At 34.5% G+C, this 115343-nt stretch carries 88 protein-coding genes (2 of these 88 cut by a window edge); 48 read left to right on the plus strand and 40 right to left on the minus strand.

From position 1 onward, the window contains the following. Nucleotides 1-1412 carry the 3' portion of an FdhF/YdeP family oxidoreductase gene (locus tag MY04_RS10515; RefSeq protein WP_066209452.1) on the plus strand. The gene continues 874 nt to the left of window position 1, outside the view, so the window shows 1412 of its 2286 coding nt (coding positions 875-2286); its start codon lies beyond the left edge, outside the window; it ends in the stop codon at nt 1410-1412. A 385-nt stretch (nt 1413-1797) separates the two neighbouring features. On the opposite strand, the gene MY04_RS10520 is transcribed toward MY04_RS10515, so the two are convergent. Continuing rightward, nucleotides 1798-2025, minus strand: a complete 228-nt coding sequence (locus MY04_RS10520) for a hypothetical protein (protein ID WP_066209454.1) — start codon at nt 2023-2025, stop codon at nt 1798-1800. Between the two features lie 4 nt (nt 2026-2029). Further along, nucleotides 2030-3664 (minus strand): ABC-F family ATP-binding cassette domain-containing protein, encoded by a 1635-nt coding sequence (locus MY04_RS10525; protein ID WP_066209456.1) that lies wholly within the window; start codon nt 3662-3664, stop codon nt 2030-2032. Between the two features lie 495 nt (nt 3665-4159). On the opposite strand from MY04_RS10525, the gene MY04_RS10530 reads away from it, so the two are divergent. From MY04_RS10530 to MY04_RS10565, 8 genes are all read left to right on the plus strand, one after another. Further along, a complete protein-coding gene (locus MY04_RS10530) occupies nt 4160-5368 on the plus strand; it encodes a CobW family GTP-binding protein (RefSeq protein ID WP_066209458.1) in 1209 nt (402 codons plus the stop codon). A gap of 403 nt (nt 5369-5771) precedes the next feature. Next, nucleotides 5772-6722 (plus strand): hypothetical protein, encoded by a 951-nt coding sequence (locus MY04_RS10535; protein ID WP_066209460.1) that lies wholly within the window; start codon nt 5772-5774, stop codon nt 6720-6722. Next, a complete protein-coding gene (locus MY04_RS10540; RefSeq protein ID WP_066209462.1) occupies nt 6722-7174 on the plus strand; it encodes a DUF1905 domain-containing protein in 453 nt (150 codons plus the stop codon). The genes MY04_RS10535 and MY04_RS10540 overlap by 1 nt, the downstream gene beginning before the upstream one ends. 38 nt (nt 7175-7212) lie before the next feature. Beyond that, nucleotides 7213-7353, plus strand: coding sequence for a tyrosine-type recombinase/integrase (locus tag MY04_RS10545; RefSeq protein ID WP_084006010.1), 141 nt, complete (start codon nt 7213-7215; stop codon nt 7351-7353). 189 nt (nt 7354-7542) lie between these two features. Next, a complete protein-coding gene (locus MY04_RS10550) occupies nt 7543-9054 on the plus strand; it encodes a ComEC/Rec2 family competence protein (protein WP_066209464.1) in 1512 nt (503 codons plus the stop codon). A gap of 157 nt (nt 9055-9211) precedes the next feature. Then, nucleotides 9212-9664, plus strand: coding sequence for a hypothetical protein (locus MY04_RS10555; protein ID WP_066209466.1), 453 nt, complete (start codon nt 9212-9214; stop codon nt 9662-9664). A 13-nt stretch (nt 9665-9677) separates the two neighbouring features. Continuing rightward, on the plus strand, nt 9678-9998 hold the full coding sequence (locus tag MY04_RS10560; protein WP_066209468.1) for a hypothetical protein: 321 nt from the start codon (nt 9678-9680) through the stop codon (nt 9996-9998). A 241-nt stretch (nt 9999-10239) separates the two neighbouring features. After that, nucleotides 10240-12309, plus strand: a complete 2070-nt coding sequence (locus tag MY04_RS10565; RefSeq protein ID WP_066209470.1) for a glycoside hydrolase — start codon at nt 10240-10242, stop codon at nt 12307-12309. 226 nt (nt 12310-12535) lie between these two features. Here MY04_RS10565 and MY04_RS10570 read toward each other — a convergent pair whose 3' ends face one another. Next, nucleotides 12536-13276 carry a hypothetical protein gene (locus tag MY04_RS10570; RefSeq protein WP_066209472.1) on the minus strand — a complete coding sequence of 247 codons (741 nt, stop codon included), beginning with the start codon at nt 13274-13276 and terminating at the stop codon, nt 12536-12538. Nucleotides 13277-13437: 161 nt separating this feature from the next. On the opposite strand from MY04_RS10570, the gene MY04_RS10575 reads away from it, so the two are divergent. Beyond that, nucleotides 13438-13959: a DinB family protein gene (locus MY04_RS10575; RefSeq protein ID WP_066209474.1), complete on the plus strand. Its 522-nt coding sequence runs from the start codon at nt 13438-13440 to the stop codon at nt 13957-13959. Between the two features lie 7 nt (nt 13960-13966). Here the strand turns inward: MY04_RS10575 and MY04_RS10580 are convergent, their stop codons facing one another. Together MY04_RS10580 and MY04_RS10585 are read right to left on the minus strand one after the other, a co-directional pair. Beyond that, a complete protein-coding gene (locus MY04_RS10580; RefSeq protein WP_084005836.1) occupies nt 13967-14380 on the minus strand; it encodes a response regulator in 414 nt (137 codons plus the stop codon). Next, entirely contained in the window at nt 14377-15525 is a 1149-nt protein-coding gene (locus tag MY04_RS10585; RefSeq protein WP_066209478.1) for a sensor histidine kinase, read from the minus strand. The genes MY04_RS10580 and MY04_RS10585 overlap by 4 nt, the downstream gene beginning before the upstream one ends. A 290-nt stretch (nt 15526-15815) precedes the next feature. Here MY04_RS10585 and MY04_RS10590 point away from each other — a divergent pair, with 290 nt between their 5' ends. The 8 genes from MY04_RS10590 (at nt 15816) to MY04_RS10625 (ending at nt 24807) form a co-directional block, all read left to right on the plus strand. After that, nucleotides 15816-16778: a hypothetical protein gene (locus MY04_RS10590; RefSeq protein ID WP_066209480.1), complete on the plus strand. Its 963-nt coding sequence runs from the start codon at nt 15816-15818 to the stop codon at nt 16776-16778. 194 nt (nt 16779-16972) lie between these two features. Next, the gene (locus MY04_RS10595) at nt 16973-19765 is read left to right on the plus strand and encodes a DUF7619 domain-containing protein (protein WP_066209482.1); all 2793 of its coding nucleotides are present in this window, start codon (nt 16973-16975) and stop codon (nt 19763-19765) included. Between the two features lie 84 nt (nt 19766-19849). Next, nucleotides 19850-21460, plus strand: coding sequence for an amidohydrolase (locus MY04_RS10600; RefSeq protein ID WP_066209484.1), 1611 nt, complete (start codon nt 19850-19852; stop codon nt 21458-21460). 155 nt (nt 21461-21615) lie between these two features. Next, complete coding sequence (locus tag MY04_RS10605; protein ID WP_158297651.1) at nt 21616-22170, plus strand: hypothetical protein; 555 nt, start codon at nt 21616-21618, stop codon at nt 22168-22170. Nucleotides 22171-22258: 88 nt separating this feature from the next. Further along, nucleotides 22259-23101: a 1,4-dihydroxy-2-naphthoyl-CoA synthase gene (locus MY04_RS10610; protein ID WP_066209488.1), complete on the plus strand. Its 843-nt coding sequence runs from the start codon at nt 22259-22261 to the stop codon at nt 23099-23101. Nucleotides 23102-23189: 88 nt separating this feature from the next. Continuing rightward, the gene (locus MY04_RS10615; protein WP_066209490.1) at nt 23190-23948 is read left to right on the plus strand and encodes a hypothetical protein; all 759 of its coding nucleotides are present in this window, start codon (nt 23190-23192) and stop codon (nt 23946-23948) included. A 163-nt stretch (nt 23949-24111) separates the two neighbouring features. Beyond that, nucleotides 24112-24303: a hypothetical protein gene (locus MY04_RS10620; protein ID WP_066209492.1), complete on the plus strand. Its 192-nt coding sequence runs from the start codon at nt 24112-24114 to the stop codon at nt 24301-24303. Nucleotides 24304-24351: 48 nt separating this feature from the next. Continuing rightward, a complete protein-coding gene (locus MY04_RS10625; RefSeq protein ID WP_066209494.1) occupies nt 24352-24807 on the plus strand; it encodes a hypothetical protein in 456 nt (151 codons plus the stop codon). Nucleotides 24808-24869: 62 nt separating this feature from the next. Here the strand turns inward: MY04_RS10625 and hemA are convergent, their stop codons facing one another. Together hemA and MY04_RS10635 are read right to left on the minus strand one after the other, a co-directional pair. Beyond that, nucleotides 24870-26129: a glutamyl-tRNA reductase gene (gene hemA / locus MY04_RS10630; RefSeq protein ID WP_066209496.1), complete on the minus strand. Its 1260-nt coding sequence runs from the start codon at nt 26127-26129 to the stop codon at nt 24870-24872. Between the two features lie 71 nt (nt 26130-26200). Beyond that, a complete protein-coding gene (locus MY04_RS10635; RefSeq protein ID WP_066209498.1) occupies nt 26201-27352 on the minus strand; it encodes a DUF3179 domain-containing (seleno)protein in 1152 nt (383 codons plus the stop codon). Nucleotides 27353-27599: 247 nt separating this feature from the next. On the opposite strand from MY04_RS10635, the gene MY04_RS10640 reads away from it, so the two are divergent. Continuing rightward, nucleotides 27600-28529 (plus strand): hypothetical protein, encoded by a 930-nt coding sequence (locus MY04_RS10640; RefSeq protein ID WP_066209500.1) that lies wholly within the window; start codon nt 27600-27602, stop codon nt 28527-28529. A gap of 73 nt (nt 28530-28602) precedes the next feature. Here the strand turns inward: MY04_RS10640 and MY04_RS10645 are convergent, their stop codons facing one another. Beyond that, nucleotides 28603-29919 carry a M28 family metallopeptidase gene (locus tag MY04_RS10645; protein ID WP_066209502.1) on the minus strand — a complete coding sequence of 439 codons (1317 nt, stop codon included), beginning with the start codon at nt 29917-29919 and terminating at the stop codon, nt 28603-28605. A 189-nt stretch (nt 29920-30108) separates the two neighbouring features. Here MY04_RS10645 and MY04_RS10650 point away from each other — a divergent pair, with 189 nt between their 5' ends. Further along, nucleotides 30109-30594 carry a tetratricopeptide repeat protein gene (locus tag MY04_RS10650; protein ID WP_066209504.1) on the plus strand — a complete coding sequence of 162 codons (486 nt, stop codon included), beginning with the start codon at nt 30109-30111 and terminating at the stop codon, nt 30592-30594. Here MY04_RS10650 and MY04_RS10655 read toward each other — a convergent pair. From MY04_RS10655 to MY04_RS10665, 3 genes are all read right to left on the minus strand, one after another. Continuing rightward, nucleotides 30591-30815, minus strand: a complete 225-nt coding sequence (locus tag MY04_RS10655; protein WP_158297652.1) for a hypothetical protein — start codon at nt 30813-30815, stop codon at nt 30591-30593. The genes MY04_RS10650 and MY04_RS10655 overlap by 4 nt on opposite strands. Before the next feature lie 151 nt (nt 30816-30966). Then, nucleotides 30967-31275, minus strand: coding sequence for an RNA-binding S4 domain-containing protein (locus tag MY04_RS10660; protein WP_066209509.1), 309 nt, complete (start codon nt 31273-31275; stop codon nt 30967-30969). Between the two features lie 7 nt (nt 31276-31282). Beyond that, nucleotides 31283-32854: a toxin-antitoxin system YwqK family antitoxin gene (locus tag MY04_RS10665; RefSeq protein WP_066209511.1), complete on the minus strand. Its 1572-nt coding sequence runs from the start codon at nt 32852-32854 to the stop codon at nt 31283-31285. A 158-nt stretch (nt 32855-33012) separates the two neighbouring features. Here MY04_RS10665 and MY04_RS10670 point away from each other — a divergent pair, with 158 nt between their 5' ends. Then, nucleotides 33013-34110 carry an AMP-binding protein gene (locus MY04_RS10670; protein ID WP_066209513.1) on the plus strand — a complete coding sequence of 366 codons (1098 nt, stop codon included), beginning with the start codon at nt 33013-33015 and terminating at the stop codon, nt 34108-34110. Here MY04_RS10670 and MY04_RS10675 read toward each other — a convergent pair. After that, on the minus strand, nt 34094-37039 hold the full coding sequence (locus MY04_RS10675) for a ligand-binding sensor domain-containing protein (RefSeq protein ID WP_066209515.1): 2946 nt from the start codon (nt 37037-37039) through the stop codon (nt 34094-34096). The two genes, MY04_RS10670 and MY04_RS10675, sit on opposite strands and share 17 nt — an antisense overlap. A gap of 90 nt (nt 37040-37129) precedes the next feature. Next, complete coding sequence (locus MY04_RS10680) at nt 37130-39550, minus strand: ATP-binding protein (RefSeq protein ID WP_066209517.1); 2421 nt, start codon at nt 39548-39550, stop codon at nt 37130-37132. Nucleotides 39551-40003: 453 nt separating this feature from the next. Between MY04_RS10680 and MY04_RS10685 the strand changes: the two genes are divergently transcribed. Both MY04_RS10685 and MY04_RS10690 read left to right on the plus strand, forming a co-directional pair. Next, the gene (locus MY04_RS10685) at nt 40004-42001 is read left to right on the plus strand and encodes an alpha-amylase family glycosyl hydrolase (RefSeq protein ID WP_066209519.1); all 1998 of its coding nucleotides are present in this window, start codon (nt 40004-40006) and stop codon (nt 41999-42001) included. A 222-nt stretch (nt 42002-42223) separates the two neighbouring features. Continuing rightward, nucleotides 42224-42802: a hypothetical protein gene (locus MY04_RS10690; RefSeq protein WP_158297653.1), complete on the plus strand. Its 579-nt coding sequence runs from the start codon at nt 42224-42226 to the stop codon at nt 42800-42802. Here the strand turns inward: MY04_RS10690 and MY04_RS10695 are convergent. Both MY04_RS10695 and MY04_RS10700 read right to left on the minus strand, forming a co-directional pair. Further along, nucleotides 42799-43911: a DegT/DnrJ/EryC1/StrS family aminotransferase gene (locus tag MY04_RS10695; RefSeq protein ID WP_066209523.1), complete on the minus strand. Its 1113-nt coding sequence runs from the start codon at nt 43909-43911 to the stop codon at nt 42799-42801. The two genes, MY04_RS10690 and MY04_RS10695, sit on opposite strands and share 4 nt — an antisense overlap. Nucleotides 43912-43940: 29 nt before the next feature. Beyond that, a complete protein-coding gene (locus MY04_RS10700; protein ID WP_066209525.1) occupies nt 43941-44327 on the minus strand; it encodes an arsenate reductase family protein in 387 nt (128 codons plus the stop codon). A 210-nt stretch (nt 44328-44537) separates the two neighbouring features. On the opposite strand from MY04_RS10700, the gene MY04_RS10705 reads away from it, so the two are divergent. From MY04_RS10705 to MY04_RS10715, 3 genes are all read left to right on the plus strand, one after another. Next, complete coding sequence (locus tag MY04_RS10705; RefSeq protein ID WP_066209527.1) at nt 44538-45437, plus strand: LysR substrate-binding domain-containing protein; 900 nt, start codon at nt 44538-44540, stop codon at nt 45435-45437. A gap of 74 nt (nt 45438-45511) precedes the next feature. Then, nucleotides 45512-46465, plus strand: coding sequence for a YeiH family protein (locus tag MY04_RS10710; RefSeq protein ID WP_066209530.1), 954 nt, complete (start codon nt 45512-45514; stop codon nt 46463-46465). A 139-nt stretch (nt 46466-46604) separates the two neighbouring features. Further along, entirely contained in the window at nt 46605-48299 is a 1695-nt protein-coding gene (locus tag MY04_RS10715) for a hypothetical protein (protein ID WP_066209532.1), read from the plus strand. 1 nt (nt 48300) lies between these two features. Here the strand turns inward: MY04_RS10715 and MY04_RS10720 are convergent, their stop codons facing one another. The 3 genes from MY04_RS10720 to htpG all read right to left on the minus strand — a co-directional run bounded on the left by MY04_RS10720 (nt 48301) and on the right by htpG (nt 51444). Further along, nucleotides 48301-48717 (minus strand): secondary thiamine-phosphate synthase enzyme YjbQ, encoded by a 417-nt coding sequence (locus tag MY04_RS10720; protein ID WP_066209534.1) that lies wholly within the window; start codon nt 48715-48717, stop codon nt 48301-48303. Nucleotides 48718-48825: 108 nt separating this feature from the next. Then, nucleotides 48826-49311 (minus strand): TlpA family protein disulfide reductase, encoded by a 486-nt coding sequence (locus MY04_RS10725; protein WP_158297654.1) that lies wholly within the window; start codon nt 49309-49311, stop codon nt 48826-48828. A 258-nt stretch (nt 49312-49569) separates the two neighbouring features. Further along, a complete protein-coding gene (gene htpG, locus MY04_RS10730; RefSeq protein WP_066209538.1) occupies nt 49570-51444 on the minus strand; it encodes a molecular chaperone HtpG in 1875 nt (624 codons plus the stop codon). 830 nt (nt 51445-52274) lie between these two features. Between htpG and MY04_RS10735 the strand changes: the two genes are divergently transcribed. Further along, entirely contained in the window at nt 52275-53462 is a 1188-nt protein-coding gene (locus tag MY04_RS10735; RefSeq protein ID WP_066209540.1) for a DEAD/DEAH box helicase, read from the plus strand. Here MY04_RS10735 and MY04_RS10740 read toward each other — a convergent pair. Together MY04_RS10740 and MY04_RS10745 are read right to left on the minus strand one after the other, a co-directional pair. After that, nucleotides 53442-55283 (minus strand): ATP-binding protein, encoded by a 1842-nt coding sequence (locus MY04_RS10740; RefSeq protein WP_066209542.1) that lies wholly within the window; start codon nt 55281-55283, stop codon nt 53442-53444. The two genes, MY04_RS10735 and MY04_RS10740, sit on opposite strands and share 21 nt — an antisense overlap. A 33-nt stretch (nt 55284-55316) precedes the next feature. Beyond that, entirely contained in the window at nt 55317-55928 is a 612-nt protein-coding gene (locus tag MY04_RS10745; protein WP_066209544.1) for a response regulator, read from the minus strand. 518 nt (nt 55929-56446) lie between these two features. Here MY04_RS10745 and MY04_RS10750 point away from each other — a divergent pair. Together MY04_RS10750 and MY04_RS10755 are read left to right on the plus strand one after the other, a co-directional pair. Further along, nucleotides 56447-56989 carry a YciI family protein gene (locus tag MY04_RS10750; RefSeq protein WP_236941067.1) on the plus strand — a complete coding sequence of 181 codons (543 nt, stop codon included), beginning with the start codon at nt 56447-56449 and terminating at the stop codon, nt 56987-56989. Beyond that, on the plus strand, nt 56976-57452 hold the full coding sequence (locus MY04_RS10755) for a GNAT family N-acetyltransferase (protein ID WP_158297655.1): 477 nt from the start codon (nt 56976-56978) through the stop codon (nt 57450-57452). Before MY04_RS10750 ends, MY04_RS10755 begins: the two co-directional genes overlap by 14 nt. A gap of 106 nt (nt 57453-57558) precedes the next feature. Here MY04_RS10755 and MY04_RS10760 read toward each other — a convergent pair whose 3' ends face one another. Next, entirely contained in the window at nt 57559-58746 is a 1188-nt protein-coding gene (locus MY04_RS10760) for a phosphoglycerate kinase (protein ID WP_066209548.1), read from the minus strand. A 581-nt stretch (nt 58747-59327) separates the two neighbouring features. On the opposite strand from MY04_RS10760, the gene MY04_RS10765 reads away from it, so the two are divergent. The 5 genes from MY04_RS10765 (at nt 59328) to MY04_RS10785 (ending at nt 64727) form a co-directional block, all read left to right on the plus strand. Next, entirely contained in the window at nt 59328-60242 is a 915-nt protein-coding gene (locus MY04_RS10765) for an oxidoreductase (protein WP_066209550.1), read from the plus strand. A gap of 3 nt (nt 60243-60245) precedes the next feature. Further along, on the plus strand, nt 60246-61307 hold the full coding sequence (locus tag MY04_RS10770) for an MBL fold metallo-hydrolase (RefSeq protein ID WP_066209552.1): 1062 nt from the start codon (nt 60246-60248) through the stop codon (nt 61305-61307). 93 nt (nt 61308-61400) lie between these two features. After that, nucleotides 61401-61802 (plus strand): DoxX family protein, encoded by a 402-nt coding sequence (locus MY04_RS10775; protein ID WP_066209555.1) that lies wholly within the window; start codon nt 61401-61403, stop codon nt 61800-61802. Between the two features lie 173 nt (nt 61803-61975). Then, nucleotides 61976-63544 carry an arylsulfatase gene (locus tag MY04_RS10780; protein ID WP_066209557.1) on the plus strand — a complete coding sequence of 523 codons (1569 nt, stop codon included), beginning with the start codon at nt 61976-61978 and terminating at the stop codon, nt 63542-63544. Between the two features lie 202 nt (nt 63545-63746). Then, entirely contained in the window at nt 63747-64727 is a 981-nt protein-coding gene (locus MY04_RS10785) for a helix-turn-helix domain-containing protein (RefSeq protein WP_084005838.1), read from the plus strand. A gap of 338 nt (nt 64728-65065) precedes the next feature. On the opposite strand, the gene MY04_RS10790 is transcribed toward MY04_RS10785, so the two are convergent. The 4 genes from MY04_RS10790 to MY04_RS10805 all read right to left on the minus strand — a co-directional run bounded on the left by MY04_RS10790 (nt 65066) and on the right by MY04_RS10805 (nt 71075). Continuing rightward, the gene (locus tag MY04_RS10790) at nt 65066-66556 is read right to left on the minus strand and encodes an arylsulfatase (protein ID WP_066209561.1); all 1491 of its coding nucleotides are present in this window, start codon (nt 66554-66556) and stop codon (nt 65066-65068) included. A gap of 17 nt (nt 66557-66573) precedes the next feature. After that, nucleotides 66574-67719, minus strand: a complete 1146-nt coding sequence (locus MY04_RS10795) for a glycoside hydrolase family 43 protein (protein ID WP_066209563.1) — start codon at nt 67717-67719, stop codon at nt 66574-66576. Nucleotides 67720-68072: 353 nt separating this feature from the next. Beyond that, nucleotides 68073-69509 carry a sulfatase gene (locus MY04_RS10800; RefSeq protein WP_101958143.1) on the minus strand — a complete coding sequence of 479 codons (1437 nt, stop codon included), beginning with the start codon at nt 69507-69509 and terminating at the stop codon, nt 68073-68075. A gap of 6 nt (nt 69510-69515) precedes the next feature. Then, nucleotides 69516-71075: a sulfatase-like hydrolase/transferase gene (locus MY04_RS10805; RefSeq protein ID WP_158297656.1), complete on the minus strand. Its 1560-nt coding sequence runs from the start codon at nt 71073-71075 to the stop codon at nt 69516-69518. Between the two features lie 511 nt (nt 71076-71586). On the opposite strand from MY04_RS10805, the gene MY04_RS10810 reads away from it, so the two are divergent. Next, nucleotides 71587-72711 (plus strand): linear amide C-N hydrolase, encoded by a 1125-nt coding sequence (locus tag MY04_RS10810; protein ID WP_066209567.1) that lies wholly within the window; start codon nt 71587-71589, stop codon nt 72709-72711. A gap of 175 nt (nt 72712-72886) precedes the next feature. Here the strand turns inward: MY04_RS10810 and MY04_RS10815 are convergent, their stop codons facing one another. Further along, nucleotides 72887-73915, minus strand: coding sequence for an FAD:protein FMN transferase (locus MY04_RS10815; RefSeq protein WP_066209569.1), 1029 nt, complete (start codon nt 73913-73915; stop codon nt 72887-72889). A 176-nt stretch (nt 73916-74091) separates the two neighbouring features. On the opposite strand from MY04_RS10815, the gene MY04_RS10820 reads away from it, so the two are divergent. Beyond that, the gene (locus tag MY04_RS10820) at nt 74092-78105 is read left to right on the plus strand and encodes an AAA domain-containing protein (RefSeq protein ID WP_066209570.1); all 4014 of its coding nucleotides are present in this window, start codon (nt 74092-74094) and stop codon (nt 78103-78105) included. 90 nt (nt 78106-78195) lie between these two features. Beyond that, nucleotides 78196-78480 (plus strand): hypothetical protein, encoded by a 285-nt coding sequence (locus MY04_RS10825; protein WP_066209571.1) that lies wholly within the window; start codon nt 78196-78198, stop codon nt 78478-78480. Between the two features lie 157 nt (nt 78481-78637). Here the strand turns inward: MY04_RS10825 and MY04_RS10830 are convergent, their stop codons facing one another. Continuing rightward, on the minus strand, nt 78638-78967 hold the full coding sequence (locus MY04_RS10830) for a thioredoxin family protein (RefSeq protein WP_066209573.1): 330 nt from the start codon (nt 78965-78967) through the stop codon (nt 78638-78640). 576 nt (nt 78968-79543) lie between these two features. Between MY04_RS10830 and MY04_RS10835 the strand changes: the two genes are divergently transcribed. Next, on the plus strand, nt 79544-81022 hold the full coding sequence (locus MY04_RS10835; protein WP_066209577.1) for a Do family serine endopeptidase: 1479 nt from the start codon (nt 79544-79546) through the stop codon (nt 81020-81022). 653 nt (nt 81023-81675) lie between these two features. Here MY04_RS10835 and MY04_RS10840 read toward each other — a convergent pair. The 4 genes from MY04_RS10840 to MY04_RS10855 form a co-directional block, all read right to left on the minus strand. Beyond that, a complete protein-coding gene (locus MY04_RS10840) occupies nt 81676-83076 on the minus strand; it encodes an MFS transporter (RefSeq protein ID WP_066209578.1) in 1401 nt (466 codons plus the stop codon). A 215-nt stretch (nt 83077-83291) separates the two neighbouring features. Beyond that, nucleotides 83292-83966: a helix-turn-helix domain-containing protein gene (locus MY04_RS10845; protein ID WP_066209581.1), complete on the minus strand. Its 675-nt coding sequence runs from the start codon at nt 83964-83966 to the stop codon at nt 83292-83294. Nucleotides 83967-84103: 137 nt separating this feature from the next. Further along, nucleotides 84104-84814, minus strand: coding sequence for a Crp/Fnr family transcriptional regulator (locus tag MY04_RS10850; protein ID WP_066209583.1), 711 nt, complete (start codon nt 84812-84814; stop codon nt 84104-84106). A gap of 173 nt (nt 84815-84987) precedes the next feature. Further along, nucleotides 84988-92502, minus strand: coding sequence for a S8 family serine peptidase (locus MY04_RS10855; RefSeq protein WP_158297657.1), 7515 nt, complete (start codon nt 92500-92502; stop codon nt 84988-84990). Nucleotides 92503-93157: 655 nt separating this feature from the next. On the opposite strand from MY04_RS10855, the gene MY04_RS10860 reads away from it, so the two are divergent. The 6 genes from MY04_RS10860 (at nt 93158) to MY04_RS10885 (ending at nt 98788) form a co-directional block, all read left to right on the plus strand. Further along, a complete protein-coding gene (locus MY04_RS10860; protein ID WP_084005839.1) occupies nt 93158-94297 on the plus strand; it encodes an ATP-binding protein in 1140 nt (379 codons plus the stop codon). After that, nucleotides 94275-94652, plus strand: a complete 378-nt coding sequence (locus MY04_RS10865; protein WP_066209590.1) for a response regulator — start codon at nt 94275-94277, stop codon at nt 94650-94652. Before MY04_RS10860 ends, MY04_RS10865 begins: the two co-directional genes overlap by 23 nt. Continuing rightward, a complete protein-coding gene (locus tag MY04_RS10870; protein WP_066209592.1) occupies nt 94630-95784 on the plus strand; it encodes a sensor histidine kinase in 1155 nt (384 codons plus the stop codon). The genes MY04_RS10865 and MY04_RS10870 overlap by 23 nt, the downstream gene beginning before the upstream one ends. A 153-nt stretch (nt 95785-95937) precedes the next feature. Continuing rightward, nucleotides 95938-97050, plus strand: coding sequence for an ATP-binding protein (locus tag MY04_RS10875; protein WP_066209594.1), 1113 nt, complete (start codon nt 95938-95940; stop codon nt 97048-97050). 54 nt (nt 97051-97104) lie between these two features. Beyond that, a complete protein-coding gene (locus tag MY04_RS10880) occupies nt 97105-97962 on the plus strand; it encodes a helix-turn-helix domain-containing protein (RefSeq protein ID WP_066209596.1) in 858 nt (285 codons plus the stop codon). Nucleotides 97963-98071: 109 nt separating this feature from the next. Next, a complete protein-coding gene (locus tag MY04_RS10885; protein WP_066209598.1) occupies nt 98072-98788 on the plus strand; it encodes a pirin family protein in 717 nt (238 codons plus the stop codon). Nucleotides 98789-98878: 90 nt separating this feature from the next. On the opposite strand, the gene MY04_RS10890 is transcribed toward MY04_RS10885, so the two are convergent. The 4 genes from MY04_RS10890 to MY04_RS10905 form a co-directional block, all read right to left on the minus strand. After that, nucleotides 98879-99670 (minus strand): DUF4249 family protein, encoded by a 792-nt coding sequence (locus MY04_RS10890; protein WP_066209600.1) that lies wholly within the window; start codon nt 99668-99670, stop codon nt 98879-98881. Nucleotide 99671: 1 nt separating this feature from the next. Further along, the gene (locus tag MY04_RS10895) at nt 99672-102362 is read right to left on the minus strand and encodes a TonB-dependent receptor (protein ID WP_066209602.1); all 2691 of its coding nucleotides are present in this window, start codon (nt 102360-102362) and stop codon (nt 99672-99674) included. Nucleotides 102363-102454: 92 nt separating this feature from the next. Continuing rightward, nucleotides 102455-102883, minus strand: coding sequence for a hypothetical protein (locus MY04_RS10900; RefSeq protein WP_158297658.1), 429 nt, complete (start codon nt 102881-102883; stop codon nt 102455-102457). Between the two features lie 144 nt (nt 102884-103027). Then, the gene (locus MY04_RS10905) at nt 103028-104029 is read right to left on the minus strand and encodes a DNA cytosine methyltransferase (protein ID WP_066209606.1); all 1002 of its coding nucleotides are present in this window, start codon (nt 104027-104029) and stop codon (nt 103028-103030) included. A gap of 512 nt (nt 104030-104541) precedes the next feature. On the opposite strand from MY04_RS10905, the gene MY04_RS10910 reads away from it, so the two are divergent. The 3 genes from MY04_RS10910 (at nt 104542) to MY04_RS10920 (ending at nt 107500) form a co-directional block, all read left to right on the plus strand. Continuing rightward, nucleotides 104542-105462 carry a zinc-dependent peptidase gene (locus MY04_RS10910; protein WP_066209608.1) on the plus strand — a complete coding sequence of 307 codons (921 nt, stop codon included), beginning with the start codon at nt 104542-104544 and terminating at the stop codon, nt 105460-105462. Nucleotides 105463-105483: 21 nt separating this feature from the next. Beyond that, a complete protein-coding gene (locus MY04_RS10915; RefSeq protein ID WP_066209610.1) occupies nt 105484-105876 on the plus strand; it encodes a nucleoside 2-deoxyribosyltransferase in 393 nt (130 codons plus the stop codon). A gap of 238 nt (nt 105877-106114) precedes the next feature. After that, complete coding sequence (locus MY04_RS10920) at nt 106115-107500, plus strand: hypothetical protein (RefSeq protein ID WP_066209612.1); 1386 nt, start codon at nt 106115-106117, stop codon at nt 107498-107500. Nucleotides 107501-107828: 328 nt separating this feature from the next. On the opposite strand, the gene MY04_RS10925 is transcribed toward MY04_RS10920, so the two are convergent. The 4 genes from MY04_RS10925 to MY04_RS10940 form a co-directional block, all read right to left on the minus strand. Continuing rightward, entirely contained in the window at nt 107829-110408 is a 2580-nt protein-coding gene (locus MY04_RS10925; protein WP_066209614.1) for a glycoside hydrolase family 3 C-terminal domain-containing protein, read from the minus strand. 457 nt (nt 110409-110865) lie between these two features. Continuing rightward, complete coding sequence (locus MY04_RS10930; protein ID WP_066209616.1) at nt 110866-111864, minus strand: DUF3137 domain-containing protein; 999 nt, start codon at nt 111862-111864, stop codon at nt 110866-110868. A gap of 101 nt (nt 111865-111965) precedes the next feature. After that, nucleotides 111966-112454, minus strand: coding sequence for a LemA family protein (locus MY04_RS10935; RefSeq protein WP_236941068.1), 489 nt, complete (start codon nt 112452-112454; stop codon nt 111966-111968). A gap of 269 nt (nt 112455-112723) precedes the next feature. After that, nucleotides 112724-113425 (minus strand): hypothetical protein, encoded by a 702-nt coding sequence (locus tag MY04_RS10940; protein ID WP_066209619.1) that lies wholly within the window; start codon nt 113423-113425, stop codon nt 112724-112726. A gap of 202 nt (nt 113426-113627) precedes the next feature. Between MY04_RS10940 and MY04_RS10945 the strand changes: the two genes are divergently transcribed. Next, nucleotides 113628-114485 (plus strand): hypothetical protein, encoded by an 858-nt coding sequence (locus MY04_RS10945; RefSeq protein WP_158297659.1) that lies wholly within the window; start codon nt 113628-113630, stop codon nt 114483-114485. 101 nt (nt 114486-114586) lie between these two features. On the opposite strand, the gene MY04_RS10950 is transcribed toward MY04_RS10945, so the two are convergent. Beyond that, nucleotides 114587-115343, minus strand: partial view of a Cof-type HAD-IIB family hydrolase gene (locus MY04_RS10950; RefSeq protein ID WP_066209624.1) — the 3' portion only. The gene runs 77 nt beyond the window's last position; 757 of the gene's 834 nt are visible here — the last part of the coding sequence; its start codon lies off the right edge, out of view — the gene reads right to left on this strand; its stop codon occupies nt 114587-114589.

Genomic DNA, 115343 nt, shown 5'->3' on the forward strand with positions numbered 1-115343 from the left:
ATTATTTACAAGTACGCATTAATCAGGATGTGCCTTTATTAAAATTGATTATCAAAAAGCTGGCTAAGATTGAGGAAGCTAAAGGAGGTGTTTTTGATCATGATTTCATAAATACACACACTTCGGGGTATGACGATTTCATCAAAGACATTCATCAATATAAAGAAGAAGAATTATTGGCAATGACAGGCATCGACGAACATCAAATTGATGAAGTCGTGCAATTATTAGCCGAGAAAAAGAGAATAATTATCTGTTGGGCGATGGGTCTCACTCAACATAAAAACGGGGTGGATAACATCAGAGAATGTGTCAACTTACTGTTATTAAAAGGAAGTATTGGTATTAAAGGCGGCGGTACTTGTCCGGTGAGAGGACACAGTAATGTACAAGGTGATCGAACGGTGGGCATAACGCATCATGTATCGAAAAGATTGAATGATGGTTTCAAGAAAGCCTTCAATTTTGACCCACCCACTAAAGAAGGATTGGATGTAGTAAAATGCATCAAAGCGATGTACGAGGGGGATGCAAAAGTTTTCATTGCCTTGGGGGGAAACTTCTTATCGGCAGCATCAGATACCAATTATACCGCACAAGCCTTGATGAACTGTAACCTCACCGTTTCCATCAGCACAAAACTAAATAGAACGCATCTCATCCCAGGGAAAACATCACTTATACTGCCGACTTTAGGAAGGTCTGAAGCAGATAAAAACAGATTTGTGACAGTAGAGAACAGTATGGGTAGAGTGCATCAATCCCAAGGTAGACTTCAACCAAGTTCCAATAATTTGATGAGCGAACCAGAAATTGTTGCCAACATCGGCAAAGCCTATTTCGGAGAGGACCATCATATTCCTTGGCAACAGTTGGGAGAAGATTACGACCTTACAAGACAAAAAATATCGGAGGTGTTTACAGGCTTCGATAACTACACCGAAAGAGCAAAAAAAGCAGGTTTCGACCTCCCCAACCACGCCCGTAAAGGCGACTTCTCAAAACTACCAGGAGGCACAGCTAAATTCTCCATCAATGCCCTGCCATCTCATGACCTCAAAGAGGACGAATACCTTCTAATGACAATCCGTTCTCATGATCAATACAACACCACAATCTATGGCCTAGACGACCGCTACCGCGGCATCTACAACGAAAGAAGAATCGTGATGATGAATTACGAAGAGGCCATCGAAAAAGGTTTCAAAACCTACGATGTAGTCAACCTCATCAGTAACTACAACGGAGTCGAACGCAAAGCCGAAAACTTCATGATTATCCCTTACGACATCCCAAGGGGCAACCTAGCCGCCTATTTCCCAGAGGCCAATGTGCTTATTCCAAACGATCAATATGCGGATGTGAGCTTTACGCCGATAAGTAAATCAGTGAAAGTTGAAGTTAGGAGGTAGAAGTTAGGAATTAGGAGTTGGCTGAATTGACGCTCGTTTTTAACTAAGGAACTAAGGAACTAAGGAACTAAGGAACTAAGGAACTAAGGAACTAAAATATTTTGAACATTACATTTTTGCAAATGTTTGGACTTGTAAATCAGGGGAACATTTGAACTAATTTTACGTGTAAACGAGATCGGGAGATCTCTAACGTTTGGGGGTTCAGATGTCGCTATCGCTTAACATCTGCACGAGTTCTAGGGACAAATAATATTATCCTTCGAACCTTAGATTTATGCCATGAGGAGCGTAAATTCCGCAACTCCTACCTCCTAGTTCCTCACTCCTAATTTTTAAGTTCTTTCCGAGACCTTAGTTCCTTAGTTTCTTACTTCCTTAGTTCCTAATATTCCGCTTCAATCTTATCAATCACCTCATCAATCTCCTCAAACGCCACCTTATGTTTGCCGGCCAGAAGATCGACGATATGATATGCGGTATCGTCTACAGATTTGAGGATGCCGTGGATGCATCTTCCTTCTTTAGTGACCACATCGATTTCTCTTCCAATCATTAGGCTTGCCTTTTCTTTGATTGCTTTACCGTAGTAGCGTTTGTTGGTTTTTCTCATGAGATTATAAGTTGATATCTGCTAGTTTTTCAATTCTGTTTCTTTTTAAGTATTCGTCGATGGTTTCGAAGTGTTCGATGACGCGTTGGTCTTTGAACTCGAATACTTTTTCTGATAGGCCCTGCAAGAAATCTCTATCGTGAGAGACTAGGATAAGGGTGCCATCGTATGATTTTAATGCCTCTTTCAAGACATCTTTTGATTTTAAGTCCAAGTGGTTGGTTGGCTCATCGAGAATCAGAAGGTTGACAGGTTCTAGAAGTAATTTGACCATGGCCAAACGTGTTTTCTCACCACCTGATAATACACTGACTTTTTTATCCACATCGTCGCCTCCAAACATAAACTGACCAAGAATATTGTTGATGTGCTTTCTGATATCGCCTTTGGCTACTTCGTCGATGGTTTGGAAAATGGTTAATTTTGGATCCATCAATGAGGCTTGGTTCTGTGCGAAATACCCCACTTTAATATTATGTCCTAATTCACTTTCTCCTCCATCCACATCAATTTCTTTGAGGATGGATTTCAACATCGTCGATTTACCTTCTCCGTTTCGGCCGACAAAAGATACCTTCTCCCCTCTTCTGATTGACATGTTCGCATCTTTGAACACGACATGATCACCATAAGATTTGGATACGTCGGTAACCGTTACTGCAATTTCTCCAGAACGTGGTGATGGAGGGAATTTTAGTTTTAATGCAGATGTATCTACTTCATCAATTTCTATCGGCACCAACTTCTCCAACATTCGCTCTCTTGAGGATACTTGGTTGGTTTTTGAATACGTCCCTTTAAATCGTTCGATGAATTGTTTGGTATCGGCAATCAGCTTTTGCTGCTCTTGGTACGCTTTTAATTGATGTGCTCTTCGGTCCTCTCTCAACTCAAGGTATTGGGTATAATTCGCCTTGTAATCGTAGATTCGACCCATGGTCACCTCGATGGTTCTGTTCGTGATGTTATCAATAAATGCTCTATCGTGGGAGATCACCATCACAGCTTGTGCCTTATTGACCAAGAAATCCTCTAACCAAATCACCGACTCGATATCGATGTGGTTGGTAGGCTCATCCAATAAAATCAAGTCAGGCTTCTGAAGAAGAATTTTAGCCAACTCGATACGCATACGCCATCCGCCAGAAAACTCTGAAGTCTGACGGTGCATGTCCTCTTGCTTAAAACCAAGTCCTTTTAAAGCTTTCTCCACCTCTTTATCATAATTCACATCCTCCAAAGCATAGAACTTCTCACCCAAGTCCGTTACCTTCTCGATGATGTCCATATATTCCTGACTTTCATAATCAGTACGTGTCTCCAACTCTTTGTTTAGAAACTCCATCTTTTCCTTCATCTCGAAAACATGTTGGAACGCTTTCGAAGCCTCTTCGAAGACCGTACAATTATCCTCCGTTAGCAAATGCTGAGGAAGGTAGGCAATAACGGTATCCTTTGGAGCACTCACCTGCCCTTTTGTTGCTTTCTCTACCCCTGCCACAATTTTCATCATGGTCGATTTTCCTGCTCCATTCTTACCCATCAACGCAATTTTATCGTTGGGATTGATCACAAAAGAAACATCACTAAAAAGTGTTGCCCCGTTAAATTCTACTGCTAAATTGTCTACTGAAATCATTGAAATATATGTTTGGTGCAAAGGTAAACTTTTTGGGGCATAATTGTGCTTTTGGGGAATGAATTAATGACCTTTTGATTCTGAATTTAAATATGGGTTTAAATGAAAAGTTAAAAATGAAAAATGAAAAACGTGAAATATTAGGTGGTTCGTGGGGGGAATTTATGGGGTATGTTGGTGAGTATGTGTATAAAATCTAGTGCGGGTTTCCTAACTCGTGCTCGCGTAATGAGGAGCGTAAATTCAGCAACTCCTAATTCCTAACTCCTAATTAAAAACCGAGGTCAGGAGACCTCTAACGTTTATCAGTCACCAATGACGCTTCGCTTAACATTGGCGCCAGTGGTCTATGTACACTCAGCACCTATTAGTTATTACTTATTCCCTATTACTTATTTAATGCAATTTTGTCGCAACAATACCTAACATAACTTGTAACAACTTTACTATTAATTTATCTTTCGAAAATTATAAATTAAATCGCCAGAAATATAAATGAGTCAGTCGAATAGAATTCCCGTTGTGATCTTGAATGGATTTCTTGGGTCAGGAAAAACCACTTTATTTAGAAATTTATTGAACCAATCTACTAAATATGAGATTCCTGTTAGTGCAATCGTGAATGATATGTCTGAACTTGATGTGGATGGTGAATTATTGGGTACAACTGAAGCGGTAGAAGATGATACAAGTATATTAGAATCTATCCATAACTGCTTAATAAGTAGTGAAAAAGGGATTGAGAAAATGGAGCAGGCAATTAAAAAATTGTTGGCACATCAAGACCCTAAGTTGATTATTATTGAAACATCTGGAAGTAGCCACCCGATGCCTTTGATTGAATATTTTAAGAATCAGTCGGCGTTGAAGCTTGTCGGTGTTTTTGCTCTTGTAGATAGCTTGATGCTTGGTCAAGATTTCAATTATGGGGAACATTTGGTTCCTAGGTTCCAACATAACTTGAGTACGGGGAAGAGAGATACAGTTAATCTTTTAGTGGAACAAATTCTGTTTTGTAATCACTTATTTCTTACTAAAAGTGATAGAATTGCAAAAGATAAAATCGAGGTAATTTCTTCTCATGTCAAAAGTATCAACCCATTTGCCTATACTCACTCTTTGTATTATGGACAATTAGATATTCATGCTATCCTAGAACTTGATGAATACGATTACTCCAAAGTCGCTTCTTTAACCAAAGAACTACAACCTGCACTCGCAGCCGAGCAAAAGGAAGATCGTCCTTACAATATGGCGACAAGGGTAATAAAAGATGTTCGACCATTCCATCCTCAACGCCTTTGGAAGGTGTGTCATGAATACCTAGATCAAAGAATCTATAGAAGTAAAGGCTTTTTCTGGTTAGCAAGCCGCAATAAGCTTTCATTAGTATGGAATCAAGCCGCAGGCGGAATCAGCTTAGAAATTATCGGTTCTTGGAGATCTGGCATCTTAGAAGATGAAGATAATGGCCTTGTGGAAGAAGAAATCACATTCCTAAAAGAAATGGTGGCTAAAGATCCCGGTCGTTTCGGTGATAGACAATGCGACTTAACTGTCATCGGCGATGCCTCACAAGTCGACCGATTTACGGATGCTTTAAAGTCATGTTTTCTCACAGAAGAGGAAATTGAGCTTTATCAAAATGGATTTGAGTTTGAGGATCCTTGGCCTAAGAACATACTTCGTGTGAAAGGAGAGTGAAATGAAAAGCCTAGGGGCTTTTCAAGTGAAGAGTGAAGTGAAATTAAAAATGAAAAACGTGAAATGTTAGGTGGTTCGTGGGAGGAATATATGGGGTATGCTAGGGAGTATGTACATAACACCTAGCGCGGGTTTCCTAACCCGTGCCCGCGTTATGAGGAGCGTAAATTCAGCAACTCCTAGTTCCTAATTCCTACCTCCTAATTAAAAACCGAGGTCAGGAGACCTCTAACGTTTATCAGTCACCAATGACGCTTCTCTTAACATTGGCGCCAGAAAGACGAGCGTAAATTCAGCACCTACTACCTACTACTTGCTACCTGCTACCTAACATTTGCTACCTAAAAATTTTAGTTCTATATTGAACAAGTATTAAACTAACTATACTCGATTTAAGTAAACCATGAAAACCAACTTCCTCTTTCTTTTCTTTTTCATCACTTTGTTTACCCAGGCTTCTGATGAAGATTTATTAAAAAAAGTCCGTCAGCATTATTATGATATTCAGGGTAAGGCGAAATACTTGAAGGAATTTAAGGCGGATCAGTATACCTCTTATTATAAGGATGATGGGAAGGTGGTGAAGATTGTATATCAAAAAAATCAATTAAAGGAGGAGTACTTTTATTATCCTGTGGAATCGTTTCCATGTTTTGTCTATGTAGTTGATCAAATGAAGGAAAATCGATTCTATTTTGAGAATGGAAAAGATACACATTTGGATGAAAATGTATTAAAGACATCTCATCTATTGTTTCGTTGGGTGGATGATCAAAAAGTTGATAGATCGTTGGATGAAACCTATTTGGAAAAAGGGTGGAATTATTCAATGAAAGGTGCAAATCTCTATTTAAATGCCAATAATACCCTTTCACTTAGTGATGACGAACTTGCTAAAATCACCTCCTATTTCAAAGATCTTGATGATACCCATTTCTCTGAACTCACCACAGAAGATGAAGAAGAACTTCCAGAGGAAAACGAAGGAGATCATGTAGGTGGGGAAACTTTTAAGACTTTTGTCAATGAAGAAGAACATCTCAAAAAAGAAGAATTTATAAGTTGGGTAGATTGTGCTGGGGGATTTGGAACAACTCATAATACTTACTTCAAAAAAGAAAAATATATAGGTACTCAATCTAGATATGCCAAATTCGATTATCTCTTTGGGGTGTCCAAAGATAAAGATCCAAGAAGCATGGATACGTTTTTAAATAATGTGATTACATACAATTACCCTATTAATGATCAGAAAATGCTTTGTATAAAAATCATATCCCTCAGAAATCAGAAGGATGAGTTTTATGAGTTTGAACCTATATTAAGTTTTTCTGATATTCAAAAGATGCAATAATGACCTATTCAACTGAACAAATCATTTCACAACTCGACAAAAGAAAAGGGGGCTACTTTTACCTAAAATTGGATGCTGATATCATCAACCAGTTTGAACAGAAAAAGAAGACGCATTTGTTCTGTACTTTAGATAATAATCTCACTTTCCGCTGTGGTCTAAATCACTTAGGCGATGGTCACTTTTATATCATTTTATCAAAAAAGAATCTAGAACTTATTCATAAAAAATTAGGAGATACTGTTCTTTTGCATATCAAAGAATATCCCGATCCTTTAGGTGTTGATGTAAATGAAGTACTTGAAATCCTCTTAGAACAGGATGAAGTTATCAAACAAAAATTCAATCAACTTACTTTAGTGAAAAGGAGAAGTATTATTTATCAAATCAATCGAATTAAGAATATTGATAAGCAGATTGAAAGGTGTAGTCGGTTGATTTTGTCTTCTTGAAAGAGTACTCAAGGGTTTAATTTGAAAGATCTCGATTCATATTACTTTTAGAAAGTGGAGTAGATTTAAGATATGTACAATTATTATTAGGACATACCTCCTCACAAATCACTCAGATTTATACTCATTTGATTACCAAAATAGTAAGCAATATTAAAAGTCCATTAGATAATTTGTAATATAAATTAGAATAATGAATTTAAATATTTGTTAGTTTACAATTATTTAGTAAATTAATTGAAGAATTCTTTATTGATGGTTATCCACCATATAGTGTATAACCATGAAATTTAAGGGATAAACGCCATTACGTTTATCTAATATTACTAATCATAAATTAATGTATTACATCTAAATAACTAACTAAAATGAGTTTTACATATAAATATGCAGCTTATCCTTCAGCAAAAGTATATGATAAGGATGGAAATCAAATTCAACATTTGTTATGGGGTGATTGGGTTAGAATTGATGGCGAAATTAAAAATAATATGTATCCTGTCCATACTAGAGGAATTAGTGGATTCATGTTTAAAGATGATTTACAAGAAGAAAAACTACTTGATATAATTTTTGTTGATGTAGGTCAAGGTGATGGATGCTTAGTAGTTACTCCTAATGACGAAAAAATTATTATAGATGCCGGAGTCTCTGATAATATGTATAGATATTTAAAATGGAGATTCAATTTCTTAGGAGGCCCAAGAAAATTAGATATGGCTATAATTACACATCCTGACAAAGATCACTATAATGGCTATAAACCAATATTTAATGATGAAAATGTCAAGTTCAATAAGATTTATCATAATGGTATAATGGAGCATAGTTCTTCAAAACCATTTGGTAAAGAAAAGAAAATTAACAACTTAAAATATATCACAGAGCTCATTGAAAATAGAATAGACTTAGAAAATTTTTTGTCTACTCCTTCTAACTATGGTAGAAAATTATATGCTAACTTGTTAAAAGATGGTCTTAAAACCTTAGATAGAACAAAAAATAATATTAAGATGCTTTATAGTGATGGTGAAGTCGATAATCCTACTTTTTTATCTGGTTTTGATGACTCAAAAGAATTTAGTATTCAAATACTTAGTCCTATTATCGATAGGGATGAGGAAAATAAAAAAATGTTGAGATGGTTTAGAACTAAACCTGTTGGAGGATCTTATGATAAGGGTAAAACAAAAAATGGTCACTCTATAGTTTTAAAACTAGTTTATAAAAATGTTTCCATTTTACTAGGTGGAGACCTGAATTCTTCATCTGAAGCTCGCCTTCTTTCAAAATATACAGGTATTAAATGGCCTCCTATTGACTGTAATGAAGAAAAAACAATGATACAATCAGCGAGAATAGTTTTTGAATCCGATATTTCTAAATGTTGCCATCATGGAAGTGCTGATTTCACAGATACTTTTTTACAAGCAGTCAATTCAGCAGCGACTGTTATTTCTAGCGGTGACGAAGAATCTCATGCCCATCCTAGATCTGATACATTAGGTGCTATTGGACTTCATGGACGAGGTTGGAGACCTTTAATCCTAAGTACCGAATTGGCACGTTCAACTAGGGAGGATGAAGGGGATAAAAATATTAAAATCGGAAAAATTCTTTCTCAGATTGAATTAGAACAAGACAATGTAAAAAAAGAAAAATTAATAAATGAAAGAAATAAATTAATAGAGGAATTAACCAAAAGAAATGTTACTGTTTATGGAGCAATTACTCTGAGAACTGATGGTAATAAAGTCATCATGGCATACAAACTTGAAAAAAGTAGAACCAATAAGTCTAGAGGAAAAAAGACATTATCAAAATGGGATATTTATAAAATGGAGAGAGTAGCTAATGGGCCTATTAATTATGTGAAATAAATAAAACAGATAACAACAACTATAATTCATTGGTAGTAATGAACTTTAAATTTAAAAAGAGTTATTATGGTGGATGATATGGCGCGATTGAAAATCAAAGTCTAAATTTTAAACTAAACACAAATATCAAACACCCCCTCCTAATTGAGTAAAAACCATGAACAAAACCACAAAACAACTACTCGTAATATTAACAACAATCCTCACCCTGTCAAGCTGTAATGATTGTATAAACGATGATTGCCCTGCTAATGCAAGATTTCTATTTGAAGTACAAGATACTGAAGGCAACCCTTTTTTTGAAGAAACAGAATATGATCAACCTTTTGAATCAGATGAAATTCAAATTATTGGTTTCAATAATAAAGGAGACGAACAAGAATTTGAATTAAGACAAGATGGATTAACTCTACGATTTAATTTATCGACCTCTTTTAACCGCTATTTAATAAACTATAAGTCAGCAAAAGATGATACTCTAAACTTCAATACTGAAGTATATAACGATGATTGTTGTTCAAATATCCCAGCTAAATATCATGTAGGGGTGAATTCAAATGGTAGCTTAGTGTCAAGCTTGCTTGATTCAACATTTATTTTCATCAAGTAATCAGTAGCCTCCCATGGAATCAAGAGACCTTTTTAACACCTCAAAAAGATTACTTTATAAAGTCGATTGGGAAAATGAATACTTCCATATTGGACAGCCGCCTACAATAAATATGAAGTCTTTTTTGAAGACTATTTCAAACTACTTTGAATCAAAGAAGATTCACCTCATTTTAGATAGACAAAATTCAAGATCGATTCCGATTATTGATCTTGAACAGTGTTTGACAAGTTTGGATTTTAATTACTTGTTATGGGAAGAAAATTTTAGTTTTGTAATTGAGTATAATTCAATTGGCGTTTTTAGGAAGGGGCGAGTTAAAAACGAAGAATAATATTCATCTAAGCAAGAAGCAAACTAAATCCATCACATCACTCAACGTCTAAAATTTGTCTCTATCCCTCTCTATTCATCAGAAAAGGCGAAAAAAGGATTCATAACAATATTTTTAATATTTAAAACAACATCGATTTCCTCCCCTCCATCTAATTTTACTAGAGTTAAATAATTCCAGCACGGTCATGATTAAAAAAGAAAATAAGCTCTTTTATCATCGCCTATATTGAACTCTTATTATGATGAAAAGAAATGAAACTTTCATGCGTTCAATGATGGTCCTACTACTCACATTAGGTTCATTTTTAACGCAAGCACTTCCTCTTGATGATGCTAAACAAACGGTTATCGAAAACAAGCAAATTAAAGTCACTGTAAATAACAAAACAGGTTCCTTTACTGTATTAGAAAAAGAATCCAATCACCTTTGGAAGGACGATCCTTGGATACAAACTGCGGGTCTTCTTACCATAAAAAATAAAGGGAAAATTGAAAATCTGAATATTTCATCAAGTAAAAAGATCGAAGTTAAAAAAGAGGGAAATAATAAGGTTGCCATCTCTTTTAATAACCCTTCTTTTGATGACGGTAAAGTAGCCGAAGGAATCATCATTCAAACAGAACTAAGATTAGCGGATACTGATGCTTCATTAGAAGTAGAAGTCGTATCCATTGAAAAAGGAGAGCACAACATTACCGAACTAAGATATCCTGCTAGAGCATTCAGCTTAGAAACTGATGTTGACAAAGGTGCTGCAGTCATCCCTCAGAAACAAGGAGTCATTTGTCCGTCTTACATTTCTCCAATGAACGGCGGTTCTTTTTGTATGTGGGACGATGCTACTTATTATAAAAAGACAAGCGGAAAGCTACCATTGTTTAATAATGGAATTGGTCTAACCATGCCTTGGTGGGGAACACACACAGAAAAAACAGCTGTAATAGGTATTGTAGATGTATCGGCAAGACCAGATATGTTCTTTAACATCAATAACAACGGACAATATTTATTTAACAGCAAAGGGGTAATGTCTCCTTATAAAAGAATTGCTTTCTTGGATCCAGTTTGGAAAGTCAACAGAGAAAATGAGCGTAAATTAATTCGTTACGAATTTATCCCTAAAGGGACTCATGTGGATATGGCAAAGGCCTACAGAAAGCAAGCGATCAAAGACGGTTACTTTGTTTCTTTAAAAGAGAAAGCGGAAAGAGATCCTAACGTAAATAAACTACAAGGTGCTATCTATATGGGGGTTTATGGCGGTTACCCTCATTATGTAGAAATGCCGGGAATGGCTTTTACATTTAAAGAATTACAAGATATTATTTTGACTACTCACGATGAATTAGGAGTGGATAATGCTTTCTTCCATGCTTGGGGCGTCTTCTCTAATTTTGTTCCTAATTGTTGGCCTATCAACGAGAATTTAGGAGGAGTAAAAGAGCTGAAAAAAGCAGTAGATCTTACCAAGAAATATGGGTATTTGTATTCTTCTTACCATGCCTATTCTGCCACTTTAGAAAACGATCCTGAGTTTAATACCGATTTATTCGCAAGAGATAATGAAGGAAAATTAAAGAACACAGGTAGCCGTTGGGCCAACATCGATCAGAACAAACAATTGGGATTGGCAAGAAAAAGTTTACACAAGGAGATTGCCGCTTTAGGCTTAGAAGCAGACATTACCGACATCTCTTTTGCCACTTTCCCAGACGAAGACAACACAGGTTTATTCAACCTAGCAAAATACATCGATTCTCTGAACTTGGTTAACGGTACAGAACACGGACAACAACAGTTTATTCCTTTCTTCGATATGTTCGAAGGGTTAACGTACCTGCCTAATCCTAATCTAGTTCAATTCTCTCATAGAGCACCATTATTTAACTTAGTATATCACGATGCTATCGCCATTTTTGGTAAGATTCAAGATCCTGATAACCAAATTTCAATCAATGGCGATTTCAGAGTAAAATCTTTAAGAAACATCCTTTTCGGAATGGGTACAACTATTTTCTTCTCTCCTTATGAGTTTGAAGGGATGAAAGAAATGATCCAAATCGCGAATCAAGTGGTAAGTCCTGTAAACAGAGAAACATTCTTTGCAGAGTTAACCAATCACGAATATTTAAGTGATGATTTCAAAGTGCAACGTTCTCAATTCTCATCAGGAACTGAAGTGATTGTGAATATGGGGCCAGTAAAACAAACCACAAAATCAGGTGATGTAATCCCTGCCTATGGATATAAAGTAACTTTCAGTGATGGTAAAGTTTCGGAAGGAAGCTTTAAACTCACTTTCAATTAGTTTTTGATGCATTTCGATAGATAAACGCTTTTAGTTAACTGACATAATTAGTAGTCGACGATTCATTTTGTTGGCTACTTTTTTCACTTAAAATTAAACCAGTGCAATTGAAGCTAATAAAATAAGCCATTAAACTTAGGATAGTTCAATGGCTAAAATTACAAATTTCTTATTTATACTAAGTACATAATAATTTTGGTATCTAAAGAGAAATAAAAGTTCAACTTTATATTTTCTTTAATTTCACTGCTTCCTCCACCAAAATATCATACACATAACCCGAACCAAAATTCTTATTCAGGATCACATTTCCTTTAATTGTGACTACCTCTCCTACTTCGAAAGTATCATCGGTTGTTAAGGTAATATCGTACTCTCCATTGCCGATAGTTCCATCTTGAAGGTGTACAAAGTTGGTGTTCATAATCCCGTTGTTTACTTTAACCACCTCTCCTTTAATAATCACTTCTTTATTTTCGAAGTGCTTAGGGTTTTCAAAAAGTTCTGCTATTTGGATACCGTTAGCTGCCTTTTCAATTTTACCTACTGTTGGTTTTCCTTGAGGGGCTTGTTTTTTAGCCACTCCACCCATATTGTTAAGATCTTCATGAATCCCTTCGGCAAAAATGACACTCTCAAACGTCTTGTTTAATGTTTTACTTCTAAAGTTTTGCATTTCCATACCACCTTTGTAATAGTAAGTAGCTCCAATTTCAACTGGTCTACCTGGAACGGCCATCCAGTATTCTTTATTATTTTCAGTTACTTTGATGTAAACATACCCGCCAGATTCTATCTTTTCATTCACCACAATTTGATGCATATCTTTTCCTAAAATTGCATCGTTAGTTGAAGATTTAGCTTTACTAGAAGTCGCGTTTGCTTTATTGTTTGAATTGGTATTCACAGAAGAATCACAATTTGATAATAAGCACAATGCTAAGATAAAACCGATTATATTTTTCATGTATTCTTGATTTATATTGTGTAGTAAAAGTAATAAAATCAATTAGAGAATGATAAGGGTTTTATTTTTTTATGAATTATACTTCACAAGAAGTAGTGAAGATTTTTAGGATAGATTAATTTTTATAAATTACCTCTTCAATTATTTAACTTCGAATTGCTATGAGTAAATCTGATACTAAACAAAACCCCGAATTTCTAGACTATGTATATCAGCTTAATGAAGGAAACAGCCTTGAAGAAGCCCTTCGTTTAAGTTTGGAAGAAATTGATAAAATTGATGTGGATCAATTAAAGAGAATAGGATTAAAAACCTATGAAAAAGACAAATGGACGCTTCATCAAATTATTCAGCATTTGATTGATTGGGAAAGAATATGGGGCTTCCGAGCGATTATTTTTGCTCGATCAGAAGGCAGCACTCCAGAGGCACACGATCAGGAAATCATGGCGAGGAATTCTAATGCAAATGAAATTCCACTAGAAGTTTTAATAGAAGAACTTCGTATTGTCCGTGAATCAAGTATTCTTTTATTTAAGAGTTTTAATGAAGATATTTTAAAAACCAATTGTAAGTTTTTCGAATACGAAATGCCTTTATTTTCTATAGGATTAACCATAGCAGCCCATCAGATACATCATTTAAATGTGATCCGAGAAAGATATCTCCCTTTATATAAATAAATGCTTGTTAGGTAAACGAATAACCAAAATAATTAGAAAAGAGGTTTTTGATTTTTTCAGGATCAATTACCTTATTTTCTAAACCAGCAACACAATCATATTTCTCGACCTTCATCAAATCTGATGGGTTATTGGAAGTAGTAATGACAATAATTTTGGTTTTATCAAACTTCTTATCAAAACCATTGGCCACATACTTATCTAGAAAATCCCATCCATTTACTTTAGGCATATTTATATCCAAGAGAATTAAATCAGGGACTTTAATCTCTTCAGATGGTTGAGATAAATACGTTAATGCTTTTTCAGCATCATCGTACACCAAGTGATCTTTAATGATGTTCAACCTTTTTATAATGGTTTGATTATAAAAGTTTGTTGCATCATCATCATCAATACTCATAATACAATCCAGCATCATTTTAATTCATTACTTATGGTAAAACAAAATTTGGTCCCATGGGGCGAATTATTTTCTACCCAAATCTGACCTTCGTGTAATTCGGTTACTTTTTTACAGATAGATAAACCAATTCCGGCACCTTCAAACTCTTCTTTTTTATGAAGTCTTTGAAAAACATGAAATACACGGTCAAAATATTCCTCATCTATACCAATACCATTATCATTCACCTCAAAGTACCATTGATTGCCTTTCTGCTCACATCTGATTTCGATGTTTACATCCACATCTTGTCTTCGGTATTTAATGGCATTACTTATTAGATTTTGAAATAAGGTACGTATTTGTGTTTCGTAAACATTAATTGTTGGAAGTTCATCAACTTTTACCTGAGCATTAATTTTCATTATTGCTCCTGCTAAATCATCTAACACATTATTGACGATAGATTGTATATTGGTTTCTTTTACTTCCAATTTTTCTCCAATAATGTTATAATCCAACATCCCTTTTAAGAGAACTTGCATCCTTTCTGTTGCAGAGTTAATATAGTCTATAAACTTGAGAGAATTTTCCATCTCTTCCTTGTTATGAAGTTCCTCCTTCAGTAACATAGAAAAACTCTGAATGGTATTCAGTGGCTCTTTAAGATCATGAGAAGTGATGTAACCCAATTGCTCTAAATCGTAGTTTTTCTGGGCAATCTTTTCCATGGATTCCTCCAATTTCTTAGCATACATTCTACTTTCGGTAATATCATGAACACTACCGATAATCATTTTGCAATTATCGTTCTGATCAAAGACAGGTGCAATCCTTACCTCTCCTATTTTAAGACCTGTTGGGTAAGGAGTAATTTCTTCCCAACTCACCGTCGATTTAGTTTTTATAGCTGTCTCATAGTGTCCTAAAACGATAGATAAAGAGGGTTCTGGAATTACATTTTTTACATTTTGACCAATTACTTGCTCTCTTTTTAGACCTGTGGCATTTAAAAAAGTTTTGTTGACAGAGCTAAAAACAAAGTCTTGATTTTCAATAACATTTAAGGCAAAAATAACATCACCAACAGTGTCGTAAATCAGGGAAAGGATTTGATCTTTTTCCTCAATAATTTGATCAAAAGATTCCTCTTTGATGTTAATTGAATTGTTTAAAGGCATACAGAAATAGTTAATTTACGCTTTCGAATATTTATAAAAGAAAGCGTTTGATGTTTAAGATATTTACTAGCGGTAGATATAAGTAGCTGGTTTACATTTCATATCATTCTATTAATGTAATAAATAAAACCTCAATTTGAAACATATAAACACCTCATGTAAGTAATCTAATATTAATTCATCAGAATATGATTTTATATATTTCTTCTTATGTTTTTAAACCAACTGTTTGATATAAGTGACTATGATAGAAGAATCTACTTGTTGCTTTTTAATAAAATCTTCCGATCATGTTCAGGTCTCTATTTTTAGTCCTCATTTTCTTTTCTTTTTGGGGTAATACAGCAATTCAAAACAATAGTTACATCGAATATCATCAAAGAATCGATTTGGCTGAAAATTTAATTAGTACAGAACGATTCGATGAGTCACTACAAGTTTACATCAAATTATTTGATGATTATAAATTTGTATTTCTTCGAGATTATAAAGTGGCTTCTCAGGTGGCACTTAAGTGTAACAAAAAGGAACTTGCTTTTGTTTTCATAAAAAATGGAATATCAAATGGTTGGAGTAAAAAAAGTCTAAAAAAGAATATCTATTTAAAGGTGCTACAATCTGATGATCGTTGGACAGAATTAATGAAAGAATACGAAACATTAAGAAGTAGTTATTCCAATAAATTGAATCTAGCGATGAGAGAAGAAGTACATCAAATGTTTAAAAATGACCAAAAGAAGGCATTTGGAGCATTTATTAAGTGGGGTGATAAAGCACAAAAGAAATATATCAACAATAAGTTTGTGCCACACAGTGAGGCACAAATGGAGGTACTTGGAGAAATGATGGAGAAAGAAGGCTATCCTGGTGAAAAACTGATTGGAAACAATTATTGGATGTCCACAATTGTAAGTCACCATAACTCTATGTCGAAAGAGTATAACCAAAAAGACACCTTATTTAAGTCATTAAAACCACAACTTTTACAAGCATTGGATAGAGGAGAAATCTCTCCTTATGAAATCGCACTTATGGAAGATTGGTACCTTACTGTTACTTCTAGTGGAAGTGCCATTGGTTATGGTTTTCTAAACTCCCCGAAAAAATCGACACTCGATCAGACCAATAAACTGCGTCAAACATTAGGTCTAAGAAGTGTTGAGTTAAGAAACAAATTAGTAGATATTGAAGAAAAAACAGGGATGAATTTTTATTTACCGGATTGGGTAAATGGTAAAATCAGCATCAAATAGTCTGCTAGCATAACAATATACAAAACCTTTCAATTACTTATTCGTTTACGATTATTAAGTATAACTTCATATGTATTCTTCCATCAAATTAGAAGTCATTTATGGCTTTGTTTTTGACTGAACATACGACAATATTACTTTCATTGATTTAATTTTTTATTGCTACTTACAATTATTTTTTTTCAACTACTATTATGAAAATTTCTCTTTTGCTATTATGGTTAGTACTGCTAACCCCTCTTGTCTATGCACAAGATGTAAACATTCCAGACGAAAAATTCTTACATGAATTAATTAAAAAAGGGTATGATACGAACAACGACAGTATCATTCAGGTATCAGAAGCAGAGGCTGTCACCAAGTTAAATCTATATCAGAAGGATATTTATGATTTTACGGGTCTGCAAAGTTTTATCAATCTAAAATGGCTAGACATCTCTCACAACTTACATTTAAATGTAAAAGGTGTGGCAATGGATTTTACCATGATGCCTAATTTAGTCTATCTAGATGCATCTGTAAATAACTTTAGTGATGTGAATGTAACAAATCTCGAGCATCTCGATACTTTAGATATTGAGCAATTGAATTTGGGGACATTCGATTTCACTGGTTTGGAAAAACTGAAGTTTTTGAATATCACATTCAATAAGTTCGAGACGATTGATTTAACGATGTTTACTGAGCTGCTCCACTTGGATATGGCTTACAATGACTTGGATACCGTTGATGCTTCACCTTGCGTAAATCTGAGAAGGCTAAACATTGGATCAAACGGTTTAAAAAGTCTTGACATTACGGGTCTGACGAAGCTTGAAGAGCTTTATTTAAGTAAAGCCGACATCTCAGAATTGGACCTTTCCACTCAGGAAAGTCTGAAGCGTTTAACGTTTTCATACACCAATTTACCAAGTCATTATACCTTTGCTACATTGCCTAGTTTAGAGGAGCTTTACTTTTCTCATAATACTATTCAAAGTATAGATGTCAATCACTTACCCAAGCTCAAAACATTAAGTTGTAGCTATAATGAAATTAAAAGTCTCGACCTAACAGGAATGAAAAGCTTGGAGAGAGTCGATTGCCATTTTAACGAAATGGACACTCTAATTCTAACAGGCTGCGATAGTCTCACTCGTTTACGTGCATGGGAAAACAACTATACAGGAATTGATCTTTCAGATCAAAAACAGATGTTCGCTTTGTATTTAAGTGATAACGATTTTACAGCATTGGACCTTTCGAGCATGGATAGTTTATACTATTTCGATGCCCACGGGAACCAATTAACTGAGGTCGATTTTTCTCACAATAAAAACTTAGAAACCATTCGTCTTCAAGAAAATGATTTGACAAGTATTGATGTATCGTTTTTACATCAGTTACACGATTTTAATGTACAGAACAACCCTAATCTGAATTGTTTATCAAGGCTTCCTAATTCGATTAGAGATTTAAATTATAGAAATACTGGAGTGCAGTGTATCTCTAATATACCAACAACTATGGTAGACTATTTAAACGCATTGGGTCCTAATTTCTTCTTTACTTTAGACGAGTATCAAGTTTGTCTTCCAGATAATAATCCAAACGATTGTCCGACTTTCCCAACAGTATATGGCAACGTTTTTTACGATTATGATAAAGATGGAGTGAAGGATGATGACGAGAACAATTTCGAAGGTTTAGAAATTACTTTTAATCCAGGCGAACAAGTCTTTACCACTGATGAAAATGGCTATTATTATGCGATTTTAAGCGACACAGGATCATTTACGGCAACAGTAAGTACACCCGAACATTTTGATGCTGTACCCCAAACTTTCGAAGTAGCTACCTCAGATTATTCGGATAAAATTGTTCAAGACATCCCTCTTCAATCCAACAAAGAGGTGAATGATTTATATGTAAGAATCCCTTATTTCACCCGTGCTCGACCTGGCTTTTATATGCGTTATGTTGTCGAAGTGCTCAACCACGGTACAGAACAAGTAGAAAATGTGGAAGTCACTTTAACTATCCCTGCCTTTGAGTTGGCCGATTCCCTATCAGATTTTTCTGCAAACGAAGAAACAATTACCTACACGATAGATAAGATGAATGTAGGCGAATTGCATAAAATTGATCTTTGGGGAAGAACATCATTAGATGCTTTCGGAGAGGAAGTAGAGATGATTGCTGAAGTGGAAATTGATGGAATTGAAGATGATAATGCAGAGAACAATACTGAATCTGTTGAATTTATTGTCACAGGATCCTACGACCCTAACGACAAACAAGCTAGAGACAGTATCACCACAGAAGAAGTAGAAGCCGGTATTCCACTCGACTATTTGATCAGGTTCCAAAATACGGGAACAGATACCGCATTTAATGTGTATATTCTCGATACTTTATCAGATAATCTGGACTTAGAAACGTTTGAAGTGCTAAGTGTCTCTCACGATTTTGAAGCCGTATGGTACGACTCTAATGTAGTGGTCTTCACTTTCGAAAACATCCTTCTCCCAGATAGTATTGTCGATGAACCGAATAGTCACGGTTACATCAACTATCAAGTATCACCAAAAACAACATTAGTGGAAGGCGATAGTATTCAGAATACAGCTTACATCTATTTTGATTTCAATAAACCAATTGTGACCAATACAGTAACTACGTTGGTGTATAATCCTCCACCTCTTGAAGAAGAGGATGAGGAAGAAGGTGAAGAAGAGGATGATGATGAAATTATTAGTTCGTCTGTAGAAGAAATAGATCAAGGAATTGTCTTTTACCCTAACCCTATTAAAGGAAGCAAGATGGTTTATTTTAAATCAGAGCAACTTGTAACCTTGGAAATCTCAAATTCTTCCGGCAAGCTGATGCTCCGAAAAGAAAAGGTATCGAAGAGTTTCTCTGTGAAGGAATTACCTTCTGGCATTTATTTCTTGAGGTATACTTCAGGAGATGGAAATTGGGGTGTAAGGAAATTGATTATAGAGTAAAAAGATAAAAATTTAATTAGGGGATTTCACAATGAAATCCCCTTTCATTATTGAATACAAAATCTAAAAAAGAGAACTTCGATAATGAAAAATATAATTACTTTATCAATCGTAATATTTTGGTCGATTACCTCATTCGCACAAGATATTTATATCAACGGAAAAATTTTCACTTCAGATAAGAATTATCTATGGGCTACAGCGATGGTCATTAACAATGATAAAATTGAGTATGTCGGAAATGACCATAAAGCTTTAGAATGGAAATCTGAGGAGGCTAAAGTGATCGATCTTAAAGGAAAATTATTACTTCCTGGATTGTACGATTCTCATATGCACCCCACTATTGCAGGCCCAAACATGACGTTTGTATTAGACTTGTTTGGTGTGGAAGATAAATCGGAAGCTGAAAGAAAAATCAAAGAGTTTGCAGATCAACAACCCAAAGATGCTTGGGTATTAGCTAACGGGTATAAAATCAAACATTTTGATAAATCGACAGCTCAAGATTTAGACGAACTTGTGGGTGGAAGACCTGCTATTATCTGTGAGGAGTCACAACACACAGGTTGGTATTCAACAAAAGCTATGTCACATTTTGGAGTAGATAAAAACTCTCCTGATCCTGACGGTGGTTCTTATGATCGTTTTGAAGATGGAACTCCAAGTGGACACTTTAGAGAAAAGGCACATATCGCTGCTGGTTTTCTAGCTACTCCAGAACTCCTGACTGAAGATCAACAAGAAATTGCCATGAAAGCTATTTTGGATAGATGTAATAGTGTTGGATTTATTGGTATTGAAGATGCTGCTGCTCTTTCTGCTAAGGGAGCGGATAATGTATATAAAAGGTTATATCAAAAAGGAGAACTAACTGTAAGAATGGAATACAACAGAGTACATTTATCTCCTATTGATGATGAAACTAATAATAAAAGCCTAGATGAGCGATTCTATGAAGGAAACGAAATGTTAACTTCTAAAACGGTAAAATTCGCTATTGATGGTATTCCAACGGATAAAGCATTCCTTTTTGAGCCTTATGAAAATGCTGATTGTGAGCATTCACATACGTGTATTGGAGTAGCCAACTATTCTAAAGAAAGGCTGTTAGCTAATTTCAAATATCTTATTGATAATGGCAATAGAATCTATGTACACGCTGAGGGAGATGCTGGTATTTCAAGAGTCATTGATTGTTTAGAAGAAATAAATAAAGAAAAGTCGATTAAAAAAGGTAGACACGTTATCACTCATGTTGATTTAATTAAGAAAGAGGATGTTGATAGATGTGCAAAGTTAGGAATTGTGCTTCAGGTACAACCTCAATGGCAACCTTTGGATGAGTTTGCAAAAAGCTATATCAAACCCGCTTTAGGTGAAGAAAGATTTAATGAAATTTACCGATACGATAGACTGTATCAAAGAGATGACATTATGGTAGGCGTGGGTGCTGATTACCCAACTGGACCTGTATTCTCACCTTGGGAAATGATGCAAAACATTGTAACTAGTAAGAATGTAGGAGAAGATATGCAACCGAGAGGTTACACTTCTTCAGTTGAAAAAGCAGTGTTGCTTTTTACTATAAATAATGCTTATGTGATGTTCAGAGAGGACATAAGCGGTAGTTTAGAAGCTGGAAAAAAGCTGATTTCATCATCGTCGATCAAGATATCTTTAGCATTGATGTAAATGACATCCATAAAACGAAAGTATTAAAAACTGTATTGAATGGAAATACTGTATATGAATCAAAATAAGGAAAAGCATTGAGTCAAAAGAATACCCATTGGAAAACGATGGGTATTTTTTTATCTTCAGGCATCAAGAATTATCATTTTCCACTAATGAAAACCTACTCCTTCTTTCTTTTCTACTTTCTAACAATATCACTATTTGCTCAAGATATTGATACAGAATACAGCTATGAACATCAAAAAATAACTATCAAAAATAGTTTACCTAAAGGTGGGTTAAAATACACAGATCAATATGGGTCGAAATATACTTATGTGGTCTTTTATTCTGAGGTGATCAACACCTCTGATTCTACTCTACATCTTTCTCTAAAATTTCCATCAGATGTATATCCCCTACCTGAAGATCAGGAGGTGAATTTTTCTTTTTACCTTCCATCAGAAAGTATGACAGAAGAGAAGAAAACACAATTTATGTATGGTTTAGATGTGGAAAATTATTTGATAAACAACTTAGGTAAATCAACTAAAATGAATAAAGAGATTCAGCCTAATTCAAGTAGTTACATTTATGTTTTAGTAATATCGAATAAAGGGGTGAATGGAACAGTGAGAGGTGGATTGGTTTTAAAAGGAGAAGCGTTGTACTATCAACTGAATGGATTGGAAATTAAGATGGGGCAACTTCAAAAATTAAACAACTAAACATTTCCTCTTAAATATTAAAAAACCTATTCGAAGTTTAGTCTATAGTCATTACATTTGTACGAATCGAACACAAACTAATTTTGTAATGGCAAATCTAGAGTGGAAAACAATTAAGGAATATGAGGAAATCACCTTCAAGAGTTTGGATGGTGTAGCGAGAATCGCAATTAACAGGCCTGAATGCAGAAATGCATTTACACCTAAAACCGTTGATGAAATATGGGAAGCTTTAATTATTTGCCATGAAAGTCAAGAAATTGGTGTGGTATTGATTACTGGTGAGGGTCCTTCTCCAAAAGATGGTGGTTGGGCATTCTGTTCTGGTGGCGATCAACGTGTGAGATCAAATACAGGTTATAAAGGATCGAATGGCGTGAATAGATTCAATATCTTGGATGTTCAACGTCAGATTCGTTTTATGAATAAAGTGGTGATTGCTGTCGTTCCAGGTTGGTGCGTTGGTGGAGGCCATAGTTTACACGTAGTATGTGATATGACTTTAGCGAGTAAAGAACATGCAAAGTTCAAACAAACAGATGCCGATGTTGCAAGTTTCGATGGTGGATTTGGTTCTGCTTACTTAGCACGTCAGGTAGGTCAAAAAAGAGCAAGAGAAATCTTCTTCTTAGGTGCTGAATATTCTGCACAAGAGGCTTACGAAATGGGCATGGTAAACAAAGTAGTTCCTCACGAAGAGTTGGAGCAAGTGGCATTCGATTGGGCACAAGAAATTATGACTAAGTCGCCAACAGCTATCAAAATGTTGAAGTTTGGCTTTAACTTAATCGACGATGGATTGGTAGGTCAGCAAGTATATGCGGGTGAAGCGACTCGTTTAGCCTATGGTACTGATGAGGCGATTGAAGGTAGAGATGCTTTCCTTCAGAAGAGAAAACGAGACTTCTCGAAGTTCCCGAAATTCCCTTGATAAAATTATCTAATAATTATATGAATAAGAATTTGTCATCGTTACTTAAATGGATGACAAATTCTTTTTTTTATTTTAAACTAAAACAATGAAATACTTCAAACTACTCCTTCTAACGATTTTCTTCTTTTCATGCGATTCTGGAACTTCAGAACAACAATCAAAAAATGAAAACCAAGAAGCAGAAACGATTTATTATAAAGACGAAATCATTGACGGTCCGGCGAATATCAGAGATAAAAAAAATGGTATTGTTGAATTGAGCCTTAATGATGGTGTTGCAGTTGATCTTGGTTTAATGAAAGACAATTGGTATGAAATCGGAATATGGATCGATAATAAAGGATACCAAGGCTTTATTCCTGCCAATGAAAAGATATACTCAAAAGGAAAATGGATTGGTACGACAAAGAGTAAAATCGAACCAATGTTTGCCGATGAAGAAAGCTTTTATTATGCAGGGTATACTTTTAAAGACAATATTAAAAAAGAGAGTCTTTTGGAAAATCAAGTATTTACTTTAATTGCACAAAATCACACTAAAACAGAATTTCTTCCCAAATTGAAAAAATTAGGTTTTGAAGAAATAGATGTCTTCAATCATGATGATTTTGTGTTTTATGGTGTATATGAAGATTTTGTAGTAGACCCGTCTCCTTTAGATAGACTATCTATCATCTTTAAAAACAACAAATTTATCGGTATCAAAAGCAGCCGTGATTTTAACTTTAGAGAAGGACATTTTTTCAAGTTAGAAAGAGGTTTTACCCTAAATTTAATTCCAGATTACGAAAATGGTGCTGAATTAAAAGATAAAATTAACGCTGTTTTAGGGCAGATTGATTAATTTTTCTGGTAGGGACGTTGCAGTGCAACGTCCGTACTAGGGCTATGCAAAACCTTTTCATATATCGTTAATTATCATTGTATTACCAAATAAATTAACTAACTTAAAGTCCTAGATACCGAGAAGTATTTATTCTCTCAATTATAAAGCAAAACTAAGTATCATGAACAAACTATTTTTTATCCTTCTATCTATTTTTTCAATAAATGCTTTTGGGCAAAAAGATCTTACTAAAACAGCTACACATATTGAAAAAGAAGGCAAATTATTATATCGTTCAGAGATGGCCTCGTGGCATGGAACTGATTTGTTTTTAGGCCAACATCAAAACAAACTTCGAAAGAAAGCACAATAAAAAGTCGATATTAATACAACAAAAACATTTTTTTAAACTATTAAAACCATGAAAAAGCAACTTATTCTATTCGGTTTATTACTATTTTCCATTTGTTCATTTGGTCAAGATATTATTGAACTAAAAGAAAAATCTGACTACAAAAAAGCAGAACCAATGGTAATAAAGATCTGTTCATTTCTATTTAATAATCCTGTCACTCATGAAAAAGAAACTAGACAAGCGGGTGCAAGCTATATAGTACAATGGATGTCTGGAACTCCAGACTATACCTTTACAGTTACTCAAGAAGGAATGCAATTAATTGGTTCAAAGCAAGAATATATGGCTTTATATATGGCAGCACAAACCATGGTAGTTTTGGAGAATAAAGATAAAAAATTGACTCCTGAACAAATTGAAAAAGGTGGAATAGATTTATTAATCAATTACTGTTCTAACCCTGCTAATAATATTAAGCTGAGTAAAAGCATGAAAAAATATAAAAAGAAAAATGGGGTTTAACCTACCTTCTACCTCATAAATAAAAAGGACGTTGCAGTGCAACGTCCTTACAAATACAGTTCTTATCTTTTCTCCAAATCTATATCAAATAGATCCGTAATGATCTTGCCCATCTTTTGCCCTTCTTTTTTATTGGCCGATGCAGTGGCCTTTAGTTGAAGTACTGGGACTTTCATAATTTTATTCAGTAAGTTTTTCGTAATCTTATCCACTTGTTTCTTCTCTTTAGAAGAAAGCTGACTATCGTATTTCTGAACTTCTTTATCTCTAATTTCTTCTAAGGTATTCTTTAATCCTTTGATGATAGGCGAGAATTCCATCTCTTGAGTTCTTTTATTGAACTCTGATAAAGAGGCTTCTATAATGGCTTCTACATGAGGGATCGCTTTGATACGCTTTTCTAAAGCTTTATCAGCACGAGCGTTGATATCGTCTACGGTGTACACAATAACGCCTGGAATCTCTTCTACATTTTCAGCTACAGAACGAGGAACTGATAAATCCATGAAGCATTTAAATGCTAGGATATCTAAAGAGGAAATGTTTTCCTTATTGAAGTAGTCAGCAATTGGAAGAGAAGAGATAATAACATCTGCTTCTTTTGCTGCTTTCCAAAGTTCTTCAAAAGGTCTTGTTTTATAACCAGTTTCTGATGCCAATTCTTCTGCCACACTAAACGTACGGTTCATGATTGTTACATCAGAAATTGAAGTGTTCTGAAGGTTTCTTACAGCATCCGTACCAATCTCTCCTAAACCTACAACTAGAATTTTTGGATCGTTGATGTCAGAAGTAAGCTCATCTAACATTTCAACCGCTGCATAAGATACAGAAGCGGCACCGTCTCTAAATTCTGTTTCGATTTGCACACGTTTGTTGGCATTAAAAATAGTATGCATCAAACGGTGAAGGTAAGGACCAGCCATTTCGTGATCGGCCGTCCATTGATAGGCTCTTTTAACCTGACTTGAGATTTGAATATCACCTACTACTTGCGATTCCAAGCCCATTGCTACGCGGAACAAGTGGTTTTGGACATCTTTAGGATCACATACCGATTCAAAATATTGATTTGCTTCAGTATCCTCAATCTCTTTTACCTTACAGATATTATTTATTAAGCTTACGGATATATCTTCATCGGCAATGTAATATGCCTCTGTTCTGTTACACGTAGAGACAAACAACAACTCATTTAGACGTTCATCGTTCTGATACGTCTTTAGAAGCTGTTCGCAATCGTCTTGTGATAACGATAATTTCCCTCTCACTTCGAGAGGTGTATTTTTATAAGATAATCGTATTGCCTTGAAATCTTTCATACCTGTTTAATAAGGGTCTGGGTACAAAAATACTACTTATGTAGCGTAAAATATAGGTTTATTTAAATTGATTACCAATTAATACTGTAAATCAAACTATTAGAGTAAAACTCTAACTCTGGAAAAGCAAAACTTTGAGAAGTGGAAATAGGTGTTAATTTTCCTCCTTTAAAATGCCCTTTGATACACTCTCCCATCATATTCCATTCTGATTGAGATTGTTCGTCAATATAATAACCGTTTTTATAAGAGAAAGTTAACCAAACACCATCGTATAATGCGGAATAAGCTACTGCAGATCCGATTACTTTCGATTGTTTGATTTCTCTTTCTTCCAGCATCGATTTACTTCCGTCTATGTAGAAAATCGTTACGTACATATCTTTAGGTGTATCGTTAATTACTTTTTTCTTTCTTACCTCTTCTAATGGATAAATCATTCGATCGCCACGAAGGTATAACGTCACAATGCGTTCCATTGGCATCAAACGTTCGTTAGGCATGTGATTTAGATAAAGTGGCTTTTCTGTCAGCACATTATCGTATTTATAATAAGGGTTGATACCGTAAGGTAAAAGTTCATCTTTTTCATCAAAACGTAAAACCAGACCGTATTTACAATTTTCGTAGAACTGATTTAAGGTCATTCGAATACAACCTCTTTCTACCAATTGTTGGTTTCTTAGTTCGCCGGTTTCACATTTACCTGTATATTGTTGCCACCAAGATTCAGATTGTTCATCATACAAGATGATATTACTCATTCGGATCATTCCTGAAGGAGCAAAAACCAACTCCCTTTGAAAACCATTTTTCTCAAATCTTCTTTCGTAGACTTTAACGGCATCGGTTAATGGACAATAAGTGATTGCTATTGGCATGCCTCCGATTCTATCGTTAATTACTTGATGAAACATCAAGAATTCCATCGGATAGGCTTTATGTTCTCTACCTTGAGAAACTACCACAACATTTTCGTCGCCTTTGTAGTTTTCTTTGGCTCTTTCCTCGTTATAAAACTTTGGTCGGTTAATGGCTTTAAAAGCATCTCTTGGAGTTAATGCTTGATATTGCCAAAGATTAAAATTGGTTTTATTTAGATCAGTGGTCCACTCATTTTTCACACCCACCCTATTCACTTGTGCCGTTAGACCAAGAGAAACACACATCAAAAGAAAAACGAGACGTACCGTTCTCATACCTAAAAATTCCAATTTGTTCATTAATTTAATTTATCTACCAATTTCGTTGAAAATTAGCAGAATACAAAAGTAATAAATGATGTTACAACCTTCATTTATTTTAAGTCATATTAATGGTAAAAAATCCTTGTGATGTAAGATAAAAATGAACTACTCTAATATTCTGTTGTACATAACCAACATATCTCTTCATTTTGTGGTTAATCTTCTTTAGAAAAATCTTAATCATCTATTTTCATCATACTTATAAACTAAAATTTTTTATACAATGCTAAAACAATTTTTTATCACTTCCCTACTTTTAATCACTTCATTCAATCTTCTTGCTTCTGGAACTGAAAATGCTCCAAACGAAGAATCTCCATACAATTTAATGGGAGAACATGACGGCAAAGGAATGTCTGTTGTTTGGGCAGTAAATGAATGGCCTGCTGGTTTAGAAAAAATGGTCATTAAAAAGAAAAGTACTTCTACCGGAAATGAATGGACAACTCTAACTAAAACACCTTTATCGCCAGGTGTTAAAGCCGACAAAGCTTTAGACAATGTTACAGACAATGCTGAGTTTTTAGCAGAAATGAAGCAATATCAAAAAGAAGAATTTGAAAAGAATGCTAAAGGACTAGCTTCATTATCTAACGAAAAATTGATGAAAGCTGTTGCTGATAATCCCAAAGTGATTTTTTGGGTAAACATGAACATTTTAGCTGAATATAAATTTGCTTTGATGGCAGGTTTTGGATTCAAAGAAATCAATCCTAAAAAAGAAGTAGTTACTTACGGATTATTCCCTGTAATAAATGGGAAAGAGGCTACTACTCCTGTATTAACCAAAGAATTTGATTTAAATGCAAAAACTAAGAATGATCCTGTAATTGCTTCTAAAAAAGCTGAAAAAGGTATGAACGATAAAGGTATCAAGATTGATGTTACATATGAAGCTTCATCTTTACCTGAACATTATGGACTTTATAGTGTATATCGTACAGAATCAGGTACAAAAGAAAAAGTAAAAGCAAGTAGAAACTTAAAAGCCATCGATACAAAGTTGGCTGAAGGTGAAAAAAACATCACTTTAGATTTCCAAGATAAAGAGATTGACAATACTAAAAAGTATACATACGAAATTGTAATTACCTCTTTATTTGGTATAAATGCTAAACCTATCACTGTAGAATATACACCTGCTGCACAATAGTAGTTGTGAATCACAAAAAAAAGTCCTAGTTGAAAATGTAATCAACTAGGACTTTTTTTGTGATAAAAGATTTTTATTTAATTGGTCTCGGAGTGAATCTTCCTCTTACCAAAGGTTCAATTCCAACAGCCATTCCTTTAATCACATCTACGATATTTTGATAATTCAATGTCTCTGCCTCATCATTTACTGTATGATAATAAGAGTCAAAATCAATATCAGTTGATGATATCGTATGAGCAATTACCCCTCTTTTTACAAAAGAAGCATTGTCAGATCTAAAATATAGATCCATATCCTCATAAGGATCAGCGAAGATTTTAAAGTTGATTCTATCTTTTAATACGGTTTGTGCCAATTGCTTACCCAATGTACTTTGATCATACCCCGTCATATATGCTTTTCTTTTACCATTAACTGACGGTTTGCCAATCATTTCGAAGTTAATCATGGCCTTAATATTTTTCAGTTCTTCATCTGACATTTGGCTAGCCATATACTCCGAACCTACCAAACCCATTTCTTCAGCTGTAAAGGTCACAAACAAAATCGATCTAGGGTATTTCATTCTTCTTTTAGCAAAATACTCTGCCAATTGTAATACAGCACTAACACCAGATGCATTATCATCTGCTCCATTGGCAATAGAATCGTTTTGAATAGGTTCTAAAATACCAATATGATCATGGTGTGCACCAATCATAATTGTTTCTTTAGCTCTTGGGCCACTTCCCTCTAATCGGGCCATCACATTTCTCATGACGATATTGTGGACCTTTTGCTGGAAAGTAAAACTTAGCTTCTTAAACTTTTCTCTAGAAGCAGGAATATCTTCTACCCAAACAATCTTTCGAGCACCATCAATTTCTTCCAAGTACTCTTTGTTAGACAGTTTGATTTTTAACTTTTTCATGGCAATTAGATTCATATCGCCTTGCACCCAAACAAAAGTAGGTTGATTCGATTTCATCAACTCCTTTCTTTTATCATTAAAATTTTCAGATTCCTTTAACGTCACTACCGAAAATTCTTTTTTCTTCTTTGATGCCCATTCCTCCACATCAGTATCAATAAAGAATTGATTACTCTTTACTGCTTCTTTATTGATAAGTAATGATTCAGAAATACCTTCTACAGCAAACTTTTTGATATTCTGAAAATAGGTACCGTCCTCACCTGCAGGAACAAGTCCAAGTTTTTCAAACTCATTTTTGATGTATTCTGTGGTTAATCGTTCTCCCTCAGATCCAGCTAATCGGCCTCTTAATTGATTACTGGCTAAAGTATCTACAATTTCTTGGGTTCTAGCGACTGAAATTTGCGCCTTTACATCATTTTGAAGGCTGAATATCAATGCAAAAAGAAGGATAAATGTTTGTACTATTCTCATGAACTATGAAGATATGTTAAGTTTTTCCCTAATGAATTTAATCGTTAGAAACTTTTTAAACTACATAATGTATTAATGATGTGTGACACGTTTCATTAATCATTGAGGTTGTGATGTATAAGTTTATTGCCTTATAACATACAATTTCAACATAAAAGTAAAGTAATTTACTTTAAAAAACATACCACTATGAAAGAATATACAACTGAGGTAGATGTTTTATTTACACAATTAAAAGAAGCTACTGACAAAAATATAATAACTGATCTTGAAAATTCAATTTTACAGATTTGGCAAAGATCGGATGATCCGTTTATGACAGATGTTTTTAGTTTAGGTACGGAACAAATAGCTAAAGAACGTTTCAACGATGCTATTGCTACGTTTTCTCATGCATTAATTTTCAATAAAGATCATTCTGAAGTATATAACAAAAGGGCCATTTGTTATTATATGAGAGGAGAATACAAAAAAGCGATGGATGATTTAAAAAAGGTACTAGAATTAGAACCTCGTCATTTTGCTGCACACTCAGGTTTGTGTACTATATATAGAGAATTAAAATTAGAAAAATTATCGTTGAAGCATATCGAGAAATTACTTAAAATTGTCCCGAATAAGGAAGGTTTAAGTTTACAGGCCAAAAGTATACGTCGCAATCTTAGAAAGAATTAAACCAATAATTGTTGGTCTTTCTTACTTGGATCGGGTGCCCCCGGTGGTAAAATAAAAATACCTGGCGGAAGATCTAAATCCGGATCATTAGGAGAAACAGGCCATCCACCATTATTATCGTTATCATCGTCGTCGTTATTTAGTGCAGAATCGTCTATATCATCTCTTTGAAAAAAGGTTTGATAAAATGACCAAACGGCTATACCGATAGCGAGATACATGAGTAACAATATAATGTGGAGATTTTCCATAAAGTAACAGAATGTTAGATATATATAAGGGTTAATGAAGTACCTACAATTTATAAATAAATGTAAATAAAAAAAAGAGATAGGATGTTAATTCTATCTCTTTTTTTGATCATTCTATAAATTACTTTCTCAAGTAAAATCTTTTTTCGTCGATATACTCTTTCAGCTTACCTAATTCTTCTTTAGATGTGATTTCTTGAATATTATCAGCCACCAAAGAAGCTCCTACTCTCTTCTCTATAAGGTTCAATACTTTGTATTTCCTCCATATAGGATCCTTTTTCACCTCTACAACGTCACCTACCGCAATTTTCTGAGACGGCTTTGGAACGTTGCCATTCAATAATACTTCTTCTTTTTTACAAGCATCTGTAGCTACTGTGCGGGTTTTAAACACCCTAACACACCAAAGGTATTTATCTACTCTCATATATTATTTAGTTCGGATACTTCACTTCTAAAAGAGTCCCTTTATTATAGATCTCTTCCTTTTCTAATATTCCGTTTTCATCAAAATATTTCCAAGTATCCAATTTTTTATCTTTGTATTGTTTTCCAATTTCACGAATCTGACCGTTTCTGTAGAATTTCTTCACTTCTCCATAAATATACCCTTTATCATATGGAACTTCCATTAAAACAGTACGGCCATCATCATAATATTCTAAATGAATGCCCACTAAACGACCTTTACGGTAACGTTCTTTGGTCATTAAAACACCCTCTTTATTATAGATTAGGCTTTCACCTTCCTCAAAACCTCCAGTAAACGACTTCATAGTTTTTAACTTGCCATTAGCATAATATGTTTTCCAAGGGCCATTTTTCAACTTTTTAATCATCTTGCCTTCCTCTTTTACTTTGCCATTTTCAAAGTATTCTTTCACTGTATTCTCTGTAGCATTTTTAGCAAATACTTCTTCGACCTTTAACGTTTCCCCATCGGTATAATATTGCTTCTGAACTCCCTTTTTAATCCCTTTTTGATAATTAAAGACTTGTTTTAAAGCGCCATCATCATAAAATCCTTTTGTAATTCCATGCATTTTTCCTTGTTGCATGTGTCCTTCTTTCAATAAGATTCCTTTTTCAGAAAACTCTCTGAAGACGCCTTTTTGTTCCTTTCCTAAAGCAGTGATCATTTCAGACTTCAACTGACCATCTTCATAATAGTTTTTATAGTTTCCTGTGGTTCTTCCCTTCACAATTCGGTTTTCTGACATCAGTTGACCACTCTCATAATATTCTAATCTCAAACCGTGTTCAATGTTATTCTCAAAGGGAATCACTTGTTTTAAAACTCCAGAGGTATAAAATTCTTTCGATTCACCTTCTAGTTTACCATCCACAAAATCACTTTCTTTTTGAACGGTAGTCGATTTTGGAAAGTACGTATAATATTTTCCATCAATTTTACCTTCTTTATAGGTGCCTTTCTGCTTGAGGTTTCCTTCTTGATCGTATACTTTCGTCACTCCATTTCTTACCTCTCCCAACATTTCTGATTCATTCATCAACTTGCCAGAAGGGTAATATTCTTTCCAATAGTTTTTACTGATATTATGTTCGATCTGAACAGTTCCATTAGGAAAGAACTTTTTCATAGTGCCCACCATTTTATCTTGTTTAAAATGTGCCACTGTCTTTTTCGCTCCTTCTACATAAAAGGAAACATATTCCCCCTGCTTCAGGCCATTTTTATATTTAGCTTTGAAGTGTACTCGACCATTTTCAAAAAACTCATAAAAATCGCCATTCAACTCCCCGTCTTTGTAATTCGATTTTACTATCAGATTATCTGATCCTGGAAAGTAGCGTTTGTATTCTCCGTCTATTCTGTTCGAATCTCCATCCAATACATAAAACTCTTCTGCAACGATTCCCGCCCAATCATCGTAATACGTTTTGATGAGTGTACGTTCTTTCGACTGACCGTTTACACCAAAAGGAATTACAAAAATTAAACAAAAAATATAGATAAAATTCTTTTTATATTTTAGGTACTTCATAAGTTTGTATGGATTCAAAAATCTATGGATCATTAAGTCAAATTACTATACTGATAGTGGATTTAAGAGAGGATTAACCTCATTACTTCTTCAAAGATCAATTATCATTCCTAGTATAACAAACATCTCTACGTTTCCTAACTTAATTTAAGTGAAAAATGAACTTACATATTAAAAATAACACCTATTCATTTGCAGAAATACAACAAGGAAACTTCCAATTGGAAGGAGATGATTTGATAGATCCGATATTACTTTTTTGCTTTGAGTGGTTAAATCAAACAGAAACTTTTAGCTTACAATCTTCGGGGTCGACCGGCACTCCAAAAGAAATTCAGATTCTTAGAACACAAATGAAAAGCAGTGCAGATGCAACAGTTGAATTTCTTGGTTTAAAAGCCAACGACCACGCACTTGTATGCCTAAACACCAATTATATTGCTGGTAAAATGATGTTGGTAAGATGCATGGAACACAACATAAATGCGACCATCGTTCCACCATGTTCTGCACCTTTTAGAGAACATCTTTTGCCCAAAGCATTTGATTTTATCGCAATGGCACCCATTCAGGTGCAGTTTTCTTTAGATTGTGCGGGTGATCACCCTGCCTTTTTACAGACCAAGAAGTTAATTATTGGAGGTGCTCCGATTACAGAAAGCCTAGAAAAACGTATCAAACAAGAACTTTCGAATACAGATGTTTATCATACCTATGGTATGACAGAAACGGTATCACATGTTGCTTTAAAGAAAATTCATCAGCAAGCGGATTCGTTTTTCCATACGCTTCCGAATGTAGTTATTGGACAAGACGATCGTAAGTGTTTATGGGTTCAAGGTCCAATGAGTAATGATGTCAAACTGCAAACTAACGATGTGGTACGTTTAATTAACGATACTACTTTTGAATGGCTTGGAAGAGCAGACAATATCATCAACAGTGGAGGGGTAAAAGTGCAAGCAGAAAAAGTAGAGAAAAGTATCAACGAAGGTCTAAAAAAGATAGGTTATCAGAATATTTTAATGTTTGTGGGAGGTCTACCCAATGAGAACTTGGGAGAAGAAGTAACTATTTTTATTGAAGGGATTACCTTAAAGCAAACAGAAATTGATCAGCTTCTTGATATCGTCAAAAAGCCTTTAGACAAGTATGAAGTGCCAAGAAATGTTGTTTCATTATCCAATTTTGAGAAAACGGATACCATGAAAATCAGAAGGAAAGCCACTATTCAAAAGTTTATTGAGCAGCAGTAGATTTAGAACCTACATTAAAACCTAAGATGTAATCCTGTAAGTTTTGATCAGCTGCCAACTCAAGTTTTTTCTTCAAGCGGTATCTTGATGTTTTCAAACTATCTTGAGAAATCCCTAATAGATTGGCACATTCAATTAAACTTAAGTTTAATCGAATCAATGAACAGTGTCTTAAATCGTGTGAGGTTAAAGCAGGATGTGCTTCTTTTAACTTGATATTAAAGTCTTTATGCACTCCATCAAAATAATGCTGAAACTCTTCCCAATCTTTATCGGTTTTCTCACTTTGGTCCAGCGTATGATGCACAGGTTTTAATACCTTTTTTAAATCGGGACTTGTTTTCTCTACCTCTTTTAATTGCTTTCTCAAACTCTCCATAAAGTTGTTTTTCTCTACAATATTAAGAGTCACCACCGTTAGGTTTTTATTTCTTTCTTCGAGCAAATCGGATAATTGTTCTGCTTTTAACTGAGTGTTTTTAAGTTCTGCTTCTGCAATAAACTTTTCAGCTTCGAAGATCATTTGTTTCTTTTTGTAGATCTCCTGTTGTTGTTCCATGATCTTGGTTCTTTGAGTGGCAATCTCTTTTGCCCTCATCTCTACCAAATACTCTAAACGCTTCCCTTTTTCTTTGAGGTTCTTAAAATACCTTTGAATGAGTACGACGATCAAAGCAGCCACTACAACAATGAGTAAAACAAAAAACCAAGTCTTTTTATAAAATGGAGTGATTACCCTGAATTTTAACCTAGCGGTATCGCTCAGTAACCTTCCCATTTGCTGAGCTTTAACCTCTAATTCATAATCGCCATTGTTTAAGGACAGCATGGATAACTCATCTACTTTAGATGGTAAAGTCCACAAGGAATCTGCCGACTTAATTCGGAACTGATATTTTACATTATTGGAAGGAAATTCCTGTATATCATACTTAATTTTGATGTTGCTTTTATAAGGCAATATCAATTGATCGTTGGTCCACAAACGCTCCTCTTTATTTTCGATAGTGAACAGTCGGATATCAGGTATTTTGGTTTTTCTTTGAAGCAAATCCGAGGTCTCACTCACCACCAATCCTTTTTCCGAAGCTATCCATAATCTCCCTTCAGAATCTGATTCCAACCCTTGCACTTTTATAGCATTTGATGGCAATCCATAAGTTTTATCAAAATATTGAACCTTTGCATCTTTCAATCGAATAATACTATTGTAACTCGCCAACCAAATAGCATTGTCAGGTGTTTGTTCTATGGCTTTGTAAGGCGTATTTCTATTTAAACCTTCGTACCATAACTCCCTCAATACAATTTCTTTTGATTTATCTGATTTTGAAAAATAAAAACAACCATCAGTAGTGGCCAAATAAACTTCTTGTTTTGTTATTAGAAGATCGTTGACTGTAAGATCTTGATTTACTTCTCTTGGAAAGTGTAAATTGATTTTTTCAAAATCTTGGGTTTTATAATTAAATTTTGATAGTGTTTGATGTTTCTTTTTCCCTCCTAAATAAAAGGTCTCACTTTCGTTTCCTTTAATCACAAAGGTACTCTTCAGAAAGTCTTTTTGGACACTACTTACTTCTTTACCATTTAATTTGATAAGTCCCTGATCGTATTCTGCAGCCGCCCATAAATGATTCTCTTCATCCACAAACATAGAGATAATTGATCCTCTAGCATTGACCTTATCCACCTTTAAAAAGGCATTTTGATTTAATGGAGAAGAAAAGATATGTCCATCGTAGGTTCCTATATATAGTTCTTTATTATAAATAGAAAACACCCTCGATCTTTCTGGACATTGATACACAAAAGTCTGTTGCCAATCATTATCCATCCACTCTAATTGTCGAATACTATCGCCCAAAGAAATAAGTACTTTACCTTTAGTAACCTCTTTTGCCGATTCAATAATTTTGTGTTTGTCTACAATATCAATCGACTGAAAAGGTACTTCCTTTAGGAGCCCAATATTTTCGGTACTACTCACCCAAATACCTTGTCCTTCTACCTTTTCCAAGTCTATGATATCTTCGATACCATTTAAATATAACTTTCTCTTTTTGGCTGTATTATTTGTTAGATCTACAGCATATACCCCGTTATTCCAAGTACCTACAACAATTAATTCCTCATCAATTCGACAAACGGTAGATACATCTTTTATATCACATATTAATTTCCAAGAAGTGACTTGCCCTTCTCTATTCACTTTCATCTCGAAAACACCTTCTTTGGCACCAATTAGAAAAGTTTTGAAACCGACCTTTTCAGTGTAAGCGATATTATGCAACAGTAATGGTAGCGTCACTTTTTTTAGGCGATCGTTTTCTTTATCAAACTGAAAAACACCTACATTATACCCAAACATCCATGTTCTATCATATCCGTCTACTTCAAAAAGAACGGAACGGACATAATGCGGAGATTGAGATTGTCCCGATAATGTGTAACGGTGAATTTTATTATTGACATAATGAACTACAGTGGAAGTTTCTCCAATCCAATATTCATTTTTATTTACCTCATAAATACTTTTGGGATAATAAAGTGTATTGGGCAGAAGGGTTGCAGATCCATCTATGATTTGATTGATCTCGTACTGATTGCCTTTTGAAGTAATCTTACCTACTCCTAAATCATGAATCACAAAGATAGAGTGATCTTTTCCCCTGCTTAATGATTTGATATAATGACTGGGTAATTCAGAATGTATAAAAGTAGTCGTTGTCCCATCAAACTTCATTAAACCATTATCGGTAGCCCCCCAAATGAATCCATTATCAGAATGTGAGATAGATTTTAATTGTTCTGAGATGAGTCCTCCTTCCACAGGATAGAAAACATATTCACGTAATTGTGAATAACTTTTTGATTTTGGGATCAAAAAGAAAAAAATACTCACAATAATTAGAATTTTGCTTTTCATGTAGATGGTTAATTGATAGGTTGTTCACAAATGTTTAAGTCATTCACAAAGGGATAGTAATTTGTGAATAACTTTTCGAAAGGACAAATATTATTGCACCTCTTCTAAATTATGTGATCTCTTAATGGGTAATGAAATTGTAAAAGAGGTTCCTTTACCAACTGCAGAAGTGACTTTAATATCTCCATTATGGTCTTGAATAATACCAAAAGAAATAGACATACCTAATCCTGTACCTAGACCTACTGGCTTAGTAGTAAAGAACGGATCGAAGATTTTATTAATCGTTTCTTGGTCCATTCCTTTTCCATCATCTTTAATTCTGATATAAACAAAGTCGTTTTTACTCCATGTTTTAATGTAAAGATTCCCTTCCCCTTCAATCGCTTGTTCGGCATTGTTCAGGATGTTCATAAACACTTGGTTGACTTTACTCTCGTTACAGTTCACCAAAGGAATACCTTCATATTCTTTATGTACTTCGACTCTGTTTTTTAGTTTGTTATTTAATAATCCCAATGAGGTATCTATACCCTCTTCCAAATTCGCTTCTACAAAGTGAGCCGAATCCATTCTGGCAAAGGTTTTAAGATCCATCACAATTTGAGTGGTTCTGTTAGCACCTTCTTCGATTCCTTTCAGAAGATCATTGATTTCATCTATAACAAAAGAGATTTCGTACTCTTCTTCAATTTCCTCCACTACATTTTCTTCTACATGCTTGGTGAGTTCTTTAAATGCCACAGTTAAGTCCTCTATATCATCTTTTAACGGCATTACGTTATTGGCTACGAAATTAATTGGGTTATTAATCTCATGAGCGATGCCTGCAGTTAACTGACCTATAGAAGCTAATTTTTCGGAACTTACTAACTGATCCTGCATTTCTTTCAACTTCAATAAAGTTGATTCCGTCTCTTGAAGTGAATTACTTAGTGCCTCGTTTTTACTTTGAATTTCGTGGTTTCGTTCACGAATTTCGTCGTGTGCAATTCTTAATTTATCAGATTGTGTACGTAAAGCATCATTTTGTCTTTCGATATGCTTCGTACGTTTCTCTACCAATAACTCTAGATGGTTTTTATGTACTTCTAATTGCTTTTGAGCATCCTTAAGTTCTGTAACGTCTACTAAGAAACTGGTTACCCCAATAATGCTTCCTTGCGTATTTCTAAATGGATTAAAGAACTGTTCGAAATAATACCCCTTAAACTGATCGACAACCACTAGATCTTCCCCACGAATACATCTATCGAAATAATCATCTAAGAAGATATGTTTATTATCTTCTCTAATTTCTTCATATATATCCATCAGATAATCACCTTTCTGCAATCTTTTGCCTGTAAGCATTTCGGTGATTTTCATAAACTTATTATTCCAACTCAACAATCGTTTATCACGATCTAGGGTATACATCATGATATGATCCGAGTTGTCTAAAATATTTCGCAGTAATTCGTTGATCTTTTTATATTCCTCCGCTACAATTTTTCTCTGCTTTAATTCATTTTTCCATTTCGTAGACATAAAGCCCAATGATGTGGTAATAATTACCCACAGTAAGAAAACTAAAGCCAAAGTAAAGTTTCTCGATTGAATTGAGCTTTTTAATACCGTACTCAACGGTACTCGAGTAGTAATTACCCAAGGTTCTGTCATCCCTTGAATTTTTATAGGAAAAAGCATTTCATAATAGCTGTCATCTCCATTTTCACTCTCCACGATTCTAGATACTTTCTGATCATTCCTTAGAGAAGCAAATAAATAAGGAGGGATACCATCATTTTGTCCAATATCTTTCGGGTCCATCGAACCAACAATCTGACCGTTTGGTGCCGCAATGCACATATAACGGTTATCTTTTTGATCGTTTTCACTAATAAAATTTTGAAAGAATTTTAGACGAATAGCAGTTCCAACAGCACCCACTATTTTTTGGTTATCATCAAAAATAGGCAATACCACATGTACTGCAAATGCATTCTTTTCTTTACTTTTTTTGATGTGCTTAGGTAAAGTCACAAACGACTCACTCGAAGAAAGAATTCTCTTCTTCAAAAAGAAGTTGTTCCAATCCATTTCTTCCAAAACGATTTCATGATTTACCTTATTAGGATCCTTGGCATCAATCGTTTCTTTATCGTAAAAAATAGGATTGTATATGGTAGAGTCGGAATTATTGCTGTCTAATAAAACCAACCATAAATATTCGATATTGCTGTAATGCGAGATAGTATTATCAAGTAAGCCTAACATGATATTGTCGGTCTCTACCTTCTTCTCACCAATAATTTGCATGGTATTACCCATCAGTCTCATTTCGGATAATAGTGTTTGAAGACGGGATTCGATAGATTCGCCATATCTAACTGCTCTTTCTTTTGTTACTTCAAAAGCAAGCTTTTTAGACTGACTACCTCCGTTCTCAAACACTTTAAACCCAATAATCAAAAAACTAAAGGTGGTTAAAGCGATAACACTCCATATAGATCTGGCTTGTGGACTCAATTTAAAATACTACAAAAAATTTAATCAAGAAGTATAATTTTACTCATCATTACATGACCCCCAAAATTATTAATCTAATAAACCAATTCAACATAATAGGTTAATATTTTAGTAAAGTTTAATGATTGATAATTCCTACACATTTAATCGTTTATCAATACGACGTTTCTGATTCAGTGAAAAGAGAAATTCGTAGATCACATAAGTTGATACTTCTCTATATTTATATCCAAAATTTTGACTACACAAAAGTAGAAAAAAAACATTATACAAACAGTATAATACTAGTGAACATAAAATTATAAATATTTTTTAGTATCGAAACGCGTTGCAATCAAATGTTAACAAAAACATTATAAAATAGGGTATCTTATTCAATAAAAAGATCGTATTTTAAACCTAAGTTAAGTTGATAAGTTCGACTCCCTTTTATAAACGTCTTGTAAAGTAAGTATGAAAAAAGAATCTAAATTGCTCAAAATTCTTGAGTACTTAGAAGCAAATGAAGCTAAAGAAACAAGAAGCTATTTTGTTCCTTCATTGTGGCTTGGTCAAGAACAAGGTGCATCTACTCCGGTAGAAACCAACCCAATGACATTCTTTAAAAACGCTATTAAAGAAATAACCTCCCCAACTGATAGTAATGTAAATTATAATCATTCATTATCTAAACTTAGAAGCCAAGTTCATGGCAAAGGAGGCGATTGGACCTATTTCTCAAGTTTCTATAATTTATTTCCTCGATTAACCACTGCTTATGATCATGATAATGATGGTCATGTAGGTTCTGGACATCGTATGGATATTACTTCTAGCGACAATGGTTTTAGAGAAACAGGTACGCTCTTAAAGTGTATCACTTTATTAAAATATATCAAAAACTTAGGCTGTGATACGGTCTATATGTTACCTATTACAAGCATAGGTGAAGATGGCAACCGTGGTGACCTTGGTTCTCCATATGCTATCAAAGATCAGTATCAAATAGATCCTAATTTGGCAGATCCTTTGATTCCTTTTACTGTTGAGGAACAATTTGAGGCATTTGTTGAAGCAGCCCACATGATGGGAATGCGTGTGATTATGGAATTTGTACTAAGAACTTCTTCACTTGGGGGAGATTGGGTGACTACAAATCCAGAGTGGTTCTATTGGATCGATAGAAACCGTGCACACGAATATCATTCTCCTGAGTTCCCTGCCAACGAACTCGCTGAAATTAAGAAAATTCCTAAGGGTGGAGGATTCCACTTTGCCCCTAGTCAAGAATATAGATCGTTATTTAAAAAACCACCTCGTCCTGAACAAATCAAGGTCGAAAATGGCAAATTTGTCGCTTACACAGACGAAGGTGAGTTAATTATCCCTGGTGCTTTTGCGGACTGGCCACCTGATGATATTCAGCCAGCATGGTCGGATGTGACTTACCTAAGGATGTATGATTTCCCGTACGATCATCAGCCAAACGATTATAATTATATCGCTTATGATACTATACGCTATTATAATCCAGAATTGGCACAACCTAACCATGTAAATCGCCCGCTTTGGGATAAGATTAGTGGTGTTATTCCTCATTACCAACAATTTGGTATTGATGGTGTAATGATCGATATGGGTCACGCCTTACCTCAACCATTAATGGAAGAGATCATCAACAAGGCAAGACAAAACGATAATGACTTTGCTTTCTGCGAGGAAAACTTTGATGTTACTCAGAAAAGTAGAGATGCCGGATTTAATGCGGTATTGGGTCACGAATGGAGGGTTACTTCAAGAGAAAAGAGAGCAGGTATCCAAAGAATTGTACAAGATTCTAACGATTACCTTGCACTACCATATTACGGAACGCCGGAAACTCATAACACTCCACGTGCTATGATGAGAGGTGGTGAACCTCATTCTCGAGTAAGTTATGTATTGAACAAGTTCTTACCTAACTCTATTCCGTTTATTCATCAAGGATTCGAATTGTTGGAAGAGTGGCCTGTAAATACAGGTTTGAATTTCCTTCAGTCAGAAACAGATTACTACAGTAACCAACGTTTACCGTTGTTCTTTAAATCTGCCTTAAGATGGAACAACGATCACAACCTTATTGGTCATATTAAGTACATCAATTCTATTTATGATCGTTTCGGTTGGATGCTGAATAGTGAACACCTGAGAGGTAATGAAAACTCGATGACCATACACTATCCAGATACTTCTTACGAAAGTGTCATTGGTTTTGAACGTTTCGACCCTTGGCATCCTGAACATACTGTTTTGGTGGTTGCCAATACAGATTATAAAAACGAACAAGATTTCTATTTAAATATTCCTGGTACCAACAATGGTAAATACTGGGACTTTGCTGAGCAAAAAGAATATGAATTCGTCGACAACTGGGTGTCTGGCAAATTACAGCCAGGGCAGTGCATTATTATGGAGATTAGAAAATTGATTTAATCAATTTTTAAATTAAATATAAAGCCACTTGTATTCACTACAAGTGGCTTTTTTATGTCATTAAGGTACAATTAGGTAGTATTTTTCTTTCTATTTGAACGATAATATGTATTCGGTTTATTTCAATTTTATAACATTCATTCATTTTCATTTACTTAAAATATCCTTAAAAATAGCGACTTTGCGAAGATGTGTAGTGTGTTATTTTAAACTAAACTGATTATGAAAAAGATAAACTTGATTAGCCTCCTTGCTGGCTTTATGATGTTGGTTCAGCTTCCATCATATGCACAAGAGCATCATGAAACAGAACAACATCACGAGAAAAAAGGAAGAAGTAAAATCGCTTTTTACATGGGTTACACTGCTATTCCACAAGCAATTAATCATGATGTGCTAATCGTACCTACTATTGGATTTGACTATTCTTACCGCTTGAATAAGAAATTTTCTATTGGCCTTGTGAACGATCTTGAGATGGCACAATATGTTGTAGAGGTAGAACCTGCAACGGGTGGTCATCATGGTGGCGAAGCCAAAGAGGCGGAACATTTAGAAAGAGAGTTTGCCTATGTTGGTGCTGTAGTTCTCTATTATTCTCCAATTAAAGGATGGAACATAGGTGTTGGCCCTGGTTTAGAATTAGAAAAAAACAAGAACTTCTTTGTGGGTAAAGTTGTCGTAGAGAAAGAGTTTGAATTACCTGGTGAATGGGAAATTGCTCCAACTTTACAATACGACATCAAAGAGCAAGTATATGACTCTTGGAGTTTGGGTGTTACTTTTGGTAAAAGATTTTAATCAGCAACATCAAAAAATAATTTGATCTGATCGCAGACATATTTCACTTGCTCGTTGGTCATACCAATAAATAAAGGAAGACTCAAAGTAGTAGAGGCGATTTCTTCAGCAATGGGGAAGTCGCCTTTTTTATATCCTAAATAGTTGACTCCTTCCTGAAGATGTAAAGGTATCGGATAATGAATTAATGTATCTACTCCTTTTTCTTTTAAAAATTCTTTTAACTTCTCCCTTTTCTTAGTGTGAATTGTAAATAAGTGATTTGCGGGCAAGCATACATCTTTAGTTCTAAAGTGAAAAATATCCCGTACATTTTTAAGTAATTCAGAATACATATCTACTATGTTCTGACGCTCTAAATTCCACTTTTCTAGGTATTTAAGCTTAATATTAAGGAATCCAGCTTGCAACTCATCCAAACGAGAATTGACACCTACGGTATTGTGTACATATTTAACCGTTGACCCGTAGTTTCTTATCGACAAACATTTCTTATACAAGTCTTCGTCATTCGTTGTAATCGCTCCAGCATCTCCTAATGCACCTAGGTTTTTCCCCGGATAAAAACTTGTAGCATTTACATGTCCAAAACTTCCTGATCTTTTGTTCCTCCACTCTGCCCCTTGTGCCTGAGCATTGTCTTCTATTAGGTACAACTGATGTTTATTGACAACATCAATTAGTTGATCCATATTGACCATATGCCCATAAAGATGTACCGCAATGATGGCTTTAGTTTTACTCGTCATCTTTGATTCCAATTGATGCAAATCCATCAACCCATCCTTTTTATCAATATCTACAAAAACGGGAATGGCTTTCACTTCTAGAATCGATAATAAAGTGGCGTAAAAGGAATAAGCAGGTAGAATAACTTCATCTCCCTCTTTTATATCAAGTGCCAACAATGAAATTTTAAGTGCATCGTATCCATTTCCTACGCCAATACAATAATTTGTGCCCGAAAATTGGGCATAAGAAAGCTCGAAAGTGGTCAACTCTTCACCCATTATATAATTTCCTTTATCATATACTTGAGTAAATTTCTGTACTACTTCCGAGCGGATTTTCTTTTGTTGTGATTCTAAAGTTAAAAAAGGTACGTTCATAGGAGAATTATTTCTCCATAGATACAATTTTATACATACATATCCTCATAAACATCAAAAATATGTTCTATGGTAGGATCAATTAATACTTCATCTTCGTGTACCACAATGGGTGTTTTTAGAAGTGAAGGATACTCTGTTAGGGTTTGTATCAGTACCGATTCACTCATTTCGTTGATGTCGTTACTAAAACATCTATACCATGGTGAGTTCTCGTTAATCAGCATACATGCTGCACCGGATTGCATTTTTCTAACAAGTTCGTTTAGTAATTTTACTGTTAAATTGGAATGGTTTAGCACCACTGTTTTTACTTTTGTTTTTGTTTTTACCTCTGCTAGTAAAACTACTTGGCTTGTACTTGTGCTGTCATATATAAAGACAGTCTTCATTGGGTTCTCATCTGATAATGTCATATTTGATAGTTATTAGGACAGTGTTCATGTGTTATTTGCTCAGCAACTTGCTAATTGGTTTTACAAGTCTTGATTTAATCGTATCACTTGATGTTGAATAAATAAAACAGTACATTAATACGTTCAATTTTATTATCTTGATTATCTACGAGTGATCGTCATTTTTTTAAGCTAATCAAAAATACAAATTTTTAAGATCAATATCAATTCATGAAATCACATTTTCGCTTACATGTTTTCTCGGAAGTTGTTCAAAGGCAAAGCTTTACAAAAGCTGCTGAGTCGTTACATATCTCTCAGCCTGCGGTAACAAAACATGTCAGAGCATTGGAGGAAGAATATGGTCTGCCTTTATTGGAAAGAAAAGGAATGTTGATTCAACTTACCTCTGCAGGTGAAATTCTAAAACAATATTGTGATAAAATATTCAGTTTAGAGCGACAATTACATTTTGATATCGACTCCTTAAAAGAAAATATTGGGGGAACTATTCGAATTGGTGCTTCAACAACAATTGCTCAGTACATTATCCCTTCAGTGATTGCTACTTTCCAACAAAAGGTGAAAGATGTAAAAGTTGAAATTAGAAGTGGAAATACAGAGGCTATAGAAAATTGGTTACTGGAAGATGTTATTGATATCGGAATGATTGAAGGTGATCCGCACAGAGGTGGCTTAAAGTATATTCCCTTTCTAAATGATGAACTCGTATTGGTATGTTCCTCAAAAAATGCATCAAAAAGTAATAGCATTTCGATAGCTCAATTTAGAAAAAAGCCTTTGGTGATGCGTGAACAAGGAAGTGGTACGCGTAAGATTATCGAAAATGCCTTATCATCAAAAAACATCGACGAAGATGAATTGAATATTGTGATGTATTTAGACACTACAGAGAGCATCAAAAGGTATGTTACTTCCTCTTCTAACTATGCTATTTTGTCGATTTATTCTGTTTTGGACGAACTCAACCGTGATCAACTTCAAATTATAGATATTGATGACCTGGAAATCAACAGAGATTTACATTTTGTTATAAAAGAGGGTGGATCAATAGGAATTGGACGTCGTTTTATGGACTATGCATTACTTAATTATAACAAAAAGTTATAACTCATTCTTTTTAATGATTCATTTTTTCTCATCGAATGTTGACTTTTGTAATGTGAAAAACAAAAGAAAATACGATGAAAAAGATAATTTCTACAATCAATCAAAATCCATTAATCAATAAAGTTATTTATACTGCTTTAGCGATCATTACTTTACTACCCTTTACTAATAGTGTATTTGCTTTATTTTCAGGAATTTTATTTGCGATCTTCTTTAAGATTCCTCATCAAGAATTAAATAAAAAAATAAGTTCTAATCTTCTGAAATGGTCAGTCGTATTTTTAGGTTTCGGTTTGAATGCCAAAGAAGCGATTGAAACAGGATCAGAAGGATCATTAATTACTTTTACCTCGATTGCACTTACATTAAGCTTTGGTGCAATTATCGGTAAGAAATTAGGACTTGATAAAACCATTTACAGATTAATTGCATCGGGTACTGCTATTTGTGGTGGTAGTGCAATTGCCGCTATGGCTCCTGCTTTAAAAGCAGATGAGAAACAGATCTCTGTGGCCATGGGTACGGTGTTTATTTTAAACGCTGTTGCTTTGGTTGTTTTCCCAATAGTTGGACACATTATGGACCTTACGCAAACACAATTTGGATGGTGGGCAGCTTTGGCTATTCACGATACTAGTGCGGTAATTGGTGCAGGTCAGGCTTTTGGTGAAGAAGCATTAAAAGTGGCTACAACAGTAAAATTAACTAGAGCTTTATGGATTGTTCCTATCTCTTTAATTGCTGCGGTAAGTTCTTCTGGAAAATTGAAATTAAGCACTATGCCGATCTTTATTTTTGGATTTATCGGTGCGGTGATCCTAAATACATTTGTACCTGCGATTCATGAGTTCGCTCCTGTTTTTAATTTTATTGCCCATAAAGGTTTAGCATTAGCCTTATTTGCTATTGGATGTACATTGGATGTTCAGAGCATTAAAAAAGTAGGTATCAGACCTATCTTCCAAGGTTTAACGCTTTGGAGTGTAATATCTATTGTTTCTTTGATTGCAGTAATACATCTGTTTTAATCAAATAGTAAAATATTAATTATAACCCTTAACTTAGAGTAGATCTTTTCGAGATTTACTTTTTTTTTTATTTAGTTTCGAAAAGGGATTTTTCTACTATTATCAATAATTCGAAAACTTTAGTTACATCAATTCATCAATGGCGTCTAAAAGAAAACTTTACATCCGATTACTTTTACTTATTGGGATTCCTATTTTAGGCTATTTTGGAGTTCAATATGCCAATCATCAATTAGAAGATTTTGCTATGAGTGCCATCAAGGAAGTGGCTATTGGTAAAAAAGGTGATGGTTACTATGTAAATTTTCAGCATTTTAAAATCCATTGGGAGAAAAGTAAGTTAGAAGCTACAGGTATTACAATTCTACCGAATGTAGATTCAGAAAATGAAAACTGGGTCAATGCCACCGTTGATACTCTTGATATCGAATTTAGTCATTTGTATAGTGGACTTCTTCTAGGTAATATACAAGTAAAGGAGTTCTCTTTGATTCGTCCAAACTTGCAGTATTTCTACAGAGAGAAGAAAAAGGATGATGATAAACCTTCTACCAAAGATCATCACTCTCCTATTCCAAAGTTTGACATATTAGGACAGCGTTTGAATAAAGTGGGTATTTCATCGATTAATATTAAGGAGGTGACTTTTAATGGATACCTTGTGACTAAGGACAATAAACATCAGCACATTTTCCATACTACCCAAAATCTGAGATTGAACGGTATCGATTTTCACTTGGAAGAAACTGATGAAAACCTGATTGATATTGATGAAGTGGTTTATAACTGTGGACCTACCTTTATGAAGGCCTACGGTGGGTTGTATGAGTACAAATTTGATAGTCTTTGGGTTTCGAATGAAGATAGTGCCTTTTCTATTCAAAAGTTTGAGTTAAAGCCTCAGACTTCTTCCGAGGTATTCTTTAAGAGAGTGGGTAAACAAACGGACATGATGTCTGTGGTATTGGACTCTTTATCAGGTAATGGTTTTAGTCCTAATAGTCTCTTTAAACACAATGTAATCAATTTAGATGAGTTGATATTGGACGGAGCCAAAATCACTATTTATAGGGATAAAAATTATGAGGAGGACACTACAGTTGTAAAAGCTTTACCTCATCATTTATTACGCACAAGCGAATATGATATTAAGTTGGATCGTTTTGCTTTAAATCATTCTCAATTGATCTATAAAGAGAAAAGTAAAAACGCTAAACAGCCTGGAATATTAAAGATTGATGACCTTCAACTATACATCAATAATATTAATACTGAATTAGAGAAAGATATTCATTTGGACCTTCAATGCAGGCTATTTGGTTCTAAAAAAGCTAAAATGACTTTCGATTTATTGACCGATTCTGCATCAGAACATTTTTTAACTGGAGAAGGTCATATCCCTGCATTTTCATTGTATCATCTAAATGCTTTCACCCATCCTAATATGGGAGTCATGTTTCAAAAAGGTGAGGTCATTGATATCAATTTTAATGTAAAGATGAATGACAAAATTGGTAGAGGAAATCTTGATTTCTATTATAAAGACTTAAAGTTAAAACTTACTGGTAAAAACGATAGTAAATCGAACTTTGTAGAATCACTTACTGGTTTTGCGGCAAATAGTTTAGTCTACCATAAAAATCTGCCTGGAAATAGAGGTAGACATGCTCCACTGTATTTTGAAAGAGTAGAATATAAATCTGTCGTACATTTTATTATACATACCATTTTATCTGGGGCAGAAACAGCTGTTATTGGTACTTATGGACAATTGCCTCCTGATGAAAGAAAAGCTTATAAACATGGGCAAAAACACCATAAAAGTACCAAATAATCTACTCTCCAATAAATGTGATGACCAAACTTCTACCCGAAGCTCTATCTCTATGTTCACCTAGGTAAATTCCCTGCCATGTGCCTAATAATGGTCGACCGTTTCCTATTGGAATACTTACAGACGATCCTAAAGTCGATGCTTTTAAATGGGCTGGCATATCGTCGGATCCTTCGTAGGTATGCTTATAATAAGGGGCATTTTCTGGATGTACCACATTAAAGTGACTTTCAAAATCTTCTCGTACTTCTGGATCTGCATTTTCGTTAATCGTTAAGGATGCAGAAGTGTGTTGGATGAAAACTTGAAGTATACCAGATTTACCTCTTATTTCGGGGATTTGTTGGAATACTTCTTCTGTGACAATATGGTAACCTCTAGGGTAGGATCTTAATCGGATTTGTTTTTGGATGACCATGGTTTGTTTGTTTTTTCTCTTTAGACTTGTAACTGGCGTAAGCGAGTCACCTTACTAAAAGACCCACGCTTTGTGGGGCGTGGGTCTTTTGGATGTACTTGCACTGTACTAGATACCTTGCTCTTCGAAAAGCATCTTTAGTGCTTCCTCAGATGGACGGGGTGCATTGGCTTCAATCACTTTACCATCTTTTCCTAAAAGGATAAATCTTGGTATGCCAGTAATCTGAAATTTGTCAGTAAATTCATAATTACCGCCTAAATGAAATTGATTTCCGTGCAATTCCTTTTTTTCTACCATCTTTTTCCAAGCATCTTTACTTTGATCAGCAGAAACGCTTACGAATACGATATCTTTATCTTTATATTCTTCTTCGATTTTCTGCAAAGAAGGAATTTCTTTTAAGCATGGACCACACCATGAAGCCCAAACATCAATATATACTAATTTTCCTTTGTAGTCTTTAAGGTTAACTTTATTACCGTTTAAGTCTTCGAAAATATATAGTTTATCTTTGTCTTTATTTGGTGAGTTATTACTGCTTAGAACAAAAGTTGCGATCAATAATATTGACCAACTGAATAGTTTTTTCATGATCATTAATACGTAAGTAGAATGTATGAATTTCGTTATAACAAATATCGTACATTTTTGAATAAATGTGAAATAAACATTTCCTTATCTATTGGTTATATTTCCCGACATCGTTAATAATCAGATAAAAAACGATCATAAATTGTGAATTTTATTTCATTAATTATTAATGATTGTATTTTCTGATTCTAATGAAAATAAAAGGCTACCTCATTGTATATGAGATAGCCTCTATGATTATCTTTTCTAGGAAATGAATTAAATCAATTCTAAAGATCTATTGATAAATGAAGTAAGATCAGCACCTTTTAAGTTGCCTTGAGTCAATTTAGCCAAGTCATAAGCATGCTTCACTAATTTGTTTTGCTCTTCTTCTTTTTCTTCTTTCAAGATTCTTGATACAAATTCAGAGTTACCGTTGATAGTGATCGTGTCACCACCACCCATGCCGCCGAACATTGCACCCATGCCACCTTGCATAGCTGCCATTTCTTCCATACGACGCATAAACTCTGGTTTTGTAATCAAGACAGGTAATTCGTCTGCAGTCATAGCCTCTACTTTTGGCTCTAACTTATCGTTACCTAACGCTCTTTTAAAGATATCTACCAATTTGTTAGACTCTTCCTCAGTAAGTACTGACTCGTTTTTCTCGTCAGTTTCGATCAAGTTATTTACAGTATCCGAGTCAATTCTCTTCATAGTAATATCTTCGAACTTGTGCTCTGTATTACTGATAAAGTGAGAGTCGATTAGTGTATCCATTTTCAATACATCGTATCCTTTCTTTTGAGCAGCTTGGATGTATGAATCTTGAGTTCCTTGATCTGAAGCATACAAGAATACAGACTTGTTGTTCTTGTCTACTTGAAGAGCTTTTACGTGCTCTTTGTACTCTTCGAAGTTGTATAACTTACCGTCTAAAGATTCCAATAAACAGAATTTCTTCGCTTTGTCGTAGAACTTCTCGTCAGTCATCATTCCGTATTTTACGAAAAGACCGATGCTTTCCCACTTCTTCTCGAAGTTCTCACGATCGTTTTTGTAAAGGCTATTCAATTTGTCAGCTACTTTACGAGTAACGTATGAAGAAATTTTCTTCACGTTAGCATCAGATTGCAGGTAAGAACGAGAAACGTTCAATGGAATGTCTGGAGAGTCGATTACACCGTGCATCAAACGCAAGAATTCTGGCATAATTTCCTCAACATTATCAGTAATGAATACCTGACGTGAGTATAATTGGATTTTATCTTTGTGAGGTGTTACATCTTCCTTCACTTTAGGGAAGTAAAGAATACCTGTCAATTCGAATGGGAAGTCAACGTTCAAGTGGATCCAAAACATTGGCTCTTCTGACATTGGATACAACTCTTTGTAGAAGTTTAAGTAATCCTCGTCAGTTAATGACTTAGGGTCTTTTGCCCAGATTGGCTCCGACTTGTTGATGATGTGTGGCTCAACGATTTCAACGTCTTTAGCGTCATCACCTTCTCCTTCTTTCTCTGTTCTCTTGTCCTCTCCCACTTGAATTGGAATAGGCATGTATTTAGAGTAACGGTTAAGAATTTGACGTAATCTGAACTCATCCACAAATTCTTCAGAATCTTCATTTACGTGAAGTACAATAGTAGTACCTCTTTCCGCTTTGTCTGATTCAGAAATTTCGTATTCAGTCGAACCATCGCAAGTCCATTTTACCGCTGGAGCATCCTTGTAAGACTTCGTGATCACCTCTACATTATCAGCTACCATAAATGCAGAATAGAAACCAAGACCGAACTTACCAATGATAGTAGAAGTGTCGATGTCTTTGAATTTCTCTACGAATTCTGTAGCACCAGAGAAGGCCACTTGGTTGATATATTTCTCTACCTCTTCTTCTGTCATACCGATACCACGGTCAGTGATAGAGATAGTTTTGTTGTCTTTATCTACGTCTACTTGGATAGTTACGTCGCCCATTTCTTGGTCGTACTCACCCATTGACGCTAATTTTTGAAGCTTTTGAGTAGCATCAACTGCGTTGGCTACTAACTCACGAAGGAAGATATCGTGGTCTGAGTATAAAAACTTCTTGATGATTGGAAAGATATTTTCAGTATTTACCGAAATAGAACCTTTTGCCGCCATTATGTTTATAATTTTTAGTTATTGTACAATTTTATATAGCATGTCAAAAAATACGTTTACACGCTGATGCCATTTTTTCAAATTGTATTCCAATTGATCTATTTATGACGAATTGACACTTTGACTTCCTTTATGTCAGTTTAAATTTGATATATCCCCTTTTTGACAATAGAAAGTTTGGCAAAGTTTGATGAAGATAAGGTTCGATTGAAATTTATAGACAGTATAAATAAGAGTTAAGATTCTATATATAACAAAACTCACTAAAAAACATTTGTAATTGTTTCAAAAAATATCATAGATTTGTGTAACTTATTGCGGGAAATATGTGGTACATATTATTCTACAGTTCCCAAAATAATATGAACTAAAATCTATTGATGTTACTTAAAGGTATTCTATATAGTAAATTCAACTATTATATATCCAAATTAATTTGAATAGATTAAACTCTCTTGCTGAGTCAATTCCAACGGGTTCTGATTTGTACTAACTTGATCGATTAATAAATGAATGTACATCAGATTTTCAATATCCTTTGAAAATTTCCTCCCAAAGAATGAAGAGTTCAACAAGAACACGTCGTAAGGCGTATGCCTTACTTTCAAAATTGTATAAGTAGTCACACATCATAATAGAAAGGCTGTTGAAATTTTCGACAGCTTTTTTCTTTTTAAAGAATATGGATTGGATTTTTGATTGTCTATGGATTAATTACTTTTATGAATATATAAAATTAAAACTCAATTAAAGCAAAGACATCAAAAGTCATTTAATTGTTCTAATTAATTCTATTTTAAAAACAATCTGATAAGAAAATTTGTTTCAGGATGCAGTCAAATTCAAAATCGTTCGATTTACTAATTAAAGATCAAATACTTCTAGATACGCTAAGTCAAAAAGAATTTGACACCCCAACGCCTATTCAAGAATTGGTCATTCCACAAGTGCTGAATCAAACAAATAATTTACTTTGCCTCTCTCCCACAGGATCGGGTAAAACACTTTCCTACCTGCTTCCTCTACTTCAACTTATTCAAGTTCAAAAGCATTCAAATCAACTTTTAGTGATTGTTCCTACTCGAGAATTAGCTACACAAGTATATAACAATGCACTACAATATTGTGAAGCTAAAAAAATAGGCATAATGAGTATTATTGGCGGAGTGAATATGGATAAGCAAAAACGGTTGTTAGAAAATCCTCCTCATATCATTGTTAGTACCATGGGTCGTTTGATGGACTTATATCATCAAGAGTGTATTGATTTTAAACACCTCACCCATTTGGTCATAGACGAAGGTGACAAAATGTTCGAAATGGGGTTTAGAAAAGAAATGGAAGAACTTATTGATATAATACCTGACAATACGATGAAATACTTATTCAGTGCCACTTTATCTTCTGAAGTCGATCATTATTTACAACATCATTTTAATGAATATCAAAAAATAGAAGTAGTGCCAGAAAAAATCTTTATTGAACAGAAAGTGTATTATACCGATCAAAGAAGTAAGAAAAGATTGTTTCTATCCATCCTATCAACGTTAGATCATCAAATATTGATTTTTTGCAATACTAAGAAGGGGGTGAATTTTCTGGAAAAGACGTTGAAGAAGGAAAATTATGAGGTGATGGGTTTACATGGAGGAAAACCTCAATCTGTCAGAAATAAAGCATTACTTGATTTTAAAGAAGGGAAACTAAAATTACTTATTGCAACAGATATTGCCTCTAGAGGTATCGATATTGAAGCACTACCTTTGATCATTAACTACGAAGTGCCTCAAAATGCAGAGACGTACACACATAGAATTGGTCGAACGGCAAGAGCTGGGAATGCCGGAATCGCAATGACTATTGTGGATGGTACTGAGATTCGTTTATTCCAAGAAATTATTAAGATTACCAATCAAAAAGTGATGGAGGTTGCCCATGAATTTGAAATGAATGAAGCAGAGGACGATCGTGAGAGAATGAAACTCAGAAAAGAGAAGTTAAGAAACGGTAGAAGATAATTGGATGTTTTCGATGCGAATAACAGTTCCAAACTTAGAAGACTCTATCGCTGATGTACCACCAACTGCACTTGTTCTAAATCGAATATTACTTAAACCTACACCATCTTTTACTTTATCTACATTAAAACCCACTCCATTGTCTTCGTATATAATTCGAGCGGTAGTAGCATCATCGCCAAAACACTGTATGTGTACAGATTTAGATTGACTATGTTTTTCGGCATTATGCAGCAATTCTTGAATGATACGATAGCAATGATTCAGTGCCTCTATATTGTCAGAATAAGGCCAATGATAAAACTTTATGTAAATCTTCATCTCATCGGTAGAAGCTTTCTCTACCAAATCATAAATAGAATCTTCGAAGTTGACGACATCATTAAAGCTTGGAGAAATTAAACCGTGACTCATATCTCTTACCGTTTTTATGGTAGAAGAAATGATGTCCTTTACCTCATCTTCTTCTAAATGATCCGACTTATTGACTAAAGCTAAGTTTCCTCCAACATTATCATGTAACTCTCTACCGATTCTATTTCTCTCAAATTCTTGACCTTTTAGGACGGCATCAGAATACTCTTTTTCTAGTTCTTTCTGTTTAGACAAAAGGCGAATCCTGTCATTGTAAATGCTAATCACTTTGATAAATAACATCACAAAATAAAGCACAGACTCATAGGCAATAAAAATATAGTAGAGATAATCTGTAAAAGTGGATCGTTCTATGACACCTAGATTTGGTAAAGAGACAAATCCTGCAATGACTATCAAACGGGTAATTAATACTCCAAAAGCGATTTTACCATACATACTCTTTCTTTTCACACTATGATAAAGAAGGTAGAAGCACCAACCAAAACTCACCCAAGAAAGTAGTACTACAGAAACAAAAATGATGGAAATGACAGTTTCATTTCTTGTCAATAAAAATATGATAGCAGTAATTAATGTATACCCAATCCAAAGAGGGGTAAACCATTTGGTGAATTTAACAAAACCCGAATGAACATTATGAATGAGGTATTTATAAAAGTACACTAAAGAAATGATATAAAATAAATTAGCGAAATGCCTTAGGTAGTAACTAAAGTTTAACCATTCTTTATCGAAATATTTGATAAAACTACCCAACTCTGTCTCTGCAAATAAAATCCCACTGTAGAATGAAAAAGCATAAAATAAAAACACTCTTTCTTTACTTAATAGTCCAATGACTAACCCAATAGTAAGCATTGTTAATACGAGCACTCTCAGAATAACTAAATAATGAGTAGCTTCTTTTTGATCGCGTTCAAAAGAGGTTGTATCACAAAGTAATATATCGGTATGAGTGGGCCAACCATAGCCATTTTTAAAGAATATCACCTCTATTACTTCTCCTTTCTCAAAATAAAGTGGAATATCGTACCCCCTAATTAAAGGTTGATCCGGATTATGATAGAAGGAAGAATTTGAGCCCAGTTCATACTTTTCTACCCTATTATTGATATGTTTTACCCATACGGTGATTTCGGGTACGAGTATATAATTAAAGTAAAGTACTTTATTCTGTCTATGTTCACTTTGTAATTTTAGTCTATACCATTGTACTCCATCAAAAGGACCATTTGATAATCCATCGAACGATGTCTGCTGCCATGCATTTAAAAAATTGGGATCCTCTCCTTCTGCATGAAATGGTAATCGATCGGAGTAATTCTCTACAAATTTGGTACAGTTTATTGTTTCATTATCGCTAGAAAGAAGAACGACATTAGAGGCAATGGTTGGTACTATAAATAGAAATAGGATAAAACTTACAACTATACTTTTTCCCATTTTTTGTAAGGGATAACCGTTTGGGATTTAAAATTATACTAAAAGATTATCTATGGCATATTTTATCACATCTGCTTTATTATCAAGATCTAATTTAATTTTGATATTACGTATGTGAGTTTTTACTGTTTCTAGACTTATAAATAGCTCATCAGAAATTTCTGACATACTTCTACCATGTGCCTGTAACTTTAAGACCTCTTCTTCTCTTGGAGACAATAATATTTGTTGCTTTTCCTCATCATCAATTAGGTCCTTTAAACCCGGAGAGAAGTAATTCGAGCCATTTAGGATTGTCTTTATGGCTTCAATAAAACTATCAGGGTGATCGTCTTTTAATATATATCCATTCACATTAGAATTAATTGCTTTTTTTATTAATGATCTTTTTCTGTGCATAGAAACAATAAGATATTTCTGATCATCATAATTTAATCTTGCTTTATTAATAAATTCATACCCTTTCATTTCGGGCATATCCATATCGACCAGTATGATATCAAATTCATTTAATCTCATACCTAATGCTTCTATTGGATTGTTTACAATTACGACAACAGCATTCAGTTCTTTTTGTAAAAATTGCTCTATACCCGTTGAAAATAAAATGTGGTCATCAACAATTAGTATGTTAGGTGTTGGCATCTGAAATAGTTCAATTAAATAATAGTAGTAACGTATAATAGTTGTTTTACATCATAGTTTGGAAAGCAATATATTAATTTACAATCATTATATAATCAATTGAATAAAAAGATTAGTTCTTACGTAATATTTATTGCAAAAAATGTTTTTGATCTCTATTCAATTCCTAACAAATGTTGATAAAAAAGAACAAAAATAATGTGTATCGTTTCATATATGTATGTTTATCAAACTCTTAAAAAAAATGAAAAAATCAAAGTTTAAACACCAAAACGGATACATTATTAAGTTCGATGACGCTATTAAAAATTTAGAACTTTTCAATAAAGAAATGAATCAAGAAAATTATGATTCGATTGTAAGTAAGATTAAATCATAGTTTCTTATAAATTCAGATAAAATATTTAAGAAGGTTATTTCCATTATATAGGAAGTAACCTTTTGTTTTACAAAATTAATTTTTTCTGAGCATTCTAATTTTTAACTTTGTTCTATACCATTAGTGCAAACAAATAGGTATGAGTTTATTCTATTTATTTAGAATGAATGATAAACTTCCAGAACTTCTTACTAATACTCTTCTTTTCATCATGAAACATATCATTTACTTTTTCGGATTACTTATTTTCATTGGCTGTAATACAAATCTATCGGATAAAGATGGATACGACGAAAACTTAGCACAAAGCTATGAAGCAGATCAATACGGCATGAAAAAGTATGTGATGGCCTTCTTAAAAAAAGGGCCAAATAGAAGTTTAAGTGAAGAGGAAGCTTTGGAGTTACAAACTAAACATCTTAAAAATATAAACCGATTGGCCGATGAAGGAAAGCTTGTTTTGGCAGGTCCTTTTTTTGGCGATGGAGAAATAAGAGGTATTTATATTTTTAATGTGACGTCTATTGAGGAAGCAGAGGCATTAACCAATACAGACCCTGCTATTCAAGCGAAAAGTTTAGTGATGGAATTAAAAGAATGGTATGGATCTGCTGCATTGATGGCAGTAAATGATTTACATAAAAAATTAGAAAAGACGAATGTTGTCGATGGAGGAAATTAAACTATCATATAATCAAACAGAACAATTAAACCAATTTGAACTAGAAGGTTTATTCAATTTATGGAATAGTGTATACCCTATGCAATTGGCCTATAAGGATCTAGATGGATTAAGGGATTATTTTGCACCATTGCAAAACAAACAACATATCCTAGTTAAGACTGCAACAAATAAGGTAATTGGATGGTTCTTTAGTTTTGAGCGTGAAGGTGTACGTTGGTTTGCTGTATTGGTAAATAATGAATACAAGAGAAGTGGAATTGGTAGTGAGTTGATAAAACGTGCCAAAAAGCAATTTGCTCCTTTGAATGGATGGGTAATTGATCATGATCGTTATTATAAATTGGATGGTGAAAAATACGAATCGCCAATTGGTTTTTATTTGCGTCATGGTTTTCAGATAGACAGTGATGTTCGATTAGAGATTCCTATTCTATCTGCAGTAAAGATTCATTATCCTTAGTAGTAAAAAATTATTTAGATCTACTTATTAGTAAAATATAATGCAATAAAAAATCCCTGTTTGGACAAACCAAACAGGGATTTATATTTATAAACTAATTTATGTCTTAGTCTTCTAAAGCTGCAATACCAGGAAGAACTTTACCTTCCATCAATTCCAACATTGCACCACCACCAGTTGAGATGTATGATACTCTATCGCCGAAACCTAAAGTGTTTACAGCAGCAGCAGAGTCACCACCACCAATTAATGAGAATGCACCAGCTTCAGTTGCTTCAGCAACAGCAGTTGCCACAGTAGTAGTACCGTTAGCAAAGTTTTCCCACTCAGAAACACCCATTGGTCCGTTCCAAAGTACAGACTTAGATTCTTTAATTACTTTAGAGAATTCTTCAGCTGCTTTTGGTCCGATATCAAGACCCATGTAACCGTCTGCAATAGCGTTAGAATCGTAAGAAGCAACAGCTGCATCCTCACCGAATTTATCGCCACAAACAGAATCTACAGGCAATAATAGGTTCACCCCTTTAGCTTTTGCTTTTTCGATTAATTCTAAAGCCAAGTCTAATTTATCTTCTTCACATAAAGAGTTACCGATAGTACCACCTTGTGCTTTGAAGAATGTATAAGCCATACCACCACCGATAATAATATTATCAGCAACTTCCATGATACGCTCGATCAATAAGATTTTGTCAGATACTTTAGCACCACCCATGATAGCAGTGAAAGGACGAGCTGGGTTATCAGTAATTTTCTTCGCGTTTTCAACTTCGCGACCCATTACATAACCAGATACTTTTTCGTCCATGAACTTAGCGATAACTGCAGTAGAAGCGTGTGCTCTGTGAGCAGTACCGAATGCGTCCATTACCCAAACATCACCACGAGAAGCTAATTTCTTAGCAAACTCTTCGTCACCTTTCTTTTCTTCTTTGTAGAAACGTAAGTTATCCAATAACATCACTTCGCCTGGCTTCAAGTCAGCAGCCATAGCATCAGCTTCAGCACCGATTGGATCGCCACCGAATTTTACTTCAAGACCTAATTTTTCAGATAATGGAGCAACAACGTGCTTTAAAGAGAACTTATCCTCGAAACCATCTTTTGGACGTCCCATGTGTGACATCAAGATAGCAGAACCACCGTCAGCAACGATTTTCTTAACTGTAGCAATTACTGCATTGATACGAGTGAAGTCACGAACTGAAAAATCTGGGTTTAAAGGTACGTTCAAGTCAACACGTACAACCGCTTTCTTACCTGCGAAATTATAAGAATCGATAGTTTTCATATTAATAAACTACGTTTTATGAATTTGTGATTTTTTTTAAAATTGCGTGTGCAAACTAGATTTATATTTCACTAAAAAAAATGACTAAAATCAGAGGTTAAAATTATTTTTTATAAACGTAAAAAGCACATTATTACATTTTTAGTAAAGAATTCTTAGCGTTTTCATCAGTTAGTTGACTATATTTAAAGATGTTAACTAGTCGTAGAAATTTATTGATTTCACGACACCTTAATTCGTTACAACTTTCTCTTCATACTATTCAATTTTTGACATTTTCACTAACCCTATTCCAAGTAGAATATCAATTATAGAAAATTCCTTGAGGAGTGCTTGAAATAAAAGTCGATTAAAACGATCATCACCAAAGTAAAGTGAGTATAATCTCTCCTATTACTTTCAATAATTCAGATCGATTTAATCCATATATCTCTTTTCTATCCTTTTTAGATAGAAAAGGAACAATTATCAAAATCTTATTAAAATAGTTAGATGAATAGAATGAGATTAAGGTGTTGTCTTTGGCAACACTTTTTTTATGCTTATTTTAAAGGAACAATTTCCAACATTCATCATAACACATGAACATTACTGACATTAATCAACTACCCACACAAAAAGGGAAAGTCGCTATTATTACAGGTGCCAATGTAGGTTTAGGCTTAGAAACAGCACGTTTTCTCATACAAAAAGATATTACGATAGTGATGGCTTGTAGAAGTCAGCAAAAAGCAATGAATGCTAGAAATCTGTTACTTAAGGATGTTCCTGATGCTCGTATAGATGTTATTTTAATTGATCTAAACAGTTTACAATCGGTTAGAGATTTTGTGATCAATTTTACAGATAAATACGATCGTTTAGATTATTTGATAAATAACGCCGGCTTGATGATTCCTCCCTTACAACGAACAGAAGAGGGTTTTGAAAGTCAGTTAGGAGTTAACTACCTTTCTCATTTTTTACTAACAGGTTTGCTTTTACCCATACTAGAAAAAACAGAGAATAGTCGTGTAGTAGCCCTTGGAAGTTTAGCACACCGCAAGGGGAAAATTGATTTTAAAAACTTAAATTGGGAAAAAGACTATCATAATTTCAAAGCGTACTGTCAAAGTAAGTTAGCTTGTGTCATGTTTGGATTTGAATTGGATAGACGTTTGAAGAAATCAAAAAGTTCGGTCACATCGGTGATTGCTCACCCTGGAGCCTCCCTAACAAATTTAGGAAGGTATGCACCAGCGCTTATTAATAACATTGTGATGAAAATTGGCACTCCATTTCTCAACTCTGCTGCTATGGGAGCAATCCCTACAATACATGCTGCCTTAGGTGAAGATATAGAAGGTGGAGATTATATTGGACCTGCTAGTTTACTAGAACTGAGAGGTCATGCCTCTAAAAAAGTAAAAGCGACAAAATATGCACAAGATGAACACTTAGCGAAATCGTTATGGGAAACATCGGAAAGATTAGTACACTTTAACTACCCTATTTAATCAATGAAAATATTAAACTATTTAAGTCCTCAGTTTGGTGGAATTGTAGATCTTCAAGAAGAAGAGAAATTAGAAAAGTCACCTCAATGGAAAGAGGGTAAGTTCGAAAATCAGGAAGAAACCACCATGTCAATTAACATGAAAACCCTTCCTGGCTTATTAAAAAAACAGTTTACAAATAGAGCAGCAAGAGCACCTAAAAAGAATATATCCATTCTTCCATTTCATGAGGATGAATACAATATCAATATTCATCAACCTAAATGTGTTTGGTATGGACATTCGGCCATGTTGCTTCAGTTGAATGGAAAAAATATTCTGATTGATCCTATGTTAGGACAAGATGCTTCTCCGATCGGACCTATCAATACGAAAAGATACAGCAAGGATAGTTTAGAAGTAATCCGCCAATTACCTGATATCGATATATTATTACAAACCCACGATCATTATGATCATTTGGACTTGGATAGCATCAACCTTTTAAAAGGTAAGGTGAAACAATATATTGTAGGGTTAGGCATCAAAAGGCATCTTGTTACTTGGGGTGTGGAGGAAAGCATAATTACGGAGGTCGACTGGTGGGACAAAGTGCATGCACATGGGATGGACATCACCTACACTCCTTCTCGACATTTTTCTGGTAGAGGATTATCGGATAGAGCGAAGTCGCTTTGGGGTGGTTTTGCCATCAAAACACAAAGCCATAATATCTATTGGAGTGGTGACGGAGGATACGGCCCTCACTTTAAAGAAATAGGCAAAAAGCTCGGTCCTTTTGATTGGGGCTTTATGGAAAATGGTCAGTATAACGAAAATTGGCATCATATACATATGTTCCCTGAAGAAAGCGTTCAGGCGGCGTTAGATGCTAAAGTTCAAAAAGCTTTTGCGGTGCATTGGGGAGGTTTCACTTTGGCTTTACATACCTGGAAAGACCCCATTGATCGTTTTGTAAATGAAGCTAGAAAGAAAAATCTAACCGTCTTCTCTGCACAGATTGGGAAAATTGTAGAGATGGATAGAAATGATGAACATTACGATTGGTGGACAGTATTAGAGTAATATTTTATGGTAATTGTGATGCAGTTCACAGTTGGGAAACACTTCTTTTAGGATATTTGTAGTATATTAATAGAAACCCAAATTTAAAATACTATGGAAAAATTAAAGAAGATTATCGTTTTAGTACTTAAGATTACAATAGCCATTATATTAGTCCAAACATTAAGATTTAAGTTTACTGCTCATCCAGATAGTGTTTACATTTTTACTCAGGTAGGTATGGAACCTTTTGGCAGAGTGGGTATTGGAATATTGGAATTAGTCGCAAGTATATTAATTTTAATACCTCGAACGTCTTGGATGGGAATTGTCCTAACTTTAGGTATTATTGGAGGTGCAATTATGATGCACTTAACCATCTTAGGAATAGAAGTGAATGGCGATGGTGGAAGTCTTTTCTACTTAGCTGTTCTAACGGAAGTTCTAGCGTTTACAGTTTTCGTTATGGAAAGGGAGAAATACCCTTATATCAATAAATATTTGATGGCTGCTTAATTAAATTCATCAAATTTATAAGCCTTCTGATACAAAATCAGAAGGCTTTTCTTTTTTGAACGTCTTGGTAAAACCTCTGAACACAAAAGTAAAATCACACCTTTTAGATCTTCGTTTTAAAGTACTATACTATCAGAAACTCTGAAGTATTTTGTTTACAAACAGTAGATCAAATGAAAAAGGTTACTTTACTAATACTTACTACAATCATTGCTTTTGGGTCATTTGCTCAGAAGAAAAATAAATCAAATAAAAAGAAACCAAACATCTTAGTGATTTGGGGTGATGATATCGGATTCTGGAACATTTCTGCCTACAACAGAGGTATGATGGGTTATAGAACACCAAACATCGATCGTATTGCTCACGAAGGTGCGATCTTTACAGACCACTATGCACAGCAATCTTGTACTGCTGGTCGTTCTGCTTTTATTCTTGGAGAGCACCCTTTCCGTACTGGTCTTTTAACGATCGGTATGCCTGGTGCGGACCATGGTATTCCTGATTGGGCACCAACAATTGGTGACGTCTTGAAAGAAAAAGGATATACTACTGGTCAATTTGGTAAAAACCACTTAGGTGACCAAGACAAACACCTTCCTACCAACCATGGTTTCGACGAGTTCTTTGGTAACCTTTACCACTTGAATGCAGAAGAAGAGCCAGAGTCGGATTCATATCCAAAAGATCCTGAATTCAGAAAGAAATGGGGACCAAGAGGAGTGCTTCATACTTATGCAGATGGTCGTATTTCTGATACAGGTCCATTAACTCGTAAGCGTATGGAAACAGTAGACGACGAGTTCTTAGCTGCTTCTGTAGAATTTATTGAAAACGCTGTTGAAAAAGACGAGCCTTTCTTCGTGTGGTTCAACTCCTCAAGAATGCACTTACACACACGTTTAAAGCCAGAATCAATTGGTGTTACAGGGAAAGGTTTATACCCTGATGGTATGGCTGAGCACGACAAGCAAGTGGGTACTTTATTGGACCTTTTGGAAGAACTTGGTGTAGACGACAATACAATTGTAATCTACTCTACTGATAACGGTGCAGAGAAATTTACATGGCCTGATGGTGGTACTTCTCCTTTCCATGGTGAAAAAGGTACAACTTACGAAGGTGGTATGAGAGTTCCTCAAGTAGTGAGATGGCCAGGTGTTATCGAGCCGGGTACTGAAATTAACGACATCATGTCGCACGAAGACTGGTTGCCTACTTTAGCTGCGGCTGCAGGTTACAACGATATCGTCGCTGATGGTAAAAAAGGATTTGAAGCGAATGGTAAAGAATGGAGAGTTCATTTCGATGGATTCAACTTCAAGCCATATTTCGAAGGTAAAGTAGAAGAAGGTCCTCGTCATGAGATCTACTACTTTGCTCAAAACGGTAAATTTGATGCGATCCGTATCGACGATTTAAAAATTTCATTTACTCAATTAGAAGGAAACTTCCGTACTGCAGTTCGTCAGAGTACTGCATGGCCTACAGTAACTAACTTAAGATCGGATCCATTCGAAACAGCTAAATTCGAATCAGAAATGTACTTCCGTTGGTTAGTAGATCAGATGTGGGTAATGGTACCTGCTGGTGCTAAAGTGAAAGAATTCTTAGGTACTATCGAAGGATATCCTTTCCAAATGGGCTTCCAAGTAGACGTTTCGAACTTAGGATACGATACGTTTAGAATGAAGAAGTTCATGACTGACCTTGAAGAGATGAAAAAAGAATTCGATAAATAATTTAGTAGAAAATGTCATTGATTGTTTTATTATGAATCTACAAACCTGATATCAAAATTACATGACATTAAATTCATATCGATTTCTTAGGGGTGTTACTTTGTAATGCCCCTACTTATCAAATCATTTATTAGTTTATAAGCACTACTACTTTTTATAAGGTAGTAGTCTTTTTTCGTTATACATTTCCTATTTTTATCATATGAATATCCCTCGTTTAGAATTTAAAGAAGGCAATATACTCCAATTAATGGATCAGCTGATCGATAATTTTGGAGGTGAACGTAAGCAAGGAACTTATAACCTTAACCATGAATTATTAAAAGCGGAAATTCGATATATTGAATTAGGAAAAGGGGTTGAAATCACCTTAAACTCCATTAAGTTTTCTGAGGATTACAATGTCCTTTTTAACGGTAACAACCAAAAAGATAGACATCTCTGTTACCGTTTTTCTCTTTCGGGTGATTTTGTCAATGGATTTCCATTTGATGAAAATAAGGTATCAAAGAGTGAGGGCATGGCAATTTTCGATACGGCTATGACTTTTGAAACTATCATGAGAAAAGATCAATGGCATCAATGGTTGGGAATCAGAATATCAAAAGGTATCATTGAAAATAACTTTGCTCATTTCTTAGACTATTTTGGTGATGTTTTCAATAAAGAAAAGACATGGATGATTTACGATCATACCCCTCTTGAGGTCAACCTACTACTAAAAGAACTATTTGATTTAAAACACCAAAAGAAACTATTGCCCGTAGAAAATGCTTTCATTATTGCGAAATCGAGTGAGATTATTGGCATCTTTTACGAACGTATTCTAAGCAGAAAGGTCCTTCAAAACAAATATGTACATGAAGAAGACCTCAAAGCACTATTCAAAATAAAAGATGATATTCTCAGCACTTTCGAGATGCCTCCTTCTTTAGAAGAAATTGCCGAAAAATACGGATTCTCCGTTTCAAAGTTAAGACGTGATTTCCAAAAAGTGTTTGGAACATCCATCCATAAATTCCACCAGAATTATCGATTAGAAGAAGCGAAAATCGCTCTAGCAGCTAAGAATAGAACCGTCACAGAAATCTCCAGAACTTTTGGATATAAGTCGATTGCAAAGTTTTCTTATGCATTTAAGAAGAAGTTTGGGATTGCGCCGAGTGAATTTATTCTAAAGTGAAAAGTGAAGAATGAAAAGTGAAAAACGTGAAATGTTATACTCTTTCTGGCGCCAATGTTAAGCGAAGCGTCATTGGTGACTGAAAAACTTGAGAGGTCTCCTGACCTCGTTTTTAATTAATAGGTAATAAGTAATAACTAATAGGTACTGAATTTACGTGCCTCATAGGCTTATTAGGAACTAGGAACTAGGAGTTAGGAGTTAGGAATTCTGAATTTACGCTCCTCATGACGCGGGCACGGGTTAGGAAACCCGCCCTAGTTATTGATCGCTCTTCGCTCTTCGTTTTTCACTCTTCACTCTTAACTTCCATCCCTAACATTTCACGTTTTTCATTTTTAATTTAAAAGAACGTTTTCCCCTGGAAGTTTAAAATCCGAATTCTTCGTTCTAGCATTTTCAAAAATAACCCTTACTTTTTCTACGATTTCTGGATATTGGTCTGCAACATTATTTTCCTCCTTGGAGTCTTTTGACAGGTCATATAACTCTACTTTTGAGATATTAGGTTGATTCAATTGGTATTGAACGCCTTTCCAATGGTCAAATCTTGTTGCCACTCTACCTCCTGCTCCATGAAATTCCCAATACAGATAGTTGTGTTCTTTTTGATTTTCCTTTCCTAACAATGTAGGTAAAAAAGAGATCCCATCAATTTTATGACCTTCAGGAATTGTAGCTTTTGTCAATTCAGCAATAGTGGGTAAAACATCCCAAAACGCAGATGGATGATTTGTTTCTGATCCTTCTTTTATCTTTCCTTTCCAACTTACAATCATAGGCACTCGAATACCTCCCTCGTACAGATCTCTTTTAACCCCTCTAAATGGTCCAAAAGAGTTAAAGAAATAAGGATCAGCACCACCTTCAATATGAGGTCCATTATCTGAACTAAACATCACAATGGTATTTTCTTCTAATCCTTTATCTTGCAGTTTTTTCATTATATCTCCAACAGAACGATCCAAATAGGTCATCATGGCGGCAAAGGCTGCTCTTGGATATTCTTGATCTCCATAAACACCATGAATAAATCGTTTTTCTTGATTCCAATTTTCATCACTGTTCTTTTTGTCGAGAAAAGGAGTTCCTGTGTATTGCTGTTTGAACCTTTCAAAAATTGTATCATTAGGTACTAACATTTCTGCATGTGGTATTGTGTAAGGTAAATACAAAAAGAAAGGAGTTTCTTCGTTTTGTTTATCAATAAACTCTAAAGCTTTTTGATGTATAAGAGAATGTGCGTATTCGTTTTTTGCATCATTATAATTTTCATCAAGTAGTACTTTTTCGCCATTATGTCTTAAATACATTGGAAAATAAGTATGTGCCAAACGTTGACAATTGTATCCAAAGAACTCGTCAAAACCTTGTGCATTTGGAGCTCCTTCTGAATGAGGATAACCCAATCCCCATTTCCCAAACATGCCTGTTACATATCCTTTTTCCTTCAACAGTCTTGTAATGGTATAAGCTTTTTTAGGAAGAGGATGCTGTCCTTCAGGAAATACTTCTTTATTACCTCTTATTGGGGCATGCCCAGTATGCAACCCAGTAAATAATGTTGCCCTTGATGGAGAACAGACACTACTTCCAGCATAATGATCAGTAAATTTCATTCCTCTTTGGGCCAATGCATCAATATTAGGTGTTGAAAATTTCTTTTGACCATAACAGCTTAAATCACCCCAACCAGCATCATCACATAAGATGTAAACAATATTAGGTAGCTGTTCCGAAGATTGTTCATCGGTAGTCACTTTACCATTAATACATGAAAGAAAAGTGAGTGGAAGAACAAGCAGGAAATATTTGATTCTTTTATTCATACATCAATTAGACATTCTTAATTAAAAACAGATAGATCCCATTGGTCTTTCCATTCTAATATTATCCTATCATTATCAAATTGGATAGGTAACCAAATGTATCTTCCATCAATAGCATTATTAGGTTTCCAACGATCAGCCATAAAAATGAAAGCATCTTTCTTCCCTTGGACCGGTAAGATATAAGTGCTTTGTGATTTAAAAGTTGTCGCTTTTTGATCTTCTGTTCCGATAACCGGATTTCCTAATTCAGTCCATGGACCAAAAATATGATCTGAAGTAGCCGAACGAGCTGGATTTGGATTCCAACTTGTACAATCTGATCCTATGAAATAGTATTTACCTTCAGAGGTTTTCATAATGCTCGGTGCTTCCATATATCGGTTTGGAAAAACTCTCACATAGTTACCTGTATGTGATAAATAATCATCACTAAGTTCTGCAATATGTAGAGTACTATTTTCTTCAGAAGAATATAGATGATAGGCTTTACCATTATCATCCACAAACAAATTCATATCTCTTGCCATTTGTCCTCCTTCGAAATCTCTACCTAAAATATTTAAAGAATCAGGATGGTTTGGCAAACATTCCTTACCTCCACAATAAGCTGATTTGACAGAATCAGCTACTGCTCTCTTATGAAATTCCTCCACATTTAATGGCCAATTTCCTTTATTAGGACGCATAGACTTTAAATAAGTAAATGGACCTGTAGGTGAATCTGAAATGGCGACACCCGATCGAGCTGCATCGTAACCTAGACTTATCAACTCCAAATGAAACCACATTATGTATTTGTTCGTCTTCTGATTGTAAATCACTTTAGGACGTTCAATAATACATCCTTTGGCTATATCTGCTTTCGGGTTTAAGGTATCTACCTCTAAAGCTATCCCTTCATCTTTCCAATTGTATAAATCTTTTGATGAGTACACATGCACTCCCACTTGCGCTGTATTGCCTTGGTGACCTTCAATTTTATGCTCCCCATACCAATAATAAGTATCATTATGGTATAAAATTCCACCACCATGTGCATTGATGTGTTGACCATTATTGTCTTCCCAAACCTGACCAGGTTGAAAATTAGTATATCGTGAATTTTTAGTTGTACAAGAACATAAAATGCCCATGAACAACAGTAATAAATACCTATTCATAATTAAAAAAAATTGTTTGTTTATTGTAATTACTTTGTATCTCGGCTCTGCAGCCAATGTTAAGCAAAGCGTCATTGGTGACTGAAAAACGTTAGAGGTCTCCTGACCTCGTGTTAGGTAATAAGTATTAACTAATAGGTAATAGGTACTGAATTTACGTTCCTCATTAAGCAAACACTAGCATTGAAACAAAATGTAATCAAACGAGATCAGGAGATCTCTTAAGTTAATAGACACAGGTGACGCTTCGCTTAACACCTGCGACAGTTTGACTACCAAGATTATTCCGTACAAGCCCCTCTACATCATACTTCACTAACTACGTTTTTCATTTTTAACTTTTCATTTTTAATTTAAATATGCTTTTCAATTTCCTCTCTCGCCCTCACTGCATCGTACTCTAGGTTCACTTCTGTAGGAATCTCCCCTCCATGTTCTTGTATCCATTCTTGCAATAAGCGATACATTGATTTTGCTTTTTTCGGATGTTTGTCGACTAAGTTATTACGTTCAGAAATATCAGTTTCTAAATTGTATAATTCCATTCCTTGATCTTCATAATAGTAATGTAGTTTCCAGTTTCCTTTGATGATTACTGATCCCGGTCGAGTTCTAAATAGAGGATCACGAGCATCGTCTCCTCCTTTGGTGTATGCTTGTAAGTAAATAGGGAAATGATAAACGATTACTCGATCATGATCAAATTTCTTTTTCCCTTCTATTAAAGGTTTTATCGACTCCCCATCTAAAGGGTAATTATCTGGTGCTTCGACGTTAATCAAATCTAAAAGTGTCGGTAGATAATCTAAATGAGTTACTCTTGTATCCACTTCAACTCCTGCTTTCCAATGTCCTTTCCATTTAAAAAGAGTAGGCACTTTTATTCCTCCTTCATAATAAGATCCCTTCCCTGCCCTTAACGGTAACTGATGAGAATAGGTATATATTCCTCCATTATCTGAGGTGAAAATGATTATGGTATCTTCTGTTAAACCTAATTGATCTAAGGCAGTTAAAAGTCTTCCTACATTCCAATCGGTATTCTCTACTAATGCTGCATAGATAGGATTGACTCTATGTCCATCAGAAAACTTCTTTCCTCTGTATTTTTCTATTAATTCAGGTTTTCCCATCAATGGAGTATGGATAGCGAAGAAAGGTAAATACAGAAAGAAAGGTTGCTCTTTATTTTTCACATTCGATAGATAGTGAATTGCTTCATTCGTTAATCTATCTGTTAGAAATTCCCCCTCTTCTTTATCCTCAATATTGAACATTTTATAAGGGCTGAAATAACTTTTGGGTTGACCTTTATGTCCACCTGCAATTGTATAGTCAAACCCCATATCGCGGGCATCATCACTTACATGCCATTTTCCAAACATAGCCGTTTGATAACCGTGTTCCTTTAAAATTGAACCCATAGTTAAAGCATCCGTCTTCAATTTTGTTTTGGTTGGTATTCCATTCAACTTTCTAGTAAAAGGTGCACCTCTATTGGATGAACCTACCGTTGAGATTCCATGCCTTGTTGTGGTTTGTCCTGTGATCAAACAAGCACGTGATGGAGCACAATTGGCAGCACCTGCATACCCGTTGATAAATGATATACTTTCTTTAGCTAACTGATCAATATTGGGAGTCTGGTAAATATCATTTCCTTGGTAACCAACATCACTCCAACCCAAATCGTCTACATTAATTAATAAGATGTTTGGCTTATCATTTTGAGCAGATGCATTTGATAGTAGACAAAAGCCAAACACTAATTTTAAAATTGATTTTATCATCTTCAATTATTTGTACAACACCTTAGCGTTATTTTCTTTATCAATTAATCTCTTGAACTCCTTCACTTTTTCTGGGAATTGAGAGGCTACATCTTGTTTCTCAAATGGATCATAATTTAGATTATACAAAGCCCAATTGTATACCTTTTTCTTTAGTTTATAGTCACTATTTTTTGTATCTAGCTCATTGATTAATTTCCATCCATCTTTAATAATCACATCTTGTGCTGATCCAGTCGTACATTTAAAGAAGATATAATCGTGTTCCTTTTGATCTTCTTGATCTAAAAACGTTGGAAGAATAGAAATCCCATCATTAGGTTTCACTTCCCCTCCTATAATATCAGATACTGTGGCCATAATGTCGTAGTCGGCAATCATTAAATTGCTTTCTGAATTTGGCATTACCTTTCCTGGCCATTTCACGATATAAGGAACGTTCAACCCTCCTTCAAAATTATACCTTTTCATTCCTCTTCGACCAATAGTACCATTAAAGATATCTTCACCACTATGATGACCATCCCAATACAATTGTTCTTTATTCGGTTTTACCTTTGATTGATCAAAAGAGTTTGATTCATAATCGTATATAATATCAGGATCTTTGTATTGAGGGTTGACAGTAGTATACGATTGGATTTCGTGTCCATTATCGCTGGTAAAGAAGACAACAGTGTTATCTGCAATTTTCAACTCTTCTAATTTGGTGATAATAGCCCCTACCGACTCATCCAATTTATTGATCATAGAAGCATATACTCTCTCTTGTTTCGTCCATCCTTCTTGATCTTTATACTTAAAGTCTTTTGGAGCAATAGAAGCTGGGCCATGAGGTAATTGAGTGGCATAAATCATAAAGAAAGGATCGTCTTTCTTCTCTTCTAGATAAGATAGAGCATGCTCTAACCAAATATCTTCGCTGTACGTCATGTTTTCCTCCCCTACCAAAGGACAAACAGGTTCTCTTTTGCTTAACTTCGGATTATTAGGGATAGGAATTTTCTTACCATTCAATCTATAATGAGGCGGATAAAAACTCCAACATAAAACGGCATCGTATAACCCACAGTGATAATCGAAGCCATAGCTATCGATCAATTCCTTTGTATCGGAATAACCAAAACCTAATTTCCCGATGTAAGATGTATGGTATCCCGCACTTTTGGCCATCTCCCCAATGTAATAATAACCCTCGTTATGTTTTCTATATATTTTCTTATCAAAAGTAGCTTGATCGATAATACCTGCTTCTAATTCACATACTAAACCACCTGGAGTATGTACAGGTGCCTTCGCATTATTCAATCCAGTTAGGAGTGATGCTCTTGCGGGCGCACATACATTTGAACCGTATGCATTGGTAAACGTTTTTCCCTGAATTGCTAACTTATCGAGGTTAGGAGTTGCTATCTTTGTCTGACCATATTTACCTAATATACCTCGACCGAGGTCATCAGCATAAATGATAATCACATTAGGTTTATCTTCTTTTTGAGCTGATGCCATCTGATTACACCCCCAGCTCATTATAGCCAATAATAGACTTAAAAAAATATTCTTCATTTGCATACTTTAGTTTACCCAATATATGGGTTGATCACTTTACAAAACTATGAAGAAATTGATTTTGGGGTGGATGCTAAAATATCAAAGGTTTGTGCTTATTTTTTTATGTGGCCATTTTTCGTTGTAAAAGAGGTATTATAAGTGAAAAGTGAAGAATGAAAAGTGAAAAACGTGAAATGTTAATCTAACGCTCGTTTTTTAAGTAATAGGTTATAAGTAATAACTAATAGGTGCTAAATTTACACTCCTCATTACGTAAGCACAAGTTTGGAAACCTGCACCAATGATCAACATATTTTCAATACAACCTAGAACATTCCCTCCCCCTACGTCATACTTCACTAACTTCGTTTTTCATTTTTAACTTTTCATTTTTAATTTCCCACCCCGCTTTTCATCAGTTTGCCTTTTTCGTGCAAAACACCAATACTGTTGTGCAAATCATTTGACGTCGAAATCTTGACATTTGTAGTGTAATAATTAATCAACTAAATCATTAAAACGTCAAATGAAAAAGTCAATCAAAATCTCATCAATCTTAGGCCTTTGCCTAATGTTATTAGTCAACTCAACAATCTTTGCTTGTACTGGTATTCGCCTGATCGCTGAAGATGGAAGTGTTCGCTATGGTCGTACGATGGAATGGGGATCATTCGATATACATTCACAAGTGGCATTTATACCTAAAGGGTTTCAATTTAAAGGTCTTACACCTGAAGGACAAAACGGAAAAGTTTACACTGCTAAATATGGCATCGTTGGTCTAGATTGGATGGGAAAAGATCTTATTGTAGATGGGATGAATGAGGAAGGGCTTGCAGTAGGTAATTACTACTTCCCAAATTATGCTGGATATCCGGAATATGCTTCAGAAAAAGCATCTAATACCATCTCTTCACAAGGCTTACCTAATTATATATTATCTCAATTTGCTACGGTTGAGGAAGCTAAAAAAGGTATTCAAGAAGTAAATGTAGTTGGAGTTATCGAAGAGTCTTTAGGAATTGTTGTCGATTCACATTGGATGGTAAGTGATGCTACAGGTGCATCAATTGTTATCGAATATATTGATGGTGAACTTAAAATTTACGATGCCTCTATTGGGGTAATCACAAATGCTCCTTCTTACGATTGGCATCTTACAAATCTAAAAAATTACATCAACTTAGAATTTGATGCTGCCAAACCAAAAACTTTAAATGGAGAGACATTCTCTCAAACTGGTGTGGGTTCTGGAATGCTTGGTCTACCAGGCGATATGACTCCTCCATCTCGTTTTGTTAGAGCAGTTGCATGGACACAAACAACTAGACCAATGCCTAACACGAAAGAGTCTATGTACGAAATGTTCAGAATCTTAGATAATTTCAATCTAACCTTAGGACCTGATGGTGCTGAAGGAACTGGTGAATTATTCGGTAAAGATCATAGTACTATGAAAAGCTCAACTATTTGGACAACTTCATGGGACCTTACGAATAAAACATTCAACTATCACACTCAACACAATAGAAGAGTTCAACAAATTGATGTGAATAATATTGATTTTACAAAAATCGGTGATCAAATTGTTAGAATACCACTTGATGTTGAAAGAGAACAAGATATCTTAAATAGAACACCTAAGTTTTAAAAAAATGAATTAAATGAAAAATTAAAAGTTAAAAATGAAAAACGTGAAATGTTGAGCTAACGCTCGTTTTTAGCTAGTGGGTAGTAAATACTTTTGCTTCATATGACGAAGACATGAGTTCGGAAACCCACGTAATATTTCACTAACTTCGTTTTTCATTTTTAACTTTTCATTTTTAATTAATAAAAGCCTTCGCTCCTTCAGAAATATACGTTTTCATCTCCCCGTTATCGTCGTAAATCAAGATTGCTTCTAGATCGCTGTTTTCTGCAACGATTCTTTTGGCTTCTTCTAAACCAGCTACCATAAATGCTGTTGCATAAGCATCAGATGCCATACATGATGACGAAAATACTGAAGCACTTAATAAACTATGTTGTACAGGGTATCCTGTTCTTGGATCTAATGTATGAGCATACTTTTTACCATCTTTTACATAGAAGTTCCTATAGTTTCCTGATGTTGCAAGTGCTTTATTATCTAATGAAACAATTACCGATAATGCTTCTCCTGTTCCTTCTTTGAAACGCGGATTATCGATACCAATTTTCCATATTTTTTCTTTTTCATTATGACCTTTACAAACTACCTCGCCTCCGATTTCGACCATATAGTTTTCTATGTTTTTATCATCTAATATTTTAGCGACTACATCTACAGCATAACCTTTGGCAATAGCAGAGAAATCCAACTCTACTCCTGCTTTGGACTTAGTTACCGTTTTTTCATCAAAAGTGATGTACTTATCAAAACCTACAAATTGTAGGATAGAATCGATTTCAGATTCCTTGATCGTTGGTGTTTTTCCAGGTCCAAATCCCCAACCTTTTACTAGCGGTTGAATTGTTGGATCGAAAGCTCCTTTTGTCTCTTCAAAAATTTCTTTACTCTCTTTAATGACTGGATAGAAGAAATCGGTCTCATAAGTGAAATTCATTCCAGAATTAAACCTTGATATTTCAGAAGATGGGATATATGTAGAGAGTGACTGATTAAAATCTTCTAATACCTTTTTGATATCGGTATCTAGTTCTCTTCCCTCTTCATCAATATATTTTACGTTATAAGGTACTACTCCAAAAGTGGTTCCTCTCACATGAAAATGTGTGGCTTTTGGTTCGTTATAAGACCTGTACAAATACGTCAATCCGATGAACGCAAATAAAAATATTGAATAAAATATATTTTTCTTCCTGTTATCCATTACGTTTTTTATTTATCAATGCTTATCTTGAATATCAAATATGAATCTGATTCTGCAAAGGTGGTAAGTGTTGACTTATTCCCCTATTTAATTTGCATTTTTTTAAAACTGAGTATTGAATTTATTCCTCTCTGTTGATAAGATTCTTAATTGAACCAATAAAATAGAAGTAAACTGTGCAAAAGACCTTAAAGACCTATCAAAAAAGATTGGCTAATCTATCTGCTAGAAATAAATCTTTGTATTTGCCAAAAGCATATACAGGTCAGTATGTAGATCTTGCTCACTTGGATCATTTATTAAATATTCCTTCCATTGAAATTATTCAACAATTAATTCGTGGAAAGAAAAACATTCCTATATGTCCAGTGGCAGATAGTCGGGACGCCCAAGCCAATAAAGCAAGTGCACAGTTGCGTAAGGTGGGCAAAACGGCCAAGTTTGTCCTCGAAGAAGGTGGTCGACACGATTTATTCTTAGGCTATCCATTCGTTCATGGTCGTTTAATGACTGGCGGAAATTTAAGAGGACCACTTCTATTTTTTCCTATCCGTTTAGTGGTAGATAATAACAATTGGATCCTTCAATTAAGAGAAGATACCGAGGTTACTTTCAATAAAACGCTTCTTTTAGCCATCTCACATCACAACAATGTGCGTTTCTCTGATGATTTCTTAGAGATGACGTTTGAGGAATTCCCTAAAGATCCTCAAGAGTTTTTAGTGAAATTATATCATACGCTAGAAGACTCGAATCTTGAACTTAATTTCAACCAAGATACTTTTGGAGAGTTTATCAAAGAGTTTGAGCATTTGAGGAAAGCACACTTTACCGATACCTACGGTGAAGGTCAGATGAAAATCTTCTCAGAAGCTCTCATCGGGATATTTCCTCAATCAGATAGCTATTTGATGCCCGATTATGACAATCTATTAGAAAATTACGCCATCAAAGATTTGGAGGAGTTCTTTGGAAACTCCGAAGATCATTTAGATGAATTGGGATTGTCGGAGACTTTTGGAGGAAAGGCACATCAAGAAGAAGAGTTGCTTTCTCCTTATCCAATGGACGCTTCTCAAGAAAAAGTAGTCAAGGAAATAAAAGCGGGGCACTCTGTGGTGGTACAAGGCCCTCCGGGTAGTGGTAAATCACAATTAATTTGTAACCTAATTGCCGATTTCACTACGAGAGGTAAAAACGTTTTGGTAATTTCTCAAAAACGTGCCGCCCTGGATGTGGTATACAAAAGAATGAAACAAATTCAATTAGGAACTTTCTGTGCGATGGTGCACGATCATCGTTATGATAGAGGGTACATCTATCAGAAAATGAAAGACCAAATTGATGCTTTAGATAAATTTAAAGAGGACAATAATAGTCTTGGGGCAATGCAATTGGAAAGGAATTTTGCTCTTCGCTCCAAACAAATTGATAGTGCCTTAACCCAATTAGACGAATTTAGAGCAGCACTTTTTGACACCCAAGAATGTGGTGTTTCAGCCAAAGAACTTTATTTAAGGTGTGATCTTAAAGCACCTCACACTCACCTCAAGGGTTGTTATCAACAATTTGAGTTGGAAAAAGTAGGTGAATATAAAAAGCGATTAAAAACTTACTTAAAGTTTGGCAGTAAGCTAGACCACGAAGATTATACCTGGAAAGATCGTATTCCTTTCAATCATTTTGAAGGAAACGCTTTAACAGATATGATGGAAATTCTCGATGAAATTATTCCATTTAGGGACGAAATAGTCGAAAAAATTGAAGAGAATATCCAAGTAAAACTCTCATTTGATGAATGCCTTTGGATCTCTAAACAAGAAGAACAGGTGAACAAATTTATGCAAATGATCTCCGATCCTTTAGTATATAAAATGTTCAATGCCATGATCAAAAAAAGAGGTCGAGTGCCGACGATTCAAGATTGGAGTAATCATCAAAGAGGCTGTATGTCTTCTTTCTCACATAAAGGAACGCAGATCGAAAAAACTTTAAAAGATCAGGAATTAGGAGATGTAATTCAATGGGTAAACGATGCCATTGGTAATCGTTCAAATCCGTTATTGATCGTAAAATGGCAGTTCTCGAAACACAAGAAATTTGTCCTTGAACTACTTCAAAAAAATCAGCTTCCAAATACCGTAAAAGGTCTTCAACAATTAAGAGAACGTTTGGAGAATAGAATGAACTTAACCCATCAGAAAAATGATATGAAGAAGTATCAGTGGTTAAGGGAGTTCCCAGAAGAATTAGAAGCAGAAGCTTGGGAAGAGTGGTTTAAAGCGGGATTAAATGCCATCGAAGCAAGAAAAATATATGTCTCTCTTCGTTCTAGCGTACAATTTATTGAGTTGTATAATTTTAGTTACGACGAGCTTTGGACAAAAATTGATATCCTTTTCAAAACCATCAATAGGATTATCCCGGTAAGACAGCATTGGGAAAAATACCTCTCTCATTTAGAGATTGAAGACATCTTAAATGATAAAGTTGATATCGATAAAATGAAAGAAACTTTAGAAGAGGATTTCGACGAGATTTGTCGCTTTGATGCTTTAAAAGAATCTTTCCAACCCCACGAATGGGCTGCCCTCCGTTTGATTGATGGACACATGGACGGCATGCACAAATACCCAATTGAAGAGGTTCTTGCATATTTCGATAACAGTGTCAACATCAGTTGGTTGTACCATATTGAGACCAAACACCCAGTATTGCGTATTGTTTCCAACGGTGCTTTGGAACAATTAGAGGAAAATCTTCAGGAAGCAATTCTTGAAAAAAGATCCATTGCCAATGATATGACTTTGGTTCGTCTTAAAGAACGTACTTACGATAAAGTAGAATATAATCGATTGAATAATCGTGTCACTTATCGCGATCTATATCATCAAGTAAATAAAAAGCGAGCGATTTGGCCGCTCCGCAAAACATTCCATAAGTTCCAAGATGAGATTTTGGATTTATTGCCGTGTTGGTTAACATCGCCAGAAGCAGCATCTGCTATTTTCCCTTTAATTCCATTTTTCGATTTAGTGATCTTTGATGAAGCTTCCCAATGTTTTGCAGAAAAAGGAATTCCTGCCATGTACCGCGGAACTCAAGTGGCCATTTTGGGAGATTCACAACAACTTCCACCATTTGATTTATACAAGCCAAGATGGGAAGAAGATGATGATTTCGATTTAGATCCTGCTTTGGAAGTCGATTCCCTTTTAGATTTAGGAAAACAATTCTTATCCGAACATTATCTAATGGGACACTACAGAAGCGAATCTTTCGATTTAATTGATTTCTCCAATCGTTATTTCTATAAAAATAAACTTCGATTTATTCCTTATTTCGACAAGATGGATAAACATGACACCGGCATTTCATTCCATCATGTAGAAAATGGAGAATGGAAAAAAGGAGTGAATCAAGAAGAGGCTGTAGCAGTGGTAAAGAAAGCCAAAAAACTTGTGGACGATGGAGAGAAGAGTATTGGCATTATCACTTTTAACCACAAACAGCAAGAGCTTATTCAAGAAATTATGGATCGTATCAACGTCAATTGGCCAAAAGATATGATCGTAAAAAATATAGAAAACATTCAGGGAGACGAGAGAGATCATATATTAATTTCTGTGACTTATGCTCCTAATGATAAAGGCAAGTTGAATTTACAGTTTGGAGTATTGAACCAAGAAGGTGGAGAACGACGTCTAAATGTGGCAATTACTAGAGCCAGAAAGAAAGAATATGTTTTTAGTAGTATCATGGCACATCAGTTAAAGACGGAGGAAACGAAAAACGAAGGTCCAAAAATGCTAAAAGAATTCTTACATTTTGCTTTTGAAGTAGGAGATAAAGGATATCAGCCTTCGAGCTATGTAGACGATCAATGGAAGTATGGTAAAACGCTCAAAGAAGAAATCGTACATCAAACAGATACGGTAGAAATGATGCCTTTCTCTGCTTTAACCGTGATGGAAAAAGAGACACCAATAGGCTTATTGATGACAGACGACGAAAATTATCATCAGTTTATTTCTACAAAAGAAGCACACGGCTATTTTCCTATTGAACTGAAAAAGAAAGGATGGAACTTTGGTCGTTTCTATAGCCGAAACTTATGGAAGAATCAGAAGAAGTTTAAAAAATATGTTGGCGAATTTATAGATAATCTAGAGAATGAACGTTTTATGTAGATTGTTAAAACCAAGTTAAGGAATAGAGTTTATGTATCTATTGTTGGATATTCAACGTATTTTTAATCTGAAATAAAACCTATTTACCCTATGATAAAAAAGATTTTACTAATGGTATTGACTTCATTATTGATCGGATTCACTGCTTTTGCAGAAGATGAGCATCAGGTGAAGATCAAGGGTAAAGCACCCATCTACAAGGTGATTGATGGTAAGATGAAAAAAGTAGGTCACTTACCTAAAAACACACATATAGTAGTAAAAACGGATCCTCATATTAAGGGGAAACAAGAATATAAAGCGAAAGTGAATTACCACATGACTGAATGTGGACATTTGATATCGAGTAGATATCTTTTGAAAGTAGCACAGTAACAAAAAAGGATTCCCAATTTATTTGAGAATCCTTTTTTGTTAATTGTACTTTTTGTCGTTTTCAAAACGCTTGATCGAAGCCGTACAACAACCGTTATTTTGTGTACGTTTTTGAGAATAAAGCTTTTCTAGCCATGTTAAGAGCTTGTTAAAATATTTATTCATTGATCATATTTTTTAATTGTTGAATAGGTACAATTCCATGTGCCCTACCCGACTCTATATTATCTATTACACCTACAAAATAGGGAATACCCTTAATCTTATATTGATCGGCAATATCCTTAAACTTTTCTGGATCTACTTTAACTACGATAGCCTTTCCTTCTAATTCGAAAGTAAGGTTCGCAATTGTTCCTTCCATTACCCGGCAAGGAGGACACCAATCGGTAGAAAAATCTAAAATCACTTTTGGGTTGTTATCAAGGATTTCTCTCAAGTGATTATTATTTCTAAGCTGAATCAATTTGGTTGGTAACGTAAACATTTTTATAAAATACCTTTTTGTACATTATTTATCTCAAAATCAGTACAAAAACTATTATCACAAATATAAAGGATTAAATTGTCTTATTTTATGTCAGAATGACAATAAATGAAAAGGACAATTTGACAAAACTTAAATAATATAAAAAAAACAAGGCTCGCTAATAAACGAGCCCTGTTTCAATTTACACCCAAACTTTAAACACTATGAAAATTGATCTGCCCTTTCGGACAGAAACTCTCAGTTCTATAACAATACTTTTTAAAAAAGTATATTATTACCATAAGCAGCCCAAAACGCAAGGTTTATTTGACTTATCCGCTTATGATATTACAAATGTGAGGTATTTTTTACAATTAAAAATTGATGCCTGTCACCATATTTATATGATAATTCGTAAAATTGCGGATGTTAAAATTTATTATCATTTATTCAATTACCTTGATAAAAACTTTTAACGTAATAACTTTTGTATGGAGTTTGTTTTACATGCTGAATACTAGTGTACAATAAGGTGATGAACAAAACCGGAATCACTTTAGTTAAATTAAAAACGAGATTATAGACTATCTTATCATGAGAAAACAATTTTTATCAATGATGGCAGCTTCTGTATTGGGTGGTGTCATTACGATTGGAGCTTACACAACATTTTTCGCTCCTCAACAAATAGAGACGAAAAATGAAGTTGAAAAGAGTGTAGCATTTACGAATTACGAAAATACGGTTGACCGAAAAGACTATGTCGTTCCTGAAGGAATGAATTTTATTAAAGCAGCAGAAAAAGCTACTCCTGCTGTAGTTCACATTAAAACATATGTTGATTTTTCTAACAGGCCTTCTAGAAGTACGCCTCGTTTCTTCCATGATTTCTTTGGAGAGCCTAGAAGTGGTGAAGGACAACTTGGATCTGGTTCTGGTGTAATCCTCACTGCTGATGGATATATTGCCACAAACAACCACGTTATTGAAGGAGCTTCTAAAATTGAAGTAGTATTAGAAGACAAGCATGTTTATACAGCAGAATTAGTAGGCACCGATCCAACGACAGATTTGGCTTTATTGAAAATTAAACCAGAAAACAATTTAGATTTTCTAGCTTTTGGAAATTCAGACAATGTTAAAGTCGGTGAATGGGTTTTAGCCGTGGGAAACCCTTACGAACTTACTTCTACAGTTACTGCAGGTATTGTCAGTGCTAAAGCGAGAAACATTAATATATTAAGATCGAAAACAAATTTATCTGTCGAATCATTTATTCAAACAGATGCTGCTGTTAACCCAGGTAACTCTGGTGGTGCATTAGTTGACTTAAACGGTGCATTGATTGGTATCAATACTGCTATTGCCTCTAAAACAGGGTCGTTTACAGGATATTCTTTTGCTGTACCTTCTGAATTGGTTAAAAAGGTAATGGATGACCTTAGAGAATACGGTGCGGTGCAAAGAGCTTTAATAGGAGTTCAGATTCAGGATGTAGATCAAAAAATCGCAGACGAAGCTGGGCTTGATAAAATCGCTGGTGTTGCTGTTGTCGATGTAAGTCCACAAGGAGCTGCTGAAGAAGCGGGTATTGAGGCAGGTGACATCATTGTAAAAATTAATGAAGAGGAAATTGAAACAGTTTCAGAACTTCAAGAAATTATTGCAAGAAGACGACCTGGCGATCAAGTAAATGTAACTGTTAGCAGAAAAGGTAAGTTGAAAGATTTTGAGGTGAAATTGAAAAACACAATGAATACTACAGATATTGTAAAAGCACCGAAAAATTCGAGTGAAGCCATTGCAGCATTATCTGCAGAGGTACAACCAATTTCTGATAAACAAGCGAATGCATTAGGAATTAAAGGTGGTTTGGCTATAACAAAGCTCGTACCTAATGGTAAACTTTATAATGCAGGAATAAAAGAAGGTTTTATTATTACTTACGTCGATCGTGAACCGGTTCGTTCGTTAGATGACCTTGGAGTTGCCCTAAGAGGGAAGTCAGGAGGTATTTTAATTGAAGGAATTTATCCAAATGGCGAAAGAGAGTACGTAGGAATTGGATTATAACAAAACAGTTATTAAATTGCACGATATATACAGAGCTAATATGTATATGTCGTGTAATTTATAATTCAACCAGCAAGATTTAGAAAAAAAAATTACATATTTTCATTTGTTAACTTTATTATTGAAACTATTTACCCCTATATTAGCGTTTGTATAATTGAAGATCAAGAAAAAGAAATTCGTAACAGTTAATATCAATTTAATGGTAATTAACTAATTACATAAGATACAATAGTTTGCTTTAAGTAATGGGGAAAGGGTATTCGCGATGCGGGTTCCCTTCTTTTTTGTCTATACTTTTTTAAACACACTATTTTATTAACTCATATAACAATGCTCAGACAATTTTTAAAAATTAATTCAGAGCAATTATAATTATCAAAATTCACCTCCTTGTCTGTTTATTATTCTTTACTTTCCAGCATAATAATAAATATGATTTCTTCTTCACAGAATAGCTTGAGATTAGTAACTATACTCATCGTTTTATAATCCCTCATCTTCTACATAAACATAAAAAAAAAGCAGCTTTCCTCCAGTAGAAAAAAGCTGCCATTTATTGGAATAATAAGAGTATTTAATTTGCACCGATGTGCTAAAATTCGGAACACTAATAATTTTTGTTTGTTAGATATATAATATTTCTAATGATACTAGATAGCTACCTGAGGAGCTCCGTCGTTATCATTGTAACTATTTCTTTCTTTTTCTTCAGCTCTTAATTTAGCTTCGAATTCTTCTAATTTCTTTTGTTCTGCAACTGCAGCAGCTTCGTCCTCTGGAGAGAACTTCACTAATAAACCTAAGAAGCCTACTGCTGCGACAACGAAACCAAAGGCGAAGAATGCATCTTGTAATGAAGATCCGCTTCTAAGTAAGTACTGAGCATATAATACTGCACCTACATTACCACCTGCACCTACAATACCAGATACAGCTCCTAAAGCTTTTCTATTAATAAATGGAACTACAGAGTAAGTTGCTCCTTCCGCCATTTGAACGAATAATGAGAAGAATACCATACTTGCAATGGCAAATCCTAATACGTCCATTTGTGAGAACAATAGAAGGGCAATACCCTCTGCAACCACAACATATACTAATATTTTTACACGACCATTTAGACCGGAGTTTTTAGCGAATTTATCAGCAATCCAACCACCTGTTGAACGAGCAAACAAGTTCATTGCTCCGAAGAACAATACTACCACACCTGCTGCTTCCTGACTTAAACTAAATTTTGTTTGATAATACGTAGAGGCTTTACCTGTTACAAAAAGTTCCATACCGAAACATCCTGCATACATCAAGAATAAGATCCAAACTCTTCTATCATTCACTGCAGATAAGAATAAACTCTTCTCTCCTTTCTTTGCTTGTGGTCTTTCGTTTGGAAGATCTTCATAATTTCCTTTAGGGCAATCAGTCGTATATTTCCAGTATAAGAAAGCAACGAATAACATAATTGCAGCTGGAATCCACATCGCAATTCTCCAAGACTCATTCGCTTCGGCTAAACCAAAAGCAACAACACCAGAAGCAATTAATGGCATAGTAGCGTTTGTAACACCACCACCTAAGTTACCCCAACCTGCTGTAGTAGCATTGGCGATACCAATTACATTAGGAGCAAACATTACCGAAGTATGGTACTGTGTAATGACGAATGAGGCTCCAATTACACCAATAGCTAAACGAGATAATAAATACGTTTCCCAAGTAGTTGCAAAAGATGAACCTGCTACTGCAAATGCACCAAATACTAATAGGTAAACATAACTTTTTCTTGGACCGATTTTATCACAAAGGTTACCAATTCCCAAACGAGCAAAAATCGTAACACCAACTGAAGCAATAAATGCTAGTGTTTTTTGATCTTTAGTTAAGTCCAAATCAGGACCAATTGTTGAATGTAGTAATGGTGCATGTGAGAACCATCCGAAGAAACATAAAAAGAATGCGATCCAGCTTAGGTGAAAAGTTCGCATTTGAATGCTGCTAAAGTCTAACAAGTTAATTCTTGTAGCCTTTTCTGTTGATGTGATTGACTTCATTTTTACGTATTACCTAGTTTTCTGATGTATTACGAAGACAATACTACGTATTAATACTTAATTTTGAAAATTTATACGTAATTTTTTACGTAATTTCATTGATATAGCTAAGAATTACGTAAAAAAAAGAGGGAGCTCAATAATTAATGAGTTCACCTCTAACTTTATTCTTATGATCAAACGTATTATAATACGCTTAATTTTATAGCATATCTTTAAATAGAAGCCATTACAGCTTCATTAACTTCAATAGTATTATTATCTGCAGCAGATGTATTTTGAATTTCAAGAGTTTCTTGTTGTTGTTCTGCATTAAACTCTCTCAGTCTTTTTCGAACTCTAGACACTTGAGTTTTACCCACACCCGTAAGTTCTGATATTTCTTTAGTAGTTAAGCCTGACTGTAAAGCTTCGATTACATCTTTGTTTCTCTCCGACCAACGTTCAAAATTCATCTTACGTCCTTTCTTCCCTCCTTTGTACTTACCTTCTGCTTTTGCTCTTGCAATACCCTCTACAGTTTTTTCCTGAACTTGATATTCTTTCATATGCAATAACGTCTTTATTGCACTAATGACACTTTTCACACCTGCATTAGCATGTGCTTCTTCTACATCAAATTTTTGAATATTAATAGTAGCATTAGTTTTTAAAAGTGCCTCCAAGCCTTGAAGTATATCTATAGGGTTATCTCCTAGTTTATCGATATCACCAATGTTTAAAACATCATCTTCACCAAGAATTTCTAATAATTCTTGTGCTCTAGGACGCTCTATAAAAGGAAGAGTAACAGGGCATTTTTCAATAAAAAGTTTTCCCTTAGCTTTTGCTTGTTGTTGGATTTTTGCAGTTGCAACGGGTGAAATACGAAGATATGTATAAATTGCCATACGTATTGTTTGCTATTATGTGAGGTTAAAAAACACATTTTAGAGTATGAATTTGAAAACACATTTTAATGAAAAAAATTCAGTTTACAATAGAATAGCTGTTACATTTTTTATTTTTTTCACGAACACTCTGAAAACTAACTATCTAGGAAAAAGTTATGTTCAGCAATTTCTCTTTTCAATTTTTCTAAATTGATGATGCCAATTTTCTTCCCTTCAGCGATCAAAATTTTCTCTTTCTTAAGAGATGAAATTACACGAATCACTTGCTCATCGGTTGTACCTGCAAAGTCGGCAATCTCCTTTCGTGATAATTGGATGTTTAATAAGTTTTTTGTTTGCCCAAATTTTCTATTGATATACAAAATAGCATCAATAACCTTCTCCCTTACTGTCATCTGAGCGATCTTCTTTACTTTATTTTCAGATCGATTAAGCTCATCTGCATAAAATAACATCATGGCATAACAAAGGGAAGGTACTTTCTTCAGCATTTCCATAATGGTATCTGTAGAAAAATTACACAATACCACATCTTCTATAGCTACCGCACTAATATGATAAAACTGACCTACTCCAAAGCCTCTGTGACCAATAATTTCTCCATCATGACAAAGACGTACAATTTGCTCTTTTCCATTTATTCCTGTTTTTCCCACTTTCACTTTTCCTTGCTGTACAAAATACAACCCATGAACAGGTGCTCCTTCTAAGATGAAAGGTTGACCTTTCTTAGCTTTGAGGCTTAATTTTTTTTCTAAAAATGGAGCAGCTTCCTCTCCCATTGCGTTTTGTTTTATAATGCAATTAGAGTTTGTGCAAGAGATACAGTCAACTTTAGTATTCATTTGTTAGCGAATTTCGAAGTAAGTTCTACGTAATTATACTTAAATAGATTATTAAATCCTATTTTTTGTATAAGATAATTTCTTAGGAAACTGATTTTCAACAAAATTGTTATTCCATAAAAAGGCCCCCTCACAAAGTGAGGAGGCCAAACTATTTATATTCTAGCTAATTATTATTGCTTAATTAACTTGTTATAACCAACAAACTGATTGTCTACCATAATAGCGTAGATATACATTCCTGTATTCAATTTTGTTGCATTGTATTCTACATTTTGAACACCTGAAGATAATGTACCTGCATTAAGTCTTTCAACTAAACCACCATTCATATTGTAAATTGCAATACTCACATCACCTTGTTCTTTAAGATGGAATGAGATAGTTGTCTCAGTAATTACTGGGTTAGGGAAGTTCTTCACTTCTGATACCAATACATCTTGGTCGATTGAAGTAATATCTTCCTCTTCTTCAATACCAACAATATTTACTTCAATAGTTTGAATTGTTGACTCACCATTAGCATCTGTTGCCATTACAGCGACCTCTGTAGTTCCAATAGAAATACCTGCCATAAAGAAATCTTCACCTGCCATAGTTGCTACTGCAATACCATGATTTTGTGCTGCGATCTCAAACGTCATTAAATCTCCATCTTCATCCATAAAGAACTCATCTGTTGCATATGTAAAGTTTTCCCCAACTTTCATTTCCATCACTTCCTCACCAATATACATAGGAGCTCTGTTGATAAGATTAACATTAACAATCACTTCATGTGTTGATATGCCATCTAACTCATCCGTTGCTGTTACATAGAATTTAATCATTTCTCCATCAGAATATTTTGGAGCAATTGTCACACGGTATTTACCTTCTACTTCTTCTGCTGTTATAGCATCAGACGAAGTCTCAATACCATAAACAATAGCATGATCTTCTCTATCTGTAGCTTCAAACTCAATTGTTTGCTCAGTCAATACATCCATATCTATAGTTGATACTGGATGGATAAATGATGGTGAAGCATTTTTTCTTAGCGTTACTAAGAATTCAACCTCAGGTTGAGATGGATCATTTGTATAAGCTTTCACAGAAGCAAAGTTATCTGCTTTAAAAGCATAGGATGCATCCAATGATACTTTAAAAGATGCAGTTGCATTAAGATCCAATTGACCTCCTTCTGAATCAATTTCTATCCAAGTACCTTTTATCGGGTTCTTAGCCATTGCTCTATTCATCCAACGTAAACCAGACCAAGCAGCATCTGTGGTGATATCAAGGAAACCTTCATCCGTATAGATATAGAACGTAGAAGAAATATTTGGATCCTCAACAACAATACCTTGAGGATATTCTACACCTTGATCATATGTAAATACTACAAAGAACTTCTCTCCAGGGAAGAATGTAATCTCCTCTCCTAAATCAAATACTTGATAATCTCCTTCTGAATCTGTCCCCAAAGTCTCCGTTGGGAAAACATTTTCATAGACCTCAGTTGCACTATTAATAGAGCCACCTGCTAAGATATTCACTTTGATATTTCCGTTATCCTTACCAAATGGACGGTAGAATGTTTCCACATGAGATAAGTTAAATCCTTCTGATGGAGCTACAAATGCAGTTGCTATTGTCATTGCATCTCCACCATAACCTACAGCAGTAGTAGGAACAACTTCATCAGTGTACTTAAGAATTGAATGGAAATCGTTTTCATTGGTTACTGACATTGTAGAGAAACTTTGCATTGTAGAAGAAGTCGCACCAAATGACATGATGTCTCCTCCTTCAGGTGCCTCCATTTCAAAGCCGTCTCTATTGAAATCAATCTCTAAGGTATAATCTAACATAGATTTCCCCCCTTCATTAGAAACAGTGACCATAAACTCATCTTTGTATTGAGGATCTAAAGAAGTGAATTCTTTATCCATCCCGTCCCAAGAGAATTTAGATGGCTCATAACCATTTGCAATAATGTTTACATTATGCTCCATTCCATCTACATCAATAGCTGATAATACATCATTGATGTTACCTGGAGTTGTCGCTGTTAACATCGCTCTAAATTCTAACGCATCACCAGGATGAACAGTCATTGGGAAGTTCCATAACATGTTAATGTCTGTCCAATAAATTTCAGGACCCCAGAAACCATCCACTACCTCTTTCAATTCAACAACTGATTGTGTGTCATCATTTAATTTAAAGCTATTGATAGTAACATCTTTAGAGCCTGTATTTTTAAATTGGAAGTATTCTGTGTTAGTGACTCCAGCTCCAGCGACAACTTCACCAAAATCAACATCATCAGCACCGAATATGACTTCACCTTCTACATTTACTTGAACAGGGATAGAAATTTCTTCCTTACCTGGAGTAATATTTTGGAAAGTAAGGTTGGTATTGTAAGTACCGTCCATTAATTCAGAAGCATCCACTTTGAATTTCAATGTTTTTGATGCTCCTGCAGCAATTGTCATTTTATGAGCTGGTACATATTCTACAACCAAACGATCTTTGATAATAGCGGCTCCATAAGCAACTTTAGCTGCTGAAGTACCATCTTCGTTTTCAAGACCAATTGTTGTCATGTTCGACCATCCGTCTACACCATTCTGGTTTTCCACTTTGTACTGCATTTTCACTGTACCGTCTCTAAAGAACACAGTCTGACATGTAACAAAACCACCAAAGAAGGCAAAGTTATGTTGATATCTTGAGTGAGTGATCACAACTTTCTCTTCGTCTGCATGCATGAAAATACCTTTGATTTCAGAAGCATCCGTTGGGTTAGTAGCTCCTAACATCCAAATAGAAGAAGCGATATTGTTGATACCATCATCTAGAGGAAGGTCTGTATTAAAGATACCGTCGTACAAGTTATGTGGCTTAGATAACGCTACTACTCCTGCAAACGCAACATAAATTTCATTATATTCTTTGCCATAGAATTTTACTGGCCATGGTAAATCATATTGTTCCCACCAATGCTCATCTTCCGTTTCGAAGTGTGTAATTCTATTTTCCTCTGAGATAATATCATACCACTCGAAAGATGGTGCTTCAGGGTCATCAAAACCTTGTAATTGTTTTTGGTTTGTTCTCCAAGTATAATCAAACTCCGGTACATTGGTTACTTGAGCTTCATCTTCTACAATAGATAACCAAGAAGCGTGTCTAGGAAGGATATCTAAATCTACCAAACCATCCGTATTGTGAACAGTAATCTCAAATTCTGTTGATTCGCCATGTTTCAAGTTATATACATGGGGAGTAACATCAAGATCAATTGCTGGAGGATTAAGACCTGTACCTTTTAGATTGATTACATACTCTTTTCCATCAGAATCCATTAACGTTAAGACATCTGTAAACTCACCCGCTATAGTTGGATTAAAGTATACATTCATTTGTCTACCACTTCTTGGATTTAAAGTCATTTGCTCAAAGTCATTGGAGAAATGGGTACCGTCTGCAAGTGATGCTGAAACAATATCTGTTGATTTGTCTCCAACATTTGATAAAGCTAATAAGTGCAAGTAATTACCACCCAAAAGTTTACCTTGATAATCAACATCAGTAGTTGATAATTCGATATCAGCAGCTGTACCACCCATTACATCAACAATCACTTTAAAGTGAGAAATTGGCAAATTAGGATCATTGCTAGCAACGGCAATATTCTGAACATTCTGCCCCTCAATTAATTGTGAATCATCGATATCAAAAGTGATTGTTTCCGATTGTCCTACACCAATAACCCCTTCAGCAGATGATAGGTTAGTGATGATTTTAGAACCTGGATAGTAGAATCTTACTCTCACATTTTGATTTTGATTTTCAAAAAGTGATGGTAAAGGATCACTCCATCTGTTTTCATAAACAAGAACACCATCTTCTTTTGCTGGCTCTTCGATACCTACGAAAATGCCATTAATATCCCATGAATCCACTTGTGACATATCATTATAAAGAATTTCAATATCACCTGTGGCGAACATAACAATTTGGAAAGTTGCTCCTCCAGGCCACCATGACATTTGTACATCGTTGTATTCAACAACCGTTTTATCATCATAATGCTTGATCCAAATTCCACCTCTAATACCTAAGTCAATATTTGAGAAATGCAAAGCTGAAATAAAACCATAAGGTAAATATTCATTCCCCATATTAGCCGAACTGTTGAAATTAGATGTATTATCTAAAGCGACAACACCGGCATGAGAAACATACATTTCACTTTGATACTCACCATAGAATGGGAAATCAAAATTCATTTTGATCATTTCCCAGTTTTTACTAGGATCATCAACAAACTTCTGAGCTATGTTAAAAGCTCCATCAGCCTCTTTAATAGATACAAAATTAGATGCATCTATATCTTCAAACTTCGTCCAAGAGTAACCAAACTTATGCGTTCCTTCTGGAATGTTATCAGAATAAGTTGGCATCACATAAGTAAGAGGGTATGCACCATTATTTGTTATTGTCACTTCACCGTTTCCACCGTCACCCTTGGCCATTGCAATAGTTTGCTCAAGTGGAGCAACTTCTATTTCAGCAGGTTCGCCTACCATTGCAAATAAAGAGAAAGTATGTTCAATTCCAGTACTTGAAGTAATCTTAACTTCTGCATTAGCATTACCTGCCATTGTAGGCTTAAAGTTTAAAATCAACTCACTTCTAGATCTTGCATTAATAGTGTAAGGTTGGCTAGATACTGTAAATTGAGGATCAGAAATATCAATAGAACTCACACCAAAATTACCGTAACCATAGTTTGATAAGTCAACCGATACTTCTTTCTCAAAACCTAAAATTACACTTCCAAATTCTACGATTGCCATAGATTTTATTTCAGGAAGTCTACCTCTAACTTTAACGTTCACTGGTAAAGTATATCTTTCGTTTTCTCTATCGTTTGACTCGATGTTTGAATAGAATTTATAATCACCATTGATCAATCCCATGGCATCAGCATCTACAGTAACTTCTACAGACTCACCTGGAGCAACTTCACCTGACATTGGCGAAATTTTCACAACTTCACCTAAAGAAGCATTTTTAGAAACAAGTGATTGAGTAAAAGCATAGCCTGTTGCTTCAATTGCTGTATGTAAAGGCACCCAAGTATCTCCTTCATCAAAACTCATCCACTGATACATATCTGCAACATCTTCTAAACCATTTGCTGCCATTGACATTGACAATGGATATTTATTACCAGCTTTTGTTTTTACTAACAGCCAAACAACACTATTTTGAGGGAAGAATACTTGTTGATCAAATTGAACATAATGTGTTTTTTGGTAATCAAGACCCCAATCAATAGTAGCTGATGTTACTAATTTAGCTGTAGATAAATTGGGTCCTTGATATACTTCAACCTCCACTGGACCAACAGTTAACTCGTTGATAAAAATTTCAGCATCAGTTAAGTTAAAGCCTTCTTTCTGACCAATTAAATAAGCTACTGCTGATGTATTCGATAAAGAAAGATCTTCTTCACCAATATTGTATATTGGATGGAACCAATTAGAGTAAGTATATTGAGAATTTTCATACTCAGCTAACTCATCTTCTTCCATTGAGAATTTCTGAATAGAAGGTGCTGTTACCGTTCTTACATTGGCCACTCTTTGAGATGGATTACCTACTTGAGGGAAAGTAGTATACGATTGCCAATCATAGAAATAAGTACCTTGATTTACAGATGATTCCCAACGTAAAAGGCCTTCACCTTCGTTGTTCATCATTACTGTTTGTGTTTCCATAAGGTTAGTCCCTTCTAACATAAAATCAACTGATATAGATGGAATCACTACTGTAGGACCGTTATTTGTTGAAGCTGAAATGATATTAGATAACCCAGATTCATTACCCCACCTATCAAATGATTTGATCATGAAGTAATACATTTTATTGGCTTCTAAACCATCTATTTCTGAAGTATTTGATGGTACATTTTCCGCTCTTTGAGTAGATGTCATTGCTGACATATAATTATCAGCAGTAATCTCTTCTTCAGAGTAGTAAATGACATAAGATGCAGGGTAACCATCGTCTTCATCATTAGGAGTACTCCATTTTAAAGAGATAAAATTATCTGATGCTGCATCAGACATTAAATCGACAATTGCTTCAGGACCAATACCTTCATTTTTGATTAAAGCTTTTGCTGCATCAATTTGGCCATATCCTAATTTCCCAACATAACTCTCGTTATATTGTTCAATATCATTAGTTGAATTAATTAATTGGTTCCAAAGTATATCAGCCGTATAAGACGGTCCTCCCAAATGTGAAACTACTAAAGCTGCAACACCAGAAACGTGTGGACAAGCCATTGATGTTCCATCCAAATAACCGTAACCATTCGAAGGTAAAGTACTCAAAACAATAGCTTCTTCTCCTCCAAAAGTTCTATCTCCACCAGGTGCTGAAATATGAATCCAATCACCATAGTTAGAGTACCAGGCTTTTTCCCATGTTGGACCTGTAGCGGCTACAGTAAGTGTTTTTTCATAGTAACCAGGCCACATTGGACCATCATAATCATCATTACCTGCCGCAAAAATAACAATACCTCCTTTCATTGGAGATCCTTCAAAATCACCTGCTTCTTCAATGAAATAATCAATGGCATCAAGCACTACTTGTTCATATGTACCAGGTGAAGTATATCCCCATGAGTTTTGAGAAATAACGGCTCCGTTATCTGCAGCATAAACATATGAGGGAGCAACATCTCCATACTGTCCGCCTAAGATTTGAAGTGTCATTAATCGAGCTCCATTTCCAGATCCATCACCACCTGCGACACCGGCAACACCTATACCATTATTACTAGTAGCTGCAACTGTACCACCTACGTGAGTACCGTGAACTTGAGCAGGAATATCTCCCGTTCTATTAGAGAACGAATAACCATATACGTCATCTACGTATCCGTTACCATCGTCGTCTATACCATTACCTGGTATTTCCCCTTCATTTATCCACATGTTTGACACAAGGTCCTCGTGCTCCACATCGATACCTTCATCATGTACAGCAACTACAACATTAGACGAACCCGTTGTTTTTTCCCAAGCATCAAATAAACGAATATCTGCACCTTCTACCCAACCTGCTCTTTGCTGTGTATTGTTATAATGCCATTGTTTGTCCAACATTGGATCATTAAAATCAGAAGTCGACTGTTGAGTAGTCATTGCCTTTGCCTCTTCGAAAGTGATGGTTCTTGCCGAATAATCACCATCAACAAGCTTCTTTTCTAACATTGGCTCTGCAAATTCAACTTCTTGAATAGAAGCAAATGCATTAGTTACCGCTCTTAAATCTGACTCAGAATCAACTTCCATTTCATACCATAAGTGCAAACCATGTTTGATAAGCTTGTGTTCTGTTTTAGGATTGTATGGGAATACTCTTCTCATATTTGATGCATTAAAACGTTTAGCTGTAACATCAAAAGTTGAGATCCCTAAAGTAGAGATTCCGTTACTATTCGCTCCGAAAGATTGAAGTTGAGGTGACACATCCTCTGCGAATTTCACGCGAACAACACCCTTGGCCATACCGTTTTGGTATACCACAGGTTGAGGGGTAGACTGTGCCGACACTTCTATACCGGCAGAAACTGCCAACATAGAAAAGACGCCTACAGCAGTCTTCATCATGTAGTTCATAGTAAAGTTTAAATAATAATTATACTAGAATTGGTTAAAAAAAAGATAGTTACATCAAATCAGTTCAATTGTAAATATGTCGGTATCCTTTCTACCGATTGATGGAACGATGTTTTATCGTAAAAAGTCTTTATTGAAGTTATAACTGATTCATAAGAGAACAGATATTTTTAAAATATTCGTAATTAAAATGAATTGGTAATTTCCCCTTCTGGGAAGACGATCAAAAAAATATACAAGCACCAATATGTTTAGGCTTGAGCGAATATGTATATAAAAAAGAGATAAAAAAGTATTTTGTATACTAAATTAAAATAACAAAGCATACACCTATATAACAATGTACAGAATTTATAAAACACTTTAAAACAGATAGTTAAAACCCTAAACATCAACTAACACATCATTCATTGAATTCAAAAAAATTATTAACTCAAATATTTTATAAGATTTTTAGTAATGTTCTAATTCAAAAGAAAACAATAAAATTGGTAGTGTTAAAACCAATAGGAAAATCCTTATTTATAGTTCGATGGTTAATAAAGTAATGGTTTGAAATATTTAAAGAATAGTTTGGTAATAATTAATTTCAACATTAAAAAATAAAGATTTTGATATAAATTAGATAAGGAAACCCTAAAAGCTTATGATGAATCCTACTGCTATTACTCAGTTACTAAATGATAAAAATCAAATTTATCATCAACTTTATGATTCTTCACCCGATATGTACGTTTCTGTAGATCCCAATACAGGAAAAGTGCTTATGTGTAATATTACCTTAACCGAGAAAGTTGGAAAATGTAAGGAACAAATTATAGGTTCTCCCATTATGGAGATGTATCATCCCGATTCTATTGAATTGGCTAAAAAGGTATTTCAAAAATTTGTTGAAGGTCAGAAAATTGAAAATGAAAGATTAGACTTGATCGCCAATAATGGCAAAAAAATACCTGTGCTTTTGAATGTTCAGAGTATCAAAGATGAGCGTGGTAAAATTATTCTAAGTAATTCTTGTTGGAGAGATATATCAGATATTGTGGCTTTAGAAAAAATAGTGAAGAAAAATGATGAGGCCATTCAATCTAAAAACAAAGAATTAGAAGAGTTTGTCTATATCGCTTCTCACGATTTACAAGAACCTTTACGTACTATTTCAAGTTTTATTGAGTTACTTGATATGGAATATGGAGAGCAACTCGATGAGGAAGCTAAAACATACCTCGAATTCATCGAGAAAGGCTCTCAAAATATGAAAAACATCATTAAAGGCTTACTTGATTACTCTCGCATTGGTAAAGGAGTGGAAAGGTCTAATATTGATTGTAATAAATTGATTGCTGATATCACTTCTGATTATCATTTGCTTTTTGAAGAGAAAAATGTTGAACTGATTACTTCTTTTTTACCAAAGGTTTATGGTGATCCAATTTCCTTAAGATTACTTTTTCAAAACTTAATCAACAACGCCGTTAAGTTTAGTAAAAAATCTAAACAGCCCATTATTGAAATAAATTATTCTATAAATGAAAATGATATACTCTTCAGTATAAAAGATAATGGAATAGGTATTCCTGATGATAAAACATCCGAAATATTCAAATTTTTTAAACGATTAAATAGTAAATCACAATACGACGGTTACGGTATTGGGCTTGCTCATTGTAAAAAAATAATTGATTTACACGGAGGAAAAATTTGGGTTGAATCTATACTTCACGAAGGGAGCTCCTTCTATTTCACACTACCAAAACATAAAACTGATGAAACGAATCTTATTAATTGATGACGATTATCCTACCAATTACTACAATGAAAAAATGCTTAAAAAAGTACTAGATAACCCAGTAGTAATAAAAATTGAAAATGCAGAAGAAGCATTGACCTTTCTTAAAAATGAAGAAGAAGAAAGAATTGATTATATCTTTTTAGATGTAAATATGCCAGAGATGAATGGTTGGGAGTTTTTAGAAAACTATAAAAAAGTTCCTGATTCAAAAAAAGCAGATACTTTGATCATCATGCTTACTACTTCTTTGAACCCACACGATAGAAAGAAGGCAGAAGCAAATCCACTAGTCAATGACTTCTTGACCAAACCATTAAACAAAGAAAAAATTGAAAAAATTATTTGTTCATAATGAAATAAATGACTCTCTAAGGACGTACTTTGAGGAAAGTACTCAAAATTCAACTGATTATCAGGTTATTTTAAGTAATATTCTTGAAGGTACTATGGCTGGTTTTTGGGATTGGCACATCAAAGATAATTATGAGTACATGAGCCCTACTTTTAAAAAAATGTTCGGTTATGAAGATCATGAAATTGAAAATCATCCAGATAGTTGGCAAAAGATTATACATCCCGAAGATCTTCCTGGTGTTTTTGAAGTCTTCAACAAACATGTGTCTTCAAAAGGTAAGTTTCCCTATGATAATGAAGTAAGATATTTTCATAAAGATGGCTCTATTGTTTGGGTATTTTGTAGGGGAAAAGTTATTGAATGGGATGAAGAAGGAAACCCTTTAAGAATGATTGGCAGTCACATTGATATCACAAAAATTAAAGAGGCTGAACTAACGAAAAAGCAAAATTTGGAGTTAGAACAAAAAAATCAAGAGTTAGAACGTTTTGCATACGTTGCTTCTCATGACCTACAAGAACCACTACAATCCCTACAAATTTTTACTGACCTTTTAAAAGAAGAATTTACCATAGACTTAGGGAAACAAGGGATGCAATATATTGAATACATTGATGCATCTAGAAAAAAAATGAGTGGATTAATAAAGTCCCTACTCGATTACTCACTAATTGGTTCTGAAGACAAAAAAACCATAACTAATGTTCAAGTAATCGTGGACCAATTAACCTTTGAAAATAAAGAATTAATTGAGGAGACAAATACAAAAATTTCCTATGATAATCTACCAGTATTAATTGCTTTCGATTTACAATTAAAGCTAGTATTCCATAACCTTATCCTAAATTCAATATTTTTTAGAAGTAAAAATAGATCTCCTAAAATAAATATAAATGCTGTCAAAAAGGATAATTACTGGACCTTTAAAATTACAGATAATGGAGGGGGAATAGGAAAAGATCATATTGATAGAATATTCCTTTTATTTCAAAAATTAAGACACGAAAACTCCGGGGCAGGCATTGGGTTAGCCTTTTGTAAAAAAATCGTAGAACTGCATCAAGGTAAAATTTGGTTAGAGTCAGAGGTAGGTATCGGTACTTCAGTTTTCTTTACAATAAAAGTATAAAACGTACAGTTAGCCACAATAAATAATTTGATTTACACTTCAAAAGCACATCAAAACCCATCTATTTTCCTATTTAACAAAATTATATCATTTAAATCTATATATTAAAAAGTATTTTAACTTTCATTTAACCAGCATTTCACTAACTAAAATATGTTTACTAACTCTAATCCTAATGATTTTTCTAAAAAGGATGATGTGTACTTACACCTTTATGAAACTTCTCCTGATATGCACGTTTCTGTAGATCCTTCTACAGGTAAGGTCATCATGTGTAATAAAACCACTGAAGAGAAACTCGGAAAATCTAAAGAAGATATTATAGGAACCCATGTCTTAGATCTCTATCACCCGAATTCAAAAGATAAAGCTTCTAATATTTTTAAATCCTTCAAAAAAGGTAGTGTCATTGAAAATGAAAGACTACAAATTCTTGATGCAAAGGGACATACCTTAACCGTTCTTTTAAATGTACATTGTCTTACCAATGAAAAAGGTGAGATCGTTTGTAGTAATTCTTCTTGGAGAGATATTAGCGATGTGCTTACCTTGGAAAAAGAGATTCAAAAAAATGATACTTTCCTTAGAGATAAACAAAAAGAGTTGGAGGAGTTTTTATACATCGCTTCTCATGATTTACAGGAACCTTTAAAAACGATACAAAGTTTAATCAGCTTATTTCAGTACGAGGATCAAAATCAACTCACTGATAACTCCAAACAATATCTTGAATACATTAGCTCTAGAGCAGATAGTATGCAAGGGATAATTCAAGGGTTATTGGAGTATTCAAGATTAAACAAGGATGATCAGTTAATTCCTGTGGATTGTAATCAAATTATTGCAGAAATTAAAGCTGACTTCCAATCTATAATTAATGAGAAAGATGTCAAGATTGATCATTCTGTACTTCCTACCGTCAAAGGTTTTCACACACTCATCCGTTTATTATTCCAGAATTTGATAAACAACGCTATCAAATTTCAAAAAGAAAACGCTGACCCTTTCATTGAAATTGAAGCGAAAGAACTGGACGATTTTTATCATTTTTCTGTAAGAGATAATGGAATAGGTATTTCTAAAGAATATACTCAGGGAATTTTTAAAATCTTTACTCGTTTACACACAAAATCAGAGTATCCTGGTCATGGTATCGGATTAGCACATTGTCGAAAAATTGTGAATCTACACCATGGAAATATTTGGGTAGACAGTGAAATTGGCTTTGGAAGTACTTTTCATTTCACTATTTCTAAAAGTTTATAAAACATCTTTACTGCTTAGGTGATATATTAGTGGTATCAATCGTTTAACACAGAAATGGAAGCAGTAAAAACGTATAGAAATGTCAATAAGCTTGATAGTAAAATCACTTTTAGTGTCTCTAAAATGCAAGACATTTACGATAAAAGAGGCGGAAAGGTAGATGAACCTCATCGACACGATTTCTATACGTTAGTATTTACTGAGAAAGCCAAGGGGACTCATAAGATAGATTTCAATTTCTATCCTTTAGAAGATAAATCTTTGTTTTTTATTTCCCCTGGCCAAGTACATCAGATTATTGAAGAGAAAAAATCGTATGGTTATGCTTTGGTATTTTCTGCTGATTTTTTGGCGTACAACAATATTTCTACATCATTTATTGAAGACCTCAATCTCTTCAACGATTTTGAAGATTCGCCTCCTTTAAAGCCTTCTGATATACAATTCGAGGAAATCAGACAAACCATAGAAAAGATCTTTTCAATTCATCGATCGGGTATGTCTTATGAGTTAGAAGCTATAGGTGCACTGCTAAAATATATTCTCATTTTATGTACCAACTCATGCAATTTATCATCAGATGATATTTCTAGTAGCAATAGTTTGCTTAAACAGTTTAAGGGATTAATTGAGGAACACTATAAGAAAGAACATCATACGTCTTTTTATGCAGAATTGCTTCACATCACACCGGATCATCTTAATAAGGTGGTGAAAATGCAAAGTGGTAAATCGGCTAAAGAACATATTCAAAGTAGGATTACTATCGCTGCAAAACGCTTACTTTACTTTTCCGAACTTACTAATAAAGAAATTGCCTTTGAATTAGGTTTCTCCGAACCTGCTAACTTTAGTGCTTTCTTTAAAAAATGTGTAGGAATGAGCCCCTCTCAATTTAAATCAGATAGCTGATCTCGGATTTTCATAAGCCTTTGTCTGATTCTAATATTTTCTTGTGTATCGTTTTTAGTGACCTTTGTATTACATCAAATCAAAAGATCACACTTAAACTTTATATACTATGAAAACGGTAAAACACACATCAGATTCAAGAGGGCATGTAAATCATGGTTGGTTAGATTCTCATCATTCATTTAGCTTTTCTACTTACCATAACCCAGAACGTATGAACTTTGGCGTGTTGAGAGTTTTAAACGACGACCGTGTGGCTGCAGGACAAGGTTTTGGACGTCACCCTCACGATAATATGGAGATCATTTCTATTCCACTTTATGGCGATTTGGAACATGAAGATAGCATGGGCAATAAAAAAGTGATTAAGGAAGGAGATATTCAGGTGATGAGTGCCGGTACAGGTATTTTCCATAGCGAATACAATCCGAATACCGATAAAGAAGTTCAGTTTTTACAGATTTGGGTGATCCCGAATGAGCGTTCTGTTGAACCTCGATATGATCAGAAAACAATTGCTGATTTATCTGAACCGAATCAATTAAATCAGATACTATCTCCGAATGCGGATGATGCAGGAGTTTGGATTCATCAGAATGCATGGTTTCATCTAGGTACTTTTGATAATGACACAGAGTTGAATTATCAATTAAAAGATGCTAATAATGGAGTGTATGCTTTTGTTTTAGAAGGCGATGTATCCATTGAAGATCAAACCCTTAACAAAAGAGATGGTTTGGGTATTTGGGAAACTGATAACATCAGCTTATCGGCTAAAAAAGGAGCAAAAGTACTCTTTATGGAAGTCCCGATGAATTTGAATTAAACTATAGTATAATCAAGAAACCCACCAATCAAAAATCGGTGGGTTTTCTTTTCTTCAATCTATTATACTACTCTCTTCATTATAACTGTTTTATAAGGAAATTACCCTTAGGGATAAAGTGTCAGAATTGATCCCTGAGAATATTCCAAAGGCGTTTTCTAAATTGGTTGGAGGATCTGTGATATTAATCGAACTGTTATCACTATTCTCGAAAAGTGCAGCGAACTCGGCGGTGACTTTATATAGTATCACCTCGTGGTCTCCATAATAATGAAACTGTATTGGGGTAAGTCGTTCCTCTTCTCCTTTTGTTGGAGCTAAATGAAACGACAATGGAGGCCAATCTTCATCTTCGTCTAAATCTTGAATTACTCTTGGATTCTCCTCAATACATTTAATTCCTATATAATGATACTCCGCATTAGCATTCTCAAAAGAAATCAATACCGGTTCTGGAATGCTTCCAGGAAAACCTCCGCTTGGCTTAAATGCTTGAATGTAGGTACTGGAAAGTTCAAAATTTTGAGGTGAGGATGGAATATAGGTTTCAGAATAAACAAGCGCATCTCGATAGTTAAAGCTTAATTGATACTCCTCTCCTTCTGTTATGATCAACTCTTTATTTTGATATTGACCGTTTCCTATATTGTCCAAATCATATATTTTTTCACCATTAGAAATCTGAATGGAAAGACCATCAACATAAGTATAGGTAGAATCTCCATTAAGATAATCTATTTGATTTTTCACTAAGACCTCTGCAAATTGATTTGGATGTAGATAGCTTTCTACAATTGGTGTATCCAAAATATTTACATCCTCGTCTGTTGGTGTACAAGAAAATAGGAGGACAAAAAATGTGATATATATATAATATTTCATGCTATTTTAGTTTTACAGAGAAGGTTAAATTGGGCGTCATGCCTAAATAATAAACAGGCGTTTCTACGATTTCATTATCTGTGACTTCATACTCCATGTACCAAACATTCGATCGGTTATAGACATTGAAAACTGAGAACCCAAGACTTGCAGGTGCTTGTTTCCCGATTTTGAAATTATACGTTGCCGATAAATCCAATCGATGATAAGCCGGTAATCGGTGACTGTTTTTTGATGAGATCGAGATAAACGTTTCTGTGGATCCATCGGGTAGCGTCACCTCATATCCTCCTTGTGGTGCAGTGTAAGGTTTTCCTGATGCAAAAATCCAATTCGCTCCCAAATCCCATCGTCTCCAAGAGTATGTGAAAACCGATTTAAATTCATGTCGAACATCGTGTGCCGCATGAAAACTATATTCTCCAAATTCAGGGATATTGTTGGTCACCTGAGCCAATGTATAGCCCAACCACCCCGTAAAATCACCATGCTTTTTTTGTACTAGAAAATCAATCCCTTTAGATACTCCATCCCCTGTAAAAAAGCTTTCGCTGTAATCTGTTCCATCCCTACTTCCTTCAATTCTCAAGGAATATTCCGTTACATTTTCCAACTTTTTGTAAAAGGCTTCTACATCAAATAAGTACATTGGTGTTTCATAAGATGCTCCACCGATAAACTGAAGAGAAGAACTTACAGGTAAGTTGTCGTTATCAGATAATACCCAAAAATCCCGACTGCCTTCATTGATATCTTCTCTCACCACTCGCCTTGCAAACTGATAATACAAACCAGTAGATCCTTTCAATTTTATTTTATCATTTAAGATATAAGTACTGTTTAAACGAGGTTCGAAATAACTCTTTTCTGTTCCAGTGAAGTAATTATACCTAAGACCTGGAGTAATCATCCATCGCCTATCCATCATTGTAATTTTGTCTTCAAAATAGGCCGAATAGGTCTGTCCTTCTGTTTGTCGATCAATGATTGATAAAGTATCATTTTGAGTGTAACTGTACTTGATATCGTTATGAGTGGCTTGGAATCCAAAGCCAAGCTGATGATCTTTTGTGAGTTTATACCCAAAATCTAATTTGGCTGAATAATCCAATAAGTTGTTGTCTTCTAAGTGCCCTCGATTAATTGATATCGTACTATCACCATCGTAAAAACTACCTGATGTTGATCGATTTCTATTGCTGAAATAATTAGAATAACTGACCAACATATTTCCGTACAGTCGATCGTTAAACTGTCTTGACCATTTAAAAGAAGCCCCCGTATTTCCCCAATTCGTTAAATCGGTAATCTGACTACTTAATCCCATTCGTCCGCCATTTGGTGATAATGAATTATCTAGATGGTCTTCTCCGTTATAAAGGCTAATCCCAATAACATCTTTATCGGTTGGTCGATATGTAAACTTTCCATTTAAATCATAGAAATAAGAGATGGTGTTTTGTTCTGTTTGTGCACGTCTCCTGCCAGGTATTCCTCCTTGTTGAGGTGTATTATTATTGGAATTATCATCAGAAAATTGATTGAAAATCTTATTGTATAATGGACTTTGCCAACTACGTCTACCAGCAAGAATTACAGAAGCTTTCTTGCCCACAGGAAATTCTAAAAATCCATTTACCGACATTAAACTTAGATCTGCCGCCATATTAAATTCGTTCTGATTTCCTTCCTTTCCCGTAATCTCTAAAACGGATGAAGTACGTCCACCATATTTAGCATCAAACCCTCCTTTGTATAGTTGCTCATCTTTAATGGCATTACTATTAAAGGCACTGAAGAAGCCAAACATATGCTCTACATTATAAACTGTAATTCCATCATATAGTACTAAAACTTGATCTGGCGTGCCACCACGGACATACAATCCCGATGAATTTTCATTGGCCGCACTAATTCCAGGCATCAGTTGAAAAGAACGAAGAATATCCCTCTCTCCTAAATTCGGAAGAGTCTTTAATTTTAAAGGAGACATCTTGATCATCCCAGCATGTTCCCCACTTACTTGAAGAATATCTTCCCGCTCTGCTGCAATAATTACCTCTTCCAAACTCTGTACTTGAGGCTCCATTTCGATAATTAGATCCTTGGTTTGTGCACCTGGAGTTAACGATAATTCTTTAGGTTGATATCCTATATATTGAAAAATAATAGTGCTGGTATCAGAAGGTACATTTAACAAAGAAACTCGCCCATCTACATTTGATGTTGACCCGTTAGCTGTTCCTTTAACCATTGCTACCACATACGGTAGAGGTTCTTTGGTATCAACATCAATTACTTTTCCACTTACATTCAATTTAAATTTAGTGGCTGCTTCTTTAACGACTTCTTTTTTAACGACCTCGCTTTCCTTTATTATAAACCACCTATCGACTATATGGATCACACCAGTTTCTTCATCGATGTAATATTTCATTTTCTGTTCCTCGCATATTTGTTTGAGGAAAACATCAAGAGGCCGATTGATAGGACGGTTTTCGTACTTTATACTTTTAAATAGTTGTTTATCATATTCAAAATTGACATTGTATTCGTTCGAAATGAACGTCAGAATATTATCCAAATCGCAGCATAAACGAGTGGATAGTTTGATGTTTTTAAGATCTTGTCCATTTAACTGATATGAAAAAAATAGGGAGATAAAAAATATATATCTGAATGATTGACTCATGATAGTAAGCTTTGTTTTAAGAAGAATAGAGAAGTAGAAGTCTGCCATATTAGACAGACTCCTTTATGAAAAAATAAGGTGTAAATCCTTCCTTAAAACATTTGTCCCTGACCACCGCCAGGACCACCCATGCCTCCTCGGCCACCTCTTCCTTCTCCTTGTCTACCATTTGGAGGTCCTTGTGGCTTGTTCTCGTTCATCACGCTAAGGTATTTACGGTATAATTTTTTTCCCAAAAGATCTTTCACTTTTTCGTTTCTAGTATTTTCCAGTGTTTCCATCTTCTCCTTATCTCTTTCCTTCATCGCTTCTTGAGCATTGGTAAAAAACTCTAGATGAATATCATAAATACCCTTTCTCTGTTCGCCTGTTAATTCAATTTTCTCCTCTAGCTGTCCTAGAGTTTCAACAGATTTCTCTTCTGGAGTTGAATGGTTTGGTCGTTGTCTTTCAGAATCTTGAGCAAATAATGCCAAGGCCATCATGCTAAATATGATGGAGAATGATAATCGTAAGTTCATGTCCTCTCTTACTTTTAATAATTTAATTCGATAACTTTTGTGCAGCTTGTTTGCCGCTTATTTACAAGAGTCAACAAAGTAGTTTTTGGTAGGAAAGTGAAGAAGAGTTTTAAACGAAAGGCGTGAATTTTTCAACCAACGGAATTATTTTTCTATTTGATGAAGGATGGCTTTCAATACATTTACAGCGACGCTATTCCCGAACTGTTTATACGCTTGAGTCATCTTTGAAACAATTTTAAAACTATCTGGGAAACCCTGTATTCTAGCACACTCTCTTGGCGATAGTTTTCGTATGTCTTTTCCTACTTGATACAAACCCGTACGGGAACCAACACCCCCACCATAAGCGGATAAAGTAATGGCATGACCTCTGATATCGTATATACGTTCGCCCTGCCCTCCTTTATTTACTCTTCCAATTTGAATCGGCTTATTAGGCAATATCACTTTCCCTTGGGAATCTTTTAAAGGGTTGTAATCTTTGTAGATTTCTATATCAGGTCGGTCGACAATTTTCACATTCGACTTCTTCTCTAAAAAGTCCTCTAGTTTTATGGCCCCTTTTTGAGGAGAAGGAAATGAAAAAGACTCCTTCATTAAGTCTTTTTGTAAACACACAAAATAAATTCTTTCTCTATTTTGAGGTAAACCGTAATGAGAAGCATTGAGTACTTTATAGTCTACGCTATATCCTAATTCATCCAAAGTTTGAACGACTACTCTCAAAGTATTACCTCCATCATGTCGCTGAAAATTTCTTACATTCTCCAGCAAAAGTAATTTAGGTTGATGGTGATTGACAATACGGGCGATATCAAAAAATAAGGTTCCTCTTGCATCTTCAAAACCTTTTTGTTTCCCGGAAATAGAAAACGCTTGGCAAGGGAAGCCAGCACATAATATATCGTGTCTAGGAATCTCCTCCTCCGCTATTTGTGTAATATCACCTTTAGGTTGAAGTCCATAATTCACCGAATAGGTTTTAGCTGCATGTTCGTCCCATTCGGAAGCGAATACACACTCCGCACCAAAGCTGCTTAACGCTTGATGGAATCCTCCTATTCCAGCAAATAAGTCTATAAATTTTAAGCCTTCTAACTTCATAAATTGATGATCATCAAAAACAGTGTGCAAGGTAAGCATAAAAATTACTTTCTATAATTCAACGATATTAAATATACATATAAAAAAAGCTGTCCCTTTGTAGAGACAGCTTCGATTCATGCAAAATTCAAATCTACTTTGAATTTGTATGGGAAAGTCTTGCTTTTTTTGGAAGCCACTTCGTGTTCTTTCTTTTATTATAATCAGTGTGATTACCATAATCGGACATGAAGATGGATGTTTTACAACTACTTAGAATGCTGATTAAAAGTAGGAATGCAAACGTCTTTAACGCTTTTGATTTAAGGAAGTTGAAAATATTCATATGTCGTGCGTTTGTGCATCATTTAGACTATTGAACAACAATAGTAAATGTGCTTATTATTAGTATTTAGTAAATATCAACCCGTAGGTGTTATTGATGTTAGGAGTCAAATAGAGTGCCAAAAAAAATCTTTTATAATAGTTTACCTAACTGAAATACATTATTGTTTTTATTGAATAAATTTTCGTTATTTCCAATGAACTAAAATCGAGCAAACAAATATAGTATGAATACTTCCTTAATATCATTTATTACCTTTTTAGGACTAATCGCCCTAGTGACTTGGGTAATTATCTCCAACTCCAAAAAGAAAAAGAGTAAACAAAAGAACCTTTTTAAACGAAGAGTATTTAAAGATGAGTGGCGAACTATTTTACGTGAAAACGTGACCTTTTACAATGAAATTTCTGAGGAGAAAAAAGATGAATTTGAACAGAGACTCCTACGTTTTTTAGCTTTCGTGAAAATTAAAGGAGTAAAAACGGATATCGAAGATCTGGATAAACTTTTAGTAGCTTGTAGTGCTATTATTCCCATCTTTGGTTACCCCGATTGGGAATATCCAAACCTTAAAGAAGTTTTGATATACAATTCTGATTTAAACGAAACAGAGTTTGGACATCACTTTAATGATGGACATGTATTAGGTATGGTGGGAACGGGCAAACTGACCAATAAAATGCTGTTATCAAAAGGTGCCTTAAGAGAAGGATTCCGAAATGATAATGATAAAAAGAACGTAGGCATCCATGAGTTTGTTCATTTAATTGATATGGCAGATGGCAATACGGATGGAATTCCAGAGGTTTTCATGTCAAAATGTTATACCCTTCCATGGATCAATTTAATGAAAACCGAAATCGAAAAGATCCACCAAAATGAATCAGACTTGGATGAATATGGAGGAACTAAGGATCAGGAGTTTATTACTGTCGCTTCTGAGTATTTCTTTGAACGACCTCAGCTATTAAAAAAGAAGCATCCTGATCTATATCTTGCTTTAGAAAAAATATTCAATCAGAAAATGGTCGATCAGGAACGCAGTTATCTGAGTTCTATCACCCAAGAAAAAGAAATCGGGCGCAATGATCCCTGCCCGTGTGGTAGTGGTAAAAAATATAAAAAATGTCATATGATGTTTGATTAATGATTATCAAAAAGTAGAAAAATGAAAAAGGCCTATTTAGGAATAAGTTTTAAGAATAGAAAAGCTTTTAATAAAGAAGTAGAAATTATTAAAGAGGTTTTATTACAGTATCAATACGAATTGATTGTCTTTGTTGATAAATACTCTTTTGCACCTCATCAAGAAAAGGAAATGATGCAAACCGCCTTTCAAGAAATTGATGAATGTGATTTATTTATCGCAGAACTAACAAGCAAAGCGATTGGTGTAGGTATAGAAGTTGGTTATGCTTTTAAGAGTAATCTTCCAATTATTTATTTGAGAAAGAAGAATTCGGATTACTCCACTACTGCGGCAGGCTGTGCCGATTATATTTTTGAATATGAAGATGTGCACCAATTAGAAAAAAAGCTGTCCTTATATTTTGATAGCTAACGAAAATAGTACTACTAATTCTGTTCAACCGATTGTTATCACTAAGCGCCATAACATTACGCAAACCTTTAGCGTATCTCTCTCGTTATTAACTGACTTACAATTAATTCACAAAACCTTAAGCATTACATTTCATTAACAAAAAGCGAAAAAATGTACGAATCAATGGCATTAATTTCGTTAAATGTTTTTTACCAGTTTATGACGAATAGTTAAATCTAATAACAAACAAACTTTGATGAACAGAATACTTACTAGACATTTCCTAGGTACGTTTCTGCTAATACTTTTTACTAATTTATGTATAGCACAAGAAAAATTTTACTTACTAGGAAACGATGCTTTCAATTCAGTAGAAGAATGGAAAGGAGAAAATGGTAATTCATTAAGATGGCAAAAAGCCACCAATACTACTACTAGAACTTTTCCTGAAGGAAATGATATCATCGTTTTAAGCAGTTCAGGCGAGGCAAAATTTGGTAGCAAATTGAATATTAATTTCGATTTAAATCAAATATCTTCTCTTCTTGAAGTTGATTTCCAAAAATATGATGCAACTCTTTATTTAGGAAAATCAGGTAAGGCCAATTTAAAACTGACGACCAATTATATTCATTTAAAAATTACCACGGAAGAAAATTCCTCCTTGATTATTAGAGATGAATTAATTCTCTCTCAAGGAACAGGTGGGAATGACGAATTAGATATTAGTGGTTATGTTTATATTCAAAAACAATTGGTTCTCAAAAATTCAGGTATTAATATCTATGTAAGAGAAACTGGACATTTAGAAATAAATTCCTTCTTTGAATCTGAAAATGGAGGAAAGATATACATAAAGGTGTGTGGAAAACTTACAATTGATACCGATTTATCAATTAAAGGACAATTTGAAATTAATACCTGTGATGGTACTGAAAGTTGTGGAGAGATCAATATTGGAGGCGACTTCAATTATAAATGTGATGGCTCAGAAAACAATAGTATTACTGGTTGTGGTAATATTAATGCGGGTACATGTACTGAATGTGTATCCCATGGACAAATTAATTTTTGTGATGATTTAGACCTACCGGTCGAGTTAGTTTATTTCAAAGGACAGAAAACAGTCAATGGGCATTTACTTCTTTGGGAAACAGCATCAGAATTAAATTCTTCTCACTTTGATGTGGAGGTATCATCAGATAGAATGAATTGGGAAAAGATTTCTACTATTCAAGCTGCTGGAAATTCTAACGTGACTCTCAAATATCAATATTTAGATGCTATAGAATCGGGTTTGTATTATCGCTTAGCACAATATGATCTTGATGGAGCTGTAGAATATTTTGGCATAGTTTCTTTTAATGGAAATAAAACTGATTTCAGTGTGAACGTATATCCTTCAAAAATCACGAATGGCCAACAACTGAAAGTGGAAGTTCAAAATGCAAATGAAACCTATCCTGTAGTGGGTGTCTTATACAATACCAATGGTGTATTATTATCTCACGATATAATAATTGAACAACCAAGTGGAAGTGATATAGGTACGTTTACATTACCTGCCCTTCAATCTGGTATGTTTATCTTAAAAGTATCCAATGGAATAAATACTGAAGCTGTAAAGCTTATTTTAGAATAATTTGCTCAGGATGAGATAAACAAAAAACTGTTCTTAGTGTACTAATACTTAAACACTAAGAACTGGACCTGCTATATTTAACTGGACAGTAAGTTAAATATAGCAGGTCCAACATAGAAATGTTATAAGTCGCAGACTTAAACAAAATAAAGTTCGTAGTGACGCTGACGCTTAACACAACGAACAGAGCAGAACACTATAAAAAAACACAGTCCAAAACAAGAGTAATGGACTGTGCACTTACCGCATCTACTATCACATAAATGCAGTGGAAATGAATATTAAATCTCGATGTATGTAATACCATACATAATAAGCATCGAGTGGGTTAATTGATTTTAGTCTGAGTATGTATAACTACGTTTTCGATTGTATAAGCTTGTTTGTTACCCGGAGGAATAATCTTTATCGATTTATGTTCTACTTCCCCTTTTAATGTTTTTATTTTTAATCGTACCGGCTTTCCATATTCTGGTGGAATAGGAATACGTATCGGTAACTTATTTCCTTTAATGGTATATTCTCCAATTTGAGCACCCTCCATTGAGGTGGTAACCACAGCATTTTTACTTGCCGACACGAAGTTTAATTCAGCTTCCCAAGTATTTACATAGAAGCCAGGATCAACAAATGTGATTTCATATTCTATCCAATGGTACTGATCGTCATCCTCGTCTTTTGATGTTGCAAAACCTTTTTCATTCTGGTATAGATAATCCCAATTTCTTGATCGGTTCTCGTTGTTTGCATCAAAATAGCCACTCTTTTCTCCTACCTTTATAGATGGAATTGTACCGGCTTTCACCTTTACTGTATGACGAGCTAAAATATTCTCACTCGAATTTCCTAAAAGGATTTCATAAGCTCCTTCATCTACTTTAAACTGATTGTCTACACTATCGTAATGAGCAAATGCTTCATAAGGTACTTGAAGTTGGATACTTGTTTTCTGTCCTTTAGCTACATGCACTTTCTTGAATCCCTTTAAAGCTTTTTTGGGTGACTGCTGTGTAGGGTTTAACGATTTGATGTACAATTGTACCACTTCATCTCCATCCATATCTCCTATATTCGATACGTTGGCAGTCACTATCACATCTTGTTGAGGGTTAACTTTCTTTGCATTCACTTTCATCTTCTCAATATCAAATGATGTGTAGCTTAAGCCAAAGCCAAACGGATATAAAGGTGTGCCATCATAATACATGTAAGTTCTTCCTGTCTGAATATTGTAGTCATGGAAATCGGGTAACTCATCATCCGAAGAATACCAAGTTGAATTTAGTTTTCCTCCCGGATTTACCTTTCCGAACAATACATTGGCTAAAGCTGTACCTTGTTCCTGACCATTTGGCCATGTGCAAATAATTCCAGGGATGTTCTCTTGTTCCCAAGCAATAGCTGTTGGGCCACTTGGTACCAAAACCAATATCACATTCTTGTTGACCGCCTGAACTGCTTGAATTAATTTATGTTGATTTCCAGGTAATTTTAATGATGCTCTATCCACATTTTCAGTTGAGGTAGTTTCATCATTCCCGACCACCAAAATTACTTTCTCTGACTTTTTGGCCATTTCTACCGCCTCTGCGATTTTCTGATCGTCCTCTTCCGTTGCAGTTACTCCACAACCTTCTGCAAAGTTTATTTCTGCTGATGTGGCTTTCCTTAAACCATCCAATGGACTCACTTTACTTTTTGGGAAACCTGAATAAATTCCCATCCAACAACGGTTGGCAAATGGCCCTATAACTGCTAAGCTTTTCTCATTATTTGATAATGGAAGAATATCATCATTCTTTAAAAGTACGATGGCTTCTTCGGCTGCTTTTAGTGCTAGAGCCTTGTGTGTGTCACATTCTAACACCTCTTCTGGTATTTTAGAATACGGATTTAGAGAAGGGTCATCAAAATCTCCTGTTCTAAAACGAAGTTTCAATAACCTTCTAACAGATACATTGAGTTCTTCTTCGGTCAATAAACCTTGATCGATAGCAGGTTTTAAAGCATAGACCATCGGCGCCTGTTTTTTATTATTTCGATAACATTCTTGATCGACACCCGCCTTGATTGCCATCGCAGCAGCTTCCGGTTGACTTTTGGCGTAATGCATTCTTGTTTCCAAACCTTCAACGGCAGTCCAATCGGCTATAACATATCCTTCAAAGCCCCACTCTTTACGCAAAACATCGTTTACAGCCCAGTTATGAGCAGAACATGGAATTCCATTCAAGCCATTTAAAGCCGTCATAATTCCAGTTGCTTCCTCATCGACAATACAAGTTTTGTAAGCAGGGAAATAATATTCGTATAAATCTTTCTTATTGATATTCGAGAAAATCTTCTCTCTGTATTTATCGACATTATTGGCTACATAGTGTTTTACAGTCGTTACCGTCTTGACATATTTCGGGTCGTTGCCTTGCATACCTCTTACATACATTCTTGCCATTTCTGACATCAAGAAAGGATCTTCACTATAGCATTCACCGTTTCGTCCCCACCTAGGGTCGCGTGCCATATTTACTGTAGGCGAGAACATCATCACCTCTTTTTCCCCTTTATTCTTTAGTGCCCTTGCTTCGTTGGAAATCGCAGTAGCAACATCAAACATTAAGTCGGGATTCCAAGTACTTCCCATAGCAATGTTCTGAGGAAACTGTGTACAATTCCATGCAATAATACCGTGCAATGCTTCACCATACCATTCAAAATAAGGAACGCCTAATCGATCAATCCCTGGAATCCTAGATCCACAATAATTGATCTTTTCTTCCAAAGTCATCTTTGATAATAAGTCGTCTACACGATCTTCGATATCCGCATTCGGATCTTTCCATGTTTGAGCATTTAAGCCATACCCAAATACAAGAAAGAATAAGAGCAGTTGATTGAATTTATTTTTCATACTTTATTGTTATTGACTTCAGTTTTGATGTTTCCGAAACTAGATGTAGAAAGTCTACTATCGGGGTGCATCAAGTAGTTGATATGATACGAAGGTGAGTAAATTCTGGAAGGATTGGTAGTAATTGAGGTATTCAAAAATTATACAATGGATAGTTTTTAAATTGATGGATAAAGAAAAATATTTAAAACTATTCGAGAACACAACTACACTTAAATAAATGAATTACAATTGATTAAACAAAAATCAATTAAAATATAAAGGGAGAAAAATTTCAATTCATGAGGGGTAAATTAATTATGCTTTCATTTAAAAAATTTAGTCAATCAATCAATAATCAAGATAGAAGATTAGTATTAGTTTATGACTGATTATTTAAAAAAAAGTTCGAAGTGATACATAAAATTATCACATCGAACTTAAGCGTATTCCTCTCAATTTATCTATGCTAAAAGTACTATTGAACTATACTACTTCCTTTGGTCCAAATTCTAGTATTCAGATTTAATTCTTTAATAATTACCTGATTGAAGTGTAAGAGTGTATAGATCTTATTTACAGCCTCAAAATCGTAAACTGATTTATAAATTGGAGGTTCAAAAAGATCTTCTTCGAACGAAATTGCACAGTGTACTCTAGAGTCCACAAAAGAAAAATCGATTGGCTTATGATAATAATTGAATAAATTTATGAATGCCTCCATAATTGTAGGTGTCAGTATATATCTTGCCTCCACCTGATCTGAAGAGGTCACTAAAAACCTTTTTGAAAAATCTAGATTCTCTAGTTCTACTTTTGGTAAATCTAAAGAGTTTACAAGGTTTCTTGAAAATCGAACGCTTCTTACATATGTCTTGCCCGAAAAATGTTTATTAAAATCAGCATGAAAAAATAAACCTTTAAATATTGTATACCATCTAGTTTTTCTATCTTTCCCTGTACCTCTAACTTCTTTATATTCTGTATGTAATTCAGAACATTTAAAGTCAGTATCTTCGATTTGTCCAATAATCAAGTCATCACCTCTGTATGAGTCTACTCCTTTTTTAAAAAGTCCACTTTTTTCGTATTGAACACTTGAAATCATTCCTTCAGCCGAGTAAGTCCAAGTATCATCTATGAGATGAGTAACTGATTTAACTATTTTCGATTTATATGAAGTACGATAACTTTTTATTTTAAATTTTAATATAAACTTAAGAATTCCTGAAACAGCATAGCTGATAAAAATGGTATAAAAAAGATATGTAGGATCTTTAAAGTATTGCTTAATTGATGGTGGTATATCAATAAAATTAACAGCAAACACCATTAACATAAAAAGTATTCCTATCCCTCCGAAGATTAGTACTCCTATTTGAAAAGGTAATAACTTCTTTCTTTCAATTTCTAAAGCATGTAATTCGGGTTTCAGCTTTTCTTCGTAAAAACGTTTTAATTCACCTTGAGTAATCATAATAATTAGTTTAAAAAAAATTTGATAAATGATTTTACAATCAATCGTAAAGATTCTAGTTTTTAAAGTAAAGGGTTGAACTTATAAGGTAACTTAGCCTCTTAAAATAGATTTTTAATTTGTACATTTTCTCTTTCAACACTTGAGATTTCAAATACAGATTTTCTTTCATATCCTTGCGAATTAGCTATAATACTATTTGGAAATACCTCAATGCTTGTGTTGTACTTTGTAACTGCACTATTGTAAGTTCTCCTAGCTGCAGAAATTTGAGCCTCTACTTCGTTTAAACTTCTCTGAAGTAACTCCATGTTTTTGCTTGCTTTTAGCTCAGGATAGTTCTCAACACTTACCATAATAGATTTCATTGCTGAAGACATTTGAGCATCTAAATCCATTTTTTCTTCTGCTGAAACATTACCTGACATAGCCTTTGCTCTCATTGAAGTAAGGTTCGTTAATACCTCTTTTTCATGAGCCATATACTGTTTTACAGTTTCTACCATATTAGGAATTAAATCGTATCGTTTTTTCAATTGAACATCGATTCCTCCAAAAGCATTTTCTACTTGATTTCTAATTGAAATCAATGAATTGTTGACTGAAATAAAGTAAAAAATAATAATCAGTATTATTCCGGAAAAAATAATCGCCAGTACCATAAAAAATTAATTAGTCAGTTTTAAAAAAATTTATGCTGCGAATTTATTATGGACTAAAAAAGCAATATTAGATTCTTTGTTAAATCTTTAAAAGATCCTACTTTTATTTTATATAAACTTCATAAAGTACTATTTATTTAGACTTGTATTACGTTTTGTAATGATAATAATTTTCAGATCTGACTCTCATAGTTTTATTAGCTTCTAGAAAATAACCCCAACAATGTTTGCTTTGGTTTTGCCTTCACCATAAAAGCTATAGCAAATGAATAGACCGCTATTGTTTCGAACCAAAAAACATAATTGGGTAATAGAGGCTTAAGCGATTCTACAGATTCGAAAAGAGCAATAAGGACGACAGAAATACCGATAACTATCCCGCAACTTTTATAAATAAGGACATACTTTCCTGCTTTGGTAAATTTAAAATAACTCATAACCCCAAGCATCATGATAAACATGGCAGAAGTAAAAAAGTGAATGTTATTGACAGTTGCATCCTTCATAGAACCGAATAAGTAGTTATCATTTGGATAACCATAAAAGGATACTAAATCAATTACTTTATCTGAATAGGCAGGAAAAAGAATCAAAGCAATGGCACTTATTCCAGCGATAGAAGTAATTACGTTATCACTAAACCATTCCTTTTCTGTTTTCTCATATCCTTTGTAGGCGATTAAAACAATCCCCAAAGAAGTCACCATACTTATTAAAAAAACAGCCGAAGAGGTATAATAAAAATGACTAATTGATGGCATCAGCTTAAAGTCATTACCGATATATAACAGGATAGGTAAAAGTAGTCCGAAACCTCCTAAGAGCAACCTAATTTTTCTCATTTCAATTTTTGGTTCTTCTACACGAGGGGCGGCATAATTAGCGTTTAAGTTTTTCATAGGTAAATAGTTTATTAATTGAAGTAGTTACCTAAAAATAAACAGTTTACACTTTAAATTCAAGATATGAGATAACTTACACTCCCTGAAGTAAAATAGACATAATAGAGGGGGTAAAAAAAGTTGAATTAAAAAAATTCCATTATGCTATTTTCAAAAAAAATATATTGAGTATTTCAATTATAACATGGCTCTAACTTGTATGAAAAAATACTCTTATCTATTAATCTTCTTTCTACTTTTCATTTCTTGTAATACTGAATTTGAACCAAATGTAAAAAAGTATATCAAAAAAATTGATCGCTCAAAAAGTGAAAACAGTAACAAATATTTTTCTCAGAATATTAATTACGATACCACCTCTACTTTATCTTCAATTCATTTTGAATATTATGACATTACTAATTATTCAATCAAAAAGCTTGATCTAATCCATGATATTAAATTAGATCAAAACAACAATCTAAAGGGATATATTATTGACTACGATTTTTTGGGTGACCTTAATTCATCTTTAGTAGTGAATATAGTATCTGACGAAAATAAGGTAATCAGCTATGAAAATATTGATTTTGATACAGTCGATAGTAGATTTAAATATCTCTATAATGAGGATAGAAACAGACCCTATGCAAAGAAAATAATAGATAAAGATGGGTTAATTTATCAAATAGATTTATTCGAGTGGAATGAAGGTAACCTGACAAAGGTATCTAAATACTTTACAAACGGTGCTGATGTTCCTGTTGAAGAATTGAAAAACTATACACCCGATTCTCAAATTCAAATACATTATGATCGAAACCCCAATCCTGAGCTACATATGAATGGAATAATTGTCCCAAGAGGTTTTCAAAATATCAACATTTTTAATAATCGTAATAACCCTATAGAAATTAGATACATTAAAGGTCAATCAACAAGAATTATCAAAAGAACTTTCACCTATGATGAAGATGGTTATCCATTAACTGCTTTCACCAAAGAGGTTGATAGTATGCTGTCTAACTATGGAAGTAATTTATATTTCGATAGATATTATTATCTGGAGAATGAATAGCTTTTTATTTGGGCTTTACTACTCTCTTTCAATAAAAAAAAACGACCAATATTTAATATCTAAATATTGGTCGAATATGTTTATGCTTAGGTAAATGAAGATTACATCTCCTCCAATTGCATTTCCTTTTTCAACAGAAACTTCTCAACTACTTCAGCAACACCGTCATCATTATTTGATGCTACGATTACATCTGCTTTATGTCTAAGTTCTGGAGTAACATTATCTACCCAAACACCCAAACCAGCATATTCCACCATAGAAAGGTCGTTCCCAGCATTTCCTACTGCAATTATTTGCTCTTGTTTTATTCCTGTAATTTCAGATAACCTTGCAAGAGTAGCTGCTTTATCTATTCCTGTTTGGGTGACTTCTAAGAAGAACGGTTTAGAGAACGATATACTTAATTCTGGAAAAGCTTCCTCCAATAAAGGTTTCACTTCTTGCAATTTCGATGGCTCTTCTAACATGATACACTTAACACCATCAAAGTCTACAGCTTTTTTGAAATCTGCTACTTGATCAAAATGCATTTTAGTGATATCAATTTCTACTTGAATATATTTAGAATGAGATTCGCTATAGATGCTATCAGAAGAATAGGTAATTATATCTACGCCATTATGAGAAGCAAAATCATATAAATCATGAATATTTTTAACCGATAAGCTTTGAGAATAGACTACACTTTCATCAGCCATATCGATAAGTGTTCCACCGTTATATGATATAATATAAGACCCGTATCTATCTAATTCCAATTCTCTTGCAAACGAAAGCATAGCAGGAGTTGGACGACCGGAAGCCAATACTACCATCACTCCTTCATCTTGAGCTTTAAGCAGCATTTCTTTATTT

It is taken from the genome of Flammeovirga sp. MY04, from assembly GCF_001682195.2.
Lineage (GTDB): Bacteria > Bacteroidota > Bacteroidia > Cytophagales > Flammeovirgaceae > Flammeovirga > Flammeovirga yaeyamensis.

Bases quoted from the DNA above. Each gene is read 5' to 3' on its own strand.
- MY04_RS10520 (WP_066209454.1), bottom strand. From the start codon at position 2,025: ATGAGAAAAACCAACAAACGCTACTACGGTAAAGCAATCAAAGAAAAG.
- MY04_RS10525 (WP_066209456.1), bottom strand. From the start codon at position 3,664: ATGATTTCAGTAGACAATTTAGCAGTAGAATTTAACGGGGCAACACTT.
- MY04_RS10530 (WP_066209458.1), top strand. From the start codon at position 4,160: ATGAGTCAGTCGAATAGAATTCCCGTTGTGATCTTGAATGGATTTCTT.
- MY04_RS10535 (WP_066209460.1), top strand. From the start codon at position 5,772: ATGAAAACCAACTTCCTCTTTCTTTTCTTTTTCATCACTTTGTTTACC.
- MY04_RS10540 (WP_066209462.1), top strand. From the start codon at position 6,722: ATGACCTATTCAACTGAACAAATCATTTCACAACTCGACAAAAGAAAA.
- MY04_RS10550 (WP_066209464.1), top strand. From the start codon at position 7,543: ATGAGTTTTACATATAAATATGCAGCTTATCCTTCAGCAAAAGTATAT.
- MY04_RS10555 (WP_066209466.1), top strand. From the start codon at position 9,212: ATGAACAAAACCACAAAACAACTACTCGTAATATTAACAACAATCCTC.
- MY04_RS10560 (WP_066209468.1), top strand. From the start codon at position 9,678: ATGGAATCAAGAGACCTTTTTAACACCTCAAAAAGATTACTTTATAAA.
- MY04_RS10565 (WP_066209470.1), top strand. From the start codon at position 10,240: ATGATGAAAAGAAATGAAACTTTCATGCGTTCAATGATGGTCCTACTA.
- MY04_RS10570 (WP_066209472.1), bottom strand. From the start codon at position 13,276: ATGAAAAATATAATCGGTTTTATCTTAGCATTGTGCTTATTATCAAAT.
- MY04_RS10575 (WP_066209474.1), top strand. From the start codon at position 13,438: ATGAGTAAATCTGATACTAAACAAAACCCCGAATTTCTAGACTATGTA.
- MY04_RS10580 (WP_084005836.1), bottom strand. From the start codon at position 14,380: ATGATGCTGGATTGTATTATGAGTATTGATGATGATGATGCAACAAAC.
- MY04_RS10585 (WP_066209478.1), bottom strand. From the start codon at position 15,525: ATGCCTTTAAACAATTCAATTAACATCAAAGAGGAATCTTTTGATCAA.
- MY04_RS10590 (WP_066209480.1), top strand. From the start codon at position 15,816: ATGTTCAGGTCTCTATTTTTAGTCCTCATTTTCTTTTCTTTTTGGGGT.
- MY04_RS10595 (WP_066209482.1), top strand. From the start codon at position 16,973: ATGAAAATTTCTCTTTTGCTATTATGGTTAGTACTGCTAACCCCTCTT.
- MY04_RS10600 (WP_066209484.1), top strand. From the start codon at position 19,850: ATGAAAAATATAATTACTTTATCAATCGTAATATTTTGGTCGATTACC.
- MY04_RS10605 (WP_158297651.1), top strand. From the start codon at position 21,616: ATGAAAACCTACTCCTTCTTTCTTTTCTACTTTCTAACAATATCACTA.
- MY04_RS10610 (WP_066209488.1), top strand. From the start codon at position 22,259: ATGGCAAATCTAGAGTGGAAAACAATTAAGGAATATGAGGAAATCACC.
- MY04_RS10615 (WP_066209490.1), top strand. From the start codon at position 23,190: ATGAAATACTTCAAACTACTCCTTCTAACGATTTTCTTCTTTTCATGC.
- MY04_RS10620 (WP_066209492.1), top strand. From the start codon at position 24,112: ATGAACAAACTATTTTTTATCCTTCTATCTATTTTTTCAATAAATGCT.
- MY04_RS10625 (WP_066209494.1), top strand. From the start codon at position 24,352: ATGAAAAAGCAACTTATTCTATTCGGTTTATTACTATTTTCCATTTGT.
- hemA (WP_066209496.1), bottom strand. From the start codon at position 26,129: ATGAAAGATTTCAAGGCAATACGATTATCTTATAAAAATACACCTCTC.
- MY04_RS10635 (WP_066209498.1), bottom strand. From the start codon at position 27,352: ATGAACAAATTGGAATTTTTAGGTATGAGAACGGTACGTCTCGTTTTT.
- MY04_RS10640 (WP_066209500.1), top strand. From the start codon at position 27,600: ATGCTAAAACAATTTTTTATCACTTCCCTACTTTTAATCACTTCATTC.
- MY04_RS10645 (WP_066209502.1), bottom strand. From the start codon at position 29,919: ATGAGAATAGTACAAACATTTATCCTTCTTTTTGCATTGATATTCAGC.
- MY04_RS10650 (WP_066209504.1), top strand. From the start codon at position 30,109: ATGAAAGAATATACAACTGAGGTAGATGTTTTATTTACACAATTAAAA.
- MY04_RS10655 (WP_158297652.1), bottom strand. From the start codon at position 30,815: ATGTATCTCGCTATCGGTATAGCCGTTTGGTCATTTTATCAAACCTTT.
- MY04_RS10660 (WP_066209509.1), bottom strand. From the start codon at position 31,275: ATGAGAGTAGATAAATACCTTTGGTGTGTTAGGGTGTTTAAAACCCGC.
- MY04_RS10665 (WP_066209511.1), bottom strand. From the start codon at position 32,854: ATGAAGTACCTAAAATATAAAAAGAATTTTATCTATATTTTTTGTTTA.
- MY04_RS10670 (WP_066209513.1), top strand. From the start codon at position 33,013: ATGAACTTACATATTAAAAATAACACCTATTCATTTGCAGAAATACAA.
- MY04_RS10675 (WP_066209515.1), bottom strand. From the start codon at position 37,039: ATGAAAAGCAAAATTCTAATTATTGTGAGTATTTTTTTCTTTTTGATC.
- MY04_RS10685 (WP_066209519.1), top strand. From the start codon at position 40,004: ATGAAAAAAGAATCTAAATTGCTCAAAATTCTTGAGTACTTAGAAGCA.
- MY04_RS10690 (WP_158297653.1), top strand. From the start codon at position 42,224: ATGAAAAAGATAAACTTGATTAGCCTCCTTGCTGGCTTTATGATGTTG.
- MY04_RS10695 (WP_066209523.1), bottom strand. From the start codon at position 43,911: ATGAACGTACCTTTTTTAACTTTAGAATCACAACAAAAGAAAATCCGC.
- MY04_RS10700 (WP_066209525.1), bottom strand. From the start codon at position 44,327: ATGACATTATCAGATGAGAACCCAATGAAGACTGTCTTTATATATGAC.
- MY04_RS10705 (WP_066209527.1), top strand. From the start codon at position 44,538: ATGAAATCACATTTTCGCTTACATGTTTTCTCGGAAGTTGTTCAAAGG.
- MY04_RS10710 (WP_066209530.1), top strand. From the start codon at position 45,512: ATGAAAAAGATAATTTCTACAATCAATCAAAATCCATTAATCAATAAA.
- MY04_RS10715 (WP_066209532.1), top strand. From the start codon at position 46,605: ATGGCGTCTAAAAGAAAACTTTACATCCGATTACTTTTACTTATTGGG.
- MY04_RS10720 (WP_066209534.1), bottom strand. From the start codon at position 48,717: ATGGTCATCCAAAAACAAATCCGATTAAGATCCTACCCTAGAGGTTAC.
- MY04_RS10725 (WP_158297654.1), bottom strand. From the start codon at position 49,311: ATGAAAAAACTATTCAGTTGGTCAATATTATTGATCGCAACTTTTGTT.
- htpG (WP_066209538.1), bottom strand. From the start codon at position 51,444: ATGGCGGCAAAAGGTTCTATTTCGGTAAATACTGAAAATATCTTTCCA.
- MY04_RS10735 (WP_066209540.1), top strand. From the start codon at position 52,275: ATGCAGTCAAATTCAAAATCGTTCGATTTACTAATTAAAGATCAAATA.
- MY04_RS10740 (WP_066209542.1), bottom strand. From the start codon at position 55,283: ATGGGAAAAAGTATAGTTGTAAGTTTTATCCTATTTCTATTTATAGTA.
- MY04_RS10745 (WP_066209544.1), bottom strand. From the start codon at position 55,928: ATGCCAACACCTAACATACTAATTGTTGATGACCACATTTTATTTTCA.
- MY04_RS10750 (WP_236941067.1), top strand. From the start codon at position 56,447: ATGAGTTTATTCTATTTATTTAGAATGAATGATAAACTTCCAGAACTT.
- MY04_RS10755 (WP_158297655.1), top strand. From the start codon at position 56,976: ATGGAGGAAATTAAACTATCATATAATCAAACAGAACAATTAAACCAA.
- MY04_RS10760 (WP_066209548.1), bottom strand. From the start codon at position 58,746: ATGAAAACTATCGATTCTTATAATTTCGCAGGTAAGAAAGCGGTTGTA.
- MY04_RS10765 (WP_066209550.1), top strand. From the start codon at position 59,328: ATGAACATTACTGACATTAATCAACTACCCACACAAAAAGGGAAAGTC.
- MY04_RS10770 (WP_066209552.1), top strand. From the start codon at position 60,246: ATGAAAATATTAAACTATTTAAGTCCTCAGTTTGGTGGAATTGTAGAT.
- MY04_RS10775 (WP_066209555.1), top strand. From the start codon at position 61,401: ATGGAAAAATTAAAGAAGATTATCGTTTTAGTACTTAAGATTACAATA.
- MY04_RS10780 (WP_066209557.1), top strand. From the start codon at position 61,976: ATGAAAAAGGTTACTTTACTAATACTTACTACAATCATTGCTTTTGGG.
- MY04_RS10785 (WP_084005838.1), top strand. From the start codon at position 63,747: ATGAATATCCCTCGTTTAGAATTTAAAGAAGGCAATATACTCCAATTA.
- MY04_RS10790 (WP_066209561.1), bottom strand. From the start codon at position 66,556: ATGAATAAAAGAATCAAATATTTCCTGCTTGTTCTTCCACTCACTTTT.
- MY04_RS10795 (WP_066209563.1), bottom strand. From the start codon at position 67,719: ATGAATAGGTATTTATTACTGTTGTTCATGGGCATTTTATGTTCTTGT.
- MY04_RS10800 (WP_101958143.1), bottom strand. From the start codon at position 69,509: ATGATAAAATCAATTTTAAAATTAGTGTTTGGCTTTTGTCTACTATCA.
- MY04_RS10805 (WP_158297656.1), bottom strand. From the start codon at position 71,075: ATGAAGAATATTTTTTTAAGTCTATTATTGGCTATAATGAGCTGGGGG.
- MY04_RS10810 (WP_066209567.1), top strand. From the start codon at position 71,587: ATGAAAAAGTCAATCAAAATCTCATCAATCTTAGGCCTTTGCCTAATG.
- MY04_RS10815 (WP_066209569.1), bottom strand. From the start codon at position 73,915: ATGGATAACAGGAAGAAAAATATATTTTATTCAATATTTTTATTTGCG.
- MY04_RS10825 (WP_066209571.1), top strand. From the start codon at position 78,196: ATGATAAAAAAGATTTTACTAATGGTATTGACTTCATTATTGATCGGA.
- MY04_RS10830 (WP_066209573.1), bottom strand. From the start codon at position 78,967: ATGTTTACGTTACCAACCAAATTGATTCAGCTTAGAAATAATAATCAC.
- MY04_RS10835 (WP_066209577.1), top strand. From the start codon at position 79,544: ATGAGAAAACAATTTTTATCAATGATGGCAGCTTCTGTATTGGGTGGT.
- MY04_RS10840 (WP_066209578.1), bottom strand. From the start codon at position 83,076: ATGAAGTCAATCACATCAACAGAAAAGGCTACAAGAATTAACTTGTTA.
- MY04_RS10845 (WP_066209581.1), bottom strand. From the start codon at position 83,966: ATGGCAATTTATACATATCTTCGTATTTCACCCGTTGCAACTGCAAAA.
- MY04_RS10850 (WP_066209583.1), bottom strand. From the start codon at position 84,814: ATGAATACTAAAGTTGACTGTATCTCTTGCACAAACTCTAATTGCATT.
- MY04_RS10855 (WP_158297657.1), bottom strand. From the start codon at position 92,502: ATGATGAAGACTGCTGTAGGCGTCTTTTCTATGTTGGCAGTTTCTGCC.
- MY04_RS10860 (WP_084005839.1), top strand. From the start codon at position 93,158: ATGATGAATCCTACTGCTATTACTCAGTTACTAAATGATAAAAATCAA.
- MY04_RS10865 (WP_066209590.1), top strand. From the start codon at position 94,275: ATGAAACGAATCTTATTAATTGATGACGATTATCCTACCAATTACTAC.
- MY04_RS10875 (WP_066209594.1), top strand. From the start codon at position 95,938: ATGTTTACTAACTCTAATCCTAATGATTTTTCTAAAAAGGATGATGTG.
- MY04_RS10880 (WP_066209596.1), top strand. From the start codon at position 97,105: ATGGAAGCAGTAAAAACGTATAGAAATGTCAATAAGCTTGATAGTAAA.
- MY04_RS10885 (WP_066209598.1), top strand. From the start codon at position 98,072: ATGAAAACGGTAAAACACACATCAGATTCAAGAGGGCATGTAAATCAT.
- MY04_RS10890 (WP_066209600.1), bottom strand. From the start codon at position 99,670: ATGAAATATTATATATATATCACATTTTTTGTCCTCCTATTTTCTTGT.
- MY04_RS10895 (WP_066209602.1), bottom strand. From the start codon at position 102,362: ATGAGTCAATCATTCAGATATATATTTTTTATCTCCCTATTTTTTTCA.
- MY04_RS10900 (WP_158297658.1), bottom strand. From the start codon at position 102,883: ATGAACTTACGATTATCATTCTCCATCATATTTAGCATGATGGCCTTG.
- MY04_RS10905 (WP_066209606.1), bottom strand. From the start codon at position 104,029: ATGCTTACCTTGCACACTGTTTTTGATGATCATCAATTTATGAAGTTA.
- MY04_RS10910 (WP_066209608.1), top strand. From the start codon at position 104,542: ATGAATACTTCCTTAATATCATTTATTACCTTTTTAGGACTAATCGCC.
- MY04_RS10915 (WP_066209610.1), top strand. From the start codon at position 105,484: ATGAAAAAGGCCTATTTAGGAATAAGTTTTAAGAATAGAAAAGCTTTT.
- MY04_RS10920 (WP_066209612.1), top strand. From the start codon at position 106,115: ATGAACAGAATACTTACTAGACATTTCCTAGGTACGTTTCTGCTAATA.
- MY04_RS10925 (WP_066209614.1), bottom strand. From the start codon at position 110,408: ATGAAAAATAAATTCAATCAACTGCTCTTATTCTTTCTTGTATTTGGG.
- MY04_RS10930 (WP_066209616.1), bottom strand. From the start codon at position 111,864: ATGATTACTCAAGGTGAATTAAAACGTTTTTACGAAGAAAAGCTGAAA.
- MY04_RS10940 (WP_066209619.1), bottom strand. From the start codon at position 113,425: ATGAAAAACTTAAACGCTAATTATGCCGCCCCTCGTGTAGAAGAACCA.
- MY04_RS10945 (WP_158297659.1), top strand. From the start codon at position 113,628: ATGAAAAAATACTCTTATCTATTAATCTTCTTTCTACTTTTCATTTCT.